A 113,853-nucleotide genomic window follows, 5' to 3' on the forward strand; every position below is an offset into this window, starting at 1 on the left:
CGGTCGAGCCGGAGTCCCAGAGCGCCCACGCCACGACGCGCGATCGCGCGGCGGTGGCGGGCCGCGGCTCCGGCTGGCTCATGCCCGGCACTCTATCGGCGCGCGCGATCGCCTGCGGGCCGCGTTCGGACCGCTGTCTACGATTGGCGGCATGCCGCTACCCGCCCCAAGCCCCGAGGCGCGCGCCGTTGTCACCGGAGCTTCGCAGAACATCGGTGAAGCGCTCGCCACCGAACTCGCCGCGCGCGGACACAGCCTGATCGTCACCGCCCGCCGCGAAGACCTGCTCACGGCCCTGGCCGCTCGCCTCACCGGCAAGTACGGCGTCACCGTCGACGTGCGCCCCGCCGACCTCGCCGATCCGGGCGAACGCGCGAAGCTGTGCGACGAGCTGGCAGCCCGGCCCATCTCGATCCTGTGCGCCAACGCGGGCACCGCGACCTTCGGCCCGGTTGCCACGCTCGATCCGGCCGGTGAAAAGGCCCAGTTGCAGCTGAATGTCCTTGGGGTGCATGACCTTACGTTGGCGGTGCTGCCGGGGATGGTCGAGCGTGGGTCCGGCGGCATCCTGATTTCCGGTTCGGCGGCGGGCAATTCGCCGATCCCCTACAACGCGACCTATGCGGCCAGCAAGGCCTTCGCGAACACCTTCAGCGAATCGCTGCGCGGCGAGCTGCGCGGGTCCGGCGTCAATGTGACGCTGCTGGCGCCGGGCCCGGTGCGCACCGACCTGCCCGACGACGCCGAGGCCTCGATCGTCGAGCGGCTGGTGCCGGATTTCCTGTGGATCTCGACCGAACACACCGCGCGGGTGTCTCTGGATGCGTTGGCGCGCAACAAGATGCGCGTCGTTCCCGGCCTGACGTCGAAGGCCATGTCGGTGGCCAGCGGGTACGGTCCGCGCGCCATCGTGGCGCCGATCGTGGGCGCGTTCTACAAGAAGCTCGGCGGCGGGTAGGCGCTATTTCCGGCGGCGTCCGGAACCGAAGATGCCTTTCACCGCTTCGCGTATCGCGGTGTTGATGCCGCTTTTAACGGTGGGGTTCTGCAGAACTTCCTCCCACATCGACGGCCCTTTTGCGCCCTTCGGCTCCGCCGGCTCCGGCATCGGCGGAACCGGCTCGTTGGGCGGGACCGGCGGGTATTCGGACCGGGTTTGCGGCGGCTGCGGCGCGGGCGGGGCTTGCGGATCCGGCGGGACGGACGGGGGCTGCGCGGGCTGGGAGAGCGTCTGACCGTACTTCGCCTGCAGCGGACTGTTTTTCGCCGCGGCCACGATCGCGTCGTTGCCGATCGACGCCATGAGCGAGCGCGGTACCCGCATGCGGGTCCACGCGACCGGCGTCGGTGCGCCCTTCTCGGATAACACGGTCACCACCGCCTCCCCGATTCCCAGCGACGTCAGCGCCGACTCCAGGTCGTAGACATCGGTTTTCGGGTAGGTGCGGACGGTCTTGCTGAGCGCCTTCTGGTCGTCGGGTGTGAACGCCCGCAACGCGTGCTGAACTCGCGCGCCCAGCTGGGACAGGATGTCGTTGGGGATGTCCGTGGGGAGTTGGGTGCAGAAGAACACCCCGACGCCTTTGGAGCGGATCAGCTTCACGGTCTGCTCGACCTGCTCGAGGAAGGCCTTCGACGCGTCGGCGAACAACAAGTGCGCCTCGTCGAAGAAGAACACCAGCTTCGGCTTGTCCACATCGCCGACCTCGGGTAGCTGGCTGTACAGGTCGGCGAGCAACCACATCAGGAAGGTGGAGAAGATGACCGGACGCACCGACTGACCCGTGAACTCCAGCAGCGAGATGATGCCCTGGCCTTGCTCATTGACGCGCAGCAGATCGTTCGGGTCGAGCTTGGGCTCGCCGAAAAAGGTGTCCCCGCCTTCGGCATCGAGGTTCACCAGCGCGCGCAGGATCACGCCCGCCGTCGTCGCCGACACGCCGCCCAGCGATTTCAGGGCTTCTTTGCCCTCGTCGCTGGTCAGGTAGCCGATGGCGCCGCGTAGATGGTCAGTGGTGACCAGCGGACGGTTTTGGTCCTTCGCCCAGTGGAAGATCAACCCCAGCGTCGATTCTTGAGTAGCGTTGAGCCCCAGCACTTTTGACAGCAGAACGGGGCCGAAGCTGTCGACGGTCGCCCGGATCGGCACGCCGATTCCCTTGGTGCCCAGCGACAAGAACTCGGCCGGAAACCCCGTCGGCTGCCAGTTGTCGCCGGTGTCTTTGGCCCGCGCGGCGGTCTTGTCGTTACCTTCGCCGGGCCTGGCCAGCCCGGACAGGTCGCCCTTCACATCGGCCATCAGCACGGGGACGCCCGCGGCGCTGAGCTGCTCGGCGATCAATTGCAGCGTCTTGGTCTTACCGGTTCCGGTCGCCCCCGCCACCAGGCCGTGCCTGTTGATGGTGGCCAGCGGAATGCGAATCTGGGCCGCCGGATCGGCCGCGCCGTCGATGACGACGGTGCCCAATTCCAGCGCCTGGCCGTCGACGGCGTATCCATCGGCGATCCGCGTCGCGGCCGTGGCCGCTGAATCGGTGCTCATCGTGCTGCGCCTCTCTTCCCCGACGATTCGGCGTGCAGTTCGACAACGCTCCACCCTACTTCCCCACCTTCTCCGGGGGCGAGGTCCGGCGCGCGCGTCACCTGGGCCTGGTCCGATGGTGGCGACCCGCCGCGTCCGGCTTCGCCGCACTTGCGATCGCCACTAGTCTGAGCGCTGTGCGAGACGAATTGGTGTGGATCGACTGCGAGATGACCGGGCTTGATCTGGGTTCGGACAAGCTCATTGAGATCGCGGCACTGGTGACCGACGCCGATTTGAACGTTCTCGGCGACGGGGTCGACGTAGTGATCCATGCCGACGACGCCGCGCTCGCGGCGATGGGCGAGGTGGTCACCGAAATGCACTCGCGCTCCGGGCTGACCGACCAGGTGCGGGCGTCCACGGTCGACCTGGCGACCGCGGAGGCGATGGTTCTGGATTACATCGGCGAACACGTCAAACAACCCAAAACGGCGCCGCTGGCCGGCAACTCCATCGCCACCGACCGCGCCTTCATCGTGCGCGACATGCCCGCCCTGGATTCGTTCCTGCACTACCGCATGATCGATGTGAGCTCGATCAAAGAACTCTGCCGGCGCTGGTATCCGCGCATTTACTTCGGCCAGCCGGTCAAGGGGCTGGCCCACCGCGCGCTGGCGGACATCCACGAGTCCATTCGCGAGCTGCAGTTCTACCGGCAGACCGCATTCGTCTCGCCGCCGGGGCCGTCTACCAGCGAAATCGAGGCGGTGGTCGCCGCCCTTGGCGACGGAAAAGACGCACCGGGGCCAAGCGATTCGGCCAGCGCGCCGCCGACCGGTTAGTATCGACGTCGCCGCTCGTTGACCGTCATCGCGTGAAGGTCGGCTGGCGGTCGTGGTGGGTGTAGTTCAGTTGGTAGAGCGTCAGGTTGTGATCCTGAATGTCGCGGGTTCGAGTCCCGTCACTCACCCCACAGGTCAGGGAGCGTTGCCGCTCCCTGACCTTTTTTGACCCGGAGTCGCGAGAACCGACCGCTTCGTCAGGTGTTGGCGTTGCCCGCTTTCCACTGCGCCCAGGGGATGTTCCAGTCGCCCAGGCCCTCGATCCCCGGCAGCGTCGACCCCACCGTATGCACCACCTCGACGATGTCGCCGCTCTTGCTGTGGTCGTAGAACCACTCGGCGTTGCTCGGACTCACGTTGAGGCATCCGTGGCTGGTGTTGGTGTGGCCTTGGGCGCCCACCGACCACGGCGCCGAGTGCACGAAGACGCCGCTGTAAGACATCTGGGTGGCCCAGTCGACCTCGGTGCGATATCCGTTGGGCGAGTTGACCGGAACGCCATATGTCGAGGAATCCATGATGATGTGCTTGAACCGCCCACCAATGATGTAGATGCCGTTAGCCGTTGGGGTGCTGTCCTTGCCCATTGACGTCGGCATGGTCTTGACGACATCACCGTTGACCCGCACGGTCACCGTCTTCGTGGTGTCGTCGGCCGTCGAGATCACCTCGTCACCGATGGTGAAGTGCGACTTGACGTTGTCCTCGCCGAACATCCCGTCGCCCAGGTCGACCCCGTAGGTGTTGACGGCCACGTCGATGGTTGTCCCCGACTTCCAGAAACGCTCCGGGCGCCAACGAACTTCGCGGTTGTTCAGCCAATAGAACGCGCCCTCCACCGCAGGATTGGTGGTGATCTTGATGGCCTTCTGGGCCGCCGCGCGGTTCGCGATGTTCTCGTCGAAGCGGATCGCCACCGGCTCACCGATGCCCACCACGTCACCATCGGCCGGACTGACGTAGGGCATGGTCAGGTGCGCCGGTGAGCTGGTCTCGAACGTCATCTGCTTGTTGGCCGCGCCGCCCAGGCCGGTGGCCTTCGCATTCAGCGTGTAGCGCCTGTTGTAGCCGAGCGGCTCTGTGGTCGACCAACGCAGGCCGTCGGGGCTCAACTGCCCATTGATCGACCTACCGTTCTCGTTGACCATGGTGACCGAGGCGAGCACGCCGTCGGCGACGGTCACCGTCACCGGCGCATCCACCGTCACACCGACGGCGCCGTCGGTCACCGAGGCGGTGAGCTTCGGCACCAGCAGGTCGGCCAGTGGCGTGCCCTTGTCGAAGATGACTTTCGCCGGTGCCGCCGCGTGGTCGCCGGTACACGCGCCGCTGAACACGGCAATCGGAATAATCGCAGCCACCAGCCACGATCGTCGCCTCCGCAAACGCGTCATCCAGTGACCTTCCGTGTGATTCTCCAGTTGGTCACCGCTGACCAGTCAGGTAGCTGCAGGCATTCTAATGGCTTTTGCCGACACTCCCCCGCGGATGCGAGCCCGGGCGGCCGATCGGTGTCACCACCGCAATGAATTCGTCATTCAGGCGTGGTCCAGAGCCCGCCGGGGCCCGTTCTACGCCGGCGAGCCGACCTCGTCGTGCCGCTGCTCGTCGACCATGTCGCGGGTGTTGACGGCCTCGACGCGCGCGAGTCTGACGATGGCCGCCGTCATCACCAGCGCCGCCGCCACCAGGGCGATCGCCCCGGCGCGACCGGTGTTCAGCGTCTCGCCGAGGACGACGACGCCAAGCACCGCCGCCACCACCGGCTGCGACATCTGCAGGGTCGGCATCGACGCCGTCAACGGACCCGCCCGAAACGCCGACTGACTCCACGCCACGCCACCCAGCGCGACCAGTATGCAGGCATACAGCTCCGGGGTCCGGGTCACCGCGGCCGCTCCCTCGCCGAGCCGGGCGACCACCTCTTTGGCGAGCACCGCGAAGACGCCCCACAACGACCCCGACGCGAAGGCGAACAGCGCCGCCGCCGCGGCGCCACCCCAGGTTCGGCCGGCCACGATGCAGCCGATCAATAGCGGCGCGAGGACAGCGGCCACCGCAGTCCAGGTTCGCAGGGAGGCGCCCGGATGCCCGGCCTGCGGGTTGCCCACGATCACGACCACGATCACCGCCGTGGTCAGCAACGCGGCCCATACCCACTCGCCTGCGGTCACGTTGCGGTGCAGGAACCTGGCGTTGATGGGCAGCGCGAACAGCACCGAAGACATCAGCAGCGCCTGCACCAACAGCACCGAGCCCTCACCGAGCGCCGCGGCCTGTAGCGCGATGCTCGCCACGAGAAGCAGTGCGCCCCACCACCATCGTCGATTTCGAAGCAGGCCGGCGAACAATTCGACCGAGCCGATCGCCCGGTCGGCGATGCAGTGCGCGGCGCGCTGCTGCAAGACGTCGCCGATCGCCACGCAAAGCGCAGAACTCAGCGCCAACAGTGCGGCGATATGCCATTGGGTCATAAATATCTCCGTCGATGTCCGGCAACTCAGGCACTAGTGATGCGAAAGTCCTTCCCTCACAGAGCATCTTGTTTATCAGCCGCGATCGGACGCGGCTCCGGCAGTCCACCTGCTGGCCACGGGCTCCCTGCGCGCATCGGCGTCCCAGCGGCCCCGGCCCACCGCAACGGCCTCGCCCTCGCCGGTCGCGGATCGGTTCCGCAACAACGCCGACCACTGGGGAGCCCACCACGTCCATCGGCCAAGCAGGTGAATGAAGGCCGGCACCAAGACCATTCGCACCAAGGTGGCATCGACGAGCACACCGAGCGTGAGTCCCAGGCCCAGCATTCGCATGAACGAGACATGCGCGGGGATCAACGCGGCGAAGGAAATCGACATCACCACCGCGGCGGTGGTGACCACCCGGCCGATGCCGGCGATGCCCAGCGCGGTGCTCTCGTCGGTGGCGGCGCGCGCTTCGGCCGCGGTCGGTGGCGTTCTGCGCGAGGCTTGCGATGCCAGCCAGTACTCGTGGATGCGCGAGACCAGGAACACCTCGTAGTCCATGGCCAGCCCGAAAGCGATGCAGAACAACAAGACTGGGATGTTGGCGTTCAGTGTCCCGTTGGGCGTGGTGCCTAGGGCGCCCAGGTGGCCGTCCTGGAAGATCCACACCATCGCCCCGAATGCCGCCGTTAGTGAGAGCACGTTGCACACCATTGCCTGCAGCGGCAGCACCGCGCTGCCGGTGAGCAGGAACAGCAGCGCGAAGGTGATGAGCGCGATCAGTCCGAACACCAGCGGCAGTCGCTTGGTGATCGCATCGACGCTGTCGCGGTTGATCTGCGCCAGTCCGGTCATCTCGACCGACCGTCCCGCCGGCCCGGCGACCTGATGCAGTCGGTCGAGTTGGGTGTTCGAGGCGCGCGAGTAGAGCGGCGCGGTGGTTTTCACCGTGAGAAATGCGCTGCCGTCGGCCATGCCCGTGGGGGCGGCGGGCGGCCCCGCCGGATTTCCGGCCACGAACGTCCCCGCCGGTGCGGTGACCGCGGATACGCCCGGCACCCGGGACAGCCGGGCGGCGTAGTGCTGCAGGTCGCCGGGCGTCACGCCGTGAGCGTCGGGGACGACGACGGACACCGAGGTCCCCAACCCGTTGGCGAAATCGTCGTCCAGCATGTCGGCGACCTGGCGCGCCGACGCCGATCGCGGAAGCACGCGTTCGTCGGGAAAGCCCCACTTCACGCCCAGGAACGGCACCCCAAGCAAAAGCAGCAGCGCGACGACGCTCAGGCCGACCGGCGTCGCGCGGCGCAGCACGAACTTGGTCGAGCGGTACCAGAACTGCGCCACCAGCGGCTTGTGCGCGTGGTCACGAAAGGGCCGCTGCCCGTGCAGAATTCGGTGCATCACTCTGCGAGCATCCATCGTGTCCAATCGGGGCCCCAGCAACACTATGGCGGCCGGGGTGACGACCACGGTCGCAATCGCGACGATGGCCGCGGTGGCCACGATGGTGTAGGCGGAAGACTTCAGGAAATACATCGGGAACAGCGCCATCACCGCCATCGACAGCCCCACCGTGGTGGCGGAGAACAGCACCGTCCTGCCCGCGGTCGCCATGGTCCGCATCAGCGCGTCGTGGCGGGCCATCGTCCGCATCAGCTCCTGGTTCCGGTCGCGGCCCTCGGTGCGCGCCAGCTCCTCGCGGTAGCGGGTGATGATCAGCAGGTTGTAATCGATGGCCAGGGCGAGGCCCATCGCGATGCTCAGGTCCAAGGCGTAGGTCGACACATCGGTGGCGAAGCTGATCAGCCGCAGCACCGACATTGTGCAGACGATGGCCAATGCGCCCAAGACGATCGGCATCGCAGCGGCGACGACTCCGCCGAGCACCCACACCAGCACTGCGAAACTCAACGGAATCGCGATGGACTCCATCAACAGCAGGTCGCGCTGGTTCTGGTCGTTGATCTGCGCGTACGCTACGGCCATGCCGCCGGCGCGCACCGTGACGCCGTCGCGGTCATGCACCAGGTCCTTCGTCAGCGCACGGGCGTATTTCTGCGCGTCGTTTTCCCCGCCCCTGAGGCCGGCCACGATCATTCCGGACTTGTCGTCCTTGCTGACCAGCTGGGCCGCGGCCGCGGGCGGCGACGTCCATGCTGACGACACGTTGAGCACCCATGGCGAACGTTTTAGCTGGTCGACGATGTCGGTACCGACCTGGCGCGCCTGAGCACCGCGGGCGCCGGTCGGCGCAGTCAGCACGATCAGCATCTGCTGATCGGTCTGGTTGAACTTGTCGCGAAGGGTGTCGCTCGCCCGGGAAGACTCCGACGTGGGGTCCTGGAAACCACCGCCGGACAGGCTGTTGACCACCGGCAGCCCCAAAATCGCGGCCCCCAGCAGCACCAACACGGCGATCGCGATGATGCGGCGCGGCGCGGCGATCGCAAGCCGGGTGATCACTTGCAGCATGGCGTATCGCCTACCCCAAACCGCGCGGGTTGACCCGCCGAGTATGGAATTGCTCACATCGGTGTCCTTGCGGCGCGTCGTCGGTGATCTCCGGGATCGAGGTTTGACCTGCTGGCGCTCGGGTATCGAATCTAAAAGCACACTTGGTACCTGGATTCGGCGTGCGCAGTGCCGGTTTGCCTGGGCTACAAGCAGATTGGATGTGCGATGGACGGTAAGGACGACGGCATCAATATCCGGCATCCCACCGAAGCGGACTGGCAGGCGGTTTTCGAGAATCAGGCCAGGACTTTCGGCGATCCGGTGGGCCCAGAAGACCTCGAGGCGTGGAGACGTCGAGTCAGCCTCGACAACATTTTGATCGCCGAGGATGTCTGCGATCCGGAGCATCCGAATCTGGTCGGAACGTCCATCATCTACCCCTCGCGGCTCACCGCACCGGGCGGCGCCCAGTTGCGGGTCGCTTGGCTGACGATGATCGCCGTTGCGTCAACGCATCAGGGCAAGGGTCTTTGGGCGCAGCTCAGCGCCCAGGGACTCGGAATACTGTTGGAGCGCGGTTATCCCATCGTTTGCGGCGTTCCGACGCAGACAGCGATGTACGACGGCTTCGGCGCCGGGGTGTCGAGCTACAGCCACACCTACTCCATTGACCGCCGCTTTGCGAAGTTGCGCGCCGCGCCGGGCCAGATTCGGGCGCGCGAGGTCAACACCGCCGAGGCGCGGCGGCAGCTGCCCGAACTCTACGAAAGGTGGTGTGCCGCAACCACTGGCGCGATCTCGCGCGACGACGAGTGGTGGGCCGACTACCTGGACGACCGAGCAACCCAGCGCGGCAACGGATCTGCGCTGCACTACACGATCCATCCGGACGGTTTCTTGACTTACCGGGTGGTCGGCTCGCAGCAGCATGCGTTCCGTCCGCCGCTTGGCACCGTGGTCGTCGAAGACTTCTGCCCCATCACCGACGAAGCGCATACCGAGCTGCTGCAGACGCTCCTGGTATTGGAGATGTTCTATCGCATCGAAATCGACGTAGCTCCTGACGATCCGCTACCGCTCAAACTCGTCGACCAACGCGCCGCTGAAACCAAAGGCGTGAGCGACTTTCTGTGGGTGCGCATCAACGACATTCCCGAAACGCTCGGCGCGCGCAACTATGCCGCCGATGCCGACATCGTGCTGGAAGTCACGGACCCGCTCGACCTTGCGGGAGGGACCTTTCAGCTGCAGACCCGCGACGGCATCGGGAAATGCACCCCCCACGAGGGCCCACCGGACATCAAGATCGGTCTGGCCGACTTAGCCACCATCTACATGGGGGCACACCGGGCGGCCCAGCTTGCCCGCGCCAACCGCATCACCGAGGTGCGCCAAGGAACGTTGGGTGAGCTGGACGCTGCCTTCAGCACCGACCGGTCACCGTACACCGGCACGGTGCTGTAGGCCGATCTCGTTGCGCGACAGCATTCTTCACCAGCACAAGGGATGGCGTGCCAAAAGTCGTCGGCGGCCCGGCGCTGGCCGACCAGGGCGACCTCGGACGTCTACCGGCTTGCTCGCCGCCGGGCCGCTATCCTGGAACGAGGTCGGGATTTCACTCCGTAGCGCAACGCCTGTTATTGTCGCCTACGCGGTCTCGACCGACCACAAGCGCCGTTAGCTCAGTTGGTAGAGCAGCTGACTCTTAATCAGCGGGTCCGGGGTTCGAAACCCTGACGGCGCACATCAGAGCTATTCACCGGGGTCCACCCCTCCACCAGGGGGCGGACCATCGGCCGGCGAAGTTGCGCTCTTAGAAGCACCCACTCACATGGATTCGCCGGCCGGCTCCCACGCAGACCCCTACCGGGGGTGGGGGTGGCGGCGGGGGCGGAAAATCCCCCGGCAACGGCGCGTAGGCGTCCGGCGGTGGGGCAAAGCTGTTGACCGTATCGGCAACGTTGGTACACCCACTCACCGAAACACGCCTGCCGGCGCTTGCGCATACGTCGGCGTGGGCCACACCGGTGGGCTCCACGACGGCATAGAGCTCAGGAATCGCCGTCAGAGCCAGCACCGCTATCCCCGCGACAGTCCAGGACCGCACAGACAATTTCATCGCGATCTCCTTTGTGTGACCGCCAGCTCCACTTGGCCCGATGGGCCAATGAATGAGCTGGGCAGCATTATATTTCTGTCACCGCACGGTCGACCCGAATTCGTCAGCAGAACCCGCGCCCTACCGGTCACGGGGTTACGCCGGGCTGGCCAATCAATGGAGTCCACTGACAGCGCTGCCTGATGTCGACCATCGGCTGACGAATGCCCTCCAGGTCGGCTTGCTCCTGCGGGTTCGCGCTGAAGTAATTCTGCACAGCGCCCTGGACCTGATCCTTGGGCTGATCCTGCAGGCCGGTGTAGAAATCGTTCACATCGGGGTGCAGAAACAGGTAGCTCGAAAGTGCCGTCGCAACACCGGCCGCGACACTGGCCACGTTTGCAGCTGTGCAGTCGGGCGGCCGTGGCGGGGGATCAGCTGCGGCGGTCGCCGCAGTAGCGCATAACAGTGTGCCGGTAACCGCGCCGGCGCCGACCGCGCTGAACAGCACCCGTCGCGGATCAATTTCTGACAGGAACATGACTGCCTCCTCCATCCGGTACTTAACTGGCCGCGACACGATGGCGGTCGATGCGCAGCTTCAGCTAATCAGAGTTGATGCTTCGTCACTGCGATACGGCGAATGGATCAAGCGAATTTCGTCGCACCGGCAATGGCCCGCGAGTCCTACCATCGCTCCGATGACCATTTCAGAGGAGACGTGTGAAGACTGAGCTGAAGTGGGTCGAGCCGCATGAGGGCCACTTCCAAGCCAGCATCGACGACCGCAGCGAGTATCGAGTCCACGCGGTCTCGACGGGCGGCTTCCGCGCCGAGCGCGTCGATGACGGCTTTGTGCACCACGACCTGGGCAGGGGCGGCACCGCCGCCGAGGCACAAGCGATCTGTCAGGACCTGCACACCCGGGCCATGCGACGCGCCGCCTGGGAGGCTTACATGGCCGAAAACGACCCGCCGGGCTGGGAGTAGCCGGTCGCCCGTTGTCGCGAGGCGTCACCATTTTCGGCGCACCATTTGCCGTCGTATCCCGCCGCAATAGCCGCTCTTGCAGGTAACTTTTTGCTGGCACCGATTGGCGCCGTCGGCGCCGATAGGCCCCGTGGGACACGCTGCGTCGAAGGAGCTGCAATGGGGTTCATCCGGCCCAACCTGCCGGTCGTCGACATGACCGAATGGAGCACGCGCTCACGCGCCGAACGGATCGTCCCGATGGCGCGCCACATCGCCGAGCACGGGTTCGGCACCCCACTGGTGATACACGTGATGTACGGCGTGAAGATCGCGCTGTACATCCTGGGCGGCTGGCTGTTCGCGTGGTCGACCTCCGGCATCGGCGGCTTCACACAGGTCGGCGCGTGGTGGTCGGAGCCGATCGTGTTCCAGAAGGCCGTGCTCTACACGATGCTGTTCGAAGTCATCGGTCTCGGCTGCTGCTTCGGGCCATTGGCCGGGCGCTACTTCCCCCCGATGGGATCGATCCTGTACTGGCTGCGGCCCGGCACCATCCGATTGCCACCCTGGCCCGCTCGGGTGCCGTTGACCAACGGCAGCAACCGCACCCCGTTCGACGCTTTGCTCTACGGCATTTTGCTGGTGCTGCTCGTGTCCGCGCTGCTGTCCGATGGCAGCGGGCCGATTCCGGCCCTGGACACAATGATCGGCGTGCTGCCTCGGTGGCAGACCGTCGCGATCCTTGGGGTGCTGGCGGCGCTCAGCTTGCGCGACAAGGTCATCTTCCTGGCAGCCCGTGGCGAGGTGTATGCGCCGCTGGCGCTGACGTTCCTGTTCGCCGGCGCGGACATCGTCGTCGGGGCCAAGGTCGTGTTCATGGTGATCTGGCTCGGCGCGGCCACCTCCAAGCTCAACAAGCACTTCCCGTTCGTGATCTCGACGATGCTGGCGAACAATCCGTTCATCCCGTCCGGCGCGCTCAAGCGGTCGATGTTCAAGCATCACCCAGACGACCTGCGGCCCAGCGCGTTGGCGGGCTTCATCGCGCATTTCTCAACCGCGGTGGAGGGTCTGGTACCGCTGGTGCTGCTCTTCTCACACGGCGGGTGGCCGACGGCGCTCGCCGCCTTCGTGATGATCGTGTTCCACCTGAACATCCTGCTGGCCTTCCCGATGGGTGTGCCGCTGGAGTGGAACGTGTTCATGATCTTCGGGGTGCTGTGGCTGTTCGTCGCGCACGCGCGCCTGGGGCTGTCGGACGTCGCCCACCCGCTGCCGATCGCCGTCCTGTTCGCGGTCATCGCCGGCACCGTCGCGCTCGGGAACCTGTACCCGCGCAAGGTCTCGTTCCTGCCGGGCATGCGGTACTACGCCGGGAACTGGGACACCACGCTGTGGTGCGTGCGGCCGTCGGCCGACGAGAAGTTCCGCGTCGGTTCGCGCGCCCTGGGCCCGATGCAGCACCTGCAGCTCGAGCGGTTGTACGGCAGCAAAGAGGAAACCCTGATCCCCCTGCACCTCGCCCTGGCGTTCCGGGGCATGAACACGCACGGACGCGCACTGCTGACCCTGGCGCACCGGGCCATGGCCGACTACGACGAGGACGATTACAACCTGTGCGAGGGCGAAGTCCTGTGCTCAATGGTTCTCGGCTGGAACTTCGGCGACGGGCACATGCACAACGAGTGCCTGATCGACGCGCTGCAACAACGATGCGGGTTCGAGCCGGGCGAGGTGCGGGTCGTCATCCTGGACGCCCAGCCCATCCACCGACAGCGGCAGGAATACCGGCTGGTGGACGCGGCGACGGGTGAATTCGAACGCGGCTACTGCGACGTCGACGACATGGCCACCAACCAGCCCTGGGCCGACGACATTCCGGTGTACGTCCAGACCGGTCGCGTCACCGATTCCTGACGCGGCGCACCGCCACCACCACTACGAGGGCCCCGACGCCGGCAAGCGAGGCCAGCACTACCGGCTTCTGCACGAATCCGATCACCCGGATTTTGATGTCGTCGGCGAGGCGCCGGGGGTTGGCCCGCTCGGCAAGCGAGTCGACGGTGGCCGCCAGCTGGTCACGGGCGACGTCGATGTCCTGCTTGATGGCTTCGGGGTCCCGGTCCGCCACTGTGTCCTCCAAGTCGCCCACTATCCAGCTCCTACACCTGCCCGAACTACCCTAGATCAGCTGGCGGTAACCCCGTCGCTCCGGTGAACAGAAAGGTGCTGACCTTGACCGAGACCACGCGGCTTGCTCCGGGTGATAAGGCGCCCACCTTCAGCCTGCCCGACGCCGACGGCAACAAGGTGTCGCTGGGCGACTACCAGGGGCGTCGTGTCGTCGTGTACTTCTACCCGGCCGCGTCGACGCCGGGCTGCACCAAGCAGGCGTGCGACTTTCGCGACAGCCTGGCCGAGCTCAACGGCGCCGGCCTCGAGGTCATCGGAATCTCCCCCGACAAGCCGGAGAAGCTCGCCAAGTTCCGTGACGCCGAGAAGCTGACGTTCCCGCTGCTGTCCGACCCCGACCGCAAGGTCCTGACGGCCTACGGCGCGTACGGCGAGAAGCAGATGTACGGCAAGAAGGTCACCGGCGTCATCCGCTCCACCTTCGTGGTCGACGAGAAGGGCAAGATCGCCGTCGCGCAGTACAACGTCAAGGCGACAGGCCATGTCGCCAAGCTTCGCCGCGACCTGTCGGTCTAGTCGCCGATGACGGCGGCCTCGGTGTATTCGGTGATCGGCCGCGCGATTCCTTGCTCGTCGCAGACCCGCTGCAGCTTCTCCAGCGTCTCGTCGATCCCCGGGCCAAGCCGCTTGCCGGGGGTGAAGATCGCCGGCAGGTGCTGCATGCCCTGGATCACGCCGATCGTCGGATAGTGCACCGTGCCCTCGGGGTCGCAGCGATAGTCGGGCATCCGATCGAGCACCGCCGTGAGCATCGACTTGAACACGACGCGCGCGACGTTGGAGCCGATGCAGCGGTGGATGCCGAGCCCGAAGCTGAAGTGCCGGTTGTTCTTTCGGCTCATGTCCAATCGATTCGGATCGGGGAACACCGCGGGGTCGCGGTTGGCCATCGCCCAGGACAGCCACAGGCGATCCCCCTCCTTGAACCGCGTGCCCGCGAGTTCGAGGTCGGCGGCGATCGTGCGACCATCGCCGGGCGCGGGCGTGAAGTAACGCAGGAATTCCTCGGTCGCCGAGTCGAGCAGCGTTGCTAAATCCCGCTTGAGCAGTTCGCGCTGCTCGGAATTCTCGCCCAGCCATTCGAGGGCATGCGCGGTCAGCGCCGTCGTCGTGTCGAAACCCCCGCCGATGATCAAGCCGAGCATTCCGAGCAGTTCGGCGTCGGGGGCGGGTTCGCCGTCGATCTTCAGTCTGGCCAATGCGTCCACTATGCCCGGGCGCGGGTTCTCGCGGATCTCGAGAAGGTGGTTGAACAGGTCCGCCCCCATCGCCATCGTCTGCTCCAAAACCCTTGGGGCGTCCGGGGAATCGGCGGGGGTGTACACGTTGGCGTGGGCCGGCTCGCAGTAGAGCTGCCATTTCTTCAGCGGAACGCCCATCATTGCCAGAGTCAGGACGGCGGGCACGACATTCGCGAGATCGTCGACGAAGTCGATCCGTCCGACTTCGATCTTCTCGTCGATGCTCGCCCGCACGATCTCGTCGACAAATGGTTTCCAGCGCTTGACGGCCGCCGGCGACAGGTAGGGGTTGAGGATGCCGCGGTAGGCGGAGTGCAGGGGCTCGTCCATTTCGAGCATGCCGCCACGGACGCCGGTGCCCTGCGGCAGCGTGGGGATTGTGATGCCCTTGTAGCCGGTGCCTTCGCCGGTCACGTCATGGTCGTTAGACACGTGCGGGCATCGAGCGAGCTCGAAGACGGCCCGGTTGCCCGCGGCCACCCAATGCCCGCCGTAGGTTTCGGTCCACGCCACCGGGCACCTGGCGTGCATGTCCTCGGTGATTGCGGTGAACCGCTCGCGGTACTCCGGGGTGTGGCGATCGAAGTGGTAACGGTTGGTGTTGCCGGCGTCTTCGGTCAGGGTGTCTTCCGTGCTCACGGTGGCGTCTCCTGCGGACGAGTGGCTGGATATAGAAGCAGTATGCGGCGCGACGGTCGATCTATACAGGCAATCCGGCTCGAATTGAGATCGGTAGCCGCAGGCGGGCGCGAGAATTCGCTAGTGGCTCGCCCGTATCGGGCGGCGGACACGGCAACACGAGTAGGACCCTGATGAACACACCTCGAGCCGGCCGACGCGCCCCCACCGGCACCCGGGTTCCCCTGGGCGTGAAAAGTCGCGATTTCGGCCCCACACCACCAAAACCCATCCGCAGAGCGGATTATTGAGCGATGAACCCGGAAGAAGACCCGGAGAAGCAAGACCCCGAGGAATACATACGCGAGCTGGAGCGCGGCGTCGGGCAGTCACCGGGTGCCGCGCCGCGCCCGTCCGGCACGTCGACCAGCGGCGGGGATGGTGGGCGTGCACGCGGGGTTACCCGGCGGCGGTGGTTTGGGGACGTCGCGAGGCTCTCGAATGCGCCGCGAGTATGGGGAATCTTGATGTGCGCGTTCGCCGCTGCGTTCGCGATCGCCGCTCTCGTGGGTCACTACTCCGGCACCACCGTGAACGGAAATCTCACGATGATCAATGGCGGTGCGAAGGACACGATCGACTGCAACGACGGAAACCTGAGGCTGGAAGGTGACAACAACACCTATACCGTCACCGGCCACTGTCGCAGGCTTGACGTCGCCGGAAGCGCAAATCACGTCACCGTCGACAGCGCCGACATCATCAGTATTTTCGGCGACGACAACGCGATGATCTACCACTCCGGGTCACCGACGATAAACAAGACCGGCAACAACAACATCGTGTCTCAACGCCAGAGCACCCGGTGACGGTGAGCCCACCTAGCCCAGGTTGGCCAGCAACAGAGCTTCGCTGATCGCGGCACGCTCGAGCACGCCCAGATGCAGGCTCTCGTCGATGCTGTGGGCTTGTGTCGCGGGATCTTCCACGCCGGTCACGAGGATCTTCGCCTGCGGGAACGCCTCGGCGAACTCGGCGATGAACGGGATCGATCCGCCCATGCCCATGTCGATCGGATCGGTCCCCCACCCTTGCCGGAACGCGGCCCGCGCCGCGTCGTAGACGCTGCCGGTTGCGTCGATGGCGTAGGGCTCGCCGACGTCGCCGCGGGTGACGCTGACGTGTGCGCCCCACGGCGCGTGCTGTTGCAGGTGGGCGGCCAACGCATCCAGGTGCGCCGCGGCGTCCCCGCCCGGCGCGACGCGCATGCTGATCTTGGCCCGGGCCCGTGGGATGAGGGTGTTCGAGGCTTTCTCGATGGGTGTGGTGTCGATACCGATCACGGTGATCGCGGGTTTGGCCCACAGCCGCTGCGGTGCCGAACCCGATCCGATCTCAGACACCCCATCGAGCAGGCCGGAGTCCGAACGCACCCGCTCAGGTGGGTAATCCACTGGGGCGGCGCTACTTTCGTGCAGTCCGGCGACGGCCACGTTGCCGTCGTCGTCGTGCAGGCTGGCCAACATTCGCACCAGCACGCTCAGCGCGTCGGGCACCACGCCGCCCCAAATGCCGGAGTGCAGGCCGTGGTCGAGCGTGGCGACCTCGACGACGCAGTCGACCATGCCCCGTAGCGTCACCGTCAGCGCCGGGACTTCGGTGCTCCAGTTGTCCGAGTCGGCGATGACGATCACGTCGGCGGCGAGCGCGTCGCGGTGGGCGGCCAGCAGCCGGCCCAGCGATGGTGACCCGGATTCCTCCTCGCCCTCGACAAAGACCGTGACGCCCACCGGCGGTTGACCGTCGTGCGCCCGAAATGCCGCCAAATGCGTTGCGATGCCGGCTTTGTCGTCGGCGGTTCCGCGGCCGTAGAGCCGGCCGTCGCGCTCGGTGGGCTCGAAAGGCGGCGACACCCATTGGCTGCGGTCGCCCTCGGGCTGCACGTCGTGGTGGGCATACAGCAGCACCGTCGGCGCGCCGGCAGGCGCGGGGTGGTGAGCGATGACCGCCGGCGCTCCCCCTTCGCTGACGATGCGTACATCGCCGAAACCGGCCTGCGACAACAGATCCGCGACGGCCTGCGCGCTGCGGTGTACCTCGTCGCGGCGGCCGGGGTCCGCCCACACCGATTCGATGCGCACCAGGTCTTCCAGATCGCGGCGCACCGACGGCAGCAGCTCGCGGACGCGCTCAACCAGATCGCTCATGGGATCGAGGCTAGTCGGCCCGCGCCGAGCTGAGGGCACCTCCCGCTCGCGGGCGTCACGCTGGCGTGACTCTCGGCGCCTGGCGTCACGCTGGCGTGACTCTCGGCGCCTGGCGTCACGCTGGCGTGACCCTCGACGCCAGCGCTAGTCGGCCGCCGTCTCCAAAATGGCCACCGCGGCGGCCGTATCCGCTTCGTGCGTCAGCGACACGTGAATGATCACGTCGGCCAGGTGCTTGGCGATGTCGCCGCTCAATCGAACCCGCGGGCGGCCCCACATGTCGGTGACGACCTCGATGTCACGGTGGATGTCCTCCCGCAGCACCGGACGCTGGGCGAACCGCGACCCCGACCAGGCCTTGATGACGGCCTCCTTCGCGGCCCAGCGGGCCGCCAGGTGACGCGCCGCCGACGAACTCTTGTCCGAGGCGTCGCGGCGCTCCCCCGGGGTGAACGTCTCGGAGAAGACGGTTCCCGGTTGATCGACCTGCTCGGCGAAATCAGGAATGGAGACGAGATCGATCCCCACACCGACAATTCCCATGGGTCGCCAGGCTAACGGATCGCCGACGTCATCCGGCGGAGACCCGGTAGGCCTCGCCGTCACCCAGGCGCGAGTCCGGGTTCAGCAGCATCGCGGCCTCCTGACGCTTCTCCGGCGCTTCGTTGTCGAAGCGCCGGTTCGGCGGCCGCTCATACATCGGCGCTCCACCGGCGATCGCCGACGCGAGCCGACGCTGACCGGCCAGCACGCGTGCGCCCGCGCGGCGCTGGTAGTCCGCACGCTGCTCCGGGTCGAGCGCGGCGACGAACGCCTGCGGGTGCACCAGCGCGACCAGCCCCGAAACATGGCCGAACCCAAGGCTGGTCACCAACCCCGCCTTGAGCGGGAACCTGTCCCCGAGCCGCAGCGTTTCGCGCACCCAGACGAAGTGGGCCGAGCCGGCCAGTTCGTCGTCGACGCAATCCAGGCTCCGGTTGGGCGGGATCACCCCGTCGCGCAGCATCTGGCAAAGGCCCATCATCTGGAAGACCGCCGCGCCGCCCTTCGCGTGCCCGGTGAGGCTCTTCTGCGACACCACGAACAACGGAGCGCCCTCGGAACGGCCCAGCGAGTCGGCGAGCCGCTCGTGCAGTTCGGTCTCGTTGGGATCGTTGGCCAGGGTCGACGTGTCGTGCTTGGACACCACCGCGACGTCGTCGGCTCCCACCCCGAGCTTGGCCAGCGACCGCGCCAGCATCGAATCCTTGCCGCCGCGACCGGCACCCAGCGCGCCGAGCCCCGGCGCCGGGATCGAGGTGTGCACGCCGTCGGCGAATGACTGCGCGTAGGCCACCACGGCCAGTACCGGCAGACCCATCTTGAGCGCCAGGTCGCCGCGCGCCAGCAGGATCGTGCCGCCGCCCTGCGCCTCGAGGAATCCCAGCCGGCGCCGATCGTTGGGCCGCGAGAACTTCGAGTCGTGGATGCCCCGGCCCCGCATCATGGAAGTGTCGGCGGTCGCCGCCATGTCACCGAAGCCGATGATGGCTTCCAGCGTCAGGTCGTCGAATCCGCCGGCGACCACCAGCTCCGCCTTGCCGAGACGGATCTTGTCGACGCCCTCCTCGACCGACACCGCCGCGGTCGCGCACGCGCCCACCGGGTGGATCATCGCGCCGTAGCTGCCGACGTAACTCTGAATGACATGCGCGGCAACGACGTTCGGCAGAACTTCCTGCAGGATGTCGTTCGGCTTGCTTCGGCCCAGCAGGTTGCCGTGGTACATCGTCTGCATCGACGTCATCCCGCCCATGCCGGTGCCCTGCGTGCTGGCCACCAGGCCCGGGTGCACCCACCGCATCAACTCGGCCGGGGTGAATCCCGACGACAGGAACGCGTCGACGGTCGCGACGATGTTCCACAGCGCCACCCGGTCGGTCGAGCTGGCCATGTCCTGACTGATGCCGAACACGGTCGGGTCGAACCCGGTGGGAATCTGCGCACCAACGGTCCGCGACAGCTTGGTCTTTCGCGGCACCCGAATCTCGGTGCCGGCCTTGCGGATGACCTGCCAGTCGCTGGAGTCGGGCACCGGCCGGATGACCGTGTGTTCCGGGTCGAACTCGACGAAGGCGCGCGCGTCGGTCTCCGAGGACACCACGAACGCGAAGTCCTTGTCCAGGAACACCGACACCAGCAGCGGCGCGGCGTGGTCGGGGTCGATCGCGCCGTCGTCGACGAATTCGCGGATGCCGCAACGCTCGACGACGGCGTCGTGGTAGCGCTCCACCAGCTCGGACTCATCGACCAGGTCACCGGATTGCGTGTCGTACCAACCGGGTTGGGGGTCGTCCTCCCAGCGAATAAGGCCAGTGGTCCAGGCCAACTCCAGGACGCCGGCCGCCGACAGTTCGTTGTCGACCTCCATCTCGAAGCGGGTCCGCGACGAGCCGTAGGGGCCCAGTTCCGCGCCACCGACGATGACCACCAGATCGGCCGGGTCGACGTCGAGGTCCGCCCATTCCGGCGGCGGCGCCGGGGCGAAGCCGCGCGGCGGGGACGGCAGCGCGGCAATGGTGCCCTCGGCCCCGGAGGCTTCGGCCTCGTCGTCCGATGCCGAGGTGGCTTGCTCGCGGGCCTTGGCGGCCAGCTCGGCCATGTCGAGGTTGGCCTCGCCCAGCCCGCCGGTCAGGTCCGCCTTGATCGGCGCGGCGGCCGCGGCGACCTTGGACTCGATGTCGCAAAGCGACAGCAACATTGCGGCCATCTCGTCGGTCGAGTATGTCGTGACACCGGCCTCCTCGACCGCGTCGACGATGGCATCGTTGTGGCCCATCAGCCCAGTGCCACGAGTCCAACCGATCAGCGCGTGCGCGAGGCTGACCCGGGCCGCCCACGAGGACTCGGCGTGCCAACGGCTCACCAGGGCGTCCAGCGCCGACTTGGCTTCGCCGTAAGCGCCGTCGCCGCCGAACATTCCGCGGTTCGGTGAACCCGGCAGCACCACGTGCAGCCGCGACGCGATGTCGCGCTCGGCGCCGATCTTCGACAGCCCGCCGATCAACCGCTGCACCGCCCACAGCAGCACTTTCATCTCCATCTCGGAGCGAGAGCCGGCCTCGGACAGGTCGCCCGCGACCCGCGGTGCGGCGAACGGGAACAACAGCGTGGGGGTCTGCGCGTCCTTGATGTGAATCGACTGCGGCCCAAGGCTTTCGGTCTGCTCGGTGCCCACCCACTCGACCAGCGCGTCGATGTCGGAGTAGGACGCCATGTTGGCCGCGACCACCCACAGGGCCGCGCCGAACCGGGCGTGCTCGCGGTAGAGGCCGCGGTAGAAAGCCAACCGCTCGTCGTCGAGCTTGGACGTGGTGGCGATGACGGTGGCACCGCCGTCGAGCAGTCGCCCGATCACCGACGCGGCAATCGAGCCCTTGGATGCGCCGGTCACCACGGCGACTTCGCTGCTGTACGGGCCCGGGTCCGGGTTCTCGGCGCCGGCCGCGATGCGGCCGTACAACGACGCGTGGATCTGACGGCCGGCCGACAGGGCCTTGCCCTGCCACCAGGTGGCCTGCGTGGCCACGACATGGCCTGCGCCCTCGAACCTTTCGGACAGATCGACCCACCGGGCGTCGATGTCGCCCTCGTCGCTCAGCCAGAGCTTGACCAGGTCTTCGCGCGCGCTGGCCCACCGGTCGTCGAACAGTACGGCCTTCTTCGGCTCGAACACCGGCGCCACCAGGCGTGGCCAGTCGGCGCCGAGTTCGGCGGTGACCAGGTCGATGAGCTCGGCGTCGGTGGGCGCCGGCGAAGCGGTGACCGGGTCGTCGAGGCCCAGCTGGTTGAGCACCAGGCGGGCCGCCGAGGCCAGCACACCGTCGCGGCCGGTGATCTGGTCGGTGAATTCGCCCAGCGCGGTGGCGTCGATGGTCGCTCCGCCACCGCCGCCCGAAGACGGCAGCGCAACCGCGATGCCACGACGCGCGGCGACGGAAGCCACCGCGGCATCGATCGCCTTGTCGACGGACGCGGCGTCGGCCAGCGCACCTTCGTGCAGGTGACCCATGGCGCCACCCCGGACGCTGGTCCCCTCGCGGGTCCCCAGTGCGACCTCGACCGTGACGTGCTTCGCCCAACCATCGCCCAGTTCCCAGGTCTTCTTGACCCGCTCGGCGATGGCCCCGGGGCGCTTGCCCGAGGGCCCCAGCACCGTGCGCAGCTGGTCGTTGATCGCGTCGGAAAGCACTGGGCCGTAAGGCTTGTAGGTGCGGGCCAGCTTGGTCACCTGCGCGCGCAACCCGGCCAGGTCGGCTTCGGCCGCGCCGTCGATGGCGCCCAGGTTCAGCTCCGAGCCCAGGTCCACCAGCAGCTGGTTGCGCCGCGACGACGCGCCGTCGGTGATGGATTCGATGGAGTCCAGCTCCTCGATCTGATCGATGCGCATCTTCGCCGACAGCGCGATCAGCGCGAGTGTGGCGTCGGCGGCATCGAATCCGATGTCGTCCGGTCGGGCCGCGCCCGACGGCGCGGTCGGCGCGGCGGCGGGGGCCGGTGTGGCCGCGGCCCCTTCCGGCGCTGACGCACTCTCGGCGGGCACCTCCGGCTCGTCCTCGGGCTCCGGCTCGGGGTCGGTGTCGGTGGCGAACAGCACCGCCGCGTCGCGCTCGGCGTTGAGCACTTCGACTGTGCTGTGGGCATATTCGGGCAGCTTGAGGGTGTTGGTGGCCAGGCCCGCGACGGTCGGTGCGGACTTCACACCGATCTCGACGAACCGCTCCACGCCTCGACCGCCGGCGGCCTCTTCGGTGAACAGCAGGTCCTGGGTTTCGATCCAGCGCACCGGGCTGGCGAATTGCCATGCCAGCAGCTCGATGAGGACGATGCGGGCCATCTCGATCCGGCGCTCGGCGAGCCAGGTGTCGTAGTCGGCGAGGATCGGGTCGAGCGGCTCGGCCGGCACCAGGTCGCGGATCTCCTGAATGAAGTCGCGGTCCAGGGTGAACGGACGCGGCACCAGGTTGGGGATGTAGCGCCCGATGATGACGTCGGGATCCTTGTCGCGCGGCATGACTCGGTCGAGCGATCGCCGGAACTCCGCCACACCGACCCGCAACACCCGCGAGTGGAACGGCACGTCGATACCGGGCACCAAAATGAACGAGCGCTTGCCGCCGGTGATCTTGCGGCGCCGCTCCACCTCGGCCTCGAGCTCCTCCAGGCCGCGCACGGTGCCCGCGATCGCATACTGCGACCCGCGCAGGTTGAAGTTGACGATCTCAAGGAACTCACCGGTATTCGCCGCAATATCGGCGACGAATTCCGGAACCTCGTCGTCGGGCAGATCGATCTGCGACGGCCGAATGGCCGCCAAGCGATAGTTGGACCGGCCCAGCTCGTCGCGCGGCACGATGTCGTGCATCTTCGATCCGCGGTGAAACACCGTCTCCAGCAAGGCTTCCAGCTCGTAGATGCCGGTCACGCAGGCCAGCGCGGTGTACTCGCCGACGGAGTGACCGCAGGCGATCGCGTCTTCGACGAAGGCGCCTTGCTCGCGCATCTCGGCGACCTGCGCGGCGGCCACCGTGGCCATCGCGACCTGGGTGAACTGCGTCAGGTACAGCACGCCCTCGGGGTGGTTGTAGTGCACACCGCTGGCGATGATGCTGGTCGGGTTGTCGCGCACCACATGCAGAACCGAGAAGCCCAGCGTGTCGCGGGTGAACTTGTCGGCTTTGTCCCACACCTTGCGGGCGGCCTTGGACCGGGCCCGGACGTCCATGCCCATGCCCTTGTGCTGAATACCCTGCCCGGGGAACGCATAGACCGTGCGCGGGGCCGCCAGGCGTGCCGTCGCCGACATCACCAGATCCGATCCGATCTTGGCGGCGACCTCCAAGACCTCTGCGCCCTGGTCGATTCCGACCCGCTCGACGCGGAACGCGACCTCGTCGCCGGGACGCACCATGCCCAGGAACCGGGCGGTCCAGCCGATCAGCCGCGCCGGCGGGCGCGCCTGACCATCGGTGGCGGTCACCGCGTGCTGAGCGGCGGCCGACAGCCACATGCCGTGCACGATGGGCGAATCCAGGCCGGCCAGCAGCGCCGCGGCCCGGTCGGTGTGGATGGGGTTGTGGTCACCGGAGACCACCGCGAACGGCCGCATGTCGACCGGGGCGGTGATGGCGACGTCGCGGCGGCGCCGACGCGGAGTGTCGGTCGCGTTTTGCGAGACCGCACCACCGGCGCGCGTCGGGTCCGTCAGTTCGGCGGCGCCGGTGCGTCCTAGGATCGCGAAACGCTCCTGGAGGGTGGCGATCACCTGACCGTCGGTGTCGGCGATGGTGACCGAGACGGGGACGACGCGCCCCATGTCCGTGTCGAGGGCCACCGAAGCCGTTGCGCTGATTGTCAATTGGGCCTGGGCCTTCGGCAGGTTGCCGGTCATGTGGGCGGCATGGTCGAGATGCACCAGGCTCAACAGGCCCTCGACGACCGGCACACCGGCTTCGGTGACGGCCGAGCCGATCGCCGAGAAGACGGCGGGCCAGCACGGCCCGACGAGTGCGTCGGGGACGGTGGTGAGGCTGGGCGCCAACGGTTCTCCGAAAGTGGCCGTGACACCGGTGTGGTCGGCGACGCGTTCGGGGTCCCAGTCGACCGTGACGGTTGCGGTTCCGTCGGTGACGGCAGGCAAGAACTCCGGCCCGTCGACGCCTGCGGCGATGGCCAGCACCGCCCGCATGGCCGTGGCGGCATCATCTGTGGAGACCACCGGGGTGGCGCCGTCAACAGTGTTGGGCGGCAACGTGAATGGGATGTCGATCCACGTGCCCGATATGGGAACGCTGAGCACGACTCGGTCGTCGTCGACCTTAAGCTGCGCCCCGGTGGACGAATGTGTGGCGCGGCGGCTCTCGGGCCCGTCATGCACCAGCCAGTCGGAGGGATCGGCGATCCGATGGACCGGGTTGGTCGCGGTGCGGCCCGCCCATTGGACATCGGGGGCGTCCAGCACGACGGCCAGCGGCCCGGTGACGTCGGCGCGGCCGGTCCGGCGGGAGGTGACCGCGGTGGGCTCCACCCCGGCGGCGAGCGCCTCCTCGATGGCCGCCTGCTCGAAGCGGTCCAGCAGTTCACCGACGGGCTCGTCCATCCGGGTGATGCCGGCCACGGCGGCGGTACCCGGAATGATGCACACCTGATCGGCGTCGTAGCGCGCGTCGTGCGCCTGCCACAGCGAATCGCTGCGCCACCAGCGCCGCACATCCTTGTCGATCACCGGCACGAAGTTGACCGGCTTGCCCAGCAGCTTGCACAGCGAGACGAAGAACGGGACATCGGCCGGGTGCAGCTGCACACGTTCGGCGTCGGGGTAGTGCGCCAGCAGGGTGGCGATTGCCTCGGAAGGATTTTCCAGCAGCCGCGCGCCGTCGTCGGTGGAGCCGTCGAACAGCGTCTCGATGGGACCGAAATCCTGTGTGTGCAAACGCGCCTCGGCCCGCTGCAGCATCTGCTCGAAACGGTCGCGCCAGGTGTCGGCCAGCCATGGGCTGCCCGGCGACGCGGTGTCTGCGGTGGAATCGCCGTCGCCGATGGACAATTCGACGTAGCGCTGCAGCCACTGTAGGTAGGTCATCTCACCGGCATCGCCGAAGTACGGCTTGGCGGTGTTGGCCATGGCCGCGATGATCTCGTCGCGGCGCTCCGCGACCGCGTCGGCGTCACCGGCGACCTCGTCGAGAAGCCGGCCGCACCGCGACGCGCTGTTGTCGATCTCGTGAATGTCCGCACCGAGCTGGCTACGGCTGGAAGCCATTCCGCCGGAGGCTTTTCCGGCGCCGATCCACTGATCGGTACCCTGCGTTTCGACCAGCATCCGCTTGACCGACGGCGACGTGGTGGCCTCCTTGGCCGCCATCGCCGCGGTGCCGACCAGGATGCCGTCGATCGGCATCAGCGGGAAGCCGTACGCCTGCGCCCAGCGCCCGGACAGGTATTCGGCCGCCCGCTCCGGCGTGCCGATGCCACCGCCGACGCAGACGGTGATGTTGGAGCGCGACCGCAACTCGGAGTAGGTCGCCAGCAGTAGGTCGTCGAGGTCTTCCCAGGAGTGGTGGCCACCGGCGCGTCCGCCCTCGATGTGCGCGATCACCGGCTTGGTGGACACTTCGGTCGCGATGCGGATGACGGAGCGGATCTGCTCGACGGTGCCCGGCTTGAAGACGACGTGACTGATGCCGACCTCGCCCAGCTCCTCGATGAGGTCGACCGCGTCCTCGAGGTCGGGGATGCCGGCGCTGATCACCAGGCCGTCGATGGCCGCGCCGGACTGGCGCGCCTTCTGCACCAGCCGCTTGCCGCCGACCTGCAGCTTCCACAGGTACGGGTCCAGAAACAGCGCGTTGAACTGGTAGGTACGACCGTCCTCGAGCAGCCCGGACATCTGCTCGATGCGGTCGGCGAAGATCTCCTCGGTGACCTGCCCGCCGCCGGCCAGCTCGGCCCAGTGTCCGGCGTTGGCCGCGGCGGCCACGATTTTGGCGTCCACGGTGGTCGGGGTCATGCCGGCCAACAGGATCGGCGAGCGGCCCGTCAGCCGGGTGAATTTCGTCGACAGCTTGACCCTGCCGTCGGGCAGGCGAACCAGCGTCGGAGCGTAGCTGGACCAGGCCCGCGCCACCTCGGGGACGGCCCCGACGGTGAACAGGTTGCGCTGCCCGCCGCGGGTCGCCGCGGGCACGATTCCTACACCCAGACCGCGGATCACCGGCGCGGTCAACCGGGTCAGGATGTCGCCGGGCCCCAGGTCGAGAATCCAGCGCGCCCCGGCATCGTTGACCCGGGTGATCTCCTCCACCCAATCGACCGGACGCACCAGGATCGACTCGGTCAGCTGCCGGGCCAGCCCGACGTCCAGGCCGACCTTCTCGGCCCAACCGCCGACGATGTCGATGCCATCGGCCAGCCGGGGCGTGTGGAAGCCCACCTCGACCTGCACCGGATCGAAGACCGGCGCGAAGACGTCACCGCCGCGCAGTTTGTTCTTCCGGTCGGCTTCCTCCTTCTCCGAGATCTGCTGGCAGTAGAGCTCGAACCGGGAGAGCTGTTCGGGGGTGCCGGTGATGACGACCGAGCGGCGGCCGTTGCGGATGGACAAGACGGGCGGCAACACGGTGCGCACGTCCTGTGCGAACTCGTCGAGCAGCCGGCCGATGCGTTCGGGATCGGCGTTGGTGACCGACACCATCGGCGGGCGGTCGCCAAGCACCGAGATGCCGCGCCGACGGGCCACCAGCGTCCCGGCCGCACCGATCAGCTGGGCCATTGCCAGCAGCTCGACATCGCGGCCACCGCCGGCCTTCAGCGCCTCGACGGCGAGCACACCTTGCGAATGTCCTGCGACGGCGACCGGCGGTGTCGCCTTCAGGTCCATGCCTTGCCGGGCCAGCGCACGCACGGCCGCGATCTGGGTGAGCAGCACGCCCGGGATCGACACCGCGGCCGAGGTGAGGTGCTTGTCCGACGGGATCGGATCCTCGGCCGCCAGCGCACGCACCCACGACAGCGGCTCGAAGCCGATCGGTCGCACCACGACCAGCTCTTTGGCCACCGGTTCCAGGAGCAGGTTGACCTCGCCCGCCAGCGTTGCCAGTTCGCACTCGATCCCTGCCGACGACACCAGTTCTTCGAGGGTCTCCAGCCAGGCGCTGCCCTGGCCGCCGAATGCCACGGCGTAGGGCTCACCGGCCGTCAGCCGGTCGACCAGAGCGAGGGCGTCCCCGGCGTGGGGGTTCTGACTCCCCTGCGGGCCGTGCCCGTCGCGGTCAGCGGACACCCGATCGTGCTCGTGGATCGTCACCTTGTTGTCTCCCCTGTATGCGTCTTTAGGTCTCGTTCGTCTGGCGGTTCACCACCGCAGGGCGGGGTCCTGTCGATGCGGCGTGGTTCAGCGTCGAATCACTAACCGGGAAACGGCCGGCCGATGTGTTGTCGGCGAACCGCGCGGGCGGCGCGACGGACTCCATCGGCTGTACTAAGAGTGTCATAAGGATCGGCCCTCGTTTTGCGTGCTGATCGGTTACTGGTGAGTTCTACGCATGGGTAACCGTGTCCTGGGTAACACGCGATTTCACCGGCGGCGCGGAGCCGATTCACAAACCCGCTGCATGCAGGTGGTTACGGTCGAGTAGCTATAACTGCGCAGATCAAAGCTGTCTTGTTATCGAATCGTTACATAAAAATTTTTGGTCGCAAAGCGTCGTCGCGGCGCCGTCGGCCGCGGCTGACCGCGATCGGCCGCCCGCGCGCGTCTGAAAAATGAGCGAACGAGTGTTTGCTGGAATTTTTAAGAACGGGAGTCTCGGCCGCGCCCGGCGACGGCATCGGCCGCTAGGCCCACTGGCCGAATTCCGGCTTGAGGATCTCGTTGATGTCCACGCCGACCCCTCCGACGCTGCGTTTGTCGATCTCAACTTGGTGCAGATGGGCTGCCGGGTGGGCGTAACCCTTGGGTGAGCCCCAATTGTGCTGCCAGAAGTAGGAGCCCAACCCGTCATGCAGCGCCCAGTCGATGGTCTTCGAATTGGCGTACACGCCTGTGCGCTGATGGCCGATCACCGATTCCCACGAGCGCAGGTAGGGCGCCACCTGGCTTTTGTACTGCTCATAGGACGGGTCGTCGTCGATCGAGGCGTAGATAGGCGCGGTGGCGGGCCCGCCGGCCGCGGCGTGCAGCTGCATCCCCCGCTGCGCGTGCTGCAGGCCGGCGTTGGCACCGCCCAGCCAGTCCGCGGTGCTGGCCTTGCCGTACTGATAGCAGGACACGATTTTGAGCCCGTTGCTGTCGAGGTCGCGCGCTTCGCTGACCTGAATCGGTTTGCCGAGCATCCAGTTGCCGCCGGGCCGCCGATCGGAAACGTACCGAATCGACCCCAGTGCGCCGGCCGCCCGGATCTGGCTGGCCGGGATGACTCCGGCCGCGTAGTCCAGCAGAGTGCCGAGCGACGCCGATGCCCTCGGGACGCTCAGCGACGCGCCCGCGACGCCCGCGCCAAGCAGGGCCGGGGTCGCGGCCGCGATTTTGAGCAAATCGCGACGCGAAACGGATAACACAAGCCACAGAGTACGACAAACACCTCAGATACCACATTGATCACACGGGTCACAGGTGCGTCCCAGTGCCACATCGGCGCTGAAGCGCGCCCGCCGCGCCCAACACCGCATAGGGACCGGTCACCGCCATCAGGCTCAGCAGCGAGCGAATCTTGGGGTCGCCACGCTTGAGGCGTCTCAGCTCCATCAGGGCGTTGACGTTGTCGAGCGTGTCCACCATCAGGCCGATCCGTTGCCAACGCCGGCGGTTGGGCTCGTCACTACCGAGATAACCGACACCAAGTGCCAGGGCGCGGGCGCCGAAAATGCGGATCAAATACTTGAGCTCCGTGGACAGCATGTGGTCGGGCACTCCGTTCATGCGAGTCTGAGAAGCCGGGTAGGCAAATGCGGTGGCGCCCAACAGGATCCGCCCGACGGCGGCCGCGGTGAATGCCCGGCGCAGAACCCTGGGTTGCGGAGCCGATGTGCGTGTCACTGTGGTGTTCATAACTGCAGTTTTCGCCGCCGACGTAAGTGTGTCGATTACCTTCGAGGTAATGGTTCACCTTCGCGCACCCGCGTTAGGTTCGAAATATGTCCGCGGGGATAGCGGTGCGCGAGTGGCGCACTCGCCGGCGATTGAGCCAGATGGAACTTGCGCATCAGGTCGGTGTCTCGCCTCGCCACCTCAGCTTCGTCGAGACCGGCAGGGCCAATCCCAGCCGCGCTCTGTTGCTGCGCATCGGCGAGTCGCTGGATCTTCCGCTCGCCGCGCGCAACCGCCTGCTGCTCGACGGCGGCTACGCACCCGTGTTCGGCGAGCACACCCTGGATGCCGAACGGATGAGGCCCGTGAAGGCGGCCGTCGACTCGGTGCTGGCCGGCCATGCCCCGTATCCGGCCATCGTCACCGATGCGTGCTGGAACCTGATAGCCGGAAATGTCGGTTGCGTCGTGCTCGCCGAGGGCGTTGACCCGGAGTTGCTGCGCCCGCCGATCAACGTCATGAAATTGTGCCTGCATCCGCAGGGATTGGCGCAGCGACTACTCAACCGCGCCGAGGTGCACTCGGCGATCATCGGTCGGGTTCGCCGGCACGCGCAGGCCACCGCGGCACCCGACATCCGCCGTCTTTACGAGGAGCTGTCGAGTTATCCGGCGCCCCGGGAAGTCCAGCGCGGCGAGCGGACTGGCGAGCTGTATGTGCCGTTTCGAATGGTCACCCTGGACGAAACCGAGCTCCGGTTCGTCAGCACCATCGCGACCTTCGGTAGCCCGCTCGACATTTCGGTGGAGAGCCTGATCATCGAGTCGTTCTTCCCTGCTGACCCTGCCACCGCCGATTACCTGCACAACCTCGACAGCGATCAGCGTGTGCGCGCGATCGCGCGGCGATACCCCCAGGTGCTGCCCTTCCTCGGGTCCCGCTGACGCGCCGGGGCGGCGGTTGGCCTTATTTTATTGTCACTATAAAGTTAGTAAAGTTATCGACAGCGCTTGACTGCAATCGGAGATCAGATGGATCACGACCAGCTCATCGACCTGACCCGGCGCGCGTTGAAGTTGGCGCGGGACAAGGCGACCGATCTCGCTCCGGCTCAGCACACGGTCGACGCGCGTGACTACACCAGTCTCGAGCGGCACCACCGGGATCGGGCCATGCTGCTGGCCAGCCCGCAGTTGGTCGGCTACGTCTCGGAACTTCCCACTCCGGGTTCGTACTGCACGAAAACGGTGATGGGGCGGTCCATCCTGCTGACCAGAACATCAGCGGGAACGGTCAAGGCGTTCAGCAACGTGTGCCTGCACCGCCAGTCGCAGGTGGCGACGGGATGCGGCACCGCAAAGCGGTTCACCTGCCCATACCACGCCTGGACATACGACAACACAGGTCGCCTGGTGGCAGTTCCCGGGCGAGAGGGTTTCCCAGAAGTGACGGTCAAGTCCGATGGTCTGACCGAACTCCCGGCCACCGAATTCGCCGGATTCCTTTGGGTGGCATTGAATCCCGGATCCACGTTGGATGTGGCGGCACACTTGGGCCCGCTCGCCGAGGAGCTCGACTCATGGGGCATCGGGCGCTGGTCACCGCTGGGCGAGAAGGTATTGGACTCCCCCATCAACTGGAAATTGGCGATCGACACCTTCGCCGAGAACTACCACTTCGCCACCGTGCATCAGCAGACGTTCGCCACGATCGCGCGCAGCAACTGCACGGTGTTCGACTCCTATGGGCCGCATCACCGGCTGATCTTCCCGCTGAACACCATTCTGGAGCTCGACGATGTGCCCGAGGATCAATGGAATCCGTTCCACAACATGGTGGTGATCTATGCGTTGTTCCCCAACATCGTGCTATCGGTGACCATCGCCAACGGCGAGCTGTTCCGGGTCTACCCCGGGGATCGGCCCGGTAACTCAATCACCGTCCACCAGAACGCAACACCGCAGGACCTCGCCGATGAGTCGGCGGCCGCCGGCGCCCAAGCCGTCTTCGAGTACGCGCACGCCACCGTGCGCGACGAGGATTACCGGCTGGTCGAGGGGCTGCAGGCCAATCTCGAGTCCGGGGTCCGAGACCACTTGGTCTTCGGCCGCAACGAACCCGGGTTGCAGCATCGCCACATCACGTGGGACCGGGCGCTGTCGCGGTCAGCTGACCCCGGCTGACAGGACCGCGATCAGATCGTCGAGAAGCTGTGCCAGCGTGTGGTTTTCGGCAGACGCCACGTTGGACAGCAGTTCGACGGCGTCCTTGCGCCGGCCCGCCGCCACCAGCGGCGCGACCCGATCCACCATCGCCTGCAGCTCGGGCTCCGGCGGTGCCAGGCTCCCGACAGTCGTGGACAGCACCTCGACGAGTTCCCAATCCCGGTACAGCGCCAGCGATCGTTCATTGAACGCGAAGCCCGTCACCGGCTTTCCCCACATGGTCCCGTGGTAGCGATAGGGGCCCTCCATGTACTCGATCGGCAACCCGTGGGCCGGGGCCGCCACCAGCGGCTCGCCGATGAGATCCAATTGCAGTGTGGGGCAGGTGATCCGGTGCCGGTCGGGCATGTACCGGGCCGGCGCGAGAGGCCGCACCAGGGGCCGGATGGCCTCGGGCCACCGCACATAGCTGCTGACCGTGACCTCGATGTCTTCGGCACACTCCGGCGGGATCGCGGAGTCCGGGTAGCTCGTCGTGACACCGGTGAACGGCTGCAGCGCATTGCCGTCTTTGCGGTCGAACTGCCGCCAGATGCTCAGGTCCACCCCGTTGTCGAAATTGATCGTGCGCCATTCGTGTGACCGGGCCCGCGGGTCTCCCGCGGATCCCCCGCCGCCGGCGTATTTGGGGAACCACTGCCGATCGACGTGCCCACTGGTGCCGGACACCTGCTCGACCACGTTCCCCCAGCGCAGAGTGCCGGCCATCGCCATGCCGGTCTGGAAATAGGAGTAGGTATCGCTTTGACCGAAACAGACGATTTTTCCGTTATAGGTCGATGCACCAACTGGTGTCGGTGCGCGCGTTGGGGTTACGGCCAGATCAAGTCGCATGGGCCGCCCGGACTGATCCTCTCCGACCAGGCTGACCCGGTAGGTGTAGGGCAGCAGTTCACCATCGCCGTTGCGACTGGTCGTCCACGACGCGGTTCCCGCGCTGCTGTGGTAGTTGATGTCGAGATGGCCCACCGCCATCGTCAGCTTGCGCTGGGCGCCGGGCTCCATGTTGGCAGGCGGCATGTCGTAATCGGTGAAGGTGCCGTATTCACCGGTGTCGAGGTCGAACAGCGCCATCGTGTAGAAGTCTGCGACGACCGTTCCCCCGGGCCGGTTCTTGTTGAAGATGGTCAGGAAGGCGAACGACCGATCGGCCTGGGCGGAGACGAGCTGCCCGGCGATGAACCAGGTGTCCGACTCCTGGTCGGGGTGTTCGCCCTCGGCGGCGGGAAACTCCAACTGGCCGTCGCCGGGCACCAATTGAAACGGGTAACTGCGCCAATCGCTGGTCATAGAGGGCCTCGCTGCTTTTTTCGCTATGTTAGCGTGAATAGCGAAATTACGGCCACGGCCCGATCCCTGAGGAAGTGCCCCGATGACAGAGACTTCCGGCCATCGCTCCTATAACGAGCTGTTCATCGGGGGCCAGTGGCGCAAGCCCGCCAATCCCCAGCAGCTCTCGGTGATCTCGCCGCACTCCGAAGAGCCGGTCGGGCATGTCCAGGTCGCGGGCCCCGACGACGTCGAGGCCGCCGTCGCCGCCGCACGGCACGCGTTCGATGACGGTCCGTGGCCACGGATGAGCCATGCCGATCGAATGGCCAAAGTCGAGCAGCTCGCCGGGATCTACGCCGGCCATGCCGACGAAATGGCCGACCTCATCACCGACGAGATGGGGTCGCCGCGCAGCTTCAGCCGGATGGGCCAGGGGGCGGCCGCCGTAGCGCTGATCCACCTCTCGCTGGCCGCCGCGCGCGAGTTCCCGTGGGAGGAACGTCGCCAAGGTGTGCTCGGCGAAGTACATCTGCGCAGGGCCCCAGTTGGGGTGGTCGGCGCGATCGTACCGTGGAACGTGCCGCAGTTCTTGATCATGCCCAAGCTGATCCCGGCGCTGATCGCCGGCTGCACGGTCATCATCAAACCCGCACCCGAAACCCCTTTGGACGCTTTGTGGTTGGCCGAGATGATCGAGGAGATCGGGCTACCCGAAGGCGTGGTGTCGGTGCTGCCCGGCGGCCCCGAGATCGGTGAGGCGCTGGTGCGCCATCCCGGCGTGGACAAGATCGCGTTCACCGGGTCCAGTGCTGTCGGCCGCCGGATCGCCGCGCTGTGCGGCGAGCAGCTCAAGCGGGTGAGCTTGGAGCTGGGCGGCAAGTCGGCGGCGATCATTCTCGACGACGCCGACATCGGTAAGACGGTGGCGGGCCTGAAGTCCGCCGGGCTGATGAACAATGGCCAGGCGTGCGTCGCGCAGACCCGGATTCTGGTCAGCGACCGCAAGCATGACGAGGTCGTCGACGCGCTGGCCGACATGATGTCCGCGCTGAACGTCGGTGATCCGGCCGACGACGCCACGGACATCGGACCGCTTGTGGCCCAACGCCAACAGCGCCGCGTCCAGGACTACATCAAGTCGGGCCGCAGCGAAGGCGCCCGCGTTGTGCTCGGTGGCGAACAGAGCCCTTCCGAGCGGGGCTGGTATGTACAGCCGACGCTGTTCACCGACGCCACCAACGACATGCGCATCGCCCGCGAGGAGATTTTCGGTCCCGTGCTGACCGTGCTTCGCTACCGTGACGAAGACGACGCGGTCCGCATCGCCAACGAGACCGATTACGGCCTGGCCGGTTCGGTGTGGACCGCCGACATCCAGCACGGCCTTGAGGTCGCGGCCGCCGTCCGCACCGGGACCTATGGCATCAACATGTACACCCTGGACATCGGTGCACCGTTCGGCGGATTCAAGCAGTCCGGCATCGGGCGCGAGTTCGGGCCGGAGGGGCTAGATGAGTATGTCGAGCTGCAGACGCTGATCTGCAAAGGTCAGCTGCCGCCCCTATAAGGTTTCCGCTCGCCACCGCGGGTCGCGGCCAAGCCGCGCCAAAAGCGTTGCCTGCGCACCATTTCTGTCGCCGATCACGACTGGCGCACCGAACATCCCCGATGCGGCCAACGCCTGAGGGTCCTCCGGGAGAGCGGCGCAGAACATTTCGCACCATGAGGGGTCCAGGCCGTCGTCGGCGCCCACCGCGCGGGCGAGGTCCCAGGTATGCACCAGGACGTCACGGGTCAGGTTCGGAATCAACCTGTAGGCATCGAGCTGCGTCGCTCCGCCGCGCCGAAGCGACGGCACACCGCCAAATGCAGTTCGCCGGCGTCATCCATCGCCGTCGCGCGGGGAGTCGGGCACGTGCAAGGTCAGCTCGACGGGACAGCACAGCGCGCCATGCTGATTGGTCACCTGAATCTCGACGTCGACCAGGCAGCGCGGAGGGTCGACCGAGGTGTCCCGGCGCTTCGCCACGGCCCGCCCCCGGCCGATCATCGTGTCGCCGGCATACACCGACCCGGCGAGCCGCATGGACCGCCGCACCACGCGCGAGCGCGGGCCCGCCCAGTCCGTCGCGATGCGGTCGGCGAATCCGGCCAGGTGCATCGTGTTGACGTAGATTGTCGGGTTCCCCTGAGCCACAGCGTATTCCGGATCGAAATGGCCAGGGAAATAGTCCCACGTCGCTCCGGCGTTCTCCACCACCCGCTGGTAGCTGATGTGGTCGATCACCTCGGGCAGGTCGACCGGAACGCTGATCTGGTGCCACTCCAGGCCGTCGGCGCTCACGTGGACGCTTTCGGAGTGAACCGGAACAAGGTATTGCGACAGGTGGCCACCACGGTCTGATCTTGGCGGCGATAGGTCTCCAGCGTCTCGACGAAATGGCCGACGCCCAGCCGTGTCCGCTTCTCCGGCGACACCGAAACCAGCTCGTCGACGACGGTCAGCACGTCGCCCTCGACGATGGGTTGTGGAAACTCAACCTCGTTGGCCGCGTTGATGATTGTGGTGCCGGGCAGCGGCACCCGCAGGGCGATCAAGGAAGCCGCCCTCCTACCTCCCGGTTGCCATGGCGGTGCGACCAGCCAGCCCATCAACAGCGCCGGCGGCGCCAGCAGGCCACCCCAATGCAGGCGCGCGAATTCGGGATCCCAATACGAGCGATTGGCGTCGCGGACCATCGCGGCGAACAGCTGGATGCGCGCGGCGCTGACCGCGGTGGCTGCGGTGCGGGGCTCGCCTTTCGCGCCGACCATCCGCAGCGCGTCGTCGTACGTGCCGAAGGCCAGCCGCTCACCGAAATCCCGATCCACGTAATCGGCGCCGCTCACATGACGAGCGGGTGCCGACTCGGCACCGAATCCCACTGCAACATGCGGGAAGTGAAATACCAGCCGCCCCGCTCGTAGATCAGCGTGTCACGGAATATCCCGGTGGCGCGCAGCACGGTGTCGCCATACACGGCCGCGAAAAGCACGGCGACGCAATGCTGAGTCGCGTTGACGCCGTCGACCTGGATTTCGTGATCGACCGTGATCAGTCGCTGGCCATCGCCACCGTCGAAGGCCGAACGCAGGTCGTTGAACAGCTCGCCGTCGCGGGTGTAGCTGGCGCCGGAGTGGCGGAAGGTGGCGATCCAGCGGTCACGGTCACCGTCGGAATAGGCCCGATTGTGCCGGGCATCCAAATCCAGGATGGCGCCGCGTCCGGTGGCCGCTTGGAGCATTTGCTGTTCCTGATAAGTCATGGTCATCGCTTTTCAGCCTCTCTCGGAAATGACTGCCAACAACGGGCTGACGGAACACTGAGACAACTCATCGACTACTAGCGACACTATCGGAACCTAACGGCTAACGACATACCCACTCTTTTCACGATCCCACGTAGTCGGATTGACGCCCCGTTCGCGCAATAAGTCTTTGCGTATCCGGCCGATCGCATTTTTCGGGAGTTCGCCAACGGTCTCCACGAATCGCGGCACGCAGAAATACGGCATGCGTGACGCGCAGAAGTCGAGCAACTCCACGAAATCCAGTGTGGTGCCTGGTCGCAACGTAACGACCACCAGTACATCGTCCTCACCCAGTTCGCTGGGCACGCCGACCGCGGCGGCCTCCGCAACCGCGGGATGGCACATGACGACGCGCTCCACTTCGACCGAAGAGATGTTTTCGCCGCGGCGGCGCAGCGCATCCTTGGCACGGTCGACAAATGTCAGATTCTGATCGCAATCGAGGCGCCCGAGATCGCCGGTGCGAAACCATTCCGGATGCGGCCTTATTCGCGAGTCCGCCTCCACGTAACCCTCGCTCATCACGTGCGGATGCCTGGGCCGGCAGGCGATCTCACCCACGCTGTCGGCGGGTAGCGGGTTTCCTTGTTCGTCGAGGATCCGCACGTCGAAATCGGAATTGGGCCGACCCGACGTACCGGGAACCCCGGCGTCGGACAGCGCCTTGACCGCGATGGGGAACGCCTCGGTGAGCCCGTACATCGTGACGATGCGGCAACCGTAACGCTTTTCGATGTCGCGGAAGGACTTCGCGTCGATCGGGGCGGCGGAAATGAACCGCAGCGGTAGCCGTGCGTCGTCCGGATCCGCGGGAAGACTCTGCAGCATCGAAACCATCGCCCCGGCGCCGGCGAATCCGACGGCACCGTGGGCGCGTATGTCATCCCACACCTCGCCCGGGTGAAAAGCCCCGGCCAGCACCGTCGTCGCGCCTATCAGCATGGGCGCCAGGATGCTGGGCGCCGCGCTGAGGTGAAATAGCGGCATCGCCGTCCACAGCACTTCGCCCTCGCGAAATTCCCAGGCCGACGCGACGGTTGCGGCCACCGAAAACAGGTAGTGCCATGTCGTGGCGACTGCTTTGGATGGGCCGGTGGTTCCTGACGTGTAGAACAAGCAGCCAAGGTCGCCCGGATCTCCGGGGGCGTCGGTGGCTGCGCCTTCTGCGTTCCGAGCCAGCGCCTCCGTCAGTGAATCACCCTGCACCACAATGTTTGTCAGAGATTCTGCCGCGTCGGCAACCTCGACGGCGCGGGACTGGCGTTCGGTGTCGGTCAACATCACCTTGGCCTGCGACAGCCGAAGGGCGTGCAGCAGGAAGTCGCCCTTGTTCGCGGCATTGACCGCCGCGCTCACCGCCCCGATCCGCGCGGCGCCCAGCCAGAAGTACACCCACTCCGGACACGTGCCGGTGAACAGCGCGACGCGGTCTCCGCGCCCGACACCCAAGCCGGCCAACATGTTTGCCGCCGCACAGGACCGCTGCCGCATCTGCTCGAAGGTCACGTCGACACCGGCGATGGACATCATCACCCGATCGGGGTACTGCCGCGCGCGGCGATCGAGCACGGCCGGCACGGTGAAACTGTCGACGCCGAAATCGGAGGGCCGTGCGGGCCCGCTGCGGTCAGCGCACATCGAGGTGTCTGGCTCTGATCAAGCTTTGGCGGCCGCGGGGTCGGGCTCACCGTCGGCGCTGTAACCGAAGTCGGAGGGCGACGGCTCCTCACCCGGGTAGAAGCGGTGCGCCCAGCGCCGCAGGGCCGCGTAGTCGTGCGCTTCTTCGGGAGCGAGATTCGGCTTCTCCAGGTACTTCATGTTCTCCCACGTGAAGAAGTCCTGCTTGATGACCTCTTGCTGCAGCGCCAGGAACCGGGCGGCACGTCCGGTGGGCTCGTCACCGCTATCGCCGGGTTCACGTACGGAAGCCTGGGTGTAGAAGTAGTCGGTGTAATCCTCGTCGACCGGCGTCTGGCCGGTGACCTGCACCGTGGCCACCAGTTCGCTGGGAAAGCGCACCACCCCCAAGCCCAGCGAGTAGTTGTCGTAGATGATCTTGGCGTCGACCGGACCATTCGGCGTCAGCCACGTCTGCGCCCGTCCGCCGCCGAAATGGGCGTTGACGGTTGCGTGCAGGTGATACCCGGCCACCTCGAACGACGCGGTGGTGGCCGGATTGGCGGCCTTGTGCACGTACTGAACGTGGTAGGGGTCAGCCGCGTTTTCGATGATCATCTGCGGATGCACCTTGACCCGGTTGAGCATTTGGGTGTGCGGGTGCAGCGGGTAGTACTCGTTGGTTTCCAATTCCGGCAGCACCGGCGGCTGCCAGTAGGGCGCCCGTCCGTGCCGCTCGTGCCAGGCCAGGATGAAGCCGTACCACTCCATGCTTGGGTAGGTGCGGATGCGGACATTGTTCTTGCAGCCGATCTTGCTGTAGGGAATCAGCGCGTTCGTACCGTCGCCGCGCCACTGCCAGCCATGCCACGGGCAGACGATGTTCTCGCCTTCCACCGTGCCGCCGACCCCGAGGTTCGCGCCGAGGTGCTGGCAGTAGGCCTCCATCACGTGAACCTGGCCCGACTCGGTGCGGAACAGCACCAGTTCCTCACCGAAGTAGTGCGCGCGCCTGACCTGGCCGGGAGCCAGATCGGTTCCAAAGGCGACGATGAACCAGCCCGTCGGGAAGCGGTAGGTCGACAGCGCGATGCCGGCCTGCCCGAACTCCCGTTCTGACGGGTCTGATTCTGGAATCGTATTCGTCACGAGAACTCCGTTTCCCACGCGGCCGGGCGCATCATGGGCCGCTCTTACCTCACCGCGTTTCGACGACTAAAGTCTATTTTTACTATTTTAAGCATTGAACGTCAACGCGGCACCGGCCGGTCGCCGCGTGGCGCCTGAGCCGATGGGGGTTCGCATGACGGCCGCTGCAGTGGACCTTTCCGATTTCGCCTTGTGGCGTAATGGTTTTCCCGATGAGCTGTTCGCCGAGCTGCGGCGCACCAGGCCGCTTTTTCGGCACGATCTGACACCGGGCGTCGTCGACACCGTCCAGCGTCAGTTCTGGGTGGCCACCAAACACCGTCACGCGGTCCGCCTGCACCGCGACACCGAGTCGTTCACCGCGGCCGACGGCCCACTCATTCAGCCAGTCGCCATGTTCTCGTCGTTCCCGACGATCATCACGCTGGACCCGCCGGACCTGAACAAGCGCCGGAAACTGATCTCCAACGCCTTCAACCCGCGCGCGATCGCCAAGCTGGAGAACGGCATCCGGGCGCGTGCGGCGCGGATGATCGACGGCCTGCTCGCGCAGGGCGGTGGAGACTGGATCGAGGACGTCGCCGACGCGTTACCGATGTCGGTCATCGGCGACATCATTGGCATCCCGGAGGAAGACCGGCCACGGATATTCGACATCTTCGACCGCATCCTGAAGGTGCTTGCGCCCGAGGCGGGCCCGAGCGGGCAGGTGGAACTCGAACTCTTCGGCGAGGTCTTCGGGTACGCGATGGAGCTCACCGCCGAGAAGCGGCGCAATCCCACCGACGACATCTGGAGCACGCTCGCGTCCGCGGTGATCACCGGTGACGACGGCGAGCAGTTCAGCCTCCCCGAGAACGAACTCGAGTTCTTCTTCTTTGTGCTGGCGTTCGCCGGCAGCGACACCACCAAGAACGCACTGGCCATCGGGTTGCAGGCGTTCGTCGCCAACCCCGGGCAAATCGAACGGTATCGCGAGCGCGAAGACCTTCGCGCCAGCGCGGTCGAGGAGGTGTTGCGCTGGGCGTCGCCGGTGGCGTACTGGACGCGCACCGCAAAGGTCGACGTCGAGATGGACGGTCAGCACATCGCCAAGGGCGAACGCGTGGTGTCCACCCTGCGTTCGGCCAACCGCGACGAGGAGGTCTTCGAGTCCCCGTTCACCTTCGACATCGGCCGGCAGCCCAATCCTCATGTGGCTTTCGGGGGCGGCGGCCCGCACCACTGCCTGGGCGCCATGCTGGCCCGGGCGGAACTCCGCGCGGTCCTCGACGAACTGTTTCTGCGCTGCGACGACATCGAGATCGGTCCGGCGAAGGTGTCCCATCCGAACCTGGCCACCAACATGTCGATCTACGACGAGATGTCCATCAAGCTGACCGAGCGGCACTGAAGTCAGCGCACGGCGCTCGAGCGGCCGTCAGTCGACCAACCGCAAGGCGGCCTTCGGACATTGGTCCACCGCGGCGCGCACGTCGATTTCCAGCCGCGGCGGCACGGGGCCGTCCGCGATCTGCACCACATCGGCGTCGCCCAGCTCGAACACCTCCGGCGCAAGCGATTCGCAAAAACCGTTGGCTTCACACAAGTTCTCGTCGACCGTCACGCGCATTGATTGCCCTCCACTTCTCTAGAGGCCCTTGGGTCGGGTCCCGATCACCCCGCCGGTCGCGAGGCGTGTCAGTTCTTCGTCGGTCAGCCCGCACCGATCGCGCAGGATCTCCTCATTGTGCTCGCCCAGCTTCGGTGGCGGCCGCAGCAGCCACTGGTCCTGACCGGCGAGCCGGGCGAACGGCGGGCAGGGGTACAGCCCGAGTCCGGTACTCGCGTGATGCAGTGCCTCGAAAAAGCCGCGTTCGCGCAGTTGCGGGTTGTCGGTGACCAGTGACGGCGACACCACCGGCGCCGCGGGAACACCCGCAGCGGCCAAGCGCTCCACCGTCGGGACAAGTGGCTGCCCGCCGCACCAATGCGCCAGCCTGCGGTCGATTTCGTCGGCCCGACCCTGGCGCCCTTCGATGGTGGCAAGCTGCTCGTCGTCGCACCAGGCTGGTCGCCCCATCGACTCCACCAGCGCCCGCCACTGCGCGTCGTCACGCACGGTGATCGCGATCCAGTCGTCCGATCCGGCGCAGCGGTAGATGTTCTGGATGCCCGCGTTGTGACCGCGGTTGCCGCGGCGGCTCAGGGTCACCCCGAAGACTTCGGACTCGATCGCCTGAATCGCGGTGGCGTTGAGCACGGTTTCGAGCATTGGCAGCTCGACCAGCTGACCCGTCCCGGTGCGTTCGGCGAAGTTCAGGGCGGCCAGCACGGCGAACGCGGCGTGCACGCCGGCCAGTGGGTCGCAGGCCCCGCGCGGTGTCACCGGCGGAGATTCCGGCAGACCGGTCACCCAGGCCAGACCGGCGATCTGTTCCATGGTGGGGGCGAACCCGACCCGTTCCCGCCACGGCCCCTCGACGCCGAACGCGGGCATCCGGGCGAACACCAGTTTCGGATTGGCTTCGCGCAGCACGTCGTCGGTGAGCCCGAATTGCTCCATCACCCGTGGCGAGAAATTCTCGATCACGACGTCGGCGCGGCCGACCAACTCGATGAACAGGCGACGGCCCTGCTCGGATCCCAAATCCAGTGTCACCGAACGCTTGTTGGTGTTCATTGCGTGGAACACCCAGCCGTACTCCCACCAGTCGTCGACGTCGGTGCGCATCCCGCCCGAGTACCGGATGCCGTCGGGACGCTGAATCGACTCGATCTTGACGACGTCGGCGCCGAAGGCGGCCAGCAGGTGGGTCGCGGCGGGGCCGGCCCAGAACGCGGTCAGGTCGACGACGCGCACGCCGGCCAGCGGAAGCCCGTTCGGCGCCCCTTCTATCTCGGGTTCCACACGGCGCCAAGGGGATTCGCCGTCGGCCTCACCAAGAGCGGGCGTATCGCCCAAGCGCGCGGGCGCACACACCGACATCAGCCACGGCGGCCGGGGCTGATCGAACCCGGCGGGGTTGCGGGTGAAGACTTCGCGCTCGCGCACGTAATCCAGCTCCCGGATGGTCGAGCCGTTGCCCAGCGCGGCGATCGGCAGCCGGAATAGCTGCCCGAGTTCGACGATTTCGGCGACCGTCCGTTCGGCCAGCCACGGGTGGATCTGCTCGCGGATCAGGTCCCGGTATTGCCACCGGCCGATTTGGAACCGCAGCTGTTCGATCTCCTCCAACAGCGGACATTCCACCATCGCGGCGAAGTCGAGCCACTGCTGACCGGTGACCATGGTGATCCCGACGTACCCGTCCTTGGCGGGCTCGATCGACGGCACCTCGGTGGTGCGCCGGATCGGCGGGACGCGCAGCAGCTGTGAATGCAGCCATTCGCTGCTCTGCATGGTGGTGATGGCTTCCAGCATGGACAGGTCCAGGTGTTCGCCGGGACCGCCGTGCTCGACACGGCGGCGGACTGCCAGTGCGCCGAAGGCGGCGAACACGCCGCCCATGTACTCGCCGAGATCGCCGCCGATGGAGATCGGCGGCCCGGCGGGGTCGCCGCGGAAGCCGGGCGAGCCCGCCCACGCCTGCAGGGTGAACTCGGTGGCCGCCCGGTCCGCGTAGGGCCCGGCCCAGCCGAAGTCGGAGATGGACACGATGATCGCCCGCGGCGAGAGTTCCAGCAGTTGTTGCGGGTCGACGCCCAGCGCCGCGGCGCGCGCCCGCCCTGCGGTCACGACGACGACGTCGGCGCCGGCCAATTCGTCACGGTAGCGCTGGGTCCCGGGTGCGAAAGTCATGCTGCGTTTGCCCGCGTTGAGGTAACTGAAAAACGGTGCGCTGCGTTCCTCGGCAATCGGGGAACCGCTGGCGGAGAACCGTCGTAGCCAATCCCCTTGCGGCGGTTCGATTTTGTGCACCTGCGCGCCGGCGTCGCGCAGCAGCTTGCCGCAATAGCTGCCCGCTATCCGGTCACTGATCTCGACGACACGCAAATCGTTTAGGGGTGTCGGCCGGCTTTCGGACCGCTCGCTCAATTGCACCCGCCCTTCCGATCGGCAAGCGATCAGAGAAGCTATTTATATCATTACTGCTAAAATAGCTAAGCCAGCGTGTTGCATTTCGTTTCGAGGATCGGATGACCGCCTTGGGAATTGGCCCCGACGCCCGGCGCCGGTTGTCGGCGCCGCGGATCGCCGAAATCGTAGCCGACGAGTTGCGCCGTCAAATCATCGACGGCGAGCTCGCGGACGGTGATCTCTTGCCGCGCCAAGAGGTGCTCGTCGAACAGTTCAACGTCAGCCTGGTCTCGCTGCGCGAAGCCCTGCGGATCCTGGAGACCGAAGGCCTGGTCTCGGTGCGGCGCGGCAACCGCGGCGGTGCCGTCGTCCACGCCCCGGCGAAGACCAGCGCCGCCTACATGCTCGGGTTGTTGCTGCAGAGCGAGTCCGTCGAGGTCGCCGACCTCGGCATGGCATTGCAGGAACTCGAGCCCGCCTGCGCCGCCCTGGCCGCCCGCCGGCCGGACCGGGCGGACACGCTGGTGCCCGAGCTCACCCGGATCAACGAGTCAATGGCCGAAAACTTGGACGACGGAAGGCTTTTCACCGAGATAGGACGCGAGTTCCATGATCTCATCGTCCGCGGCTGCGGCAATCACACGATCATCGCGGTCGTGGGAAGCCTGGAGACACTCTGGAGCAGTCACGAACGGCAGTGGGCCGACGAGAGCGCGTCGCGTGGCACCTACCCGTCGCTCGCCCAGCGCCGCGCGGTGCTCAACACGCACGTCAAGCTGACCGAGACGATCGCCGAGGGCAACGTCGACCGCGCCCGCCGCATCGCGGGTCGCCACCTGGCCGACACGCAGACCTACGTCCTGTCCGGTCAGCACGATCAACGCATCTATGCGCTCTCCCCGCAGGCGTTGTCGCGGCCGCGGGACATTCGGCACTCCTGACGAGCGGCCTGCGACGGTCATGCGAACCGCATTAGTCACCGGCGGAAGCGGCGGGATCGGAAAAGGATGCGCCCGCAAGCTCGTTGAGCGCGGCTATGACGTGGTGCTCTCGGCGCGCCGCGAGGCCATGTTACGCGCGGCCGCCGAGGAGATCGGTGCTCGCCACATCGTCGCCGACGCGTCCGACCCCAGCGGATTCGCCGCCGCGATAAGCGCATTGGAGACAATCGACCTCGTTGTGCACGCCGCCGGTGCGCTCGGCGGAACCTACGCCCGCAAGCAGACCTTCGAACAGTGGCACACCATCATGTCGGCCAACCTCGATTCGTGTTTCGTGGTCACCTCGGCGGTGCTGCCGAAAATGACCGCGGGCTCCCGACTGGTGTTCATCTCGTCGTCCGCCGCACACGAGCCCATGCCGGCCCGCACCGCGTACTCCGCCTCGAAAGCCGGCATGAACGCGTTCGCTCGAGCCTTGGCCCTGGAAGTCGATCGCGACGGCATCAGCGTGCACATCGTCACGCCGGGACCGGTGGCCACCGAGATGCTGCAGGACGTTCCGTTCGAGATGTATGCCATCGGGGTGTCCGACGTCGCCGAGGCGGTCGCCTGGCTGGACACCATCGATCCGTCGGTCGATCTGCCGGAGATCCGGTTGTCCGCCGTGGAACGGGGCCCGTTCGCCCGCCCGCCGGTGGTGCCTACCGAAGCCCGGCGCCGCCGGCAAACGCCTTGATCACCGATTCGCCGAACTCGTGCAGGGAGTCCGGGGCGGCGAAGTCGGCGAACCACACGTAGAACCGCTCGACCCGCTGGGCGGCCAAACCGCGGAAGTGCCCGATCAACTCGTCGGCATCGCCGCAGACCAGTCCGGACCCCAGGTTGCCGAACCGACGGGTGCTCACCTCGCGCACCGTGTCGGGGTCGCTGCCCGACCGCACGAAACCCACCATCTGCTGAATCGACATCCTGGCCGTTCCCGCGGCCGGGGCGAGCTTGGTCAGCCTGTCGAGCTGATTCGCCGGCAGATTCCACCAATCTGCGTGTCTGCGAACGAGTTCCATCATCCTTGGTCCGCTCCCACCCAGAACCAGCGGTATCGGGTACGAGCGGCGCGGGGCTTGTGCAGCCGGGCCGGATTCTTGGTCGCCGTCGCCCCAGTACTGCCTGATCAGATCCAGGTGGCGGCCCAGTTGCTCGACCCGGGCCCGCGGATCCTGTTGGCCGACATTGAATCTCGCGAATTCGGAGGGCCACGATCCCGATCCCAGGCCGAGCTCGAACCTCCCCTCGGACGCCTCCGACAGGGTGACGGCCTGTTTGGCGAGCACGGCCGGGTGCCGAAACGCGTCACACAGCACCAGATGACCGACCCGCAGCCGCTCGGTCCTGGCCGCCACCCAGTTCGCAATGCCCATTGCCTCCCAGATGCTTTCGTCGGGGAGCCCCGGGGCCTCGAGGTGATCGATGAAGGCGATTCCGTCGAAGCCGCTGGCCTCGGCGTGACGCGCCCGGTCGGCGATGGCGGCCGCCGACAGCCTTACCTGCGGCAGAAACAGATACCACTCGGCCATGCGCCACCTATGCGTTGATATCCGTGCGATTGCGACGGGACGGCTAGTTTATTATCTTTACTATGTTAGAGGTCTTATGGATGTCGGACTGAACTCGGAGCAGCTGTCGCTGCGCGACACCGTACGCGACATATTACGTACGGAGTGCCCGCCGGACGCCGCGCGCCAAGCGATCAGCGACCCCGAGCGCTGGCGCGCCCTGTGGAAGACCGTCGTCGATCTCGGCTGGACCGAGCTGGCCGCCCCTGACGCCGGCGACTACGGGCCGGTCGAGCTAACCGTGGTTCTCGAAGAATGCGGCGCGGCCCTTGCGCCAATTCCCTTGCTGGGCAGCGTCGGACTGGCCGCGGGCGTGTTGCGCAACAGTGGGCTCGACGCGGTGCTGACCGACATCGCCGGCGGTGTGGTGGCCACCCTGGCTGTCCACGCCAAGGGATCGCGACTGCCCGGCGCGCCGATGGCCCTGTCCCAGGGACGGCTGCGCGGCACCGCCGTTGCCGTCCCCAACCTGTCGCGCGCGGAGCTCGTCGTCACGTTGGCTCGCACCGACGACGGTGACACTGTGGCGGCCGTCGCCCGCTGCGGCGACGGGGTCACCGCGGTGCCGGCGACCGAATCCACCGATCCCGCTCAGCCGTTGGCCGCCGTCGAAATCGACACCGAGCCCATCGCTATTGCACCGGTCGAACTCGAATCGGCATTTACGGCGCCCTGGGTGGCCGCGGCCGCCGACCTCCTCGGCGTGGCGAGCGCCGCGTTGCACCGCTCGGTCGAGCACGCCAAATCACGGCGGCAGTTCGGCCAGCCGATCGGCGGGTTCCAGGGCGTCAAACACGCACTGGCCGACAACTACGTCAGCGTCGAACGCGCCCGCAGCCTGACCTATGCGGCGGCGGCCCTTCTCGCCGATCCGGCCGCGCCGCGCACCGAAGTGTGGACCGCCGCGGTGCTGGCCAAGGCGGCGGCCAACGACGCGGCGGTCGGCTGTGCGCGTACCGCTGTCCAGGTACACGGCGCGCTCGGGCAGACCTGGGAACACGACGCCCACCTGTATGTCAGGCGTGCCTGGCAGGGCGCCGCAATGCTGGGCGACAGCCGCTCCCTGTACTTCGAGGTGGGGCGACGATTTTGCGGGGGTGCCGCATGAGCCGCACCGGCGACGATGCAGAGCGCAGCGATGAGGAGGAGCGGTGCCCGTGAGCACGGTCGTGGCGGAATTCGGCGCTTGGCTCGCGGAGTTCCTGCCCCACGACTACTACGCGAACTACCGGCAGTACCGATGGGATCTCGGGTTGCGGCGCCAGTACCAGCGCGCCTCGTTCGAGGCCGGATGGCTGCAGCCGACCTGGCCACGCGAGCACGGCGGCCGATCGCTGGGCTTGCGCGACGCCATGGAAGTCCGGATCGAGGCGGCGATGCGGTCGGCGCCCAAGCTGCCCAACATCGCCGGACCCAACGTCGCCGCGCCCGGCATTCGCCAGTTCGGCACGCCCGCCCAGATCGAGCGTCTGCTCGTTCCGCTGCTGCGCGGCGACGAGTGGTGGGCGCTGGGCATGTCCGAGCCCGAAGCCGGGTCGGATTTCGCCGGTCTGCGAACCCGTGCCGAGCGCGACGGGGACGTGTTCCGGGTCAATGGTCACAAGATTTGGACCACCCAGGCACACGAGTCGCGGTGGTGCACGCTGTACGCGCGCACGGATCCGCAAGCCCCGAAACACCGCGGCATCTCCTGCCTCATCCTCGACCTGCATTCGCCCGGGGTCAGGGTCGAGCCCATCCGGATGGCCTCCATCTCCGACGAAACCTTTTGCGAGGTCTTCCTTGACGACGTCGAGGTGCCTGCCGAAAATCTGCTGGGACCGCTCAACGGCGGTTGGAATGTCGCCCTGTCGTCGCTGCACCACGAACGCCAGATGATCTGGATCATGAACTGGGTCGAGATCAAACGCGGACTGGCCTCGGTGCGTGATGCCGGCGCCGCGGACTCGGGCCAGGACGTGTATGCCGAACTCGGTTCGTTGTTGGCAGACGCCGAAGCGTTGCGGGCCACCGGATATCGCGCTTTGGGCAACGAACTCGCGGGACGGCCCAGTCCGGAAGCCGACACCATGAAGTTGCTCGGATCGCTTACGTTACAGCGTGTTTGGGAACTGAGCGCGGCCGTGACGGGCCCGGTTTCGGCCACCGATCCGGACCTGCTGTTCGAACGTCAGGACGCGTTGGCCGCGACGATTTACGGCGGGACATCGGAGGTTCAACGCAACATCATCGCCGAGCGGCTGCTCGGGTTGCCGAAGGGATGACGACAATGGATTACGACCTCGGCGACGATGCAGGGCAACTGCGCAGCCATCTGCGTGAGCTGGTTGCCAACCACATCCCGGCCGACTTTCTGGGAGCCTGCACCGAGAACCCGCAGGACCTCGCCACCACCGAGACGTTCTGCAAATTGCTGGCGACCGAGGGGCTACTGGCGCTGGCGTGGCCGAAAGAGCATGGTGGCGGCGGTGGTTCGGTCTGGCAGCAGACGGTGCTGCGCGAGGAGATGTGGGCCCAGCACGAGCCGCGGGGTCCACAGTACATGGGCATCAACTGGGTCGGACCCGCGCTGATGCGGTACGGGACGGCCGAACAGAAGGCCAAGCACCTGGCGGCCATCGCCTCGGGCGATGTGATCTGGTGCCAGGGCTTTTCCGAGCCGGAGGCCGGAACCGACCTGGTGTCGTTGCGCACCCGCGCCGTTGCCGACGGCGACGGGTGGCGCATCACCGGCCAGAAAGTATGGACGTCGTATGCACTGATGGCATCGTGGTGCGTGTTGGCGGCGTGCACCGACCCCGAGGCACCAAAGAACAAGCGGCTCACCCTGTTTCTGATTCCAATGGACCGGGCCGGCTTCACCGTCCGGCCGATCCCGTCGATGCTGGGACCGCACCACCTCAACGAGATGTTCCTCGACGACGTGCAGGCGTTTCCCGGCGACGTGCTCGGCGAGGTCGGCGACGGCTGGCGGGTGATGCGCGAAGCTCTGGCTTTCGAGCGAGTGGGCATCGCACGCTACGCGCGCTGTGAATCGCTGCTCGAAAGGATGCGCGCCCAACTCGGCGACGACTGGGATCAGCTGCCCGAAACAATCCGCACCCGATGGGTGCGCGCACTCGTCGATCTGCGGGTCGCCCGATTGCTCGCCTATCGCGCCGTATCCCTGCAGGACGACGCGGCGGCCGGGGCGGCCGCCAGTGCCGCGCGCATCATCACCACGACGTGCGACCAACTCGTCGCCGAGCTGCTGTTCGACGTGCTCGGCCCGACGGCGCTCGACAGCGGGAGTTCCGCGGCGCTGCACGGAGCCATCGAGGACCACTGGCGTTACGCACAAGCCGCGACCGTCGCGTCGGGCACCATCGAGGTGCAACGGATGCTGGTGGCACGAGACGTATTGGGAGAACACAGGTGAAAACCGATCTACCACAAGATGTCAGCGATTTCGCCGTAGTCGCCGGCAAGCGACTCATCCGGTTGGGCGGACCGCCGGCCGCGCTGCGCGCCGAGACCGACGACGCCATCCGCGACGCGGCGCGCGTCGCGCTGCACGATGTCGGCGCGTTCGACCTCGACGTGCGCTCGGCGCCGGATGACCTGCTGGCCGCGGCGGTGCTGTGTCAGGCCGCCGGCGCCACGGCGCTCCCCTACCCCTTGGTGGAGGAGCTGCTGGCCATTGATGGCGCGCGCCTTGCCCTGGTCAATCCGAAGGCCCCGCGCATCGACCATGGCGATCTGGCCGGTGACTGGGTGGCGGCGGACCTAGACGGAAATCGGTACCGGCCTCAGCCGGCCTCGCGGACCGGCGCCAAGCTGGGCCCGTTCCTGGTCCCGGCCACCTTGAGCGCACCCGATGCAACCGTGCCCGCCGCCGACATTAACCTTCATCTCGTGCTGGGATCATGGCGGATTCTGGGAGCGGTGCAGCAATCGTTGCGGATTGTCACCGAGCACGTACGCGCCCGGATTCAGTTCGGCAAGCCGCTCGCGGACTTTCAGGCCGTCAGGTTCGCCGTCGCCGATGCGGCCGTCGCGGTCCGCGGACTGCATGAACTCGCTAAGTTCACCATCTGCCGCGCCGAATCGCTTGCCGCGCAGATTCATTCGGCCGACGCCCTGATCCTTCGGCTCAAGGCCGCCGACACCGCACGACAGGTGATGCGCACGTCGCACCAGTTACTGGGAGCCTTGGGCTTCTGCGACGAGTCCGACGTGAGCGTGCTCGACCGGCACACCCAACCGCTGATGCGATTGCCGCTGGGCACCGAGGAACTCGCGTTGCGCCTCATGCCGTGCGTCTCGGATGGGTCATTCGAGACATTGTTCAGCGGGCCGGTATCGGCGTGACCGAGTCCCCCGCAACCGAGGTGACGCCCAATCCGTTCGACGAGGGAATACCATTCGCGACCAAATTGCACGAGCTCGCTGAGCAACGCCGCGACGATTTAGGCGTCACCATTGTCGCGCTCGATGGCACCGCGGAGGCGTTGACTTTCGGCGAACTCGATGCCCGCGCCAACCAGTGGGGCCGGGCGCTGGCCGGCCTGGGCGCGCAGGCGGGCTCGCTAGTGGCACTGGCCATTCCGAACTCGGTACATCTGGTGCTGGCGACGCTGGGGTGCTGGAAGGTCGGCGCTGTCCCCGTCCCGATGCACTGGGATCTTCCCGAGTGGGAGCGAGACCGGGTGCGTGAGGTGATCGACCCCGCCGTCGTGGTCGACGAAAAGACGCGGTGGGAGTTGGAGACTCGCGCGGCCGGCGAGTCCGCAAGCCCGCTGCCCACCGCCGTCTCCCCGCACGTCAACGGCATCTGCAGCAGCGGTTCGACCGGCGTACCCAAAGTGATCCTGAGCTTGGCACCGTCGTTGTGGACGCCTCAGCACGGCGAGCCGTTTCTGTCGAACTGGACGCCGGTGGCACAGCCGCAGACGATCATGGTGCCGGCACCCATGTATCACACCAACGGCTTTGCGACGTTTTTCTTCCTGCTTGCCGGCGACCACCTTGTCATACTCGAAAAGTTCGACGCCGCACTGGTGTTGGATGTGATCGAACGGTTTCGGGTGACCAATTTCACCGCCACGCCCACCATGCTTGCGCGCATTGCGGCCCGGCCGGACGTCCGGCAGCGAGACCTGTCCAGCGTCGTCTTCATCTTGCAGGGCGCCGCGGTGATGCCGCCGTCGCTGATGCACACCTGGTTCGAACTCCTGAGCCCGGAGCGGATCGTGTCGGCGTATGGCATGACCGAGAACCTCGGACTCACCGCGCTGCGCGGCGACGAGTGGCTCACCCACCCGGGCAGCGTGGGCCGCGGCTTCCGCGATACCGAGATCCGCATCCTGGACGCCGACAAACGACCGCTGGGTCCCGGCGAGGACGGCGACGTGTACCTGCGCGCGCCGATGAGTGCGGGATCCCGCTACCTCGGGGGTGCGACACCGCTGCCGTCAACTGACGACGGCTTCCGCTCCGCCGGCGATATCGGTCACCTCGACGCGGACGGCTACCTCTACATCGTCGACCGCCGCGTCGACATGATCGTCACTGGCGGCGCCAACGTCTTTCCGGCGGAGGTCGAGTCGGCGCTCGCGGGTCATCCCGGGATCGCCGACGTGGTGGTCATCGGACTCGCTGACCGGCAGTGGGGACGCCGAGTGCACGCGGTGATCCAAATCGCGGACGGCGCGCAGGTCACCGAACAGCAGGTGATCGAGTACGCGAAGAGCCGGCTGGCCCCCTATAAGGCACCAAAGACCGTCGAGTTCGTCGACGCCATCCCCCGCACCGCGGCGACCAAGGTCAATCGCTCGGCGATGATCGCGGCCCGGGGCGGCTGACGGGACGGCTTGTCAGCCCCGCGGCATATAGTCGAATATATGTTCGAAGGGCCGACGGGACGTGGGTCGCCACCGGAGGTGATCGCCCGGTTTGACGCGATGGTCGCGCGCCTCAATCCGGCCACTACGCCGGAGTCCGCGGCCTTGCTGGAACGGATCTGTTCGTCGTCGCGCGCGGAGAACCGAGCGGCCGGTGAGCGCTTGGTGGCAATCGGCGAGCTCGACATGCTGCGGCTGCGCCAATACGGGGAGCGCGAGACCTGGGCCACCGACACCTGGGATTCCATCTCCGCCGAGATCGCAGCGGCGCTGAGAATCAGCCAGGCGCAGGCGTCGAGTTTTCTGAATTATTCGCGGGCCATGCGGAATCGGCTGCCAAAGGTGGGCGCCGCGTTGGTTTCCGGTGACATCAGTTACTCCACGTTCCAGACGATCGTGTTCCGCACCGACTTGATCAACGATGCCGAGGTCATGGCCGCGGTCGACGCTGCGCTCGCGCTGCGAGTCCAACGATGGCCGACGATGACGCGCGGACGCCTGGCAGCTGCGGTGGACCGGATCGTGGCCCGGGCCGATCGCGACGCGGTCCGGCGACGCCGCGAGCACCAGGCGGGTCGTGAGTTCTCCATTTGGGATGGAGGCGAGGGCCTGTCAGAGGTTCACGGCACACTCTTCGCCACCGATGCCCACGCCGTCGATGCGCGGCTGAATGCCTTGGCCGCCACAGTATGCGAGGCTGATCCGCGCACCCTACAACAGCGCCGCGCTGACGCGATGGGGGCGCTGGCGGCCGGAGCCCAAAGGCTGCGATGCCGTTGCGGGCAGCCGACGTGTCCGTCAGGCGCGGCCCCGGCGAACCCGGTGGTTATCCACGTGGTCGCCAATCAGTGCACCATCGACGGCGCTTCGCCAGACCACGGTTCGATGATCGGGACCGACGCGCTTATCCCTGCGGAACTGATAGCTGAGCTTGCCGGGTCAGCAACGCTTTTGCCCGTAAAGCATCCCGGGGACGCACCGCCGGAGCGCGGGTACGTCCCTTCGCAGACGTTGGCCGATTTCGTGCGCTGTCGCGATTTGACGTGTCGCTTTCCCGGGTGCGACCGCCCCGCGACCGAAGCGGATCTCGACCACACGATTCCTCATTCTCAAGGCGGCGCGACGCACGCCTCCAACCTCAAATGCCTTTGCCGACAACATCATCTGATCAAAACCTTCTGGGGATGGCAGGATCAGCAGCTGCCTGACGGCACGGTGATCTGGCGCGCCCCGTCGGGGCACACATACGTGACCACCCCGGGCAGTGCGCTCCTGTTTCCGTCCTTGTGCGCGCCAACCGGTGAAATCGCCCAGCCTCGACTGCCCGACCGCCTCACCGATCGTGCCGCGATGATGCCGCAGCGGCGGCGCACCCGCGCCGAGAACCGCGCGAAGTACATTGCCGGCGAACGCCGGCACAACCGCGTAGTGCGGCAAGCCCGCCGATCCGCCCGCCAGGCCGCTTCAGCCGGACCCGCCCCTCCCGCAGACCGCGACGATGACCCGCCGCCATTCTGACGCAGAAGAATTCGCCTGAATCACCGCATTCGGCTGAGCTCCTGGAGTACCTTTCGGCAGCATGAGTAAGTCGCTGTCATGCCGGGTCGAACAATTGTCTCGCGCAAAACCTGCAGCGGTTTATGACGTGCTTATGGATGTCGAGCGTTGGCCCGATTTCCTGCCTACCGTGTCCGCCGCATCCTGGGAGCGGCACGGAGAGCCTGACACTGCAATCGGTGGCGTCAGACGAATGCGCATCGGGCACAGCGTAATACGCGATACGGTCGTCGATGGAACGCGACCGCATCACCATGCCTATGTCGCATCGTTTCCGTGGTATACGCCGCTGAAGGACTACCGGGGTGACATTCGCATCGAAGATCGGCCGGACGGATCGCTGATCATATGGACCGTAACTTTCCTACCGCGCATTCCCGGCCTTCCAAAAAAGCTGATGAAGGCCAGGATCGAAGCCTCTTATAAGCGCCTAGCATCGGCATTGGCGCACGAAGCCGAAGGCGTCACACGGAGGTGACGTCGGCCCGGGCCAACCCCTTCCGCCGGCCGGTAACCACGGCACGGACCCATTTCGTGGCTGGGACAGTGAACGTCTGCCACACCTACTACTCCCTGTGGCCCGGGATGGGCAACGTCTCCAACATGATCTGAGACGGGACAACCCGCCGCCGAAGCCTCCACCGCCACCGGCGCTCATCACCAGCGACAACTGCCAGCAGATACTCGGCACCTTCTGCCCGAAGGCGTAAGCACCATCTCGCGCGGCGGTCAGTCGCGGTAACCTCATTCTCATAGCGCGACCTGCGCGCTATGGAAGGGGACCAAGCGCTGATGGCCGACCCCAAAGACGAAGTGAAGATCACTCGCGGCGACCGCTTCATCAAAACCGCCGTCGCGATACTGGGCGAAACGGGACGCACGGACTTCACCGTTCAAGAGGTGGTCGCGCGCTCGAAGACGTCGCTGCGAGCCTTTTACCAACATTTCAGCAGCAAGGACGAACTGCTGCTGGCGCTGTTCGATCGAACCATCGCCCAATCGGTGCAGACGTGGCGCGCCGAAACCACGGCGTTGGACAGCACCGCGGCATTGAAATTGCTGATCGACAGGGTCAGCCAGCAGCCGGAATCGAGCACTCAAGACAGCCTCAATCGAGCGTTGACCCTCTACAACCAGCACCTGGCCGAGACTCGGCCTCGCGAATACGCCCGGGTGCTCTCTCCGCTGCACGGCTTGATTCGCGACATCGTCGGGCAGGGCATCACCGAGGGCGTTTTCAACCCGGGCTTGGACGTCGGCGCGGCGGCCGCGATCGTCATGCAGACGATGATGGGTGCGCAGCGATTGCATTGGCTCGGTTCGGAATTGAACGGGACACCGGTCGATGTCGGCCAGCTCTACGACTTCTGCAGCCGCGCCCTGGGCATCCGCGACACCGACGAAGAATCGGCCGCCCCCTCGCTGGCCGAGCTGTTCAGCCAAATCGGCATGCGCCCCAGCACCCGCAACGGCGAATTCGCCATGACCATGCCGGTGAGTCCCGCGGTCGTCAACACGTCCGGCGCGCTGCAGGGCGGTCTGATCGCCACGCTCGTGGATGTGGCGGGCGGACAATTCGGGCTGGACTATCTGAAGCCGGGCACCACTATGACCACCGCGGATCTGTTCATCCGCTATCTGCGGCCGGTACGGCAGGGCGCGGCGTTCGCTGTGCCCCGGATGTTGCGTTCGGGCCGGCGGGCAATGGTCATGCAAGTCGAGATCTACGGCGACGGCGACGACGAGCTGCTGGCGACGGCGACCGTCAACTTCGCCGTCATCGAGGGCGCCACACCGAAGCTTCCTAGCTGGCCGGACGCCTGAGCCGGCCCGGGGGTCCGCGAATCCGGTACAGCTAATTGCGCAGAAGTGGTAACGTCATTACCAGCGACAGAGAATCCAGACTTTTCCCAAGGAGATCGCCATGCCCTCGCGCGAACTTTCCTTCCCCGTCTTCGACGCCGACAACCACATGTACGAGCCACAGGAAGCGCTGACCAAATACCTTCCGGACAAGCGCAAGAACGTCATCGACTACGTGCAGGTTCGCGGCCGCACCAAAATCGTTGTGCGCGGCCACATTAGCGAGTACATCCCCAACCCCACCTTCGAGAAGGTGGCCAAGCCGGGCGCCCAGGAGGACTACTTCCGCAACGGCGCGCAGGGCAAGAGCTACCGCGAGATCCTCGGCGAGCCGATGAAGGCCATCCCCGCCTTCCGTGAGCCGGGCGCGCGCCTCGAAGTGATGGACGAACTCGGCATCGACTATGCGCTGATGTTCCCGACCCTGGCCAGCCTGGTCGAGGAACGCATGAAGGACGACCCGGAGATGACCCACGACGTCATCCACGCGCTCAACGAGTGGATGCACGAGCAGTGGACGTTCAATTACAAGGACCGGATCTTCGCCACCCCGGTGATCACGCTGCCGATCGTCGACCGCGCCCTGGAAGAACTGCAGTGGTGCCTCGAGCGCGGCGCGCGCACCGTCCTGGTTCGCCCGGCGCCGGTGCCCGGCTTCCGCGGCAGCCGATCGTTCGGGCTCGAGGAGTTCGACCCGTTCTGGCAGGCCTGCATCAAGGCCGAGATCCCGGTGTCGATGCACGCTTCGGACAGCGGCTATTCCGAATTCGCCAACGTGTGGGAACCCGGTGACGAGTTCCTGCCGTTCAAGCCGACCCCGTTCCGCAGCTTCGCAATGGGCCACCGGCCGATCCTCGACGCCATGGGTGCGCTGGTGTGCCACGGCGCGCTGTCGCGCAACCCGGAACTGCGGATCCTGTCGATCGAAAACGGCGCCGACTGGGTGCCGGATCTCTTCAAGGGCCTCAAGGGCGTCTACAAGAAGATGCCGCAGTCGTTCAGCGAGGATCCGATCGAGGCGTTCAAGCGGTGCGTGTACATCACCCCGTTCTGGGAGGACCGGTTCACCGAAATCGTCAACATGGTCGGCACCGACCGGGTGATGTTCGGGTCCGACTGGCCACACCCCGAAGGCCTGAAAGACCCCATCTCCTTCGTCGACGAACTCACCGACTTCTCCGAATCCGACATCGCCAAGATCATGGGCGGCAACCTGATGAAACTCATGAAGGTTTCCGCGCCGGCCAAAAAGCCGATCTCAGCCTGATCGGTGCCGCCGCGCGAGCCGGAAGACGTTGCGGTTGTGATGAATCCGCGAAGGTAAACCGGATCAGGCTGCGCCGCGCCACGAGATCGACCACGACCACCCGCACCCACCTAGACCGGCATCAAACCGAGGCAACACGCGTGCGACAACGGTTGCTAATGTGAACAACTACGTGTGCAAATAGGTCCGCCCTTTTGAACCGGTTCCGACTCGGCCCGTCTTCGCGGGCTGCCCGGAGGCCGCTAGGAGGAACGGTCGGATGGTGGCCGAAAACGACTGGGACAGAACCGTCGGTGCGGCAGACGACGTACGCCGCGTCTTCGAGAATGTTCCCGCGCTGTTGGTCGGACTCGAAGGGCCCGACCACCGGTTTGTCGCGGTCAATGCGGCGTACCGCGCACTCGGCCCGCCAATCGACCCAATTGGGCTACTCGCACGCGAGGTCTATCCAGAGCTGGAGAGCCAGCAGATTTTTCAAATGTTCGATCGGGTGTATCAAACGGGCGAGCCGCAATCCGGCACCGAGTGGCGGGTTCAGGCCGACTTCGAAGGCGCGGGCAGCGCGCAGGAGCACTTCTTCGACTTCATCGTCACGCCGCGGTGCGCGGCGGACGGCTCGATAGAGGGCGTACAGCTGGCCTTCGTCGACGTCACGAGCCGGGTGCAGACCCGGATGGCCGCCGACGCACGCCTCGAGGAGATGTCCGAGCGGTATCGCAACGTCCGTGACTCCGCCACCATCATGCAGCAGGCGCTGCTGGCATCCTCGGTGCCCATCGTCCCCGGCGCCGACGTGACCGCGCAGTATCTCGTCGCAGCGCAGGACACCGCGGCCGGCGGCGACTGGTTCGACGCGATACCCCTCGGCGACCGGCTGGTGCTCGCCGTCGGGGACGTCGTCGGCCACGGCGTCGAAGCGGCGGCGGCGATGTCGCAGCTGCGGACCGCGCTGCGGATGCAGGTCTTGGCGGGATATCCGATCGCCGAGGCACTCGAGGCGGTCGACCGATTCCGCAAGCACGTCCCCGGCTCGGACACCGCCTCGATCTGCGTCGGCTCACTCGACTTCGGCACCGGCGAATTCCGCTACTGCACCGCCGGGCACCCACCGCCGTTGTTGGTGACGGCGGACGCAACCGCCCGTTATCTCGAGCCTTCCGGCGCGGGTCCGCTCGGCAGCGGCACCGGCTTCCCGGTCCGCACCGAATTCCTTGACGTGGGCGACTCGATTCTGCTGTACACCGACGGCCTGATCGAAAGGCCCGGTCGGCCGGTGGGCGCCAGCACCGCCGAGTTCGCCGAGCTGACCGCGGATATCGTCGGCGGGCAGCGCGGCTTCGTCATCGAGTCATCGGTCCGGCCGATCGACCGAATCTGCTCGGAGACACTGGAATTGCTGCTGCGTTCGACGGGCTACAGCGACGATGTGACACTTCTCGCGGCGCAACGCCGCACACCGCCCGCACCGCTGCACCTGACAGTGGATGCGACCATCCAGGCCGCGCGTACGGTGCGGTCCCGCCTTAGGCAGTGGCTGTCGGAGATTGGCGCCGACACCGACGACATCTCCGATGTGGTGCACGCGATCTCGGAGTTCGTCGAGAACGCGGTCGAGCACGGTTATGGCACAGAGGTTCCCGACGGCGTCGTCGTCGAGGCAACGCTGTCCGGGGATGGCAACCTGCACGCGTCGGTGACCGACCATGGCCGGTGGAAGGACCACCGCGAGGGCGAGACGGGCCGCGGCCGCGGCCTCGCCATGGCCGAGGCCCTGGTGTCGAGTGCGCACATCAGTCGTGGAGCCGGCGGCACGACCGCCACCGTGACGCACCGACTTTCCCGGCCGGCGAACTTCGTCACGGATTCATCGGTCGCCCGGGCGACCGGTCGGCGGTCGGCCAGCGCGGAATTCGCCTCCGAGGTCAGCGAGCCGGGGCGCATCGTGGTCAGCGGCGAGGTCGACTCCAATACCGCGTCGACCCTCGACCGTCAGATCGCTGTCGAAAGTCGTTCCGGCATCGCACCATTGACGGTCGATCTCACCGCCGTGACCCATCTCGGATCGGCGGGTGTCAGCGCGCTGGCGGCCGCCCGCGAGCGAGCGCGCCGACAGGGCAGCGAGTACGTGCTGGTGGCCCCGCCAGGAAGCCCGGCGCATCACGTCTTGTCGCTCGTGCAGCTCCCGGTGGTCGGCGGCCTCGCCGAGAATCTCGTCGCCGAGGGTTAGGCGCGATCGGCTCGCTCGCCGTGCCGTACCTGGTTGAACGGCACCCCGCGGTCGGCGGCGTATTCGCGGGGGAAGCCCAGCACCCGCTCGCCGATGACGTTGCGGGCCATCTCCGTTGTGCCACCGCCGATGGCGACGGTCTGTCGGGACAGATACCGCAGACCCGTTTGGAGTCCGGCGCCCTGCTCCCCCACCACGCCGTAACTTCCCGCGATCGCCAGCGCCGTGTCGACGTCGGTGGTCGTGGTCTCGGAGTGGAACAGCCTGATGAGCGTTCCGGCGGCGGGCGGCAAAACGCCGTCTCTGACACAGCGATAGACGTGCCCGATCAGTTGCTCTGCCACCGCGCGGTGCACCAGGGCGCGACCGGCCATCTCGCGCACGCGTTCGTTGTCGGCTTGCCCGGTCTTCTCCGCGAGCGCCACGTAGTCGACCGGAATCGCATTGCCGCCCTCGCTGCCGCTGCCGCTGGCGAACTCGGACCCCTGACCCACCGCCCGGCGTTCGTGGTAGAGCTGCCGGGACGCCACCGCCCAGCCGCCGTTGACCTCTCCGACGACGGCGTCATCTCCGACGTCGACACCGTCGAGGAACTCCTCGCAGAATTCTTTCGAACCGCTCAGCATCGTGATGTGCCGCAATGTAATTCCCGGGTGGGCGATGGGCACCAGGAACATCGTCAGGCCCTCGTGCTTGGGCACGTCCCAGTCGGTGCGGGCCAGGCACAGGCCGTAATCGGCGGCGAACGCACTCGTGCTCCAGGTCTTGGCGCCGTTGATGACCCAGCGGTCACCGCGCCGCTGGGCACGGGTGAGGACACCCGCCAGGTCGGATCCGCCGCTGGGCTCACTCAGCAACTGCACGAGCACTTCCTCGCCGCGCAACGCCGCGGCGATGTGCTGCTTCTTCTGCTCTTCGCTGCCGGTGTCGAGCAGCGTGGCACAGCAGATCGTGAATGTCGGGGTGTTGAGAATCAGCGGCATCTCATAGCCGAGGGATTCGGCGTCGAATGCCTTCTGGTATTCGTAGTCCAGACCGAGGCCGCCGTACTCACGGGGAAAGCAGATGCCGGCGAATCCGCCGTCGTACAAGCGCTTTTGCAGTTCCCTGGCCCTGAGCCACGACCGTTCCTCGTCGCGCGGTGCGGCGGGTGGGGCCTCACTGTCGACGGCGGGCATGTTGTCCGCCAGCCATGCCCTGGCTCGGGCGGCGAACTGTGCAACGGATTCGGTCGGCGTCATCGGATGCTGATCATTTCCCCGAACGACCCGCCTTCTCGAACTCGTAGACGCGCAGATTGTGTTCCTCCGGCGTCCCGAACATGCCGCGGTACAACGTGATCCGGCGTAGGTACAGGTGCAGGTCGTGTTCCCACGTGACGCCGATACCGCCGTGCATCTGCACACACGCCTGCACGATCTGACCCGCCATCTCGCCCACGTAGGACTTGGCGATGCTGGCTGACACATTCGCCTCCGGCGCGCGGGCCGCCACGCCGGCGACCGCCGCGGAGGTGGTGGCGCGACAGGCCTCCAACCAGAGCTTCATGTCGGCGAATCTGTGCTTGAGGGCCTGGTACGACGCCAGCGGACGGCCAAACGTGTGTCGGTCCAGCGCCCACTGCACGGTGAGGTCGAACACCGTCTGCAGGGCACCGACCACCTCCGCGCACTGCAGGACCTGGGCGATCTGGCTTTGTCGTTCGACGAGCGCAGCCGTCTCCTCGGCGGTGCCGACGGCCGCGGACCGCGGCACCACGACGCCGTCGAAGTGCACCCGGGCGTATTGCTTGACCAGATCCACCGACTGCTGGGGCTCAACAAGGACCCCCGGGGCGTCCGTCGGAACGAGAAACTGACGAATCTCGGCGGGATCGGCGCCGCAGCGCGCCACCACCAGCAGCGCCGCGCTCTGGGCGCCCGCCTCGACGCGGTCCTTGACGCCGTCGATGCGGTAACCGGAATCGGTTTCGGTGGCCGTGACCGAGGGATTCAGCGGCGCCCAGCCCTCGCCCGGCTCGCAGACCGCCCACGACGCCACGGAGTCACCCGATATCAGCGCCTCGATGGTGTCGGCGTGCTCGCCGGGGTTTGTGCACTCGACAAGTCCGGCCAGCACGGTGCTCACGGGATACAGCGGTCCAGGGGCCACCGTCTTGCCGAGTTGCTCGGCGACCATCGCCAGATCGGCGAAGCCGTTCTCCGAGACGCTTCCGCCGCCCAGCTCCTCCGGCACGAGGAGGCCCGTCCAGCCGAGTTCCGCGGCGCGCCGCCACCACGCGGGGTCGAACGACGTACCCGCGGCGTGCAGCTCCCGAACCCGGCGCAGCGGCGCTTCCTTTTCCAGGAACGCTTGGGTGGTCGAGGTGAAGAGGATCTTTTCGGGAGAATCGAGGGTGGTCATGGTGCCGAGGGGGTCCTTCGTGACATTCGAACGCTGCGGCTGCAACGGAAACGGCTTGTGTGTTTGATCATCCGCCCGATCGGTCCTCGGTTGGCTGGCGATCCTGATGTTAGCAACGCGCAATACGGTAAGAGATACCGGAGTTCGATCGGTAACGGCGTAGACCAGCACGTATTTCGAGACGGTTGCGCTACATGGCGAACACGCGGCGCACCGCCTGCGCGTGCAGCGCCCGATTCTCCTGGGAAACAACCCAATCGGGGACCATCGAGTCGAAGCCGTTGAAGGTCGCGGCGATCACGTGCAGTTCGGTGTGGACGTACGCGTGCAACAACCGGTTGGCATAGTCGATGGCCTCGTCGCGGCACGGGTCGATCTCGGAGCAGCTGACGAACGTGGGCGGCAGGCCTTCGAGGTTGGCGCGGTGCGCGGGGACGTGCTGACCGTTGGCGCTGGCGTGGCCCAGATAGTGGTTCCACGCCCGACTCACGGCCGGGCCGTTGAGGCCCGGGGTGCGCTGGAATTCGCGGCGTGAGGGCGTGGCGTCGGAGTCGAGCATCGGCTGGTGCAGGATCTGCATCAGGATCGGTGGACCTTCCTGATCGAACATGCGCTGGATCAAACCCGCGACCAGTGCAGCACCGGCGTCGCGGCCCATTACGGCGATGCGGCCGGCGTCGGCGTCCAGCTCCGCGCTGTTTTCGATGGCGTAACGGAGGGCCGCCTCGACGTCGTCGAGCGCCGCCGGGCATGGATTTTCGGGGGCCAGGCGGTAGTCCACCGAAACCACCAGGCAATTGCCGTCACGAGCCAGCTCCACGCAGTGCGCATGGTCGGTTTCCAAGTTTCCGGTGACGAACCCGCCGCCATGGGCGTACAGCACCACCGGCGCGCAGGATTCGCTGCGGCCGCGATACAAACGCAGGCCGAGCTGTTGACCGTCGGGACCGGCGATCGATCGCGAATCGACCGAGACACCAGTGGTATCGGCGGCCGCGGCGCGCCGCGCGGCGAGCAGGTTGGCGTGTTCCCGCTCGGCGGGCAGTGTCTCGGCACGGAATTCGAAGGCGCCCAGCTCGACGGCCGCGTCGCGGAGCACCGGATCGATGCGGTTGAGGCCGTGCGGCCGCGCCAAATTCGTCTGTGTCATATCAACTCATTTTCCGGGCTCGTCGTGCGGGCTCATCGGTGGTCTTCGAAGGTGGGCCCCAACGGAACCTCCTTCAACGTAGACCTGCGCTTTCAGGCACTGACACATCAGGTGCTCGGCGCCGCGAATCAAGCCCGGCGAGCCGGCGTCGCGGTGAAATGAGGCCCTATCCGCCCGGTCTTCGACACCCCGCGATCGGGCGCAGTCCGCCCCGGCGGATCCCGGTCGTTGGGCTTCGTTGCTATCTATACTATGATAGCTATTTTCAGCTCGGTTACCCCCGCCGTGAAATTCGCGGCCACTCGCGATCCGGTCCGCGTGAACGGCCTTATCGGTTGTCTCAGGAGGAGCGCTGATGACGCTCAGCACTGGCCCGAATGGTCAGCCCGTCGTACCCTCACTCGATTTCACCGGCGAAACCAGTCCCTACCCGTTCTTCGAACACATGCGGCACACCGACCCGGTGTGGCACGGCTCGCTGAACGACAACACGCAGTTGCCGGAAGAGCTGCGGCCCAGCGACGAGTGGGTCCTGTTCGATTACGACGGTGTATCTCAAGCCTTCCGCGACGACCGGATCTTCACCTCCGCCGCCTACGACAAGACGATCGGATTGGTGATGGGACACACCATCCTGGCGATGGGCGGCAGGGAACACCACGACCACCGCAACCTGGTGGCCAAGGCGTTCCGGGCGACCGCGCTGGAGCGGTGGGAACCGTCGGTCATCGGGCCGGTCTGCGATCAGCTGGTCGACGAAATCAAGCACGACGGGCATGCCGATCTGGTGAAGGCGCTGACTTTCGAATTTCCCACCCGAATCATCTCGACGCTGCTCGGCCTGCCGGCCGAGGATCTGGATTTCTTCCGGCGGTTGTCCCTCGACCTGATCTCGATCCCGACCGACATCATGGCCGGATTGACCGCCGCCACCGAGCTCTACGACTACTTCCTCAAACAAGTCGAGCAACGACGGCGCAAGCTCACCAACGACATCGTCGGCGACCTGGTTGCCGCCGAGATCGACGGCGAGAAGCTCACCGACGAGGCCATCATCGCCTTCCTGCGATTGCTGCTGCCGGCCGGCCTGGAGACCACCTATCGTTCGTCGGGCAATCTGCTGTACCTGCTGCTGACCCACCCCGAACAATTGGCGATGGTCACCAAGGACCGGTCATTGATCCCGATGGCGATCGAGGAGGGTCTACGGTTCGAAACGCCGCTGACCACCGTCATGCGGACCACCACCGAGGAGGTCGAAATCGGCGGCAAAACCATTCCGGCCGAGGCCCAGATCGACATGTGCATGGGATCGGCCAATCGCGACGAGAGCCGGTGGACCGATCCCAACACGTTCGACATCTGCCGGCCCCGCCAATCCCACATCGCCTTCGCCGGCGGTATCCACATGTGCCTCGGCATGCACCTGGCCCGGCTTGAAACGCGGGTCATCTTGAACAGCCTGTTCGACCGCGTCGACAATCTGGCATTCGTGCCCGATGACGGAACCGGAGTGGAATCCAAGATCGTCGGGCTCACCTTCCGGTCGCCGAACAAGCTTCCGGTCACGTTCACCCCCGCCGCATGAGAAGCCGCGCAGCGATTCTGCACGACGTCGGCGGACCGTGGTCTGTCGAGGAATTCGAGCTCGATCCCCCCAAGACCGGCGAGGTCCTGGTTCAGCTGGCAGCGGCCGGCCTGTGCCACTCCGACGACCACATCCTCAAAGGCGACATGTCAGCGCCCAACGAGGTGATGCGGTCGATGGGTTTGCCGACCATGTTCCCGATGATCGGCGGGCACGAAGGCTCCGGCATCGTGCGGGAGGTCGGGCCCGGTGTCACCGACTTCGCCCCTGGAGACCACGTGGTGATGTCATTCGTCGCCGTGTGCGGCCAATGTCGTTGGTGCGCCAGTGGAATCGAGTACCTGTGCGACGTCGGCATGGGCACCATGATCCCGGGAATGCCGACGGACGGCACGTTCCGTCACCACACCGCCGACGGCCGCAAGCTGGGTCACATCGCCAAGATCGGCGCCTTCGCCGAACACACTGTGGTATCGGCCAATTCACTGGTGAAGATCGAGCAGCACCTGCCACTGACGTCGAGCGCGCTGCTGTCCTGTGCCATCCCGACCGGTTACGGTTCGGTCGCCAACCGGTCGAACATGCGCGCGGGCGATACCGTCGTGGTGATCGGCGTCGGCGGGATCGGCACGGGCGCGATTCAGGGTGCCCGGATCAACGGCGCGGCGCAGATCGTGGCGGTCGACCCGGTGGAGTTCAAACAGAAGTCGGCGCTGCGGTTCGGCGCGACGCACACCGCGGCCACGATCGACGAGGCGCTGGATCTGGTGCGCGGCCTGACCTACGGGGTGATGGCCGACGCGGTGGTGGTATCGCCGTCGCTGATCACCGCCGAGGACGTCCGCGACGCGGTGAAGCTCACCCGCAAGGGCGGCACCTGCGTGCTCACCGGCATGACGTCGCAGTTGACCCGGTCGGTCAAGATCGACCTGCAGGACTTCATCTTGATGAACAAGACGTTGGCGGGCACCATCTTCGGCTCGTGCAATCCGAAGGCTGACATCTCCCGGCTGGCACGGCTGTATGAGACCGGCCAGCTTCAGCTCGACGAGATGATCACCAAGCGCTATCGCCTCGATGAGGTCAACGACGCCTACGACGATCTGCTCAGCGGCAGGATCGTCCGCGGCATTATCGATTTCGGGATCGCCTGAGCTTATTTCCTGCGGCTGCGCACCCGCTGCAGCTGGCCATACGCGTCGATCGGGCTGTGAAGCGCCAAGCCGCCGTCGGCATGCACGATTTGTCCGGTCACCCATGGCAATTCGAGGACGCCGACGATAGCGGCGGCCACCTCGGAAGCCTCGCCCAGCCCGCCCAATGCGGTCCGCTCGGAAAGCCCTTCCACCCAGCCGGGCAACGCCTCCGGATTCGGCAGCATCGGTGTGCGAGTGACACCGGGACCTACTGCGTTGACCCGGATGCCGTGGCCGCCCCATTCCTCGGCGGCGACCTTCACCAGCATGTTGACCCCCGCCTTCGAGACGCAATACGCGCCCATGTCCCGGTCGGCGACGGTGGCGCTGATGCTGGAGACCGCCACGATCGAGCCGCCGACTCCGGCGTCGATCATGGCTTGCGCCCCAGCGCGAATGCAGAGCCAGGTGCCGGTCAGGTTCGTCGATAACACCCGTTGCCACTCGTCGAGCGGCTGGTCCAGCAACAAGCCCGACGCACCGATCGCGGCGCAGGTGACCATCCGGGTGGGCGCACCGTGCTCACGCACCGTTCGTTCCATCGCCGCCGACACCGCGTCGGGATCGCTGACGTCGCAGGCGATGTCACCACCGGACAGATCCCACACCACGACGTCGTGTCCCACGTCGCGTAGCCGTCGGCTGACCTCCCGCCCGATGCCGGAGGCGCCGCCGGTCACCACGGCGCTCGCGGCGCTCATTGCGCGGGCCCGATCAACTCGACCACCACGCCATCGGGTGCGGTGATGACGGCCATCGGCACGGTCTTGCCCGCCGGGGCCGCAACGGTGATCCGGCGAACACCGTCGGTGAAGCCCAATTCGGCTAGCGCGGCGAGGGTTTCGTCCACGTCACGCTGCAGGGAGAGCAGGAAGAATCCGTGCCGGGGACCCGCCGGTACGGGCGGCGCTTCGTCGGCGCCCTCGAAGACAACCAACTCGACGATCCCGGCATCTGGCGTCTGTGGATCACCGAGGAATACCGACTGCAGCCGATCGGTCTGCGCGCCGAACAGTTCCGGCCAGTCTCCGGTGAAGGTGTGGCCGAACAACTTGGTGAATCCCAGGCCGTCACGCCAGAACTTCATCGAACGGTCGACGTCAGCGGTGCAGATTGCGGCGTGATGGATCCCTAGCATGAACTTCCTCTCCAGTACCGAGCCTCCGACGTCCGCGGCCCCTAAACGATCTTGGCCATGGTGTGATGCCACAAGCGGTGCGCGAGGACGGGATCGTCGGCCGCCCGATTCGCTTTGGCGACTTTGCCTTTCACGTAGTACTCGCCGGGCACCCAGTCGACTCCGGGCACGCTCGTCGCCAGCCAGACCAGCTGGTCGGCGCCGTGATCCGCGGACTTGATCATTTTGCTGACCGGCGTCCGTTGCATGGTGGTCAGGAACCGTGACCCAGATGATTGACCGATGTTGGTATTGACGAAACCCGGGTGGACCACCGCCACCGAAAGACCGTCGGCGAAAAAGCGCCGATGTAATTCCTTGGTGAACAGGATGTTTGCCAGCTTCGCCAACGCATAGGCGGTGCTCGGCCCGCGCCGGTCCGTTGCGTCGAAATCGGCGAGTTTGACTTTGCGCAACAGTCGCTGGGACGAACTGGACGTATTGACGATGGTGGCTCGCGAACCGACCAAAACATCCAGCAACTGGGTGGTCAGCAAGAACGGCGCCAGGTAGTTGACTTGAAGGGTGATCTCATGGCCGTCGGCCGTCCGCTGCGGCTTGGAGAACACTCCCCCGGCGTTGTTGCCCAGCACGTCGATGCGCGGATACTGGGACCGGATCTTGTCCGCGAGGGCCCGCACCTGAGACAGGTCGGCGAAGTCGGCGACGAAGTAGTCGGCGTCCAGCTCCGCGGCCACGGCCGCGGTCTTGCTCTCCGAGCGTCCCACCAACACCACATCGTCGCCGCCGTGGCTGAGCCGGCGGGCCGCGGCGGCGCCGATGCCGTCGCTGGCACCGGTGATGACAATCGTCCTGCGCGCCATTGCCTCGACCTCCACGGGGAGTGTAGCGACAGCCGCCGCGGCCGCACCTCAAGCGAGCGAGTAGCGAACCGGCAGGTGTTTGAGTCCGCCGACGAAGGTAGTGGCGACCAGTTCCGGGTCACCGTTCAAGTCAATCGATTTGAGCCGTGGCAGCAGCTCGGCAAAGAAGCTGCTGACCTCCATGCGGGCCAGCGCGGCACCCATGCAGAAGTGCACACCGTAGCCGAAGGCCACGTGCTTGTTGGGCTCGCGCCCGACGTCGAAGCGGAACGGATCGGCGAAGACGTCCTCGTCGCGGTTGGCCGAAACGTAGGACAACAGCACCGAATCCCCCGCGGCGATGGGCACTCCACGCACGGTGGTGTCCTTGGCGGCGGTCCGCATGAATTCCTTGACCGGGGTCACCCAGCGGATCATCTCCTCGGTGGCCAGCGCCATCAGGTCCAGGTTGTCGCGCAGACGATGGAGCTGGTCCGGGTTTTCGATCAGCGCCTGCAACCCGCCGGAGATGGTCGCGCTGGTGGTGTCGTGGCCGGCGGTGGCCACGATGAGGTAGTAGGAAACGGTGTCGATGTCGGAGAGGGGTTCGCCGTCGACGCGGGCGTTCGCGATCGCCGACGCGAGGTCCTCGGTCGGATTCGCGCGGCGAGACGCCGTCACACCGTTGAAGTAAGCGAACATGTCCAACAACGCCGGCAGCTGGTCTTCGTTTGTGGTGCCGCGTTTGAATTCTGAGTCGTCGCTGCCGAACAATTCCTGGGTCAGCTTGAGCATGCGCGGAAAATCGGCTTCGGGCAGCCCGAGCAGCGACATGATCACGTAGAGCGGGTAATTGACGGCGACTTCCTGAACGAAATCGCATTCGGGGCCCGCCGCCATCATCTTGTCAACGTAGATCTTGGCCAGTTCCTCGACACGAACCTTCAACGCCCGCATCGCCTTTGGGCGAAACCAGTCGGAGCCGATCGCGCGCACCACCCGGTGTTGGGGGTCGTCCAGGTGGATCAGCGTGCGCACCCCGGCGGCGGCCTGCATCTCATCGCCCGCCGCGGTGGTCAGCACGGGCCGCGGCCAGTTGGTGAAGAGCATGTTTTCGCGTTCGATGTCCATGATGTCGGCGTGTTTGGTGATCGCCCAGAACGGCCGGTAGTTCGCAACGTCCACCCAGGACACCGGGGCGTTGGCCCGCAGGTGCGTCAGCGCCGCATGCAGCCGGCGCTCGTCGGTGTACGCCAACGGGTCCGCCAACAGCTTCGCGGCCTCGTCCATCGTCGGTGCGCTCACTGCCGAGACTCCTCGATTTGGGACGCCCCGTCGACCTTGAGGCGCGCGGCGTCGGGCCTGCGGGTAACTTTACAGTAAGCAATCCAGTATGTGACCCTACAAATCTGTGGTGATCGCAAGCGCGGCGTAGCCGGGCGCAGCGGGTCGCCACCATCGAACTGGTCGCGCGAAGAATCTTCCATGAGGTAGGACATAGACATGCCGAAAGCCCAGGATTGGGGAGAAACGCTCGAGGACCTCGAGCGTCGCCGTCAGCGCGCGCGGGCAATGGGCGGACCGGAGCGACTCGACAAGCACCACAACAAAGGCAAGCTCGACGCCCGCGCGCGGATCGAGTACCTCCTCGACCCGCACACATTTCGCGAGCTCGGCACGCTGGTCGGTGGCGAGATCGCGGCCGACGGCCTGATCGTCGGCTCCGGTGAGATCAACGGCTCACCGGTGATGCTGGGCGCCGAGGACTTCACCACCATGGCGGGCAGCATCGGGCCCGGCGGCAACTCCAAGCGGTACCGCATCGCCGAACTGGCGCTGCGCGACAAGATCCCGCTGGTGATGCTGCTCGAAGGCGCCGGTTTTCGCCCCGGGGGCGGACACTACGGCCGCACCCCCACCGATCTACTGGCCCAGGCGCAGTGCTCGGGCCGCGTCCCGACCGTCGGTGCCGTACTCGGGCCGTCGGCAGGACACGGCGCGCTGGTGGCTCCGGTCTGCGATTTCCGGATCATGAGCAGGCAGGGCGCGATCTTCACCGCTGGACCACCCGTCGTCAAAGAGTCGACCGGAGAAGACATTTCGAAGGAGGACCTCGGTGGGCCCGACGTCGCTTTGCCCAGCGGCGTGATCCACAACGTCGCTGAGGACGACGAAGCCGTCCTCGACGACGTCCGGCGCTACCTGTCCTACTTTCCGCCGAGCGCATGGTCGTACCCGGCATCGTTGCCGCAGGACGAGGACAGCGAGCCACGGGCGACGCCCGAGCTGCTCGACATCGTGTCCCGCGACAACCGCCGCGTCTACGACATGCGCGCGGTGCTCGACGTGATATTCGACCGGCCCGACTGGTTCGAAGTCCAGCCGCAGTACGGCAAGGCGATCATCTGCGCGCTGGCCCATCTCGGTGGCCACCCGGTCGCGGTGGTGGCCAACCAACCTCAGGTACTCGCCGGCTCCATCGACGCCGCGGCCGCGGACAAGGCGGCGCACTTCATCTTGGTGGCCGACTCGTTCCACCTGCCTCTCGTCTTCCTCGCCGACAATCCCGGCATGCTGCCCGGCAGCCGCTCCGAGCGCAGCGGTGTGTTGCGCGCCGGGGCACGGATGTTCGCCGCGCAGACGGCCGCCACCACGGTGAAGCTGCACGTGACGCTGCGCAAGGCATACGGGTTCGGCTCCATGGTCATGTCCCTGCTGGGGTTCGACAGCCAGTCCGCGACTTTCGCCTATCCCGGGGCGACGATGGGCGCCATGAGCGCGGCCGCGCTGGGCCGGGCCACACACGCCGGCGAGGACGTCACCGCGAAGTTACGCGAGGCCGAGTTGCAGGCGTCCTACCGGTCTGCCGAGCACATGGGGTTCGACGAACTCATCGATCCACGCGAGACACGGGACGCCCTACTCGCCTCGCTGAAGCGTGGCCTGTCCGGCAGGCAAGCCGCCGCCGAGCCGGTGACCCGGACCGTCATCATGCCGTGATTGTCCGCGCGTCTGGCTAGTTCGCAGCGCGGTAGGCCGCGACGATCGGCTCGAGCTCGTCGGGTGTGGCACCGTGCATGATGACCGCGTCGGCCCCGTAGTCGAATTCCTTGCGGATGCGGTCGACGCACTGCTGCGCCGACCCGGTGGCCGATGGCTCCAGCCATTCATCGGGAATCAGCGTCGCGATGTGCTCGATTTGCTTGGCCGTGCCCTTGTGATCGATCCCACCCGCGATCGAGGTGACCACCGGATCTTCGCGGAAGCGTTGCAGCACAGCGGGATCCCAATTGTTGGTTGCGACAAGCAGATCGCCGTAGCCCTGCAGGTAGGTGGCCAGACGCGCGACGGTCTTCTTGAGCCGGAGTTCTTCGGGCAGGTGGTCACCGACGGTGGCGAAGCACGACCACACCCGCACGCTGTCCGGGTCGCGGCCCGCCTTCTCCGCAGCCGACTTCACGGTTTTGACGCTGCGCTGCAAGGTCTCCGGCGTGAAATAGGTGTGCAGTATGACGTCGTCGAACACGCGTCCGCCGAGCGCGAGCGTGTTGGGCCCAAAGGCCACCAGCGCCAGCCGGATGTCCTCGTTGAAGTCGGGATCGAGGAACAAGATGGGGTACTTGCCCATCGGGCCGTCGTGATTGAAGATCAGCTCGCCGTGCCACAGCCGGCGCATGACCTGAGCCCAGTCCTCCATCTGCGCCGTCGTCACCGCCGGGATTCCGAAGGCCCCGTAGATCGCGGCGATGCCGCGGCCAATGCCCAGGGTGAACCGGCCGCCGGACAGGCGATGCATCGTGGTCGCCCAGGATCCGGTGATCAGAGGATGGCGGGTGTTGTGATTGGTTGCCGCGGTGGCGATTTGCATCCGATTGGTCACCGCGCACGCCGCCCCGACCAGAGATGAAGCCTCTTTGACGTTCCACCGCTCGGAGATGAAGGCGGTGCCGAAGCCGAGTTCCTCGCCGCGACGCGCCTCGTCCATCAACGTCGCAGGGCCCTCACCACCGGCCCCGGCCAGCAGGTAGAAGCCCAACTCATCAAGCGCATGGTCGCTCAATTCCACACCCCTTGCTGGTAGCCGCAGTTCCACACCTCGGTTATCTTGCCTTCGACGACGCGGAACACCTCGATGCTGGCGATGTTGGTCTCGGTGCCGTCCTTGGTGGTGATCGTCGAGTCGTAGACGATGGCGACGTGCTCGCCGTCCTCGCCCTCGATGACGACGTTGAGGTCGAAGCGCAGCGAATCGGCCAGCTGCCACATGTCCACCACGCGCTGCACGGCTTCGGCGTGGGTCAGGGTACGCGAGGAACCCACCTCGTGCCGAATGACGGTGTCGCCCAACAACTCCTCGGCCAGATCGATGTTGCGTTCGTTCCACACCACGAGGTTGTAGAGTTCGACCACCGTCCGCGCGGTCCACGTGGGCGCCATCAACCCGGCACCGCGGCTTTTCGCGCGGCCACGTCGCGCAGGAAACGGTCGGTGATCCGCTGCACGCGCCGGGAGAAGACGTGTCCGACGTGGCTACCGTCGTACCAGTACAGCTGGCCGCCCCAGCGTTCGTGCAACGCATCAACGGGCTCGCGCATCGCCATCCGGTCGTGCCACGCCCCGACGATCAGGCGGCGATCCGGCGGCGGGGATGGAGTGACCGCCAGCGGATCGATCACCGACGTCAGCTGGGTCACCACGGGGGATTGCAGCAACTCGCGGAATCCTGCCCGCGATGCGCCCCACCGCTGCAGGTGCCGCGCGATCATCGCGTTGAGCCCCAGAATCGGCGTGTAGAGGGCGACGGCATCGATCTGCTTCTCCAGGTGGGAGACGAGTGCGGCGACCGGAGTGCCCATCGAAATCCCCGCCACCACAACGGCGGTGGCTTGTGGCTGCACCCACCGCACGACCGCGCGCACCTCGGACACCACGCGCATCATCCCCGCCACATTGCCCAGCGGGTCCATGTCGGGATAGGCCGGCCATTGGCGTCGCCGGCAGCCGTGACCGGGCTGCACCGGCAGCGCGACATTGAAGCCCAGCTTGTGGTGGATGCGCCCAATCCGTGCCATCAGCAGGTCTTCGTCGCCACCCTGGCCGGCCCCGTGCACCCAGACCAGCCATGGACGAGGTCCGTCGTGGTGCCGACACAGGCGCACCACAGCCCGTGCTGGGCCGCCCAGCCCGTCGGCCTCCAGCGTGGCCGGCAACGTCGGGTCGTGCTCGAAAGCCATCCGCTCGTAGGCAAGACCGGCGATGCTGCGCCTGCGTAACGAGGTTGGCCGCAACGGGTTCGGCTCCGCGTGCGCCCGGTCGATGCCCAGCGACGAGAGCTCCTCGGCGGCCGCGGTGCAAACGTCCAGTGACCGCATCTCCGCGGGACTGCCGCCCAGCAGTGAAAAGGCGCTCAGCACCAATTCGTCGAGCATCGCCTCGCCGAACTGACGCGCACCGCGTGGCGATAGTGGGACCCAACCGGTCGACTCGCGCAGGCCGGCCACGGTGCGCGGCGCCAGCATTCCCAATTCGCGAACCACATCTTTAGCCAGGCTCAGCCCGTTCGCCGCCGTCGCCATGTCGCTCACCTTCATTAGCCAAGCCAATTCGATCCTGGCGTATCCGCCAGCCGCGATTTCAGCGCAGCGGCGCCGGTATCCCCGAAGCGGCAGGGGCGCGCCTTCGATTGCCGGATGGCTTCCAGCTCGTCAGCCGCTGTCGTCATGTCGCTCCTTGCCGCGCGCGGACCGGACTGCTGAAATCTATACTGTAATGGATTTAGTATCAACGATCACGAGAGGCGTTGACCGTGAAAGTCCCATTCACCTGGAAAGTCACCGGCTGGTTCATGGTCGGCTGGTCTCCGGAGTTCCCCGCCGGCGAGGTCCGGCCGCTGCATTACTTCGGTGAGGACCTGGTGGCCTACCGGGATGAGCAGGGTGAGCTGCACGTCTTGGAGGCACATTGCAAACACCTGGGCGCGCACATCGGTCACGGCGGCAAGGTGGTCGGCGACTGCGTCGAGTGCCCCTTTCACGGCTGGCGCTGGGGTCCGGACGGCACCAACCGGTACATCCCCTACCAGCCGGACCGGCCCAACCGCGGGCTACGCCTCAAGGTGTTTCCCGTGCGGGAGCAGTACGACTGCGTCTTCGTCTGGCACCACCCGGACGGCGAGGAACCGCAATGGGAGATGCCGGACATCTTTCACAAGTTCCCGCAGTTCGAGACGGACCCCGCGGCTTATTACCGCGCATACCCGGAGTTCTCCCGGCGCGCGGAGCGCGAACCGGTGCATCCGCAGATCGTGGCCGAAAATGCCCCGGACAGCGCCCATTTCGAATACGTCCACCACGCCACCGTGACGCCCAGGGTGCTGGAGTGGAAGATCGTCGACCAGGAATGGCAGTTCATCGCGGGCTGGCCCGACGCACGTAGCGACAACCCAGATGATCTCGCGTTGCGGTTCCACAGCCACCTGTTCGGTCTCGGCGGCGCGATCAGCGTCTTCGAGGGGGCGCAGAACCATCGCTTGATCTTCACTTGTACGCCGGTCGACGACGAATGCTCGGACTTGTTCTACTCGATCTGGTGGCCGCGACTGCCCGGGGACACCGGGGACGTTCCCGACGGCAAACTTCGCGAGGTCATCGAGAAGCAGTTTCTGTCCACCGTGTTCGACGATCTGCAGATCTGGCGCTACCAGAAGTACGTCGAACACCCCGCGCTGTCGAAGGTCGACGCGAAAGGTTATATGGCGCTGCGGAAATGGGCGACGCAGTTCTATGACGTCGCGCCGGTGGGCGCCCCCGCATGACGGACCGACTGGCCAGGCTCGCCGCACCGGAAAACACCGCGATCGTCACCCAGGAGTGCCAGGGCGCGGTGATGGGTCCCGACGCCGGACTGGCGATGCTCGCGGAGGAAGCCCGCCGCGAGGCGCTGCCCAACATCGCGCGGCTGCTGCCCGCGGCCCGCGCGGCCGGAGTGCGCGTCGTGCACTGCCTGGTGCAGCGGCGGCCCGACGGGCTCGGCTCCAACCACAACGCGAAGATCTTCGCGATGGGCACCGGCAATCAGGTGGACATCACGCCCGGGACGCCGGGAGCGGAGTTGCTGCCCGAATTGGGGCCGGAGCCTTCGGATTTGGTGCTGCGCCGGTGGCACGGCGTAGGCCCGATGGGGGGCACCGACCTGGACGCGGTGCTGCGCAATCTCGGCGTGTCGACGATTGTCGTCGTCGGCGTTTCGCTGAACATCGCGATTCCCAACCTCGTCATGGACGCCGTCAACGCCGCCTACCGCGTGGTCCTGCCCCGCGACGCGGTGGCCGGCATACCCGCGGACTATGGTGCAGCGATGATCGCCAACACGCTGTCGCTGCTGGCCACCATCACCAGCACCGACGAGCTGCTGCGGGCCTGGGACGAAGGAACGCGATGACCGAAACAGCGCCGGAAGTTCGTGGCGGTTTCCCCGACGTCAGACCCGTCGAGGACGCGCCGGAGGAACTGGGCCCGTTCGTCGCGGCGCTGCGCCGTCTGCAGGACCTCACGGTGTCCACCAAGCCCGACCCGGCGGTGTGGGCCGCCGCGACCGCTCACCTGGAGAACGCCTGCGCGCTGTTGAACGGCCACCAGGTTCCGGAGACCGAGGCGGTGGCCGGGCGGGTGCTGAGCCTGCCCGGATTGGCCCATCCCCTGATGCCGCCCTGGATGGTGACCGAGTCCGGTCCCGGCGGCGTTCGGATGGCCGGTCACTTCAGCACCGCACACATCGGCGGGAACCGGGCCGTGCACGGCGGCATGATCCCGCTGTTTTACGACTGGCTGTTCGGCATGGTCGTGACGACCGCCGACATCCGGCCGACGCGCACGGCCTACCTACACGTCGACTTCCGCAGCATCACCCCCATCGACCAGCCGCTGACCGCCCATGGCCGCATCACCAGCGTCGACGGCAGGAAGGTTTTCATTGACGCTACTATGACAGCCGCCGATGGAACCTTGCTCAGCGAAGCCAACGGCCTGATGGTTCGTCTGTTACCCCACCAGCCGTGAGAGGTCCGATGTCCGACAGCACAACAACTTTCACGGTTCCTGCCGTCGCGAAGGCCGTCGCCGCCGCGATACCCGATCGAGAGCTCATCATTCAGGGGGACCGGCGCTACACCTACGAGCAGGTGATCGATCGCGCCAACCGGCTGGCGGCGTACTTGCACTCGCGGGGGCTGGGCTGCCACACGGAGCGCTCCGCGCTGGGCGGCCACGAGGTGGGCCAGGACCTGCTGGGCCTCTACGCCTACAACGGAAACGAATTCGTCGAGGCGCTACTGGGCAGCTTCGAAGCGCGCGTGGCGCCGTTCAACGTCAACTTCCGCTACGTGAAGAGCGAGCTGCAATACCTGCTGGCGGATGCCGGGGCGACGGCACTGCTCTACCACGCCGCCTTCGCACCGCGGGTCGCCGAGATCCTGCCCGACCTGCCACAGCTGCGCGTGCTGATCCAGATCGCCGACGACTCGGGCAACGAATTACTGAAGGGCGCAGTCGATTACGAGGCCGCGCTGGAATCGGTGTCTCCGGAGCCGCCACCGGTGCAACACTCCGCCGACGACCTGTACGTCTTGTACACCGGCGGCACGACGGGGATGCCAAAGGGCGTGTTGTGGCGCCAGCACGACATTTTCATGACGTCGTTCGGCGGCCGGAATCTCATGACCGGTGAGCCGTCGAGCTCCATCGACGAGATCGTCGAGCGCGCCGCGTCGGGCCCGGGCACCAAGCTGATGATCCTGCCCCCGCTGATCCACGGTGCCGCCCAGTGGAGTGTGATGACCGCGATCACCACGGGGCAATCCGTCGTTTTCCCCACGGTCGTCGATCATCTGGACGCCGACGACGTGGTGCGCACCATCGAGCGGGAGAAGGTCATGGTGGTCACTGTGGTTGGCGACGCCATGGCGCGCCCCTTGGTCGCCGCGATCGAGAAGGGGATCGCCGACGTTTCGTCGCTGGCCGTCGTCGCCAACGGCGGCGCGCTGCTGACCCCATACATCAAGCAACGCTTGATCGAGACGTTGCCGAACGCCGTCGTCGTCGACGGCGTCGGATCGTCGGAGACCGGGGCGCAGATGCACCACATGTCGACGCCGGGGGCGGTGGCGACCGGCAGGTTCAACGCCGGGCCGGACACGTTCGTGGCCGCCGAGGATCTGACGGCGATCCTGAAGCCCGGGCATGACGGGATGGGCTGGCTGGCGCAGCGGGGCTACGTTCCGCTCGGTTACAAGGGCGATGCGGCCAAGACGGCCAAGACATTCCCGGTGATCGACGGCGTTCGGTACGCCGTCCCCGGTGACCGCGCGCGCCACGGCACCGACGGCTCCATCGAATTGCTGGGCCGCGACTCGGTGACCATCAACTCCGGCGGCGAGAAGATCTTCGTCGAGGAGGTTGAGACTGCGATCGCCTCGCATCCAGCGGTGGCCGACGTGGTGGTCGCCGGGCGGCCCAGCGAACGGTGGGGCCAGGAGGTGGTCGCCGTGGTGGCGCTCGCACCGGGAGCCAGCGCCGAGTCCGAGGAACTGGTGGCACACGCCGCGCGGACGCTGGCGCGCTACAAGCTCCCCAAAGCGATCGTGTTCCGTCCGGTCGTCGAGCGCAGCCCGTCCGGTAAGGCTGACTACCGCTGGGCGCGCGAGCAGGCGGTGAATGGCTGACCGGTGATGCCGGCGGCGCGCGACCTCACGCGGCCGAGCCATATTGCCTACTGTAATAATTACAGTACGATCTCACGCAGTAGGTGTTCGACTCGTGCCGAGATCGAGATGCTGGAGATCAAGTGACGACCAACGTGCACACCGCCGCCGGTGCCGGCGACGAGACGGTCAGCCTGCGTGACCCCTACCCGTTCTTCGCCCGCAAGCGGCGGGAAGCCGGCGTTTTCGCCGGCACGGTGATGGACTACTCCAAGACGCCGGAGTCCCTGCGACCAAGGCACGAATACTCCGCGATGTCGTTCGACGCGGTCAACACGGTGTTTCGGGATGGCCGGGTGTTCACTTCCAAGCCGTACGACAAGACCATCGGCCTGTTCATGGGGCCGACGATCCTGGCGATGGAGGGAAAGAAACACCGCGAACACCGCAACTTGGTATCGGCGGCATTCAAGTCAAAGGCCCTGGCCCGCTGGGAGCCAACCATCGTGCGGCCAATCTGCAATGCCCTGATCGACGAATTCATCGAGACCGGTCGCGCCGACCTGATCCGCAACTTCACCTTCGAATTCCCTACCCGCGTCATCGCAAAGCTGCTGGGGCTGCCGGCCGACGACCTGCCGATGTTCCGCAAGCGCGCCGTGCAATTGATCAGCTATCACGTCAACTACGAAGGCGCCTTCGAGGCCTCGGCCGCGCTCAAGGAGTATTTCGTCGAGCAGATCGAACAGCGCAAATCCAAGCCCACCGAGGACATCATCGGTGACCTGGTCACCGCGGAGATCGATGGCGAAAAGCTCACCGACGAAGCCATTTACTCGTTCCTTCGTCTGCTGCTGCCGGCCGGCTTGGAAACCACCTACCGCTCGTCGGGAAACCTGTTGTATCTGCTGCTGACACACCCGGAGCAATTCGCCGCGCTGCAAGCCGACCGCGAGCTACTGGCACCGGCCATCGAGGAAGGGCTGCGCTACGAGACACCGCTGACCGTCGTGCAACGCTTCACGACCGAAGACACCGAGGTGGAAGGCGTGCAGATCCCGGCACGCTCGGTGATCGGGGTGTGCATCGGTTCGGCGAACCGCGACGAGCGACGCTGGGAACGCTCCGAAGAGTTCGACATCTTCCGCAAGCACACGCCACACATTTCGTTCGCCGCAGGTGAGCACACCTGCCTCGGTTTGCATCTGGCCCGGCTGGAAACGCGCGTCGCGATGGAATGCCTGCTGGACCGGCTGACCAACGTCACCTTGCTGACCGATGATGACCCGCACATCCACGGCCAGCCGTTCCGGTCACCGAATGCGCTTCCGGTGACGTTCGACGCGAAGTAGTGTCCGGAAATGGTCAAAGTCATGACGGGCTTTCGGGTCCTCGAGCTTGCGCAGTTCACCTTCGTTCCGGCGGCGGGAGCCATCCTGGCCGACTGGGGAGCCGACGTCATCAAAGTCGAACACCCGGGCCGCGGCGATACCCAGCGCGGCTTCCTGAATATGGGTGGCATTCAGATCGATCCGGAACGACACCCGTTGATGGAACATCCCAACCGGGGCAAACGCAGCGTCGGGATCGACGTCTCCACGCCGGGCGGCCAGGAAGTGATATACGAGCTGGCCAAGACGGCGGACGTGTTCCTCACCAACTACAAGCCCGCGCAACGCCAGAAGCACAAGTTCGACGTCGAGCACATTCGCGCGGTGAACCCGAACATCGTGTACGCCCGCGGCTCGGCCTACGGCGACAAAGGGGCCGAGCGTGACACCGGCGGCTATGACGGCACGGCGTTCTGGACGCGCAGCGGCATCGGGTACGCCCTGACACCCGAGGAGCTGGGCGGCGCACTGGGACAAGGCATTCCCGCATTCGGCGACTCGATCGGCGGCATGTTCATCGCCGGCGGCATCTCGGCCGCGCTGCTGCATCGCGAGCGCACCGGTGAGGCCGTCGAGCTCGACGTGTCGCTGCTGAGCACGGCGTGGTGGGCGGCCGGCGCCAGCGTGACACAGGGCATGGAGACCGGCGAGGTGATGCGCACTCCCATGCCGGGTTCCGGCGCGCCCTCGGTGAATCCGTTCATGGGCAACTACGAGACCTCCGACGGCGGCACCATCAACCTGTGCATCATCAGCCCGACCGGGCTGATCCGCGACACGTTCGAACACCTGGGCATTCCCGAGGCGGCCGACGATCCCCGCTTCGCCGACGTGCTCCCCCTGATCCAGAACGCCGACGCCGCCGCCGAGCTGATTGCGAAGGCCTTCGCCGGCAAGCCCTTTGACTACTGGCGGCAGCACCTCAAGACGATGAAGGGCCAGTGGGCGCCGTTCCAGAGCCTCATCGACCTGGTCGACGACGAGCAGGCGATCGCCAACGACATGATCGCCGAAGTCGAGCTCGCCGGCGGAGGCAAGCCGTTCCGCGTGGTCCGCGGCCCCGTTCAGTTCAACCACGAGCCGCTGACGACGACCCGTGCCCCCCAGGCCAGCGAGCACACCGAGCTGGTCCTGATGGAGCTCGGCATGGACTGGGACCGGATCGAGGAACTCAAGGATGCAGGGGCCATTGCGTGACCTCCAATAACGACGTCGCCATCATCGGCGTGGGTTTACACCCGTTCGGCCGCTTCGAGGGCAAGTCGGCGATGCAGATGGGTGTCGACGCCATTCTCGCCGCGGTCGCCGACGCCGGAATCGCTTGGCAGGACGTCCAGTTCGCCACCGGCGGCAGCTGGACGGTAGCCAACCCGGACGCGATCGTCGGCATGGTCGGGCTGACCGGCATCCCGTTCACCAACGTGTTCAACGCCTGCGCGACCGCGGCCAGTGCCGCCAAGGCGTGCGCCGATGGCATCCGCCTCGGCGACTACGACATCGGGATCGCCGTCGGCCTGGACAAGCACCCGCGCGGTGCGTTCACCGAGGACCCCGCACTGGTCGGTATGCCGCGCTGGTATGCGGAAAACGGGCAATATCTGACCACCCAGTTCTTCGGGATGAAAGCCAACCGCTACCTACACGAGCACGGCATATCCCAGCAGACCCTGGCCAAGGTCGCCGCCAAGAACTTCCGCAACGGGGCGATGAACCCCAACGCATTTCGCCGCAAGCCGATGTCCGAAGAAGACATCCTGAACTCGGCGATGCTCAATTACCCGCTGACGCAATACATGTTCTGCGCGCCCGACGAGGGCGCCGCCGCCGTGGTCATGTGCAGAGCGGATATCGCGCACCGCTACACCTCCACGCCCGTCTACCTGCGGGCGGTGGAGGTCCGCACCCGCCGCTACGGGGCCTACGAAGTCAACACCACCTGCGCACCCGTCGAAGAAGACGTGGCACCAACGGTTTACGCCGCCCGCGGCGCATTCGAAAGAGCCGGCATCTCGCCCGACGACGTCGACGTCATCCAGTTGCAGGACACTGACGCCGGCGCCGAGATCATCCACATGGCCGAGTGCGGGTTCTGCGAACACGGCGACCAGGAAAAGCTCCTGGCCGACGGCGCCACCGAGATCAACGGCGCGCTGCCGGTCAACACCGACGGCGGGCTGATCGCCAACGGCGAGCCCATCGGCGCCTCCGGCCTGCGGCAGATCCACGAAATCGTGCGCCAACTCCGCGGCGAGGCGGGTGAACGCCAAGTGCCCGGCAACCCGAAGGTGGGATTCACCCAGCTGTACGGCGCGCCGGGCACCGCCGCGGCGACGATCCTCACGACCTGACGGCGCCCCCAGCGCCGAACGTGAACTGGCGGTTACGACACGCCGAAGGCTTGCGCCGTCAGTTCACGCTCGGCGAAGCTAGGAAGCTTTCCGCGCGACCGGCGCGTACGCCGGCTTACCCAGGCCCAGCATGTATTGCGCGATCATGTTGCGGAACACCTCGAGCGTGCCGCCGTAGATCCCGACCAGCGGGGCGAATCGGTACACGTATTCCGCGGCCCCGTTGTCGGCCGCGCCGTCGGTGCCGAGGGGCAGCGTGGCCGCGGTGCCCAGGATGTCCATCAGGTCCGGCGAGATGTCACGCATCGTCTGCGCCAGGGCGACGCGCCCGAAGATGCTGGGCGCGCTCAACGACGCTTCCATCCGTGCCGCGCTGCGCCCCAAGCGATATGCCACCGCCGAATCATCGATGAGCCTGCGCCCGTTCGGGTCTCGCTCGCCCACTTTGGCCGCGGCCTTGTCCAGGGCGTTCGCCATGAAACCGGCCTGGTGCATCATGATCGAGACATCCTGCAGCCCATCCGGGGCGGCCGCCACCGCCCCGTGCTCGGTGTTGAGGGGTTCACGCAACACCGTCCAGCCGGAGTTCACGTCGCCCAGGCGATACTTGTCGTCGACGCGCACGTCGCTGTAGTAGACGATGTTGGTGCGGTCACCATCGACGGTGCGGATGCCCTGGATCTCGATGCCCGCGGAGTTCAGCGGGACCAGAAACATGGTCAGGCTCTTGTGCTTCTGAGCGTCCGGATCGGTATTGGTGATGAGGAAGACGTACTGGCAGTTGTGCGCGCCGGTGGTGAACATCTTGGAGCCATTGATAATCCAGGTTGATCCATCCGCCTCACGCACCGCGCGGGTCTTGCAGGTGGCGATGTCGGACCCGCCCTCGGGTTCGGTGTAGCCCAGGCACAGCCGGACGTGTCCGCTGAAGACGCCTGGCAACACTTCGTCCCGCAACTCGGCGGAGCCGAACCTCGCGACCGAGCGGGCCACCATGGCGGTGGTGCCCCAGGTCACCCAGGGCACGTGCGCGCGCCGCTTCTCCAGCTCCCAGATACGGCGACGCAGCCGGCTGAAGCCACCGTCGGCCTCCGGCTTCCATTCGCGTTCGAGGTAGCCGGCTGCGCCCAACGCCAGGTGCACTCCCTCGTCGAAGTTGTCGCCCGTTTCCCGGTCCCGGCGTATGACGTCTTCCGTCACATGCGTGCGCAGAAACTCGCGCGCCTCCTCGAGGAAGCGCTGATCGTCGTCGGACAGGGTGACTCGTGAAAAATCCACTTAGGCGCCCTTTCCACTTTCGCGCGCGGCGACCAGCTCGCCGATGTACTTGGCGCTGGCGCCGGGATCCCCGCCGGCCAGCGCCCACCCGCGGGCACGTACCAGATACGCCGTGGCGGCGGCCTCGGCCGAAACGCCAAGTCCGCCTTGGATGTGCACCGCCATGGTCGCGGCCTTCGCCGCCTCTTCCGCCATGAACACGAAGGCCGAGGGCGCCAGCTCCGGTCGCTCGTGCGGCTCGTTGTCCAGGAACCAGGCCGCCCGCCGCGCCAGATTGCGGCCGCCCTGCACGGTGATCGCGATGTTGGCCAACGGATGAGAGATGCCCTGCAACGTCGAAATGGGGACCCCCAGCGTGTAACGCGTCTTGGCGAACTCGGCGGCGATGGTCATGGTCTCCTCCACCAGGCCCACCAACGCCGCCGCGCTCAGCACCCGCCATTCATCCAGCGCCCGTTGATATTCCGCCATCGCGTCGGATCCTTCGGCCAGCACGGTGCGGGTGTCGGCGGTCGCTGGATCCACCCAGGCCATCGGCAACCGGCCGATGTTGTCCACCTTGGCCGGGCGCGTGCCGAACGTCAGCGCGACCACCGCCCCGTCTTCGCGCACGATGATCTGATCGGCGATCGATCCGGTGGGCAGGAGCCGAGCGCCGGAGGCGCTGTCCTGCTGCGGATCGAACGCGGCGAGACGCCTGCCGTGCACGACGTCGGGTTCAGCCTCGCCGAGGCGCGCGAGCAGCCGTGCGGTGCAGACCTGGTCGATCCACGGCACGGGCGCGAGCGACCGGCCGATCTCCTCGGCCACCAAGGTCAGGTCGACGAGCGTCGCGCCGTCTCCGCCCGCGGATTCCGGGACCGCCATGGTCGTCGCGCCCATGGCGCACAACCGCTCCCACAGATTCTTGTCGAAGCCGGTCTCCTCCGCGGCGCGCACGGTTTCGATCGGGCAATGCGTTTTGAAGAAATCGCGGTAGGCGGCCTGTATCGCCTCGTGATCCGACGTCAGGCTGTAGTCGAGCCTACGTAGTTCATAGCGGTCCATCCTCAGCCTTCCTTCTGGCCACCGAAGAAGAATTCTTGCGCATTGTTGTAGAGATAGTTGTCGAGCACCTCGGCGGGCAGATCCAGCCCGGCCGCTTCGGGAACGACGCGGTGCATTTTCAACACCGGCCAGTCGGAGGCGAAGATCACCTTGTTCGGTCCGCGAGTCCGCATGTAATGCAACAGGCTGTCCGGCAACCGCTTCGGTGACCACGCCGACGTCATCAGCCGCAGGTTTGCGTATTTGATCAACAGCCTGATCGCGATGTCCCACCACGGGTCAGCGCCGTGAATCATGCACAGCTTCAGTTCGGGAAATCGCACGCAGACCCGGTCGAGGTGCATTGGGTTCTGCACCTCCCCGGGGATGGGCGGCCCGGGAATGCCGGTGTTGATACACAGCGGCAGCCCGAGCTCGGCGCACTTGGTGTACAGCGGGTAGTACACGGCATCGCTCGGCGGGTACTGACCGTCACCCCAAAAGCTCGGTCCCACAGCGGCATAGGCAACGGGCAGGTCGTTGACGACGGAGGAGAGTTCCCGCAGGGACGGCATCGGCCGCAGCAGGTTGACCCCGCCCATCGCCAGCGCGAACCGGTCGGGCTTCTCCTCGACGAACTTGCGCGCGGTCACCGACGGCTTGGCCAGGTTGTCCATCAGGATCGCCTTGCGCACGCCCTGGGCGTCCATCTCCTCGAGCAGCTTCGACAATTCGACCGGCTCGAACATCGACTCCGGCCCTTTGAAGTAGTCGTCACGCACCTTGAGCATCCAGGAGGGCTGCCGCTCGGTCTCGCCGAAGTGCACATTGACCAGACAATCGATGACCTTCATGTCGACATCGGCGCCTTTGTTGTTGCGTGACGTTTCGCCCAACGGTAATCGGCCTTGCCGTTGCCCAGGCGCTGAACCCGCTCGACGACGACGAACTCCTTGGGCGCCTTGAACCGCGCCAGCCGCGACGTGCAGAGCGCGTGCAGCTCCGCGGCGCCCGCGACGGCTCCGTCGCGGAGTTCGATGAGGGCCACAAGTTCCTCGCCCCAGCGCTCGCTGGGGCGACCGACCACCAAGGCGTCGGCGATCGCCGGGTGGGCGCGCAGCACCTCTTCGACTTCCTCGACGAAAACCTTCTCACCGCCGGTGTTGACCACCAACGAGTCACGGCCGAACAGCCGCAACGTTCCATCGGGTTCCAATCCTGCCCGGTCACCGGATATGACCACCCGCTTGCCGTCGATCTCGGGAAACGTCTTACGCGTGGCTTCGGGATCGTTGAAGTAGCCCAACGGTATTCGCCCTTCCCGGGCGACCCAGCCCACCTCCGTCTCGCCGGGGGCAAGAAAGTGGCTGTAGTCCTCGGAAAGCACCAGTCCGCCCTCGCGCAGCGTGAAGGTGTCGGCTTGCGTGCCGGGCCGGCTGTGGCCGAATCCCATGTTGCCCGTCTCCGACGAGCCATAGCCGTTGATGAGCGTGATCTGCGGTAGCAGTTCCAGCAGGGCTTGCTGATACTTCGGATTCGTCGCGGCGCCCCCGGTGCCGATCGCATACAGCGACGACAGGTCGTAGGAACCAGCCCGCAACTGCGCCACCAGCGGCGCGGCGTAGGCGTCGCCGACCATCGTCATCATGCCGACCTTCTCGCGTTCGGCCGTCTCCCAGACCACGTGCGGGTCAAGCTTTTTCGAGGTGTCATAGAGCACCACCGGGGTACCCGCCATGATCGCGGCGAATGCTGTCCACATGCCGGCCGCGTGCATCAGCGGCGAGACGGCGAACCATGGTGCACCGGCGCCACCACGCACCTTGTCGTGGATCTCCTGGGCGCAGGCGTGGTCGGCCCCCACCATCGACGTCACGTACATGTCGGACTGTCGCCAGAGCACACCCTTAGGCCGGCCGGTCGTCCCGCCGGTGCAGATCATCAGCAGATCGTCCGGCGACGCCATCACGCTCTGGTCGGTATCCCCCTGCGCCAGTGCATCATCCAATGACACGGAGCCGGGCAGGTCCGGGGTCGCGCTGCCGTCGTCGACCGACACCAAGAGCTCCACGCCGTCGCGAGCGAGCACGTCGGCGAACGCCGCGCCCAACCCACGGTGGTAGATGACCGCCCTGGGCCGCACGTAGTCGAGCAGCTCGCCGACCTCACGTGGCGTGTAGTGGTAGTTGATGTTCAGCGGAACGGTCCGGGCCTTGAGGCAGCCGACGAGCACGTCGGCGTACAGATCGTTGTGCATCACGAGCGCGACCCGATCCTGCCCGCATTCCCAGTTCCGCAGGGATGCGCGTTCCCGATGAGCCCCTAACCCGTTGCCCGCCAGGAAGTTCGCCAATCGGCGCGTGCGTTCTGCCGACTGGCGAAAGGTGCTGCGGCGGCCGCCGCAGACGGTCATCGTCCGGTCGGGTATGACGTTGGCGATTTCGTCGAGAACCGCCCCTATGGTCCATTCGCTCACGGGCGTAGTCGGCCCCGTCCCGATCAGGCGGCCGAGCCGACTTGGACGCCGAGAAGGTCTAGCGCGTTGTCCCGCATGATCTTTCGCACGTCGGACGAACTGAAGCCTTTCAGCTCCTCGGCGAACGACACCGGTGATTCCAGGCCCTCGCCGTGCGGCCAGTCGGAGCCGAACAGGATCTTGTCGACACCGATGGCCTCGGCCAGCTCCGGTAGGTCGTCCTCGTAGTAGGGGGCGATCCACACGTTGTTACGCAACTGCTCCACCGGGTCTTCGGGGAACCACTGGGGCTGGGTGTTCGCCGCCTTCTTCAGCCGCTTGATCAGCCGGTGCACGAAGTAGGAGCCGTTCTCGATGCTGACCGCCTTGAGCTTCGGATGACGGGTGAACACCCCGTGCACGATCATGGAGGCCATCGTGTCGTGGATGGCCCGGTCGTCGAGGAGGACCTGGTCCAGCGGATCCTTGGCCCCGAAGCCCTCGAACGTCGCCTTGCCGCCCCACGCCGCCGCGATGTGCAGATAACCGCTGTCGGACAGGTGGAATCCCACCGGCACGCCCGCCTCGGCCAGCCGGGCCCACACCGGGTCGTGGCTGGGATCGCCCAGGGAGCGCGGCTTGACCAGGCCGGGCACCGGCGCGGGCCGCACCAGCACCAGCTTGGCGCCGCGCGCCAATACGAACTCGACCTCTTCGACGGCCTTGGCCGGGTCGGCCAGCGAAATGATCGGCGCGGCAATGATTCGGCGATCGGGCAGGTCGAAGCCCCAGTCCTCGTCGAGCCACAGATTGAACGCATGCACCGACGCCATCGTCGCCTCGATGTCGTGTTTGAGCGCCTCTTCGACCCCGCAGCCGAACGTCGGCAGCATGAACACCGTCTCGATGTCCTGGGTGTCCATCACCGCGATCCGGGCATCGCGGTTCTGGTACTCGGGATGGTCCGCCAGCCGTTCGACCTTCATCAGCGAGGCCGGGTCGACGCCTTCCGGAATCTCGCCGCGGAACAACAGGTCGAGGCAGCCCGGCACGATGATCGGATCGAAGGTGGGATTGGGGATGAAGTGGTTGACGCGGTCGCCGATCACGGCCCAGGTCCGCTTGCCCTGCGTGACCATCTGGACGCCGCGCCGTTTGAACCTCTTGTCCAGGTGACGGGTGAACGAGTCCAGCGGCTCGTAGTAGTGGTTGTCGACGTCGATCGCCTGGTAACCCAAGTCGGCCATGATCATCCTTTCCGCCTACCGGCGAACACTAAGCGTCGGTCGAATCGAGCGATGGGAATTTCGGCGGCCGCTTCTCCAGAAAACTCGTGATGCCCTCGATCACGTCAGGGCGCGGCATGGCCTCGTGCAACAAAACCTCGGCGAGCGAATTGGCCTGTTCGACGTCGCGGGTCGCGTCGCCGTAGACCTGCCTCTTGATCACCGCCATCGCCGCCGGAGAGCAATGCGCGGCGATGTCCTCGGCGTAGTTCAGGGCGCGATTCATCAGATTGTCCGGAGCGACAACCTCTTTCACGAGACCCAGCTCGGCCGCCTCCTCGGCGAGGAAGGTCCGCCCGCTGAGCAACAGATCGAGAGCCACGCCCCAGTTGGTCAGCCGCGGCAGTATCCAGGAGATCCCGAACTCCGCGATCAGACCGCGGCGTGCGAACACGGCGCCGAACTTCGCGCCGGCGGCCGCGAACCGGACGTCGCACATCAGCGCCTGGGTCAACCCGATGCCGACACAAGCACCGTTGATGGCAGCGATGACGGGCTTGCGCAGCGTCGTCACGAAGTGGGGTGGGCGCTCCCCCACCAAGTCGGCCAGGTCCGTCTGAGCCGCCTTCTCCATCGTCTCGCCGTAGTCGGGTGCCGCACTCGGTGCGCCCAAATACGCGCCCGCACAGAATCCCCGGCCCCGGCCGGTCACCACGATGACGCGAACGGCCGGGTCCTGCTCGGCGCGATCGATCGCCGCGTAGAACCCCGCGGCGATGTCGGGCCCCCAGGCGTTCAGGCGATCCGGACGATTGAACGTCAGAATTGCCACACCGGTTTCAGTGGCCTCATACAGCACCGCCGCATCGGTGACCACACGGTCGGCGGCGCTCATCGGACCGTCCCCTCATTGTGACCAGCGGGCGAGTTTGTACCCATACTGTATACCTATCGGTACCGCATTCCACAACCGCAGCCAGTCCCGGGTGAAACCCCGGCTACACTGCGATTTCGTGCGCGAAGGGCAGTTTCAAACCGCCCGCAGATCGACGGCCAGGCTAAGACGGATTTCGACGCAGTCGCAACCCGCGTGACGGGCGGGGGGCCCGCACCCTGTTCTCGTGCACAAACCGTCCGCGACGGCGCAAGGCTTGATTTCTGTGGTGTGTCCCACGTCGCCGTGACGTTTGCATCGGCCCCGCGATCGGGAAACCCACGAGGAGCCAGCCAATCAATGGGGAGGTAGTTGCAGTGGTTGACGTCAAGAGTGGCCCGATCGAACTGGTTCGAGGCATCGTCGAAGATGCCCTGGGTAAGACCAAGCAGGTCATCGGGATCATCATCGGCAACGACGGCCTGATCGACGAGGGTAAGGCTCAGCAGGACAAGGCGGAAGCCCAGCGCAACGCTGGAAAGAAGGAAGCCGCCGCTGAGAAGGCCCGTGGTAAGGCCAAGGCCTATGAGCAGCGTGAGCGGGCCGAGCAGAACTAAACGGTCAGCTAGTCGGGCGGGCCCGGTCGATTGACCGGGCCCGCTTCGCTGCGTAATCGCTGTTACGGCACCACAGTTTCGAGTAGGCCCAGGCGTTCATACGCGCCTTCGATTTGGGCCTTCGCCTCGGCGGGTAGTTCGGCTTGCGGGGGCCGCGAATGGGGGTACGCACCGATGGGCAGGCCAAGTAGCGACGCAGCGTATTTGAACGCGCCGCCCCAGTGGGTGAAGTAATCCGCACGGCCCGGGTAGCAGGTCCACCAAGACCCGATGTCGAGGTCGAACTGGTCCAGGCCGGACGCGCGGCCATAGTCCATCGCCTCGACGAGTTTGTCGCTCTGCACCAGATCCCAGTATTCGGAGAACAATCGCCGCGTAGGCGTTTCGAAAAGGTAACCCGACGTACCCAGCTGCGCCGGACAGACGATCCCGTCGCGCAGCCAGCCTGCGCGGTACACCGTCTTGTCGCATTCCCACACCGCGAGGCCAGGTGCCAGTTCATGCAGCATCCGGCTGCTCGCCGGTCGGAAGGCGCCCTCTTTGGTGGCGCACACCGCGGGAACCTCGTGGTAGATCCGGGCGCTCTCGGCCGGCGTCAGCACGTAACCCGAGGACGGCGAGTTGAACATGCCCAGCGCTATATTCGTGCGCGCCGCCACGTATTTGAAGAAGCGCAGCACGCCCTCGCCGCCATGCGCCTCCATCATCGGCGTTTGGATATAGGCGATGTCAGCGCCCGCCTCCTGAGCGTGCAGCGTCAAGTCCACGCAGTCCTTGGCCGACATGGCCGCCGTGCACGCCTGCACCACCACGTCGGGATTGATACTGCGCGCCTCCTCGACGGCCACCTCCAAAAGGCGCCTGCGTTCGTCGAGGGTCAGCGACCAGAATTCGGCGATTCCGCTGGTGCACCACAACATCGGATGCCCGAGGTCGCCGACACAGTAACGGACCAGCGTCCGGTAGGCGTCCCAGTCGATATCATCGCCGTCGGTGCCGCAGAACGGCGTGTAGAGGGAGTCACCGATCCCCCGCAATGCGCCGGGCGCCCACGCACGCGCCTCCGCTGCCGTAGCCAAAGCCGACTCCTTTTGTCTGCCAATCGATTTCTTCGACTTATCCTCAAGTGAAGTCTGAACCACCATCGACATTGATGTTGGCTCCGGTCATGTAGGAGTTGCGCCGCGAGGCCAGGAAGGCGGCGACTGGGCCGATTTCGTCCGGCAGGCCCGCCCGCGGCAGGTGCGCGGGATGACCGAAATGCTGGGCGATGGCCTCCATCAGGGCGTAGGGGTCGTTGCCGTCGACCCCCACCGACTTCGCCCAGCCCGCCAGTGATTCGGATGCGATGCTGCCGGGCGACACCACGTTGACCAGGATCTCGTCCTTGGCCAGCGACAAGGACAGGTTCTTCGAAACGCTCGTCAGCATCGATTTCGCCGCCGTGTAGGCGGGCAGCATCACACTTTGCCGCTGAGTCGAGTGCGCCGAGAAGGTGACGATGCGGGCCCATTGCGCCTTGCGCAGCAGCGGAAGCGCCGCACGCACGCAGCGCACCATCCCCAGCACGCCGTCTTCTACGGACTGACGCCACTGGTCGTCGGTCAGATCTTCGAACGTGCCCGCGGCGCCCGGCCCCACCGTGACCACCAGCGCATTGAGCTCACCGTCCCATCGCTGCGCGAGCTCCCCGAACACCGCGCCGACCGCTTCGTCGTCCCCGATGTCGGTGGTCAGCCCTACCGCATCCGGGCTGCCACGCCGCGTGAGATCGGTCACCGCCGCGTCGAGGGCGTCTCGACTACGGCCGACGACCGCCACCCGGGCACCTTCGTCGGCGAAACAGCGTGCCGTCGCCAATCCCATACCGCGGCTACCGCCGACTACCACCGCAGTGGCATTCGCCAGCCCTAGATCCATTGCGTAATCCGTAGCTCTAGCCTGGTCATTTTCGCCTGTCCAGCCGATTTACCAAAAAGCCTACGATAGGTATTACAGTAGCAGAGGAAGAATGCGACACGAAGGCGTATACGCAGGTCAGATGAGAAAGTGCCGGTAAATTCGATATTACCGGCGGCACGGTCGGCAGACCGAATGAACGAAACAGATTTTGATGGAGGTGCCCGTAGTGGCAAAACAGGCAACCGCCGATAAGCGCCAGCGACGCGAACGCGGGTCCATCAATCCCGACGACATCATCAGCGGCGCATTCGAACTCGCGGAGCAGGTGTCGATCGACAACTTGAGCATGCCGCTGCTCGGCAAACATCTCGGTGTCGGCGTGACGAGCATCTACTGGTACTTCCGCAAGAAAGACGACCTGCTCAACGCGATGACCGACCGCGCCCTGAGCAAGTACGTGTTCGCCACTCCCTACGTCGAGGCCAACGACTGGCGCGAGACGTTGGCCAACCACGCGCGCTTGATGCGTAAGACGTTCATGGGCAATCCAATTCTGTGCGACCTGATTCTGATTCGGGCGGCCCTGTCCCCGAAGGCGGCACGGATGGGTGCCCAGGAGATGGAAAAAGCGGTCGCCAATCTGGTGGAGGCCGGCCTGTCACCGGAGGACGCGTTCGACACCTATTCGGCGGTCTCGGTGCACGTGCGCGGTTCCGTGGTGCTGCAACGGCTCTACGAAAAGAACCAGTCGTCGGATATCGGGCCGCGCGCCATCGAGGACGCCGTGTCCATCGACCCGGAAAAGACCCCGCTCCTTGCTCAGATCACCCGTATCGGCCACCGCATCGCCGCGCCCGACGAGCCGAATTTCGAGTACGGCCTCACCTGCATCCTCGACCACGCCAGCCGGCTGATCGAGGAAGGGAAAGCGTCGAAAGGCGCCAAGGCGGCGCCATCACGACAGCGCAAGCCCGCCAAGTCCGCTACGACCCGGGGCAGAAGCAAGGCGGCAGCGGCTCGCTGACCCCGTCCGAAACCCTCTGTCAGCCTTCGGGTTCCGGGACGTGGAAGTGCTCGTCGCGTAACCGAAATGCCTCCCGGGCACCGTGTTGCGCACGGGTTTTGACGAAGTTGAATTCGTCGGGCCCGAATTGCAGGTTGGTGCCGAAGGCGTGGAACAGATAGCTGGCGACCTCTTCGCCCTGGTACGCCTGGCTCTGCTCGACGAGCCGGAATGCCTCCTTGGCGATGACGACGCCATCGGCGGGCATCTTCGCCGCCTTCTCCGCCCAGTAGCGTGCCCGGGCCGTCACCGCGCCGGGCGCGCACGTGTCGGTGAAGATTCCGAGGTGTTCGATCTCGGCCGCCTCGATAATGTCGCCGGTCAGCAGCAGCCGCCGGGCCAGCACCGGCCCGAGCCGGTGAAAGAACATGTGCAGGCTGCCGAGCGCGGGGCCCAGGAAACGGGTTGCGGGCATGCCGATCTTGGTGTCGCGCGCGATGACCGAGATGTCGGTCATCAACGCCATCTCGAACCCACCGCCGAGCGCGTAGCCGGCGATCTCCCCCACCGTTACCTTCGGGAAACCCATGAAATTGTGGTAGAAGCCAAAAGACCTGCGGTCCACGGCAAGTCGTCGGCGCTGGCTGGGACGACGCTTGGCGGCCCGGTCGTCGGTGGCCGCCTGGTCGGGTGGCGCGGACGAGCCGTACCAGCCGTAGGCATTGTTCATGTCGGCTCCGGTGGAAAAGACCCCCTCGGCGCCACGCAGTAACACCACCGTGAGGTCGTCGTCCTCGGCCACCCGGTCCAGACAGCGGGCGACGGCCTCGCGCATCGCCGCGTCATAGGAGTTGCGTTGTTTCGGGTTGTTCAGCGTGATGGTCGCGATACGCCGGTCGGGATCGACGTCGAAAAGCACTCGATCGTCTGAGGTGCTCGAGGCGGTCATGTGTCGGACTCCTTTCGGCGCCTGCCGAATCGCGTTCCGGCAAGCCTTTCCGGCCGTGACGCCAACGTGTTGACCTCACCGGTACACAGGACTTCGCCGTCGAGCAGCAGCCGCCCGGTGGAAGTGATGCCGCGTTCGCCCTGGGATCGGGTGATGTCGAATCGCAGCTCGGTCAGCACCGGTGTCGGCCGGCGGAAAGTGACGGCCAAGGATCGCGTTTTGCCGGAGAGGCCGGTGACGCAGTTGTGATGCTGAATGACGCAGTCGAAGAAGACGCCCAGGAACCCGCCGTGCACCAGTCCGGGCGGACCCTCATATATCAGCGGGAACTCGACAGTGCCCGTTGCATTCTCGGCGTCGAGCTGGTCGAACCGGTATTCGGGAAAGCACGGGTTGTACGCGCCGATGTCGGTGGCGTGGTTGAGGTAGACGCGCCGGGGGTCGTCGGGCAATTCGCCGATGCGCGGTGCGTTGTCCGCCGGCGCCGCGGCCGCCAGTTCGCTTTCCCACTCGGCGAACTTCTGCAGCATGGCGTCCACCGCGCGGTGCGGATGCTCGAGGGATACCAGCAACGAGCTCAGGCGCCGCATGGCGGCGGCCGCGGCCACCGTCTGGGCAAGCGGAGCCTCACCGAATCGCGCGCCTCCGTTGCTCGTCGACGCCCGTGCGGCATGCCCCTCCGACAAGGTCATCGTTCCCTCTTTCACCCCGGGTTGTTCCGCAGGCAGCGTATCCTTGCTAACTTATACAGCGTATCAATCGTATTGCCTACTGTATGGGTAACCGTATCGGCGGAGAAAGGCCGGATTCGACGGTGAGTCAGGGGGCCGACACGGCCGGTGCCGAGGGTTCGGTAACAGCGCACCGCGACGGTGCGGTGTTGCTGGTGACTATCGACCGCCCAGGCCGGCGTAACTCGTTGACACAGTTGATGATCGGGACGTTGGTCGAAGCGCTCACCGATGCCGCTGCCGACGACTCGCTACGCGCCGTCCACATCCGCGGCGCGGGCGATCACTTTTGCGCCGGCGCCGACTGGGTGGCCGCCAACAATTCGGGCGCTCAGCGTCCCCGCGCCGGTGATCTGGTGCGACGGATCCCCCATGCCGCTCACCGGGTGATCGAGCTCCTCGCAAGCATCCAGCTGCCGGTGGTGTGCAGCGTGCGGGGCTGGGCGGTGGGATTCGGCTGCAATCTGGCCCTGGCCGCCGACTTCACGGTGGCCGCCGACGATGCGGTGTTCTGGGAGCCCTTCATCGACCGTGGATTCAGCCCGGACTCGGGATCCACCTGGCTGCTGCCCCGGCTCGTCGGCTTGGCGCGGGCCAGGCGCATGCTGCTGCTCGGTGAGAAGGTGAGCGCGCCGGATGCGGCCGACTGGGGGCTGATTCATCAGACGGTAAGCGGTCCGGACCTCGACCACGCAGCCAAGGAGCTGGTGGGCCGACTCGCCTCCGGTCCGACGGCCGCGCTCGGCCTGGCCAAACAGGCGTTGAACTTCGGCCAGCATGCGACGCTGAGCCAGTCGTTGACCCAGGAGCTGTTCAACCTGGAGTTGGCCTGCAGGACAAGAGATTTCAAGGAAGGCCTGGAAGCCTTCGGGCAGCGACGGGCACCGAAGTTCGATGGCCGATGATCGAAGGGATGATCGATGCCCACTGAGTCATTCGACACCATCAAGTACGACGTCGATGGGCACACCGCGACTATCACCCTGAACCGTCCGGACGCCCTCAATGCTCTCAGCCCGCACATGATCACCGAGCTGCGCGCGGCCTACGACGAGGCCGAAAACGACGACAACGTCTGGCTCACCATCGTCACCGGCACCGGCCGGGCCTTTTGCACCGGCGCCGACGTCAAAGAGATTCCGGAAGACGGCAAGGTGATCTACGAGCGGCCATATCTGTCGACGTACGACCAGTGGGAGGCGCCGCAGGAGGGCACGCCGCCATTTCGCGCTATGGCCAAGCCCGTGCTGACCGCCGTGAACGGAATCTGCTGTGGCGCCGGCATGGATTGGGTCACGACGACGGACATAGTGATCGCTTCCGAGCAGGCGACCTTCTTCGATCCGCACGTCAGCATCGGGCTGGTGGCCGGCCGGGAACTGGTGCGGGTGTCTCGCGTGTTGCCCCGCTCGATCGCGCTGCGAATGGCCTTGATGGGCAAGCACGAGCGGATGGGCGCGCAACGCGCCTACGAGCTCGGGCTGATCAGCGAAATCGTCGAGCACGAGCGTCTGCTCGAGCGTGCCCACGAGATCGCGGACACCGTCAATTCCAATGCGCCGCTGGCAGTCCGGGGCACCCGGCTGGCGATCCTCAAGGGGCTGAACGTTCCGCTGCACGAGGCGGAGATACTCGCCGAGACGTTCCGCGAGCGTGTGCTGCGTACCGAGGACGCGCAGGAGGGTCCGAGGGCTTTCGTCGAGAAGCGCAAACCGAACTGGCAATGCCGATGACCTTCGAAACCATTCTGCTCGAGGTGGACGCGCACGACCATGTCGCCACCATCACGCTGAATCGCCCCGATCAGCTCAACGCGTTCAACCGCACCATGTGCGAGGAAATGGCCCGCGCGTGGCGCACGGTCAAGCTCGACGACGCGGTGCACGCGGTGGTGCTACGCGCCGCCGGCGATCGGGCGTTCAGCGCCGGCCTGGACATCAAGACGCCGTACGGGCAGCCCGAAAACATCTGGCACCACGAGGATCCCGGAGAAGCCCTGAGCCCAAAGTGGCAGAAGATGTGGAAGCCCGTGGTCTGCGCGGTCCAGGGCATGTGCACCGCGGGCGCGTTCTACTTCGTCAACGAATCCGACGTGGTCATCTGCTCCGAGGACGCCACGTTCTTCGACTCTCACGTGTCGGCGGGCCTGGTCTGCGCATTGGAACCGATCGGCCTGATGCGCCGCATCGGCCTGGGCGAAACTCTGCGCATAGCACTGATGGGCAACGACGAACGCGTCAGCGCCGACACCGCGCTGCGCATCGGGTTGGTCTCCGAGGTCGTCGCCGCTGACCAGCTCTGGAGCCGCGCCCACGAGATCGCGGCGACCATCGCGGCCAAGCCCCCGACCGCGACCGCGGGCACGGTGAAAGCGATTTGGGAATCCCTGGACAAGCCGTACCGCGCCGCGATGGAGCAGAACCTGATCTACACCCGGCTGGGGAACCCGCTGGGCATCGCCGAGCTCGCAGCTCAACGCGATTCCCAAACCCGGGTGGGTGAACCGGAGATTCGCTGATGTCGCGCCACCCACTGGTTCAACGCATCGCCGAAGTGCTTGACCTACGGCCGGACTCGCGTGCCATTGAGTATGGCGGGCAGTGGATCTCCTGGGCCCGGGTGGCCGCATCGGCACAACGCATCGCCGCCAAAACCTGCGGAGCCGAAGTCGGGATGCTGCTCCGCAACCGGCCGGGACACGTGGCCGCCTTTCTGGGCGTGCTGCTGAGCGGCGGAACGGTGGTGGTCATCAACCCGTCGCGCGGTGACGAGCGCACCAAGAACGACATCGTGGGGCTGCGGCTTCCGGTGATCGTGGGCGAGCGTGCCGATCTGACGGCGCTGGTACCCGCGGGCACGCCGACCGTCGCGATTTCGGGTCTGTTGGATGACGACGACGCGATCGCGCCGTCCGCTCGCGAAGGCGGTCCCCCGTCCGGCGTCGCGGTGCGCATGTTGACCAGCGGCACGACGGGGCCACCCAAGCGAATCGACCTGAGTTACGACATGCTGGCGCGCAGCGTGATGGGTCCCGAGCCCGAGCAGGCGGCGTCGCCTCAAGGGCTGCGCCGCGGCATCGCGATCGTGAACTCACCGCTGGTGCACATCGGCGGGGTGTTCCGGGTGCTGCAATGCGTCGCCGAGGCACGACCGTTCGTGCTGTTGGAACGTTTCGAGCTCAACGCGTGGGCCGAGGCGGTGCGCAAGCATCGCCCCCGCGCGGCGTCGCTGGTACCGGCCGCGTTGCGAACCGTGTTGCACTCCGATGTTCCGCGCGCCGACCTGGCAAGTCTGAAGGCCGTCACCTGCGGGACGGCACCGCTGTCGGCCGAGGATGCCGATGCCTTCACCGAGAAGTACGGCGTGCCGGTTTTGACCTCTTATGCGGCAACCGAATTCGGTGGTGGCGTGGCGGGCTGGACACTTTCCGACCATCAGCGGTACTGGAAGACCAAGCGAGGCAGCGTCGGCCGGGCCAATCCCGGCGCTGGGCTCAGGGTGGTCGCCGAAGACGGAACCCCTTTGGGCCCGGACGAAGTGGGCCTGCTGGAGGTAAAGCCGGGCCAGCTTGGGCCTGCCGCGCAATGGATGCGGACCACGGATATGGCGCGGATCGACGACGACGGGTTTCTCTGGATCGTCGGGCGCGCCGACCAGGCGATCATCCGCGGCGGTTTCAAGGTGGTGCCGGATGACGTTCGCGCCGCATTGGAGAGCCACCCCGCGGTGGCCGGCGCGGCGGTGATCGCCCGACCCGACGAGCGGCTCGGCGAGACACCGGTCGCCATGGTCGAGCTACGCGAGCGGGCCCACGCCGACGCCGAGGCGCTGGTGAAGTACCTGCGAGAGCGGCTGGCGGGTTACGAGATACCCACCGAGATCGCGATCGTCGACACCATCCCCCGGACACCATCGGGGAAAGCCGATCTTGGTGCGATACGAAACTTCTTTCGCCAGCCCGCGATCCAACGCGACCATGCCCGTTGAATCATTGACAGTCGGCGAGCTCCTGCGGCGGCAAGCCGGTTCGCGCGGCGACCACCCGTTCCTGGTCTGCGACGGTGACCGGATCAGCTACGCCGAGACCGATTTCCGTTCGGCGCGGCTCGCGCGCGGTTTGGTTGCTCTCGGCGCCGGCAAGGGCACCCACGTGGGGCTGCTCTATCCGAACGGATCCGACTTCGTCGTCGGGATGGCGGCCGCGGCGCGAATCGGTGCCGTGCTGATTCCGTTCTCCACCTTCGTCACCGGCCGCGAGCTGCGCGAGCAACTTGTCGATAGTGACGTGGAGATCCTATTGACCGCCAGGTCTTTTCGTTCTCACGATTACCTGGAACGCCTGCGCGAAATCCTCCCGGACGCCGATCTCGGCTCCCGCTTGTATTGTGCGACAGCACCGCAACTGCGTCACGTCGCGGTAACGCACGAGACCGTAGCTGGGCGCGCCGACACTGTCGATCCGGCATTGCTGGCGGCGCTGGAAGATGATGTCGCGGAATGCGATCCGATGGCGATCGTGTACACGTCGGGCTCCACCAGCTGCCCGAGGGGGGCGGTGCACACCCACGGCGCCCTGCTCGCGCATCAACAAACCCTCAACAGGGTCCGGGGCTTGTCCGCCGACGACAGGCTGTTCTGCAATTCGCCGTTCTTCTGGATCGGTGGATTCGCGTTCGGCCTGCTCGCGACCTTGGTGGCCGGATCGACCTTGGTGTGTTCCAACGCCGAAGATGCGGGCGCGACGCTCGATCTGCTGGAGACCGAGAAGCCCACCATGACCAACGGTTTCGCGGCGGGGGTCGCCCACCTGGCCGACCATCCGAGCTTCCCCCAGCGCGACTTGACCTCGATGCGGCGCGGCAATCTGTACCCGATCATGGCTCTCGATGCCCGCCCGGTGGACCCGGAACTTCGGCACAACATGCTGGGCATGACCGAGGCAGGCAGCGTGGTGCTGATCGGCGATGACGAAGCCGACCAACCCGAGCACCGGCGCGGCTCGTTCGGCAAGCCGGCACCGGGCGTTGAGACCAAAGTCGTCGACCCCGACACCGCGGCCATCAAGCCGGTCGGCGAGGTCGGCGAGTTGTGCATTCGCGGACCGTGCCTGATGCAGCGCTATTACCGGCGCAGCCGCGAAGAGTGTTTCGATGCCGACGGTTGGTTTCACACCGGCGACTTGGTGCGCGTCGATGCCGAGGGATTCGTCTATTTCCTCGGCCGGCTCCGCGCGATGATCAAAACGGGGGGCGCCAATGTCTCGGCGGCCGAGGTGGAGAAGGCCATCAGTAGGGTCACCGGCGGAGCACCGGCTTATGTGATCGGCATTCCCGACGCCCGGCGCGGGCAGGTCGTCGCCGCGGTGGTTGTCCAGCCCGACGGTGCCACGGATTTCGACGAAGCGGCACTGACTGCGCTGCTCAAAACGGAGCTGTCCGCGTACAAGATTCCCAGGCGGTTCCTCGCCCTGCGCGGCGCCGAGGTTCCGCTGCTGTCCAGTGGCAAGGTCGACATGCGCCAACTCACGGAACTCTTCGATGCCTAGCACCATCGACGAGCTGGTGCGGTTGCGGGCCCAACACGATGCTGACACGCCGATGGTGATCGATCCCACGTCCCGCATCAGCTACCGCGAACTCGACTCGACGACAGGCGATTTGGCCGCCACCTTCATCGAGGCTGGCGTGGTCAAGGGCACCCGGGTGGGGCTCATCATGCCCAACAGCACCCGCTGGGTGCAGATCGCCATCGCCCTGACCCGCATCGGCGCGGCGCTGGTACCACTGAGCACCCTGCTGAGGGCCGCGGAGCTGGCCGCGCAACTACGGGCGGCCGCGGTGCAATTCCTGCTCAGCGTCGAGGAGTTCCGCGGGCACCGCTACCTGGACGAGCTCAAGACCACGCGCCGGACCGAACTTCCCGCGTTGCGGGCGGTCTGGTCGGTCGACCGACTCGAAAAAGCCTGCCCGGGCGAGCGGGCCCGCAACATCGTCGACCCCATGACAGCGACGGTCACGCCCGCCGACCCGCTGGTGATCATGTTCACCTCCGGCAGCAGCGGACCACCCAAAGGAGTCATCCACTCGCACGGCAGCGCGCTGGGCGCTGTGCAGTCGGGCCTTGCGGCTCGCTGCATCGCCTCTGATACCCGCCTGTATCTGCCGATGCCCTTCTTCTGGGTGGGCGGCTTCGGCAGCGGCATACTCTCCGTCCTGCTGGCCGGCGCCACCCTGGTGACCGAAGAAATCCCGCGGCCGCAAACCACCCTGAGACTGCTGGAAGACGAACGGGTCACGCTGTTTCGCGGCTGGCCGGACCAGGCCGAGGCGTTGACGCGGCACGCCGGCGAGGTCGGCGCCGACCTCTCGGCCCTACAGCCGGGAAGCCTGCAGGCCCTGTTACCGCCCGAGCGGCGCGCCCGGCCCGGCGCGCGAGCCGCGTTGTTCGGTATGACCGAGGCCTTCGGGCCGTACTGCGGTTATCCCGCCGATACCGACATGCCCGCCTCCGCGTGGGGCAGCTGCGGAAAACCCTTTCCCGGCATGGAAGTCCGCATCGTCGACGCCGACAGCGGCGCGCCGACCGCGGCCGGCGCCACCGGCGTGATCCAAATCCGCGGACCGCACACGCTGCGCGGCATCTGCGGGCGCACCCGCGAGGACCTCTTCACCGCCGACGGCTTCTACCCCACCGGTGACCTCGGCCACCTCGACGACGACGGATTCCTGTTCTACCACGGGCGATCCGACGACATGTTCAAAGTCAGCGGCGCGACCGTCTACCCCAGCGAGGTCGAGAGCGCGCTGCGCACGATCGACGGCATCGACAACGCCTTCGTCACCAATGTTCCCGGCGCCGCGGGCAATCGGGTGGGCGCGGTGGTGGTGTGCCGAGGGTTGACCGCCGATCGGTTGCGCGGCTGCGCGCGAACTCTGTTGAGCGCCTTCAAGGTTCCGACGGTGTGGCTACTGCTGGAATCCGACGAGGACGTTCCGCGCGGTGGCACCGGCAAGGTCGACATCCGTCGACTGCGCGAGATGTTGGCAGACGAGGCTCAGGGCCCGGCACGTTGTTGATCCACGACACCTTGCCTGGTACCCAGGCGCGCGCGAGCAACAAGAGATACCGCCGGGGCGGCTTCAGGAAGACGTCGGACCGCCGACGTCGGCCACCACTCCGCGTGCGACGAGGTGATCGATCAGCGGCACCGCCCCGGCGGCAAGGTGTTCCGACATCGCCGCGCGGGCGAGCTTGGCGTCGTGCTTTTTCAGCGCGGACAGGATCCGGCGATGGTCGTGCATCGACTGTTCTGGCCACCCCTCGATGGCGGGGAACACGGATTCGGGGGCATACCGGGTGATCTGTGACATCAGCTGCGCGAGCTTGGGCGAGTCCGCCGCGACATTGATGGCCCGGTGAAACTCGTGATTCAGCCGCACGGTGCGTTCGTGTTCATCACCCGCGTACGCATCCTCCAGTTGCGCCTGGATCTCCTTGAGCTCGTGCAGTTGCTCGTCGGTGATGTTGAGCGCCGCCCGCGCGGCCAACTCGCCACCGACATGCGCCTGCACATTCGCCACATCGGTGACGTCGCGTCCGGTGACCGGCAGCACCACAAAGCCACGGCGCGGTTGCTGGTTGATCAGGCCTTCGGCGCACAGCGCGAACAGCGCCTCACGCACCGGTGTGACGCTGATACCCAGCTCCGCGGCCAATTGATCCAGCCGGACGTACGATCCGGCGGCGTACGACCCGTCGAAGATCCGCCGGCGGATGAGGCGCGCGACGTCCTCGGAAAGTTGAGGCCGCGCAGCGAAATCCGGAACGCTCATCTGCTTACACCTGATACTCGGCGAGCAGTCGCTTGCTGATGATGTTCTTCTGGATCTCGCTGGTGCCCTCGCCGATGAGCAGGAATGGCGCGTCGCGCATCAGCCGCTCGATTTCGTATTCCTTGGAATAGCCGTAACCGCCGTGGATCCGGAAACTCTGTTGGGTGACTTCGGTGCAATATTCGCTACACAGGTATTTCGCCATCCCGGCGGCGACGTCATTGCGCTCACCCGAGTCCTTCAAGCGCGCCGCGTTGACCATCATCAGGTGTGCGGCTTCGACTTTGGTCGCCATCTCGGCCAATTGGAACGCGATGGCCTGATGCTCGGCGATCGGCTTGCCGAAGGTCTCGCGTTGTTGCGCGTAGCGCACCGCGAGCTCGAACGCGCGAATCCCGAGGCCGCACGCGCGGGCCGACACGTTGACCCGGCCGACCTCGATGCCGTCCATCATCTGGAAGAAACCCTGGCCGGTGCTGCCGCCGAGCACGTCGCCGGCGCCGGCCCGGTAGCCGTCGAAGATCATCTCCGTCGTTTCGATGCCCTTGTAGCCCAGCTTCTCGATCTTGCCCGGGATGCGCAGGCCGGGAACGACTTCCCCGAAACCCACCGGCTTCTCGACCAGGAACGCGGTGAGGTTGCGGTGCGGTTTGTCCGAGCCTTCGTCCGTGCGCACCAACACCGCCACCAGCGTGGCAGTGGCGCCATTGGTCAGCCACATCTTCTGGCCGTCGATGGTGTAGGTCCCGTCGTCATTGCGCCGCGCCCGGGTGCGGATCGCGGCCACGTCGGAACCCAGCTCCGGCTCCGACATCGAGAAGGCGCCCCGCGTCTCACCGACCGCCATCCGCGGCAGGAACCGCTGCTTCTGTTCGTCGGTGCCGTGCTGACGCAGCATGTAGGCCACGATGAAATGCGTATTGAGCACGCCGGACACGCTCATCCAGCCCCGCGCCAGCTCCTCGACACACAGGGCGTACGTCAACAGCGACTCACCCAGCCCCCCGTACTCCTGCGGAATCATCAGGCCGAACAGGCCCATCTCCCGCATCTGGTCGACAATCGCTTGCGGGTAGGTGTCGGCCCGTTCCAGCTCGGCCGCGTGGGGAATGACGTCCTTCTCCACGAATTTTCTTACGGTAGCGACGATCTCGGTCTGCACCTCGGTCAAGCCGAGCGTTTGGGCGAGTCTGGTCATGTGCTGCGTTTCCTTTGCTCAGCAGGCGATGGTCTTGGCGGTCGTCAGACGCTCGATGTCGGCGGCGGTCAACCCCAACCGCGCGAGGATGTCGGCGGTGTCCTGCCCCAGGGCGGGCGCGGGCGCGCTGGCCGGGTGTGTGCCGTCGAACGCGGCCGGCAGCCCGGGGGCGAAGTATTCGCCGAGACCCGGTTGCCGCAATCGCGAGAACAGAGGATTGTCAGACACTTTCGGACCCACGGCCACCTCGGCGAAAGTGCGGTACCGCTCGAACAGCACCGTGGTGCCTGACAGCGCGATGGTGATCTCGTCGGCGGTGTGAGCGCTGAACCAGGTGGCGAACAAGCTGGAAAGCACGTCACGGTAGCGGTAACGATCGCCCTCGGACCCGAAATCCGCGCCCAGCGCCTCGGCCAGCGCCGACACCGCGCCGTCGGTGCCCGTCACCGCAAGCAGGTCGCGAAAATGCCTCCCCGTCAAGGTGACCACCATGAACCTGACCCCGTCACTGCTGAGAAAGTCCTGCCCGTACTGGCCGTAGATCGCGTTACCCAGCCGTTCGCGTTGTGTCCCATTGACTTGCGGCTCGGTCAGCAACCCCAAGTTGGCCGCGGTGGCCAGGGCGACGTCCTCCAACGCCAGGCTGATCCGGGCCCCCGCCCCGGACCGCTCGCGGTGGCGGACGGCGGTGACGACGGCGAGCGCGGCGTACAGGCCGCAGCACACGTCCCAGACCGGCAGCACGTGGTTGATCGCTCCGCCATGATCGGCCGGACCGGTGACGAGCGGATAGCCGAGACCCGCGTTCACCGTGTAATCCACTCCAGTGGATCCGTCACCGCGCCCGAGTAGCTGCACGTGAACCACGTCGGGGCGCTTGGCCGCCAGCACCTCGTGGCTGAGCCAGGACAATCCCGCGGCGTTGGTCACCACGATGCCGTCGCCCTCGATGATGAGCCGCTGAACCAGTTCGTGGCCTTCCGGGGACCGCAGATCGATGGTGGCCGAACGCTTCCCCTTGTTCAGGCCGGTCCAATAGATCGAGGTGCCATCCGCCGCCAGCGGCCACCGTTGCACATCGGATGCGCCGCCGATGGGGTCGACCCGGATGACTTCTGCGCCGAGCTGACTCAGCGTCATACCGCACAGCGGGGCGGCGACGAAACTCGACACCTCCACGACGGTGAGGCCGTCCAGTGGCAACGCCGAACCGGTCATCGCGACGTGACCCGTTCGAAGACGGCCGCCAGGCCCTGGCCGCCGCCGATGCACATGGTCTCCAGTCCGTAGCGCGCCTCGCGGCGATGGAGTTCGCGCGCCAAGGTGGCCAGCATCCGGCCGCCCGTCGCGCCCACCGGATGGCCCAGCGATATCCCCGAACCGTGCACGTTGGTCCGCTCGTGATCGGCGGCGCCGAACTTCCACTCCCGCATCACCGCAAGCGCTTGCGCGGCAAAGGCTTCGTTGAGCTCGATGAGGTCGATGTCGGACAGCTGCAGGCCCGCCTTGGCCAGCGCCACCTCGGTCGCGGGCACCGGGCCGATGCCCATGACGTCGGGTGCGACCCCCGCCACGCCCCACGACACCAGACGCACCAACGGCTTGAGGCCGTATTCGTCGGCCTTCTCCGGGGTGGTGACCACGCACATCGAGGCCGCGTCGTTCTGCCCACTGGCGTTGCCGGCGGTCACCGTCGCCTCCGGATCATCCTTCAGCAGAACGGGTTTGAGCTTGCCCAGCGACTCGACCGACGTGTCGGCGCGCGGGTGTTCGTCGGTTTCGATGATGTCGTCACCCTGTCGACTGCGGATTATCACTGGAATTATTTCCGAGGCCAGGACTCCGTCCTTCTGCGCGGCGACGGCACGCTGGTGGGATCGCACCGCCAGCTCGTCTTGCTCCTGGCGTGAAATGCGGTACCGGCGGCGCAGATTCTCGGCCGTCTCCAGCATTCCGCCCGGCACCGGGTAGTTCCGGCCGCCGGCGGTGGTGCGTCCCCGCGCCAACCCGTCGTGCACCTGAACGCCGTTGCGGGCGCCGCCCCAACGCATGTCGGTGGAGTAGAAGGCGACGTTGCTCATGCTCTCGCAGCCGCCGGCGACGACGAGGTCGTTGTCCCCCGCGGACACCTGCAGGCACGCCTGGATCACCGCCTGCAGGCCCGAGCCGCAACGCCGATCGACCTGCATGCCCGGAACCGTCACCGGCAGACCGGAATCCAGCGCCACCACGCGCCCGATCGCCGGCGCGTCGCTGTTCGGATAGCAGTGGCCCAGGATCACGTCCTGCACGGTGTCGGGCGCCAGCCCGGTCCGTTCGAGCAACCCCTTCAGCGCGGTGACGCCGAGGTCGACGGCGCTGCACGCCTTGAACATTCCGCCGTAGCGGCCGATCGGGGTCCGGACGGGTTCACAGATGACGGCCTGGCGCGTCGCGCTCATAGGTGGCGGCCGCCGGTGATTTCCATAACGGTGCCCGTCATGTACGACGACAGGTCGGACGCCAGGAACAGCGCCACGCTGGCGACCTCGCTGGGCTCACCGGCCCGGCCCAGCGGCACCTCGGCGACCTTGGAATCCCAAATCCGTTGCGGCATGGCCTCGGTCATGGCCGAGCGGATCAGGCCGGGGGCGATCGCGTTCACCCGGACGCCCAGGTAGGCCAGCTCTTTGGCGGCCGCCTTGGTCATGCCGACGATGCCCGCCTTGGCCGCGGAGTAGTTGGTCTGGCCGATCATGCCGACCTTGCCGGACACCGAGGACATGTTGATGATGGAGCCGCGCTTGTTTTCGCGCATGACGGCGGCGGCCAACCGGGTGCCGTTCCAGGTGCCCTTCAGGTGCACGTTGATCACCTGATCGAACTGCTCCTCGGTCATCTTGCGCATCGTCGCGTCCCGGGTGATCCCGGCGTTGTTGACCATGATGTCCAGGCCGCCGAAACGCTCGACCGCGGTCTGGATCAGGGTTTCGACGTCGGCCGACCGGGTGACATCGCACCGAACCGCGATCGCGACATCGTCGCCGCCCAGCTGCTTGGCCACGACCTGGGTTTCCTCGAGGTTCACGTCGCCGAGCACGACTCGGGCACCCTCGGCGACGAAGCGCTCCGCGATGGCCAGACCCAGCCCTTGCGCTCCGCCCGTGATTACCGCGGTCTGACCTGTCAACATCGCCACCTGCATCACACATCCTTCACTGTCGTCGCCTCCACCGGGCACCCGTAAGGCAAATATCATATTTGATATAGGATCCTGCCCTGAACCGGGGTGTCCCGGATCGAGAGAGGAGTGTGGAGCCCATGGCCGCCGCCGAAGCCCCTGAAGTCTCCGACGAGGACTTCCGCGAGATTCTCGCTCAGACAAGGCAATTCGTTCGCAGCGCCGTTGTCCCGCGGGAGCAGGAGATTCTCGACACCGATCGCGTTCCCGACGACCTGCGCGACGAGGCCAAGAAGATGGGCCTGTTCGGCTACGCGATTCCCCAGGAGTGGGGCGGCCTTGGCCTCAACCTGATGCAGGACGTCGAGATGGCGATGGAGTTGGGCTACACGTCGTTGGCGCTGCGTTCGATGTTCGGTACCAACAACGGCATCGCCGGACAGGTGTTGGTGGGGTTCGGCACCGACGAACAGAAATCCCGCTGGCTGGAGTCGATCGCGTCCGGCGACGTCGTCGCCTCCTTCGCGCTGACCGAACCGGGCGCCGGATCGAACCCGGCCGGCTTGCGCACCAAGGCCGTTCGCGACGGGGATGGTTGGGTCATCTCCGGGCAGAAGCGCTTCATCACCAACGCGCCCGTCGCCGATCTCTTCGTGGTGTTCGCACGCACCCGGCCGGCCGACGACCAGGGCCCGGGCATCGCCGTGTTTCTGGTTCCCGCCGACGCCGCCGGGGTGGAGGTGGGCGCCAAGGACGCCAAGATGGGCCAGGAGGGCGCCTGGACGGCGGACGTGAACTTCACCGACGTCCGCATCGGCCCGGATGCGCTCGTCGGCGGCAGCGAAGACCACGGGTACCGGGCGGCCCTGACGTCGTTGGCCCGCGGGCGGGTGCACATCGCCGCCCTGGCGGTGGGCGCCGCTCAACGCGCGCTCGACGAATCCGTGTCGTACGCCGCCACCGCCACGCAGGGCGGGACGCCGATCGGCAGCTTCCAGTTGGTGCAGGGCATGCTCGCCGACCAGCAGACCGGCGTGATGGCCGGCCGTGCGCTGGTGCGCGAAGCCGCTCGGCTGTGGGTCGCCGACGAGGATCGCCGGATCGCGCCATCAGCCGCCAAGGTCTTCTGCACCGAAATGGCCGGCAATGTCGCGGATCTCGCGGTGCAGATTCATGGCGGCACGGGTTACATGCGGGGCGTTGCCGTCGAGCGCATCTACCGCGATGTGCGCCTGCTGCGGCTGTACGAGGGCACCAGTGAAATTCAGCGGTTGATCATCGGATCGAACCTCGTCAAGGCCGCGCAGCGATGAAAGTGGCCAGACCCAACAGAGGAGAACTATGAGCGGCAAGCTGGCCGGAAAAGTGGCATTCATTACCGGCGCGGCGCGCGGCCAGGGCCGGGCGCACGCGGTGCGCATGGCCCGCGAAGGCGCCGACATCATCGCCGTCGATATCGCCGGCAAGCTGCCGTCGTGCGTGCCCTACGATCCGGCGACCCCCGGCGACCTGAGCGAGACCGTGCGCCTGGTCGAAGCGGCGGACCGACGGATCATCTCGTCGGTGGTCGACACCCGCGACTTCGACGGTCTGCGACAGGTGGTCGCCGACGGCGTCGCCGAGCTGGGCCGGCTGGACATCATCGTCGCGAACGCCGGGGTCGCGGCTCCGCAGGCGTGGGACGACATCACCCCGGAGAACTTCCGCGACGTGATGGACATCAACGTGACCGGCACCTGGAACACCGTGATGGCGGGCGCGGACAAGATCATCGAGGGCGGCCGCGGCGGCTCGATCATCCTGATCAGCTCGGCGGCCGGCATGAAGATGCAGCCGTTCATGATTCACTACACCGCCAGCAAGCACGCCGTCACCGGGCTGGCGCGGGCCTTCGCCGCGGAGTTGGGCAAGCACTCGATCCGGGTCAACAGCGTTCACCCGGGCCCGGTCAACACCGCGATGGGCTCCGGCGACATGGTCAACGCGGTGGGCAAGACCATGGAGACCAACCCGCAGCTGTCGCACGTCCTCACGCCGTTCCTGCCGGACTGGGTCGCCGAGCCGGAGGAGATCGCCGATACCGTGTGCTGGCTGGCCAGCGACGAGTCGCGCAAGGTCACCGCCGCACAGATCCCGGTCGATCAGGGCTCGACGCAGTACTGATCGCGTTAGCCCGGGAATAGCTCCACGGTCGCGGCGTTTGCACTCGTCATGAAAGCCTTCAGTGAAACCGAGCGCCAGGAGTTCCTCGCCGACAAGCATGTGGCCGTGCTGTCCGTCGCCGCCACCGAAGGCCGGCCGCCGGCCAGCGTCCCGATCTGGTACGACTACACCCCCGGCGGAGACGTCCGGATCATGACCGGGGCGTCCAGCCGCAAGGCCCGGCTCATCACCCAAGCGGGCACCGTCACGCTGGTGGTTCAGCGCGAGGAGCCGCCGTATCAGTACGTCGTGGTGGAAGGCACCATCGTCGAGACCACCAACCCGGCCCCGGCCGACCTACAGGAATCGATCGCCATCCGATACCTCGGCGAGGAAGGCGGTCGCGTGTTCGTGCAAAGCATGGAAGGCGTCGAGGAGGTGCTCTTCACCATCCGGCCCGACCGCTGGCTGAGCGCCGACTTCACCGGCGACCTCTGAGGCCTCAGCCGATTAAGTCGAGCGTCCCCAGCTCGCGGATCGCCTGGCAGCCGCGGCTGAGCATGGCCAGCACCATGTCGTCGCCACGCTCGGTGGCCGCGGCGAATGCGAAACCCAGCGCCGAGATCAATGGTGCCTGCAACACCCCGAGCCGATAATCGCGCCAACATGTTTCGCGGTCGTAGCCGCCGACGCCGCCGGCCGTCAACGCCCGGTGATAGTCGGTGACGAGCTCTTCTTCGATGTCGGCCCGCAGTTGCGAACTGAGACTGGTCGCGGTGAAGTAGGCGAGATCCCGGGCCGGCAAGCCCACGCCGAGCGTCTGCCAGTCGACCACGCTGACCCTGGTTCGTTCGGGATCGAACAGCAGGTTGTCCAGCCGATAGTCGCCGTGCAGCAAGGCAAACCGGTCGTACTCGGATAGCAGCCACGGCGCGATCGAACCCATTGCCGCGCTGAAGGTGTCGCGGTCTTCCGGGCTCATCCGATCGCCCAGCTTCTCCAGGGTGATGTCGGCGCTCATTTTGGCCACCTCGCCCATCCCGTTCGCGCCGGCCTCATCCGGCCGACCGAATGCGATGCCAGGAAAATCGAGCCAGGCGGGATCGCACCAGCTGGGTGCGTGCAGCCCCGCCAGCGCGGTAACCGCAAGGCGCGCTTCGGTTTCGCCACACCCGATGAGCTGATCGCCCTGCACCGCCGGCGCCTGGTCGGCAAGCAACAGGGCGAAGTCCATTGCATCATCGGTGATCTCGGAATAGAAGCACCGTGGCGTCGGCACTCGGACCCGATCCACCACCGAGGAGTAGAACGCGCATTCGCTGCGATAGCCGATCACCACCCGGTCGCGCACCGTGTCGTCCTGGGCGGGCAGCTTGATCACGAAGGTCTGCGGCAGGTCGCCGGGATCCGTCGCATAGCGAGCGGTAACCCGGTAGGTCGCGCCGGTTTGTCCCGTCCCGATCGCGACCACGTCCACGTCGGCGACCTCGACGGGTGTGCCACCGCCAGACAGCGCGGCCGACAACCACTGCGGGGTCACGTCGCCGGGATAACGCGGTATCGACAACACAGCACTCATAAGCGGCACGCCTCCTGTCCGCGGACAGCTCGGTCCGACTGACAAACTGTAAGGCATACCGCAAGAGTTGCGGTCAACCGCGGTGCGCTATTCCGCCAGAATCCGCCATTCGGCGGCCTCGTGCTGCTGGCGCCAGAATTCGTCGAAACGACCACCCGCAGCGAGCAATTCGTCAACCGTCCCATCTTCGACCACCCGGCCGTTGTCGACGAACAGGACGCGGTCGGCGTGACTGATGCTGGCCAGCCGATGCGCGACGATCACCTGGGTGCGCGATTGCCGGTCGGCGGTGAGCGCGTCGACCACCGCGGCCTCGTTCTCGGTGTCCAGCGCGCTGGTCGCCTCGTCTACCAGCAATATCGGTGCGGGCTTGAGCAACGCGCGGGCGATGCTGACCCGTTGCCGCTCGCCACCGGACAGCGCCGAGCCGCCCTCTCCGACGACGGTATCGGCGCCGTCGGGCAGCCTCTCGACGAGCTCGTCGACCCGCGCGAGCGCCACCGCCCGCGCGAACCGCTCGTCGCCGGCGCCGGGATCCCCGGCGAACACGTTGTCGCGGATGGACCCGTGGAAGAGGTAGGGATGCTGGAACACCACGCTGCTGGCCGCCCGCCGCGCGTCGCCGTCCAGCGTCGCCGCGTCCACACCGTCGATCAGCACCCGGCCGCCGGCGGGCTCGTGCAGCCCGGCGATCAACGCAAGGATGGTGCTCTTGCCCGAGCCGGACGGTCCGACGATCGCGGTGGTGCTGCCCGGCTCCAGGGTGAAGCTCACCCCGTCCAGCACCGGCGCACCCGCACCGTCGTAGCGGAACACGACGTCATCGAAATCGATGCGCGGGGTCGCGCCGCCCGCGCGCGCGGCGGTGCCGACATTCACCAGCGGCGCCGTCAGCACCGAGCGGATGTTGCCGAGCGTGGCGCGGGTGCTTTCCAGCGCGGGCGCGAGTTCGCTGATGGTGGTGAACGGTTCGAGGTAGCGCACGATGACGACGATCAGTGCGATGGCCTCGGCAACCGTGAGCGTTCCATTCACGGTCAGCGCGGTGGTCGCACCGGCCAGCAGGATCAGTGCAAGCTGGCTGGCGATGCTGAACAGCAGCTGCCCGGGGACCTGCATGGAGAGTAAGCGCATGGTGGCACCGTGCTGTGCGGCCAGTGCGTCGCCTACCAGGCTCCGTGCGGGCTCGACGCGTCGCGCGGCTCGCAGTGCCTGCTGGGTTCGGGCGAACTCGATGATCCGTTCGGTGAGCGCGCTATTGGCGTCGGCCGCCGCGGCATCGGCGCGCCGCGCCAGGCGGGCCGATGCCCACAGCGCGCCCAACAGCAGCGGCAGGCCACCCAGCGCGGCGGCCCCCAGCTGCCAGGAGACCGGCAACAGGACCACAGCGATGACCGCGGGCAGCAGGACGGCGGAGATCAGCGGCGTGAGCAGGTTGACGACCAGGCCGACGAGTTCGGGACCGGTGGCCGCGATCGCCTGCCGTGCCGTCGCGGTGTGCTCGGCGGTGAACCAATCCAGCCGCACACCGGGCAGCCGGTCCGCCACGTCGTGCTGGCTGTGATCCAGCACGGCGAAGCCCAGGTTGAAACCGATCCGCGCCGTTGCGGTGTCGATCACCCAGCCGGTCACGGTGGCCGCGGTGAGCCAGCCCAGCCAGACCAGCGCGCGCCGTGGGTCGTCACTGAACAGCGCCCCGACCAAGGGGACCAGCAGCACGGTGGCGACCGCGCGCACCACCACGGATATCAATGCCAGCACCGTGTAGGTGATGACCCGGTTGCGGCGATCGGCCGGCACCAGACTCAACCACGTGCGAATCATCGTGCCCCCTCGCCGGACGTGCCTGCGGTCAGCTGGTCGCGGCGGCCACCCTCCCACAACCGCCGGTATCGGCCGTCGGCGGTCAGCAACTCGTCGTGCGTGCCGCGTTCGACGATGCGGCCATGGTCGAGCACGACGATCTGGTGGGCCCGGGTGATGGTGTGCAATCGATGCGCGATCACCAGCACGGTGCGGTCCCGCGTCAACCGGTTGAGCGCTTGCTGCACAAGGTATTCCGATTCCGGGTCGGCAAAGGCGGTGGCCTCGTCGAGGATCAGCACCGGGGTGTCGGCCAGGATCGCGCGGGCGATGGTGAGCCGTTGGCGTTCGCCGCCCGAAAGCCCGCTTCCGGCGCCCAGCATGGTGTCGTAGCCGTTGGGCAGTCGCATGATGCGATCGTGAATTTGGGCGTCGCGGGCCGCTTGCTCGACTTGTGCCGCGGTGGCATCCGGCACAGCCAGGGCGATGTTTTCCGCCACGGTGCCGTGCACCAGTTGCGTCTCCTGCAGCACGAACCCGACCTGGGCATAGAGCTGGTCGGCGGTCATCGACCGAATATCCTGTCCCCCAACACGTATCGAGCCTTGCCCGACATCGTGGAACCGGGCCAGCAAGGCGGCCAGCGTCGACTTGCCCGACCCGGAGGGGCCGACCAGCGCGGTGACCGTGCCGGGCCGCAAGGTCAGCGAGACATCGTGGATGACGGGAACGTCGGGGCGGTAGCCGAAGCCGACGTTGTCGAACACCACCGTGCCCGCCGAATCCTGGTCGGCTTCGTCGTGGGCTTGTACGGCGAGGTCGGCCTCGTCGAGCGCGTTCTGCAGGCGCCGGGCCGCCAACAGGCCGGCGCGGATGCCGCCCAGGCCGTAGGCGATGCCGAGCAGCCGCGCGCCGAATGTGGTGCCCAGCAACAGGAACGGCAGCAGGTCCACCGGGTTCATCCGGCCCGTGACCACCAGCAAGGTGCCGGTCACCGCGATGAGCCAGAGGAACGTGGCCGGACGGGTGACCAGATCCATGAAGGTCTTCTTGCCGGCCAGCGGGCGCTGCCAGGCGACCAGGAAGCCGACGTAGTCGTCCAGGCGGGACCGGAAGCTGGAGGCGGCGGCCCCCCCGAAGACGCGGATCACCGGCTGGCCTTCCAGGTATGCGCCCGCCTCGCCGCTCATCGTCTCCGCCCAGCGTTGCGACTGCGGGATGCGCGGGCCCGATTGGATCGTCAGCGATGACGTCAACACCAGGTACACCAGGACGGGCACGAACAGCACCAACGCCACCCGCCAGTCGACGGCGAACAGGTAGACCAGCACCGCGACCGGTGCGACGGCAGCGGCGACGGCGTCCGGGATGGCGTGGGTGACCAAGTAGTGCAGGGACAGCGTGTCGTCCTGCACCAGCTGCTTGATCGATCCCGAGCCGCGCGCGGTGAACCAGCCCAGGGGTAGCCGAGACAACTTGAGCAACAGCCGCTTTCGCAGATCACGGGCGAACCGCGCGTCGACGACGTGGAGCCAGAGGGTGAGGGCGGCACCCAGCAACGCCCCCAGGCCCAGCAGCGACACCGCGGCGATGCCGATGCCGGCCAGCCGGGACGCGGGCGCGCCGGATACCAGCAGCCGGGCCAGCTCGACCAGCAACACGAACGGCGCCAGCTGCACCAGGGTGATCACCGCCTGCAGCGCGCCCGAGACGATCAGCGCCGACCGCAGCGGAGCGAGGAGTCGGCCGGCGCCCTGGGCACGCCACTTACCGCGGGCCGCCTGGGCGGGAGTCACCTGCTGAGCCGATTCCAGTTGCGCCGCAATGTCTTCCGTGGAAATGCTGGGCGTGATCTGATCGGGTGATTCCGGCTCGTCGTTGCGGCGCGTGCCCATCGCGCGCCCGGCGCTCCAGTAGGCCTGGGCGTGCACCTCGGATTTGGGGAAGCCGAATTCGTCGCGCAGCCGCGCTCGCACCTGCTTGAGCGTGGTGGCCTCCGGCGTCGCCCACGCGTACCAGTCCGACCAATCCCGGCTCTCGATCGCGGCGGCCAGCGACTTCTCGTCGTGGCGGACAACCCAGTGCAGCCGCAGCCGGGGATGCTTCGCGACCGGGATCAGCGTGTCGTTGTCGTCGTGCTGTTCGAGGTACATCTCGATCGGGACGTCGTCGGGGACGACGCCGATGATGCCGTTCATCCCCGGGATGGATGCCGAGTCGCCGATCAGCAGGTAGCCGGCCGGCTGTTCGTCGGGCACGTCGAACCGCGACGAGCCCATCAGGGCCATGACGGCGATGGTGGCCCCGGGCTGCACGGTGCGCGCCCATGATGACGCGGGGCCGGCGGGATCGTGCAGCACGATATCGACCGCGAAACGTCCGGCGGGAACGTCCGCCTCCGAGACCGTGTAGGCGCGCTGGAATTCGGTTTTCGATCCGTCCGGGTCCGGGAACCAGAACCGCAGCCACGCAGCCGGTTCGGCATCGACGTCTTCGAACAGCGTCGGCGATGTCATGCGCACCCGCACGAAATGCGGGGCGATCCGGACGGTTTCGATCACCGTCGCGGTGTGGTCGCGCGCGCCGAAGCTGCGCAGCATCACACCGGAGAATCCGCGTGCCATTAGCGGTCCTTTCTCGCGGCGCCCCGCGCCATCGACGGCGTCGGCCCGGCGGATTCACCACCGCGAGGCCACGGATCGATGTGGCCCGCATGGGCGGCGCACAGCCTGGATGCGGCCCTGCCACGACCCCACGTCGGCGCCGCGATCAGCGGCCGGGCGATCACGAACTGGTACGTTACCCCACAAACTAAGGGTTGCCTTACCATAGGTCAACCTGGATCCCGCTCAAGTAACCTGGGAGGCATGAGCGGTGAGTCGGCGGCGCCCGTGCTGCTGTACGACGGGGTCTGCGGAGTGTGCAATCGGTCGGTGCGGACGATCCTGCGATTCGATCCCACCGGCCCCCTGCGGTTCGCGGCTTTGGAGAGCGTTTTCGCCAAAGCGATCATCGGGCGGCACCCGGAGATCGGCAGCGTCGACTCGGTGGTATTCGTGGATGACCCGGACGGGGCGGCGGAACGGGTGGCCGTCCGGTCCGAAGCAGTGCTGCGCGTTGCGAGTTATCTCGGCGGTGCGTGGCGGGCGTTCACGGTCGCGCGCGTGATTCCAACCCCACTACGCGACTGGCTCTACGACAGGTTCGCCGCGATTCGATACCGCGTCGGCGGCAAGTACGACAGCTGCCCATTGCCGGCGCCGGAGGTCCGCGCCCGTTTCGTCGAGGACTGACCGCGCGTCAGTCGGTGCCCGGCGCCGATGCGAGGTCCGCCTCGGATTCCTTCCGCTTCAGTTCGGCCAGCCTGCGGTCGTCTTCGGCGGCTTGGCGGTGCTTGAGTGCCGAACTGCGGTGCTCTTCCGTGTGCGAGACGCCTTGTTGGACAGTTTGATCTTGGATCTTCGCGAATCGCTCGTGGCGGGCCGCGGATGCCTCCAAACTCTGCGCTGCGGACAGTCCCGCGCGAGCCGCGCGCTTGCGCGCCGCCGCGGCGTTACGTTCGGCGAGCTCGACATCTTCTGCGGTGACGGCGTTTTCGCCTCGTGGTGATGGCTCGTTTCCGGTGGGCATGGCGCCTCCCTTGTATTCCTGTGGGTTCCAGATACCCGCCAGGAGGGATTTGACGCTCACGCCGGTCGAGATTTCGGCCCGTTCGGGACGCCTTCCGCTTACCCGGGAGACGGCAGCGCTCTCAGTGCCGTGCCGGTGTCATCATCAAATGCAGCCGGGGCCAAGAATCGCATCGTCAACCGCAATGATTTTGGGCTGCATTCGGTGACAATTCGTCGCCGCGTCGCACTGGCCGCGAGGATGAAACCGTTTGCGTTGTGATCGGCGTTTCGGTTAAGCATGCCGAATAGGCACGTTGCCAACGCAGTGTGCGTGCGGTCTATTCAACGATAGTAACGGCGGCCATCGCGGCACGAACAATCAAAGCATTGGAATGCCCTGTTTGGGTTGACCGCGCGCACGTGATGGCGGCCATTATCCGAGCCAGTGGCCGACGCCGGCGATAAGGGCCGGGCCTTATCTCCGGCGTACGGCCAGCGCGTTATTGCGCTGCGATTCGGCCCGGCGCACCAAGGTCGATCGTTATGCAGCCCGAGGATCCCAGCATCACCC

At 66.5% G+C, this 113,853-nt stretch carries 99 protein-coding genes and 2 tRNA genes (2 of these 101 running past the window's edge); 47 read left to right on the forward strand and 54 right to left on the reverse strand.

Features of this window, described 5'->3' with window-relative positions; genetic code table 11:
- Positions 1 to 82 carry the 5' portion of an MFS transporter gene (locus tag AC5Y7E_RS18020; RefSeq protein WP_499915296.1) on the reverse strand. It extends 1,271 nt beyond the left edge of the window, so 82 of the gene's 1,353 nt are visible here — the first part of the coding sequence; the start codon lies at positions 80 to 82; its stop codon lies beyond the left edge, outside the window.
- Between the two features lie 69 nt (positions 83 to 151).
- Here AC5Y7E_RS18020 and cmrA point away from each other — a divergent pair, with 69 nt between their 5' ends.
- Positions 152 to 958: a mycolate reductase gene (cmrA, locus tag AC5Y7E_RS18025; RefSeq protein ID WP_499915294.1), complete on the forward strand. Its 807-nt coding sequence runs from the start codon at positions 152 to 154 to the stop codon at positions 956 to 958.
- Positions 959 to 961: 3 nt separating this feature from the next.
- Here cmrA and AC5Y7E_RS18030 read toward each other — a convergent pair whose 3' ends face one another.
- Positions 962 to 2,542: a helicase HerA-like domain-containing protein gene (locus AC5Y7E_RS18030; RefSeq protein WP_499950131.1), complete on the reverse strand. Its 1,581-nt coding sequence runs from the start codon at positions 2,540 to 2,542 to the stop codon at positions 962 to 964.
- 176 nt (positions 2,543 to 2,718) lie between these two features.
- On the opposite strand from AC5Y7E_RS18030, the gene orn reads away from it, so the two are divergent.
- Together orn and AC5Y7E_RS18040 are read left to right on the forward strand one after the other, a co-directional pair.
- Entirely contained in the window at positions 2,719 to 3,366 is a 648-nt protein-coding gene (gene orn, locus AC5Y7E_RS18035) for an oligoribonuclease (protein ID WP_499916675.1), read from the forward strand.
- A 55-nt stretch (positions 3,367 to 3,421) separates the two neighbouring features.
- Positions 3,422 to 3,497: transfer RNA gene (locus AC5Y7E_RS18040), tRNA-His, on the forward strand.
- Between the two features lie 66 nt (positions 3,498 to 3,563).
- On the opposite strand, the gene AC5Y7E_RS18045 is transcribed toward AC5Y7E_RS18040, so the two are convergent.
- The 3 genes from AC5Y7E_RS18045 to AC5Y7E_RS18055 all read right to left on the reverse strand — a co-directional run bounded on the left by AC5Y7E_RS18045 (position 3,564) and on the right by AC5Y7E_RS18055 (position 8,303).
- Positions 3,564 to 4,760 (reverse strand): L,D-transpeptidase, encoded by a 1,197-nt coding sequence (locus tag AC5Y7E_RS18045; RefSeq protein WP_499950133.1) that lies wholly within the window; start codon positions 4,758 to 4,760, stop codon positions 3,564 to 3,566.
- 177 nt (positions 4,761 to 4,937) lie between these two features.
- A complete protein-coding gene (locus tag AC5Y7E_RS18050; RefSeq protein ID WP_499915288.1) occupies positions 4,938 to 5,840 on the reverse strand; it encodes a DMT family transporter in 903 nt (300 codons plus the stop codon).
- A gap of 75 nt (positions 5,841 to 5,915) precedes the next feature.
- Complete coding sequence (locus tag AC5Y7E_RS18055; RefSeq protein ID WP_499950310.1) at positions 5,916 to 8,303, reverse strand: MMPL family transporter; 2,388 nt, start codon at positions 8,301 to 8,303, stop codon at positions 5,916 to 5,918.
- Between the two features lie 207 nt (positions 8,304 to 8,510).
- Here AC5Y7E_RS18055 and AC5Y7E_RS18060 point away from each other — a divergent pair, with 207 nt between their 5' ends.
- Complete coding sequence (locus tag AC5Y7E_RS18060; protein WP_499915284.1) at positions 8,511 to 9,749, forward strand: GNAT family N-acetyltransferase; 1,239 nt, start codon at positions 8,511 to 8,513, stop codon at positions 9,747 to 9,749.
- A 207-nt stretch (positions 9,750 to 9,956) separates the two neighbouring features.
- A tRNA-Lys gene (locus tag AC5Y7E_RS18065) sits at positions 9,957 to 10,029 on the forward strand.
- A 69-nt stretch (positions 10,030 to 10,098) separates the two neighbouring features.
- On the opposite strand, the gene AC5Y7E_RS18070 is transcribed toward AC5Y7E_RS18065, so the two are convergent.
- Both AC5Y7E_RS18070 and AC5Y7E_RS18075 read right to left on the reverse strand, forming a co-directional pair.
- Entirely contained in the window at positions 10,099 to 10,392 is a 294-nt protein-coding gene (locus AC5Y7E_RS18070; protein WP_499916674.1) for a hypothetical protein, read from the reverse strand.
- Between the two features lie 139 nt (positions 10,393 to 10,531).
- Positions 10,532 to 10,924, reverse strand: a complete 393-nt coding sequence (locus tag AC5Y7E_RS18075; protein ID WP_499950134.1) for a heme-binding protein — start codon at positions 10,922 to 10,924, stop codon at positions 10,532 to 10,534.
- A 182-nt stretch (positions 10,925 to 11,106) separates the two neighbouring features.
- On the opposite strand from AC5Y7E_RS18075, the gene AC5Y7E_RS18080 reads away from it, so the two are divergent.
- A complete protein-coding gene (locus AC5Y7E_RS18080) occupies positions 11,107 to 11,373 on the forward strand; it encodes a hypothetical protein (protein ID WP_499915280.1) in 267 nt (88 codons plus the stop codon).
- Positions 11,374 to 11,532: 159 nt separating this feature from the next.
- Complete coding sequence (locus AC5Y7E_RS18085) at positions 11,533 to 13,272, forward strand: DUF3556 domain-containing protein (protein ID WP_499950135.1); 1,740 nt, start codon at positions 11,533 to 11,535, stop codon at positions 13,270 to 13,272.
- Here the strand turns inward: AC5Y7E_RS18085 and AC5Y7E_RS18090 are convergent.
- Positions 13,259 to 13,486 (reverse strand): DUF3618 domain-containing protein, encoded by a 228-nt coding sequence (locus AC5Y7E_RS18090; protein WP_499916672.1) that lies wholly within the window; start codon positions 13,484 to 13,486, stop codon positions 13,259 to 13,261. The genes AC5Y7E_RS18085 and AC5Y7E_RS18090 overlap by 14 nt on opposite strands.
- Before the next feature lie 104 nt (positions 13,487 to 13,590).
- Here AC5Y7E_RS18090 and bcp point away from each other — a divergent pair, with 104 nt between their 5' ends.
- A complete protein-coding gene (gene bcp, locus AC5Y7E_RS18095) occupies positions 13,591 to 14,064 on the forward strand; it encodes a thioredoxin-dependent thiol peroxidase (protein ID WP_499915276.1) in 474 nt (157 codons plus the stop codon).
- On the opposite strand, the gene AC5Y7E_RS18100 is transcribed toward bcp, so the two are convergent.
- Positions 14,061 to 15,428 (reverse strand): cytochrome P450, encoded by a 1,368-nt coding sequence (locus AC5Y7E_RS18100; protein WP_499950136.1) that lies wholly within the window; start codon positions 15,426 to 15,428, stop codon positions 14,061 to 14,063. The genes bcp and AC5Y7E_RS18100 overlap by 4 nt on opposite strands.
- Before the next feature lie 293 nt (positions 15,429 to 15,721).
- On the opposite strand from AC5Y7E_RS18100, the gene AC5Y7E_RS18105 reads away from it, so the two are divergent.
- On the forward strand, positions 15,722 to 16,276 hold the full coding sequence (locus tag AC5Y7E_RS18105) for a DUF3060 domain-containing protein (RefSeq protein WP_499950138.1): 555 nt from the start codon (positions 15,722 to 15,724) through the stop codon (positions 16,274 to 16,276).
- A 12-nt stretch (positions 16,277 to 16,288) separates the two neighbouring features.
- Here AC5Y7E_RS18105 and AC5Y7E_RS18110 read toward each other — a convergent pair whose 3' ends face one another.
- The 5 genes from AC5Y7E_RS18110 to AC5Y7E_RS18130 all read right to left on the reverse strand — a co-directional run bounded on the left by AC5Y7E_RS18110 (position 16,289) and on the right by AC5Y7E_RS18130 (position 29,189).
- Complete coding sequence (locus AC5Y7E_RS18110) at positions 16,289 to 17,614, reverse strand: dipeptidase (protein ID WP_499950140.1); 1,326 nt, start codon at positions 17,612 to 17,614, stop codon at positions 16,289 to 16,291.
- Between the two features lie 144 nt (positions 17,615 to 17,758).
- Positions 17,759 to 18,157 carry a holo-ACP synthase AcpS gene (gene acpS / locus AC5Y7E_RS18115; RefSeq protein ID WP_499950143.1) on the reverse strand — a complete coding sequence of 133 codons (399 nt, stop codon included), beginning with the start codon at positions 18,155 to 18,157 and terminating at the stop codon, positions 17,759 to 17,761.
- Positions 18,158 to 18,185: 28 nt separating this feature from the next.
- Entirely contained in the window at positions 18,186 to 27,458 is a 9,273-nt protein-coding gene (locus tag AC5Y7E_RS18120) for a fatty acid synthase subunit beta domain-containing protein (protein ID WP_499950145.1), read from the reverse strand.
- A gap of 530 nt (positions 27,459 to 27,988) precedes the next feature.
- Entirely contained in the window at positions 27,989 to 28,711 is a 723-nt protein-coding gene (locus tag AC5Y7E_RS18125) for a DUF1906 domain-containing protein (protein ID WP_499950147.1), read from the reverse strand.
- 49 nt (positions 28,712 to 28,760) lie between these two features.
- Entirely contained in the window at positions 28,761 to 29,189 is a 429-nt protein-coding gene (locus AC5Y7E_RS18130; RefSeq protein ID WP_499950149.1) for a hypothetical protein, read from the reverse strand.
- 98 nt (positions 29,190 to 29,287) lie between these two features.
- Between AC5Y7E_RS18130 and AC5Y7E_RS18135 the strand changes: the two genes are divergently transcribed.
- Together AC5Y7E_RS18135 and AC5Y7E_RS18140 are read left to right on the forward strand one after the other, a co-directional pair.
- Complete coding sequence (locus AC5Y7E_RS18135; protein WP_499950150.1) at positions 29,288 to 30,124, forward strand: helix-turn-helix domain-containing protein; 837 nt, start codon at positions 29,288 to 29,290, stop codon at positions 30,122 to 30,124.
- Between the two features lie 87 nt (positions 30,125 to 30,211).
- Entirely contained in the window at positions 30,212 to 31,363 is a 1,152-nt protein-coding gene (locus AC5Y7E_RS18140) for an aromatic ring-hydroxylating oxygenase subunit alpha (RefSeq protein ID WP_499950151.1), read from the forward strand.
- Here the strand turns inward: AC5Y7E_RS18140 and AC5Y7E_RS18145 are convergent.
- Positions 31,346 to 32,695: a lipocalin-like domain-containing protein gene (locus tag AC5Y7E_RS18145; protein WP_499950153.1), complete on the reverse strand. Its 1,350-nt coding sequence runs from the start codon at positions 32,693 to 32,695 to the stop codon at positions 31,346 to 31,348. The two genes, AC5Y7E_RS18140 and AC5Y7E_RS18145, sit on opposite strands and share 18 nt — an antisense overlap.
- Before the next feature lie 82 nt (positions 32,696 to 32,777).
- Here AC5Y7E_RS18145 and AC5Y7E_RS18150 point away from each other — a divergent pair, with 82 nt between their 5' ends.
- Positions 32,778 to 34,244 (forward strand): aldehyde dehydrogenase, encoded by a 1,467-nt coding sequence (locus tag AC5Y7E_RS18150; protein WP_499950154.1) that lies wholly within the window; start codon positions 32,778 to 32,780, stop codon positions 34,242 to 34,244.
- Between the two features lie 315 nt (positions 34,245 to 34,559).
- Here the strand turns inward: AC5Y7E_RS18150 and AC5Y7E_RS18155 are convergent, their stop codons facing one another.
- The 5 genes from AC5Y7E_RS18155 to AC5Y7E_RS18175 all read right to left on the reverse strand — a co-directional run bounded on the left by AC5Y7E_RS18155 (position 34,560) and on the right by AC5Y7E_RS18175 (position 38,793).
- Positions 34,560 to 35,021 carry a MaoC/PaaZ C-terminal domain-containing protein gene (locus tag AC5Y7E_RS18155; protein ID WP_499950155.1) on the reverse strand — a complete coding sequence of 154 codons (462 nt, stop codon included), beginning with the start codon at positions 35,019 to 35,021 and terminating at the stop codon, positions 34,560 to 34,562.
- Positions 35,018 to 35,548 carry a MaoC family dehydratase gene (locus tag AC5Y7E_RS18160; RefSeq protein WP_499950312.1) on the reverse strand — a complete coding sequence of 177 codons (531 nt, stop codon included), beginning with the start codon at positions 35,546 to 35,548 and terminating at the stop codon, positions 35,018 to 35,020. The genes AC5Y7E_RS18155 and AC5Y7E_RS18160 overlap by 4 nt, the downstream gene beginning before the upstream one ends.
- 14 nt (positions 35,549 to 35,562) lie before the next feature.
- The gene (locus tag AC5Y7E_RS18165) at positions 35,563 to 35,988 is read right to left on the reverse strand and encodes a nuclear transport factor 2 family protein (RefSeq protein ID WP_499950157.1); all 426 of its coding nucleotides are present in this window, start codon (positions 35,986 to 35,988) and stop codon (positions 35,563 to 35,565) included.
- A gap of 90 nt (positions 35,989 to 36,078) precedes the next feature.
- Complete coding sequence (locus tag AC5Y7E_RS18170) at positions 36,079 to 37,665, reverse strand: AMP-binding protein (RefSeq protein WP_499950159.1); 1,587 nt, start codon at positions 37,663 to 37,665, stop codon at positions 36,079 to 36,081.
- An 18-nt stretch (positions 37,666 to 37,683) separates the two neighbouring features.
- Positions 37,684 to 38,793, reverse strand: coding sequence for an aromatic ring-hydroxylating oxygenase subunit alpha (locus AC5Y7E_RS18175; protein ID WP_499950160.1), 1,110 nt, complete (start codon positions 38,791 to 38,793; stop codon positions 37,684 to 37,686).
- A 94-nt stretch (positions 38,794 to 38,887) separates the two neighbouring features.
- Here AC5Y7E_RS18175 and AC5Y7E_RS18180 point away from each other — a divergent pair, with 94 nt between their 5' ends.
- The gene (locus AC5Y7E_RS18180) at positions 38,888 to 40,186 is read left to right on the forward strand and encodes a cytochrome P450 (protein WP_499950162.1); all 1,299 of its coding nucleotides are present in this window, start codon (positions 38,888 to 38,890) and stop codon (positions 40,184 to 40,186) included.
- A 27-nt stretch (positions 40,187 to 40,213) separates the two neighbouring features.
- Here AC5Y7E_RS18180 and AC5Y7E_RS18185 read toward each other — a convergent pair whose 3' ends face one another.
- Positions 40,214 to 40,405 (reverse strand): ferredoxin, encoded by a 192-nt coding sequence (locus AC5Y7E_RS18185; RefSeq protein ID WP_499915237.1) that lies wholly within the window; start codon positions 40,403 to 40,405, stop codon positions 40,214 to 40,216.
- 18 nt (positions 40,406 to 40,423) lie between these two features.
- Positions 40,424 to 42,817 carry a CaiB/BaiF CoA-transferase family protein gene (locus tag AC5Y7E_RS18190; RefSeq protein WP_499950164.1) on the reverse strand — a complete coding sequence of 798 codons (2,394 nt, stop codon included), beginning with the start codon at positions 42,815 to 42,817 and terminating at the stop codon, positions 40,424 to 40,426.
- A 95-nt stretch (positions 42,818 to 42,912) separates the two neighbouring features.
- Between AC5Y7E_RS18190 and AC5Y7E_RS18195 the strand changes: the two genes are divergently transcribed.
- On the forward strand, positions 42,913 to 43,734 hold the full coding sequence (locus AC5Y7E_RS18195) for a FadR/GntR family transcriptional regulator (RefSeq protein WP_067127936.1): 822 nt from the start codon (positions 42,913 to 42,915) through the stop codon (positions 43,732 to 43,734).
- Between the two features lie 19 nt (positions 43,735 to 43,753).
- Positions 43,754 to 44,470, forward strand: coding sequence for an SDR family oxidoreductase (locus AC5Y7E_RS18200; RefSeq protein WP_499950166.1), 717 nt, complete (start codon positions 43,754 to 43,756; stop codon positions 44,468 to 44,470).
- Here the strand turns inward: AC5Y7E_RS18200 and AC5Y7E_RS18205 are convergent.
- On the reverse strand, positions 44,436 to 45,308 hold the full coding sequence (locus tag AC5Y7E_RS18205) for an LLM class flavin-dependent oxidoreductase (protein WP_499950167.1): 873 nt from the start codon (positions 45,306 to 45,308) through the stop codon (positions 44,436 to 44,438). The genes AC5Y7E_RS18200 and AC5Y7E_RS18205 overlap by 35 nt on opposite strands.
- A gap of 76 nt (positions 45,309 to 45,384) precedes the next feature.
- Here AC5Y7E_RS18205 and AC5Y7E_RS18210 point away from each other — a divergent pair, with 76 nt between their 5' ends.
- The 10 genes from AC5Y7E_RS18210 to AC5Y7E_RS18255 all read left to right on the forward strand — a co-directional run bounded on the left by AC5Y7E_RS18210 (position 45,385) and on the right by AC5Y7E_RS18255 (position 58,143).
- Positions 45,385 to 46,455 carry an acyl-CoA dehydrogenase family protein gene (locus AC5Y7E_RS18210; protein ID WP_499950168.1) on the forward strand — a complete coding sequence of 357 codons (1,071 nt, stop codon included), beginning with the start codon at positions 45,385 to 45,387 and terminating at the stop codon, positions 46,453 to 46,455.
- Positions 46,456 to 46,504: 49 nt separating this feature from the next.
- The gene (locus tag AC5Y7E_RS18215; protein ID WP_499950170.1) at positions 46,505 to 47,611 is read left to right on the forward strand and encodes an acyl-CoA dehydrogenase family protein; all 1,107 of its coding nucleotides are present in this window, start codon (positions 46,505 to 46,507) and stop codon (positions 47,609 to 47,611) included.
- Positions 47,608 to 48,765 carry an acyl-CoA dehydrogenase family protein gene (locus AC5Y7E_RS18220; protein ID WP_499915226.1) on the forward strand — a complete coding sequence of 386 codons (1,158 nt, stop codon included), beginning with the start codon at positions 47,608 to 47,610 and terminating at the stop codon, positions 48,763 to 48,765. Before AC5Y7E_RS18215 ends, AC5Y7E_RS18220 begins: the two co-directional genes overlap by 4 nt.
- Complete coding sequence (locus AC5Y7E_RS18225) at positions 48,762 to 49,697, forward strand: acyl-CoA dehydrogenase family protein (RefSeq protein ID WP_499915225.1); 936 nt, start codon at positions 48,762 to 48,764, stop codon at positions 49,695 to 49,697. Before AC5Y7E_RS18220 ends, AC5Y7E_RS18225 begins: the two co-directional genes overlap by 4 nt.
- Complete coding sequence (locus AC5Y7E_RS18230; protein WP_499915223.1) at positions 49,694 to 51,190, forward strand: class I adenylate-forming enzyme family protein; 1,497 nt, start codon at positions 49,694 to 49,696, stop codon at positions 51,188 to 51,190. The genes AC5Y7E_RS18225 and AC5Y7E_RS18230 overlap by 4 nt, the downstream gene beginning before the upstream one ends.
- Before the next feature lie 39 nt (positions 51,191 to 51,229).
- Entirely contained in the window at positions 51,230 to 52,747 is a 1,518-nt protein-coding gene (locus tag AC5Y7E_RS18235; protein WP_499950171.1) for an HNH endonuclease signature motif containing protein, read from the forward strand.
- 61 nt (positions 52,748 to 52,808) lie between these two features.
- Positions 52,809 to 53,264, forward strand: coding sequence for an SRPBCC family protein (locus AC5Y7E_RS18240; protein ID WP_499950172.1), 456 nt, complete (start codon positions 52,809 to 52,811; stop codon positions 53,262 to 53,264).
- Positions 53,265 to 53,578: 314 nt separating this feature from the next.
- A complete protein-coding gene (locus AC5Y7E_RS18245; protein WP_499950173.1) occupies positions 53,579 to 54,610 on the forward strand; it encodes a hotdog fold thioesterase in 1,032 nt (343 codons plus the stop codon).
- A gap of 100 nt (positions 54,611 to 54,710) precedes the next feature.
- A complete protein-coding gene (locus AC5Y7E_RS18250) occupies positions 54,711 to 55,916 on the forward strand; it encodes an amidohydrolase family protein (protein ID WP_499921977.1) in 1,206 nt (401 codons plus the stop codon).
- A 259-nt stretch (positions 55,917 to 56,175) separates the two neighbouring features.
- The gene (locus AC5Y7E_RS18255) at positions 56,176 to 58,143 is read left to right on the forward strand and encodes a SpoIIE family protein phosphatase (RefSeq protein WP_499950175.1); all 1,968 of its coding nucleotides are present in this window, start codon (positions 56,176 to 56,178) and stop codon (positions 58,141 to 58,143) included.
- Here the strand turns inward: AC5Y7E_RS18255 and AC5Y7E_RS18260 are convergent.
- From AC5Y7E_RS18260 to AC5Y7E_RS18270, 3 genes are all read right to left on the reverse strand, one after another.
- Positions 58,140 to 59,384, reverse strand: coding sequence for an acyl-CoA dehydrogenase family protein (locus AC5Y7E_RS18260; RefSeq protein ID WP_499950177.1), 1,245 nt, complete (start codon positions 59,382 to 59,384; stop codon positions 58,140 to 58,142). The genes AC5Y7E_RS18255 and AC5Y7E_RS18260 overlap by 4 nt on opposite strands.
- Positions 59,385 to 59,394: 10 nt before the next feature.
- Complete coding sequence (locus tag AC5Y7E_RS18265; protein ID WP_499950179.1) at positions 59,395 to 60,546, reverse strand: acyl-CoA dehydrogenase family protein; 1,152 nt, start codon at positions 60,544 to 60,546, stop codon at positions 59,395 to 59,397.
- A 190-nt stretch (positions 60,547 to 60,736) separates the two neighbouring features.
- The gene (locus tag AC5Y7E_RS18270; protein ID WP_499950181.1) at positions 60,737 to 61,696 is read right to left on the reverse strand and encodes an alpha/beta hydrolase; all 960 of its coding nucleotides are present in this window, start codon (positions 61,694 to 61,696) and stop codon (positions 60,737 to 60,739) included.
- 355 nt (positions 61,697 to 62,051) lie between these two features.
- Between AC5Y7E_RS18270 and AC5Y7E_RS18275 the strand changes: the two genes are divergently transcribed.
- Together AC5Y7E_RS18275 and AC5Y7E_RS18280 are read left to right on the forward strand one after the other, a co-directional pair.
- Positions 62,052 to 63,284 carry a cytochrome P450 gene (locus tag AC5Y7E_RS18275; protein ID WP_499950183.1) on the forward strand — a complete coding sequence of 411 codons (1,233 nt, stop codon included), beginning with the start codon at positions 62,052 to 62,054 and terminating at the stop codon, positions 63,282 to 63,284.
- A complete protein-coding gene (locus AC5Y7E_RS18280) occupies positions 63,281 to 64,438 on the forward strand; it encodes a Zn-dependent alcohol dehydrogenase (protein ID WP_499950184.1) in 1,158 nt (385 codons plus the stop codon). The genes AC5Y7E_RS18275 and AC5Y7E_RS18280 overlap by 4 nt, the downstream gene beginning before the upstream one ends.
- A 2-nt stretch (positions 64,439 to 64,440) precedes the next feature.
- On the opposite strand, the gene AC5Y7E_RS18285 is transcribed toward AC5Y7E_RS18280, so the two are convergent.
- The 4 genes from AC5Y7E_RS18285 to AC5Y7E_RS18300 are packed head-to-tail and all read right to left on the reverse strand — an operon-like array spanning position 64,441 to position 67,750.
- Positions 64,441 to 65,181 (reverse strand): SDR family NAD(P)-dependent oxidoreductase, encoded by a 741-nt coding sequence (locus tag AC5Y7E_RS18285; RefSeq protein WP_499950185.1) that lies wholly within the window; start codon positions 65,179 to 65,181, stop codon positions 64,441 to 64,443.
- Positions 65,178 to 65,618: a VOC family protein gene (locus AC5Y7E_RS18290; protein WP_499950187.1), complete on the reverse strand. Its 441-nt coding sequence runs from the start codon at positions 65,616 to 65,618 to the stop codon at positions 65,178 to 65,180. Before AC5Y7E_RS18290 ends, AC5Y7E_RS18285 begins: the two co-directional genes overlap by 4 nt.
- Positions 65,619 to 65,659: 41 nt before the next feature.
- Complete coding sequence (locus tag AC5Y7E_RS18295; RefSeq protein ID WP_499950313.1) at positions 65,660 to 66,481, reverse strand: SDR family NAD(P)-dependent oxidoreductase; 822 nt, start codon at positions 66,479 to 66,481, stop codon at positions 65,660 to 65,662.
- Positions 66,482 to 66,529: 48 nt separating this feature from the next.
- Entirely contained in the window at positions 66,530 to 67,750 is a 1,221-nt protein-coding gene (locus AC5Y7E_RS18300) for a cytochrome P450 (RefSeq protein WP_499950315.1), read from the reverse strand.
- 213 nt (positions 67,751 to 67,963) lie between these two features.
- Here AC5Y7E_RS18300 and AC5Y7E_RS18305 point away from each other — a divergent pair, with 213 nt between their 5' ends.
- Complete coding sequence (locus tag AC5Y7E_RS18305; protein ID WP_499950189.1) at positions 67,964 to 69,460, forward strand: acyl-CoA carboxylase subunit beta; 1,497 nt, start codon at positions 67,964 to 67,966, stop codon at positions 69,458 to 69,460.
- A gap of 16 nt (positions 69,461 to 69,476) precedes the next feature.
- On the opposite strand, the gene AC5Y7E_RS18310 is transcribed toward AC5Y7E_RS18305, so the two are convergent.
- Genes AC5Y7E_RS18310 through AC5Y7E_RS18325 form a run of 4 tightly spaced genes read right to left on the reverse strand, consistent with a single transcriptional unit; the run spans position 69,477 to position 72,182 of the window.
- Positions 69,477 to 70,520 carry a TIGR03857 family LLM class F420-dependent oxidoreductase gene (locus tag AC5Y7E_RS18310; RefSeq protein ID WP_499950191.1) on the reverse strand — a complete coding sequence of 348 codons (1,044 nt, stop codon included), beginning with the start codon at positions 70,518 to 70,520 and terminating at the stop codon, positions 69,477 to 69,479.
- A complete protein-coding gene (locus AC5Y7E_RS18315) occupies positions 70,517 to 70,897 on the reverse strand; it encodes a nuclear transport factor 2 family protein (RefSeq protein ID WP_499950192.1) in 381 nt (126 codons plus the stop codon). The genes AC5Y7E_RS18310 and AC5Y7E_RS18315 overlap by 4 nt, the downstream gene beginning before the upstream one ends.
- On the reverse strand, positions 70,897 to 72,036 hold the full coding sequence (locus tag AC5Y7E_RS18320) for an alpha/beta hydrolase (protein WP_499922002.1): 1,140 nt from the start codon (positions 72,034 to 72,036) through the stop codon (positions 70,897 to 70,899). The genes AC5Y7E_RS18315 and AC5Y7E_RS18320 overlap by 1 nt, the downstream gene beginning before the upstream one ends.
- 14 nt (positions 72,037 to 72,050) lie before the next feature.
- The gene (locus AC5Y7E_RS18325; RefSeq protein WP_499950194.1) at positions 72,051 to 72,182 is read right to left on the reverse strand and encodes a hypothetical protein; all 132 of its coding nucleotides are present in this window, start codon (positions 72,180 to 72,182) and stop codon (positions 72,051 to 72,053) included.
- A gap of 84 nt (positions 72,183 to 72,266) precedes the next feature.
- On the opposite strand from AC5Y7E_RS18325, the gene AC5Y7E_RS18330 reads away from it, so the two are divergent.
- The 7 genes from AC5Y7E_RS18330 to AC5Y7E_RS18360 all read left to right on the forward strand — a co-directional run bounded on the left by AC5Y7E_RS18330 (position 72,267) and on the right by AC5Y7E_RS18360 (position 79,896).
- Entirely contained in the window at positions 72,267 to 73,274 is a 1,008-nt protein-coding gene (locus AC5Y7E_RS18330) for a Rieske 2Fe-2S domain-containing protein (protein ID WP_499950196.1), read from the forward strand.
- Complete coding sequence (locus AC5Y7E_RS18335) at positions 73,271 to 73,900, forward strand: cysteine hydrolase family protein (RefSeq protein ID WP_499950198.1); 630 nt, start codon at positions 73,271 to 73,273, stop codon at positions 73,898 to 73,900. The genes AC5Y7E_RS18330 and AC5Y7E_RS18335 overlap by 4 nt, the downstream gene beginning before the upstream one ends.
- Positions 73,897 to 74,517: a PaaI family thioesterase gene (locus AC5Y7E_RS18340; RefSeq protein WP_499950199.1), complete on the forward strand. Its 621-nt coding sequence runs from the start codon at positions 73,897 to 73,899 to the stop codon at positions 74,515 to 74,517. Before AC5Y7E_RS18335 ends, AC5Y7E_RS18340 begins: the two co-directional genes overlap by 4 nt.
- An 8-nt stretch (positions 74,518 to 74,525) precedes the next feature.
- Positions 74,526 to 76,178 carry an acyl-CoA synthetase gene (locus tag AC5Y7E_RS18345; RefSeq protein WP_499950200.1) on the forward strand — a complete coding sequence of 551 codons (1,653 nt, stop codon included), beginning with the start codon at positions 74,526 to 74,528 and terminating at the stop codon, positions 76,176 to 76,178.
- A gap of 122 nt (positions 76,179 to 76,300) precedes the next feature.
- On the forward strand, positions 76,301 to 77,509 hold the full coding sequence (locus tag AC5Y7E_RS18350; protein WP_499950202.1) for a cytochrome P450: 1,209 nt from the start codon (positions 76,301 to 76,303) through the stop codon (positions 77,507 to 77,509).
- 21 nt (positions 77,510 to 77,530) lie between these two features.
- Positions 77,531 to 78,745, forward strand: a complete 1,215-nt coding sequence (locus AC5Y7E_RS18355) for a CaiB/BaiF CoA transferase family protein (RefSeq protein ID WP_499950316.1) — start codon at positions 77,531 to 77,533, stop codon at positions 78,743 to 78,745.
- Positions 78,742 to 79,896 (forward strand): thiolase family protein, encoded by a 1,155-nt coding sequence (locus AC5Y7E_RS18360; RefSeq protein WP_499950203.1) that lies wholly within the window; start codon positions 78,742 to 78,744, stop codon positions 79,894 to 79,896. Before AC5Y7E_RS18355 ends, AC5Y7E_RS18360 begins: the two co-directional genes overlap by 4 nt.
- Positions 79,897 to 79,974: 78 nt before the next feature.
- Here AC5Y7E_RS18360 and AC5Y7E_RS18365 read toward each other — a convergent pair whose 3' ends face one another.
- The 6 genes from AC5Y7E_RS18365 to AC5Y7E_RS18390 are packed head-to-tail and all read right to left on the reverse strand — an operon-like array spanning position 79,975 to position 86,776.
- On the reverse strand, positions 79,975 to 81,174 hold the full coding sequence (locus tag AC5Y7E_RS18365) for an acyl-CoA dehydrogenase family protein (RefSeq protein WP_499950205.1): 1,200 nt from the start codon (positions 81,172 to 81,174) through the stop codon (positions 79,975 to 79,977).
- Positions 81,175 to 82,221 (reverse strand): acyl-CoA dehydrogenase family protein, encoded by a 1,047-nt coding sequence (locus tag AC5Y7E_RS18370; RefSeq protein ID WP_499950208.1) that lies wholly within the window; start codon positions 82,219 to 82,221, stop codon positions 81,175 to 81,177.
- Positions 82,222 to 82,223: 2 nt separating this feature from the next.
- Positions 82,224 to 83,054 carry an amidohydrolase family protein gene (locus AC5Y7E_RS18375; RefSeq protein WP_499950210.1) on the reverse strand — a complete coding sequence of 277 codons (831 nt, stop codon included), beginning with the start codon at positions 83,052 to 83,054 and terminating at the stop codon, positions 82,224 to 82,226.
- Complete coding sequence (locus AC5Y7E_RS18380; protein ID WP_499950212.1) at positions 83,051 to 84,676, reverse strand: acyl-CoA synthetase; 1,626 nt, start codon at positions 84,674 to 84,676, stop codon at positions 83,051 to 83,053. Before AC5Y7E_RS18380 ends, AC5Y7E_RS18375 begins: the two co-directional genes overlap by 4 nt.
- A 23-nt stretch (positions 84,677 to 84,699) precedes the next feature.
- The gene (locus AC5Y7E_RS18385; RefSeq protein ID WP_499950214.1) at positions 84,700 to 85,902 is read right to left on the reverse strand and encodes an amidohydrolase family protein; all 1,203 of its coding nucleotides are present in this window, start codon (positions 85,900 to 85,902) and stop codon (positions 84,700 to 84,702) included.
- 28 nt (positions 85,903 to 85,930) lie between these two features.
- Positions 85,931 to 86,776, reverse strand: coding sequence for an enoyl-CoA hydratase (locus AC5Y7E_RS18390; protein WP_499950215.1), 846 nt, complete (start codon positions 86,774 to 86,776; stop codon positions 85,931 to 85,933).
- Positions 86,777 to 87,132: 356 nt separating this feature from the next.
- Here AC5Y7E_RS18390 and mbp1 point away from each other — a divergent pair, with 356 nt between their 5' ends.
- Positions 87,133 to 87,372 (forward strand): microaggregate-binding protein 1, encoded by a 240-nt coding sequence (gene mbp1, locus AC5Y7E_RS18395; RefSeq protein ID WP_064952326.1) that lies wholly within the window; start codon positions 87,133 to 87,135, stop codon positions 87,370 to 87,372.
- 62 nt (positions 87,373 to 87,434) lie between these two features.
- Here mbp1 and AC5Y7E_RS18400 read toward each other — a convergent pair whose 3' ends face one another.
- Positions 87,435 to 88,451 (reverse strand): dihydrodipicolinate synthase family protein, encoded by a 1,017-nt coding sequence (locus AC5Y7E_RS18400; protein WP_499950216.1) that lies wholly within the window; start codon positions 88,449 to 88,451, stop codon positions 87,435 to 87,437.
- A gap of 43 nt (positions 88,452 to 88,494) precedes the next feature.
- The gene (locus AC5Y7E_RS18405) at positions 88,495 to 89,292 is read right to left on the reverse strand and encodes an SDR family NAD(P)-dependent oxidoreductase (protein ID WP_499950218.1); all 798 of its coding nucleotides are present in this window, start codon (positions 89,290 to 89,292) and stop codon (positions 88,495 to 88,497) included.
- A 193-nt stretch (positions 89,293 to 89,485) separates the two neighbouring features.
- Between AC5Y7E_RS18405 and AC5Y7E_RS18410 the strand changes: the two genes are divergently transcribed.
- Positions 89,486 to 90,298 carry a TetR/AcrR family transcriptional regulator gene (locus AC5Y7E_RS18410; protein ID WP_499950219.1) on the forward strand — a complete coding sequence of 271 codons (813 nt, stop codon included), beginning with the start codon at positions 89,486 to 89,488 and terminating at the stop codon, positions 90,296 to 90,298.
- Positions 90,299 to 90,317: 19 nt separating this feature from the next.
- Here the strand turns inward: AC5Y7E_RS18410 and AC5Y7E_RS18415 are convergent, their stop codons facing one another.
- Together AC5Y7E_RS18415 and AC5Y7E_RS18420 are read right to left on the reverse strand one after the other, a co-directional pair.
- Positions 90,318 to 91,226: an enoyl-CoA hydratase/isomerase family protein gene (locus AC5Y7E_RS18415; RefSeq protein ID WP_499950220.1), complete on the reverse strand. Its 909-nt coding sequence runs from the start codon at positions 91,224 to 91,226 to the stop codon at positions 90,318 to 90,320.
- Positions 91,223 to 91,918: a hotdog family protein gene (locus AC5Y7E_RS18420; RefSeq protein WP_499950221.1), complete on the reverse strand. Its 696-nt coding sequence runs from the start codon at positions 91,916 to 91,918 to the stop codon at positions 91,223 to 91,225. The genes AC5Y7E_RS18415 and AC5Y7E_RS18420 overlap by 4 nt, the downstream gene beginning before the upstream one ends.
- A 122-nt stretch (positions 91,919 to 92,040) precedes the next feature.
- Between AC5Y7E_RS18420 and AC5Y7E_RS18425 the strand changes: the two genes are divergently transcribed.
- The 6 genes from AC5Y7E_RS18425 to AC5Y7E_RS18450 are packed head-to-tail and all read left to right on the forward strand — an operon-like array spanning position 92,041 to position 99,033.
- The gene (locus AC5Y7E_RS18425; protein WP_499950223.1) at positions 92,041 to 92,862 is read left to right on the forward strand and encodes an enoyl-CoA hydratase/isomerase family protein; all 822 of its coding nucleotides are present in this window, start codon (positions 92,041 to 92,043) and stop codon (positions 92,860 to 92,862) included.
- A 15-nt stretch (positions 92,863 to 92,877) separates the two neighbouring features.
- Entirely contained in the window at positions 92,878 to 93,690 is an 813-nt protein-coding gene (locus tag AC5Y7E_RS18430; RefSeq protein WP_499921372.1) for an enoyl-CoA hydratase/isomerase family protein, read from the forward strand.
- On the forward strand, positions 93,681 to 94,475 hold the full coding sequence (locus tag AC5Y7E_RS18435; RefSeq protein WP_499950225.1) for an enoyl-CoA hydratase/isomerase family protein: 795 nt from the start codon (positions 93,681 to 93,683) through the stop codon (positions 94,473 to 94,475). The genes AC5Y7E_RS18430 and AC5Y7E_RS18435 overlap by 10 nt, the downstream gene beginning before the upstream one ends.
- Positions 94,475 to 95,944 (forward strand): class I adenylate-forming enzyme family protein, encoded by a 1,470-nt coding sequence (locus AC5Y7E_RS18440; protein ID WP_499950226.1) that lies wholly within the window; start codon positions 94,475 to 94,477, stop codon positions 95,942 to 95,944. The genes AC5Y7E_RS18435 and AC5Y7E_RS18440 overlap by 1 nt, the downstream gene beginning before the upstream one ends.
- Positions 95,934 to 97,502 (forward strand): class I adenylate-forming enzyme family protein, encoded by a 1,569-nt coding sequence (locus tag AC5Y7E_RS18445; RefSeq protein WP_499950229.1) that lies wholly within the window; start codon positions 95,934 to 95,936, stop codon positions 97,500 to 97,502. The genes AC5Y7E_RS18440 and AC5Y7E_RS18445 overlap by 11 nt, the downstream gene beginning before the upstream one ends.
- The gene (locus AC5Y7E_RS18450) at positions 97,495 to 99,033 is read left to right on the forward strand and encodes a class I adenylate-forming enzyme family protein (protein ID WP_499950230.1); all 1,539 of its coding nucleotides are present in this window, start codon (positions 97,495 to 97,497) and stop codon (positions 99,031 to 99,033) included. The genes AC5Y7E_RS18445 and AC5Y7E_RS18450 overlap by 8 nt, the downstream gene beginning before the upstream one ends.
- A 63-nt stretch (positions 99,034 to 99,096) precedes the next feature.
- On the opposite strand, the gene AC5Y7E_RS18455 is transcribed toward AC5Y7E_RS18450, so the two are convergent.
- Genes AC5Y7E_RS18455 through fabG form a run of 5 tightly spaced genes read right to left on the reverse strand, consistent with a single transcriptional unit; the run spans position 99,097 to position 104,159 of the window.
- The gene (locus AC5Y7E_RS18455; protein ID WP_499950231.1) at positions 99,097 to 99,789 is read right to left on the reverse strand and encodes a GntR family transcriptional regulator; all 693 of its coding nucleotides are present in this window, start codon (positions 99,787 to 99,789) and stop codon (positions 99,097 to 99,099) included.
- A gap of 4 nt (positions 99,790 to 99,793) precedes the next feature.
- Positions 99,794 to 100,987 (reverse strand): acyl-CoA dehydrogenase family protein, encoded by a 1,194-nt coding sequence (locus AC5Y7E_RS18460; RefSeq protein WP_499950233.1) that lies wholly within the window; start codon positions 100,985 to 100,987, stop codon positions 99,794 to 99,796.
- An 18-nt stretch (positions 100,988 to 101,005) separates the two neighbouring features.
- The gene (locus tag AC5Y7E_RS18465) at positions 101,006 to 102,205 is read right to left on the reverse strand and encodes a CoA transferase (protein WP_499950234.1); all 1,200 of its coding nucleotides are present in this window, start codon (positions 102,203 to 102,205) and stop codon (positions 101,006 to 101,008) included.
- Complete coding sequence (locus tag AC5Y7E_RS18470; protein ID WP_499950235.1) at positions 102,202 to 103,428, reverse strand: acetyl-CoA C-acetyltransferase; 1,227 nt, start codon at positions 103,426 to 103,428, stop codon at positions 102,202 to 102,204. Before AC5Y7E_RS18470 ends, AC5Y7E_RS18465 begins: the two co-directional genes overlap by 4 nt.
- Positions 103,425 to 104,159 (reverse strand): 3-oxoacyl-ACP reductase FabG, encoded by a 735-nt coding sequence (gene fabG, locus AC5Y7E_RS18475; protein WP_499921402.1) that lies wholly within the window; start codon positions 104,157 to 104,159, stop codon positions 103,425 to 103,427. The genes AC5Y7E_RS18470 and fabG overlap by 4 nt, the downstream gene beginning before the upstream one ends.
- Before the next feature lie 128 nt (positions 104,160 to 104,287).
- Here fabG and AC5Y7E_RS18480 point away from each other — a divergent pair, with 128 nt between their 5' ends.
- Genes AC5Y7E_RS18480 through AC5Y7E_RS18490 form a run of 3 tightly spaced genes read left to right on the forward strand, consistent with a single transcriptional unit; the run spans position 104,288 to position 106,787 of the window.
- Positions 104,288 to 105,460, forward strand: a complete 1,173-nt coding sequence (locus tag AC5Y7E_RS18480) for an acyl-CoA dehydrogenase family protein (RefSeq protein ID WP_499950237.1) — start codon at positions 104,288 to 104,290, stop codon at positions 105,458 to 105,460.
- A gap of 28 nt (positions 105,461 to 105,488) precedes the next feature.
- Complete coding sequence (locus AC5Y7E_RS18485; RefSeq protein ID WP_499921355.1) at positions 105,489 to 106,310, forward strand: mycofactocin-coupled SDR family oxidoreductase; 822 nt, start codon at positions 105,489 to 105,491, stop codon at positions 106,308 to 106,310.
- Positions 106,311 to 106,358: 48 nt separating this feature from the next.
- The gene (locus AC5Y7E_RS18490) at positions 106,359 to 106,787 is read left to right on the forward strand and encodes a pyridoxamine 5'-phosphate oxidase family protein (RefSeq protein ID WP_499950238.1); all 429 of its coding nucleotides are present in this window, start codon (positions 106,359 to 106,361) and stop codon (positions 106,785 to 106,787) included.
- Between the two features lie 4 nt (positions 106,788 to 106,791).
- Here AC5Y7E_RS18490 and AC5Y7E_RS18495 read toward each other — a convergent pair whose 3' ends face one another.
- From AC5Y7E_RS18495 to AC5Y7E_RS18505, 3 genes are all read right to left on the reverse strand, one after another.
- Positions 106,792 to 107,868: a phosphotransferase family protein gene (locus AC5Y7E_RS18495; RefSeq protein ID WP_499950239.1), complete on the reverse strand. Its 1,077-nt coding sequence runs from the start codon at positions 107,866 to 107,868 to the stop codon at positions 106,792 to 106,794.
- A gap of 87 nt (positions 107,869 to 107,955) precedes the next feature.
- Entirely contained in the window at positions 107,956 to 109,692 is a 1,737-nt protein-coding gene (locus AC5Y7E_RS18500) for an ABC transporter ATP-binding protein (RefSeq protein ID WP_499950241.1), read from the reverse strand.
- Positions 109,689 to 112,295 (reverse strand): ABC transporter ATP-binding protein/permease, encoded by a 2,607-nt coding sequence (locus AC5Y7E_RS18505; RefSeq protein WP_499921347.1) that lies wholly within the window; start codon positions 112,293 to 112,295, stop codon positions 109,689 to 109,691. The genes AC5Y7E_RS18500 and AC5Y7E_RS18505 overlap by 4 nt, the downstream gene beginning before the upstream one ends.
- Before the next feature lie 243 nt (positions 112,296 to 112,538).
- Between AC5Y7E_RS18505 and AC5Y7E_RS18510 the strand changes: the two genes are divergently transcribed.
- Positions 112,539 to 112,964, forward strand: coding sequence for a thiol-disulfide oxidoreductase DCC family protein (locus AC5Y7E_RS18510; RefSeq protein WP_499950243.1), 426 nt, complete (start codon positions 112,539 to 112,541; stop codon positions 112,962 to 112,964).
- Positions 112,965 to 112,971: 7 nt separating this feature from the next.
- On the opposite strand, the gene AC5Y7E_RS18515 is transcribed toward AC5Y7E_RS18510, so the two are convergent.
- Positions 112,972 to 113,301 (reverse strand): hypothetical protein, encoded by a 330-nt coding sequence (locus AC5Y7E_RS18515; RefSeq protein WP_499921401.1) that lies wholly within the window; start codon positions 113,299 to 113,301, stop codon positions 112,972 to 112,974.
- A 481-nt stretch (positions 113,302 to 113,782) separates the two neighbouring features.
- Positions 113,783 to 113,853, reverse strand: partial view of a hypothetical protein gene (locus AC5Y7E_RS18520; protein ID WP_499921343.1) — the 3' portion only. The gene runs 61 nt beyond the window's last position; the window shows 71 of its 132 coding nt (coding positions 62–132); the start codon falls outside the window, past its right edge — the gene reads right to left on this strand; its stop codon occupies positions 113,783 to 113,785.

The organism is Mycobacterium sp. NGS17 (assembly GCF_059813205.1).

What these genes read in the sequence shown, in the direction of transcription:
- cmrA (WP_499915294.1), top strand. Translation starts at nt 152, where the DNA reads ATGCCGCTACCCGCCCCAAGCCCCGAGGCGCGCGCCGTTGTCACCGGA.
- AC5Y7E_RS18030 (WP_499950131.1), bottom strand. Translation starts at nt 2,542, where the DNA reads ATGAGCACCGATTCAGCGGCCACGGCCGCGACGCGGATCGCCGATGGA.
- AC5Y7E_RS18045 (WP_499950133.1), bottom strand. Translation starts at nt 4,760, where the DNA reads ATGACGCGTTTGCGGAGGCGACGATCGTGGCTGGTGGCTGCGATTATT.
- AC5Y7E_RS18050 (WP_499915288.1), bottom strand. Translation starts at nt 5,840, where the DNA reads ATGACCCAATGGCATATCGCCGCACTGTTGGCGCTGAGTTCTGCGCTT.
- AC5Y7E_RS18055 (WP_499950310.1), bottom strand. Translation starts at nt 8,303, where the DNA reads ATGCTGCAAGTGATCACCCGGCTTGCGATCGCCGCGCCGCGCCGCATC.
- AC5Y7E_RS18060 (WP_499915284.1), top strand. Translation starts at nt 8,511, where the DNA reads ATGGACGGTAAGGACGACGGCATCAATATCCGGCATCCCACCGAAGCG.
- AC5Y7E_RS18075 (WP_499950134.1), bottom strand. Translation starts at nt 10,924, where the DNA reads ATGTTCCTGTCAGAAATTGATCCGCGACGGGTGCTGTTCAGCGCGGTC.
- AC5Y7E_RS18085 (WP_499950135.1), top strand. Translation starts at nt 11,533, where the DNA reads ATGGGGTTCATCCGGCCCAACCTGCCGGTCGTCGACATGACCGAATGG.
- AC5Y7E_RS18105 (WP_499950138.1), top strand. Translation starts at nt 15,722, where the DNA reads ATGAACCCGGAAGAAGACCCGGAGAAGCAAGACCCCGAGGAATACATA.
- AC5Y7E_RS18110 (WP_499950140.1), bottom strand. Translation starts at nt 17,614, where the DNA reads ATGAGCGATCTGGTTGAGCGCGTCCGCGAGCTGCTGCCGTCGGTGCGC.
- acpS (WP_499950143.1), bottom strand. Translation starts at nt 18,157, where the DNA reads ATGGGAATTGTCGGTGTGGGGATCGATCTCGTCTCCATTCCTGATTTC.
- AC5Y7E_RS18135 (WP_499950150.1), top strand. Translation starts at nt 29,288, where the DNA reads ATGTCCGCGGGGATAGCGGTGCGCGAGTGGCGCACTCGCCGGCGATTG.
- AC5Y7E_RS18140 (WP_499950151.1), top strand. Translation starts at nt 30,212, where the DNA reads ATGGATCACGACCAGCTCATCGACCTGACCCGGCGCGCGTTGAAGTTG.
- AC5Y7E_RS18145 (WP_499950153.1), bottom strand. Translation starts at nt 32,695, where the DNA reads ATGACCAGCGATTGGCGCAGTTACCCGTTTCAATTGGTGCCCGGCGAC.
- AC5Y7E_RS18150 (WP_499950154.1), top strand. Translation starts at nt 32,778, where the DNA reads ATGACAGAGACTTCCGGCCATCGCTCCTATAACGAGCTGTTCATCGGG.
- AC5Y7E_RS18165 (WP_499950157.1), bottom strand. Translation starts at nt 35,988, where the DNA reads ATGACCATGACTTATCAGGAACAGCAAATGCTCCAAGCGGCCACCGGA.
- AC5Y7E_RS18170 (WP_499950159.1), bottom strand. Translation starts at nt 37,665, where the DNA reads ATGTGCGCTGACCGCAGCGGGCCCGCACGGCCCTCCGATTTCGGCGTC.
- AC5Y7E_RS18185 (WP_499915237.1), bottom strand. Translation starts at nt 40,405, where the DNA reads ATGCGCGTGACGGTCGACGAGAACTTGTGTGAAGCCAACGGTTTTTGC.
- AC5Y7E_RS18195 (WP_067127936.1), top strand. Translation starts at nt 42,913, where the DNA reads ATGACCGCCTTGGGAATTGGCCCCGACGCCCGGCGCCGGTTGTCGGCG.
- AC5Y7E_RS18200 (WP_499950166.1), top strand. Translation starts at nt 43,754, where the DNA reads ATGCGAACCGCATTAGTCACCGGCGGAAGCGGCGGGATCGGAAAAGGA.
- AC5Y7E_RS18205 (WP_499950167.1), bottom strand. Translation starts at nt 45,308, where the DNA reads ATGGCCGAGTGGTATCTGTTTCTGCCGCAGGTAAGGCTGTCGGCGGCC.
- AC5Y7E_RS18210 (WP_499950168.1), top strand. Translation starts at nt 45,385, where the DNA reads ATGGATGTCGGACTGAACTCGGAGCAGCTGTCGCTGCGCGACACCGTA.
- AC5Y7E_RS18220 (WP_499915226.1), top strand. Translation starts at nt 47,608, where the DNA reads ATGACGACAATGGATTACGACCTCGGCGACGATGCAGGGCAACTGCGC.
- AC5Y7E_RS18235 (WP_499950171.1), top strand. Translation starts at nt 51,230, where the DNA reads ATGTTCGAAGGGCCGACGGGACGTGGGTCGCCACCGGAGGTGATCGCC.
- AC5Y7E_RS18240 (WP_499950172.1), top strand. Translation starts at nt 52,809, where the DNA reads ATGAGTAAGTCGCTGTCATGCCGGGTCGAACAATTGTCTCGCGCAAAA.
- AC5Y7E_RS18245 (WP_499950173.1), top strand. Translation starts at nt 53,579, where the DNA reads ATGGCCGACCCCAAAGACGAAGTGAAGATCACTCGCGGCGACCGCTTC.
- AC5Y7E_RS18250 (WP_499921977.1), top strand. Translation starts at nt 54,711, where the DNA reads ATGCCCTCGCGCGAACTTTCCTTCCCCGTCTTCGACGCCGACAACCAC.
- AC5Y7E_RS18255 (WP_499950175.1), top strand. Translation starts at nt 56,176, where the DNA reads ATGGTGGCCGAAAACGACTGGGACAGAACCGTCGGTGCGGCAGACGAC.
- AC5Y7E_RS18260 (WP_499950177.1), bottom strand. Translation starts at nt 59,384, where the DNA reads ATGACGCCGACCGAATCCGTTGCACAGTTCGCCGCCCGAGCCAGGGCA.
- AC5Y7E_RS18265 (WP_499950179.1), bottom strand. Translation starts at nt 60,546, where the DNA reads ATGACCACCCTCGATTCTCCCGAAAAGATCCTCTTCACCTCGACCACC.
- AC5Y7E_RS18270 (WP_499950181.1), bottom strand. Translation starts at nt 61,696, where the DNA reads ATGACACAGACGAATTTGGCGCGGCCGCACGGCCTCAACCGCATCGAT.
- AC5Y7E_RS18275 (WP_499950183.1), top strand. Translation starts at nt 62,052, where the DNA reads ATGACGCTCAGCACTGGCCCGAATGGTCAGCCCGTCGTACCCTCACTC.
- AC5Y7E_RS18280 (WP_499950184.1), top strand. Translation starts at nt 63,281, where the DNA reads ATGAGAAGCCGCGCAGCGATTCTGCACGACGTCGGCGGACCGTGGTCT.
- AC5Y7E_RS18285 (WP_499950185.1), bottom strand. Translation starts at nt 65,181, where the DNA reads ATGAGCGCCGCGAGCGCCGTGGTGACCGGCGGCGCCTCCGGCATCGGG.
- AC5Y7E_RS18290 (WP_499950187.1), bottom strand. Translation starts at nt 65,618, where the DNA reads ATGCTAGGGATCCATCACGCCGCAATCTGCACCGCTGACGTCGACCGT.
- AC5Y7E_RS18295 (WP_499950313.1), bottom strand. Translation starts at nt 66,481, where the DNA reads ATGGCGCGCAGGACGATTGTCATCACCGGTGCCAGCGACGGCATCGGC.
- AC5Y7E_RS18300 (WP_499950315.1), bottom strand. Translation starts at nt 67,750, where the DNA reads ATGGACGAGGCCGCGAAGCTGTTGGCGGACCCGTTGGCGTACACCGAC.
- AC5Y7E_RS18305 (WP_499950189.1), top strand. Translation starts at nt 67,964, where the DNA reads ATGCCGAAAGCCCAGGATTGGGGAGAAACGCTCGAGGACCTCGAGCGT.
- AC5Y7E_RS18315 (WP_499950192.1), bottom strand. Translation starts at nt 70,897, where the DNA reads ATGGCGCCCACGTGGACCGCGCGGACGGTGGTCGAACTCTACAACCTC.
- AC5Y7E_RS18320 (WP_499922002.1), bottom strand. Translation starts at nt 72,036, where the DNA reads ATGGCGACGGCGGCGAACGGGCTGAGCCTGGCTAAAGATGTGGTTCGC.
- AC5Y7E_RS18325 (WP_499950194.1), bottom strand. Translation starts at nt 72,182, where the DNA reads ATGACGACAGCGGCTGACGAGCTGGAAGCCATCCGGCAATCGAAGGCG.
- AC5Y7E_RS18335 (WP_499950198.1), top strand. Translation starts at nt 73,271, where the DNA reads ATGACGGACCGACTGGCCAGGCTCGCCGCACCGGAAAACACCGCGATC.
- AC5Y7E_RS18340 (WP_499950199.1), top strand. Translation starts at nt 73,897, where the DNA reads ATGACCGAAACAGCGCCGGAAGTTCGTGGCGGTTTCCCCGACGTCAGA.
- AC5Y7E_RS18345 (WP_499950200.1), top strand. Translation starts at nt 74,526, where the DNA reads ATGTCCGACAGCACAACAACTTTCACGGTTCCTGCCGTCGCGAAGGCC.
- AC5Y7E_RS18355 (WP_499950316.1), top strand. Translation starts at nt 77,531, where the DNA reads ATGACGGGCTTTCGGGTCCTCGAGCTTGCGCAGTTCACCTTCGTTCCG.
- AC5Y7E_RS18370 (WP_499950208.1), bottom strand. Translation starts at nt 82,221, where the DNA reads ATGGACCGCTATGAACTACGTAGGCTCGACTACAGCCTGACGTCGGAT.
- AC5Y7E_RS18375 (WP_499950210.1), bottom strand. Translation starts at nt 83,054, where the DNA reads ATGAAGGTCATCGATTGTCTGGTCAATGTGCACTTCGGCGAGACCGAG.
- AC5Y7E_RS18385 (WP_499950214.1), bottom strand. Translation starts at nt 85,902, where the DNA reads ATGGCCGACTTGGGTTACCAGGCGATCGACGTCGACAACCACTACTAC.
- AC5Y7E_RS18390 (WP_499950215.1), bottom strand. Translation starts at nt 86,776, where the DNA reads ATGAGCGCCGCCGACCGTGTGGTCACCGATGCGGCGGTGCTGTATGAG.
- AC5Y7E_RS18405 (WP_499950218.1), bottom strand. Translation starts at nt 89,292, where the DNA reads ATGGATCTAGGGCTGGCGAATGCCACTGCGGTGGTAGTCGGCGGTAGC.
- AC5Y7E_RS18410 (WP_499950219.1), top strand. Translation starts at nt 89,486, where the DNA reads ATGGAGGTGCCCGTAGTGGCAAAACAGGCAACCGCCGATAAGCGCCAG.
- AC5Y7E_RS18415 (WP_499950220.1), bottom strand. Translation starts at nt 91,226, where the DNA reads ATGACCGCCTCGAGCACCTCAGACGATCGAGTGCTTTTCGACGTCGAT.
- AC5Y7E_RS18420 (WP_499950221.1), bottom strand. Translation starts at nt 91,918, where the DNA reads ATGACCTTGTCGGAGGGGCATGCCGCACGGGCGTCGACGAGCAACGGA.
- AC5Y7E_RS18430 (WP_499921372.1), top strand. Translation starts at nt 92,878, where the DNA reads ATGCCCACTGAGTCATTCGACACCATCAAGTACGACGTCGATGGGCAC.
- AC5Y7E_RS18435 (WP_499950225.1), top strand. Translation starts at nt 93,681, where the DNA reads ATGCCGATGACCTTCGAAACCATTCTGCTCGAGGTGGACGCGCACGAC.
- AC5Y7E_RS18440 (WP_499950226.1), top strand. Translation starts at nt 94,475, where the DNA reads ATGTCGCGCCACCCACTGGTTCAACGCATCGCCGAAGTGCTTGACCTA.
- AC5Y7E_RS18445 (WP_499950229.1), top strand. Translation starts at nt 95,934, where the DNA reads ATGCCCGTTGAATCATTGACAGTCGGCGAGCTCCTGCGGCGGCAAGCC.
- AC5Y7E_RS18450 (WP_499950230.1), top strand. Translation starts at nt 97,495, where the DNA reads ATGCCTAGCACCATCGACGAGCTGGTGCGGTTGCGGGCCCAACACGAT.
- AC5Y7E_RS18455 (WP_499950231.1), bottom strand. Translation starts at nt 99,789, where the DNA reads ATGAGCGTTCCGGATTTCGCTGCGCGGCCTCAACTTTCCGAGGACGTC.
- AC5Y7E_RS18460 (WP_499950233.1), bottom strand. Translation starts at nt 100,987, where the DNA reads ATGACCAGACTCGCCCAAACGCTCGGCTTGACCGAGGTGCAGACCGAG.
- AC5Y7E_RS18465 (WP_499950234.1), bottom strand. Translation starts at nt 102,205, where the DNA reads ATGACCGGTTCGGCGTTGCCACTGGACGGCCTCACCGTCGTGGAGGTG.
- AC5Y7E_RS18470 (WP_499950235.1), bottom strand. Translation starts at nt 103,428, where the DNA reads ATGAGCGCGACGCGCCAGGCCGTCATCTGTGAACCCGTCCGGACCCCG.
- fabG (WP_499921402.1), bottom strand. Translation starts at nt 104,159, where the DNA reads ATGTTGACAGGTCAGACCGCGGTAATCACGGGCGGAGCGCAAGGGCTG.
- AC5Y7E_RS18480 (WP_499950237.1), top strand. Translation starts at nt 104,288, where the DNA reads ATGGCCGCCGCCGAAGCCCCTGAAGTCTCCGACGAGGACTTCCGCGAG.
- AC5Y7E_RS18485 (WP_499921355.1), top strand. Translation starts at nt 105,489, where the DNA reads ATGAGCGGCAAGCTGGCCGGAAAAGTGGCATTCATTACCGGCGCGGCG.
- AC5Y7E_RS18490 (WP_499950238.1), top strand. Translation starts at nt 106,359, where the DNA reads ATGAAAGCCTTCAGTGAAACCGAGCGCCAGGAGTTCCTCGCCGACAAG.
- AC5Y7E_RS18495 (WP_499950239.1), bottom strand. Translation starts at nt 107,868, where the DNA reads ATGAGTGCTGTGTTGTCGATACCGCGTTATCCCGGCGACGTGACCCCG.
- AC5Y7E_RS18500 (WP_499950241.1), bottom strand. Translation starts at nt 109,692, where the DNA reads ATGATTCGCACGTGGTTGAGTCTGGTGCCGGCCGATCGCCGCAACCGG.
- AC5Y7E_RS18505 (WP_499921347.1), bottom strand. Translation starts at nt 112,295, where the DNA reads ATGGCACGCGGATTCTCCGGTGTGATGCTGCGCAGCTTCGGCGCGCGC.
- AC5Y7E_RS18510 (WP_499950243.1), top strand. Translation starts at nt 112,539, where the DNA reads ATGAGCGGTGAGTCGGCGGCGCCCGTGCTGCTGTACGACGGGGTCTGC.
- AC5Y7E_RS18515 (WP_499921401.1), bottom strand. Translation starts at nt 113,301, where the DNA reads ATGCCCACCGGAAACGAGCCATCACCACGAGGCGAAAACGCCGTCACC.